Genomic DNA, 113,949 nt, shown 5'->3' with positions numbered 1-113,949 from the left:
TGACGGCACAGAGTGTGAGGTTACTTTAGCCTTATCAAAATCACTCGCTGATGGTCGAAAAGGAGGCCTGAGTCGAACCCCAGTCCACCTGAAATCGCAGAACCGCTGTGTGACGCCGAGCGTCACGAACTGCACTCCCACGCGCAGCGCTCAGCGTTATACACACGTTCTAGAATGCCCGGAATAAAGGACTTACAGGCTTCTGCCCGAAGGGCGTGGAAGTGAGCCGGGTGACGCTTCGCTTGTTCGCGAAGACGGTGTTTCAGTCGATGTATTTTCGGCGATTATACAGCCCCCTTCGCGAACAAGTTCGCTCCCACGGCCTTCGGCCAGAATCAAAAGCAGACTTGTGTATAACGATGAGTACGGACGATGAGTAACGAGAGGTGCCTCGGTCAAACATAACCAGGCAGTTAAAGCACCGCTCATTGAGATTCAGGTGACTGCCCCGGAACCTGATCGAGCCCAAGCTGCCCGGCTGCCGCCTCACCCAGCAACCGCTCGATCTGCGCATGCTCCCAGCCACTGAGCAAACTCACCGGATCAGTGCGCAGCCAGCTTTCGAACGAGCCTTCCCGACCCAGCGGACAGCGGCACGCCCGACAGCGGGTCGGGCTGCCCTCGGTGACTTCCAGCGTCAGCAGCCAGCCGTCGATGTCCACCTGTTGCAGCCCGAAGCCGGAGGGTGTGCCGGTAAACTTCAGCGACCGTGTACCCATCGCAGCATCCCGCAGTTGCTGATACACCTCACGAGTCGTCAAAGCTTTCACAGGCATCACCCAATTCCATTTTGCTGAGTAAAGCACGATTCCGAATCGTGCCGGTTAAAGCAGACATGCGGGGCAGATATATTAAAACGTCGACGGCGCACCAAACAGGCTTTCGATCTCGGGCCGGGTCTGGTTGATCGCACCCAATTGACGAATCAGCTCTGCCTGCCTGCTGCCACGCACACCAGCAGTGGTCATCAGCGCATCGCGTACGTAGGTGTAGACACCGCTGACACCGAACGGCGTGATGTAGCGAACATGCTTGCTGATGCCTTGAGTGATCGTCTTGAACTGCTCACTGGCATAGTAGGTCCGGCGCGTCCAGGCCGATTCGAACACCAACTCCATCATGACGATATTCAGGCGCGACGCTTCGACCTCATGATTAACATCCGGCGCAGGCGGTGCAGGCTTGGCGTTATCGTAAGGTTGTGCGAGGTGCAGGCGCAGTTTCAGCACGGCATCGGAACTCGCCATGTCACTGGCGAGTTGCTCAATGGCTTTTCGCGCTGCAGGCAGGTCAGCGCTGGCGAGATGAAAGTGCAGATGCATCTTGTCCAGTGTGGCGGTTTCGTTGGGGATCGGGTCAGGCAGGCGATCCACCAGCGTGCTGGAGCCATCCGGTACGTCGTAGGCGATGGTTTCCTCGAACATGTTCTGCTCGTCGGAGAACAGCAGGGCGCTGGCATCCTTGAATTGTTTCTGCGCTTCGGCGGACAGAAAGCCGATCTCCACGCCACCATCCAGTACGTAGTCAGGCAAGGCCGTAACGCCTTCGATGACTGGCCACAGATGGCCGTCCTTTTCCCGCGTCAGGTGATGCTGAACATACCAGCCCAGGCCTTCAAGCCTGGCGCACAGCGGGCCATGAACGTCGCGCCAGTAAGTCGCGAACAACTCATGGGGAACGCCCGTTTTGCGCAGCACGGTAGTGTAGGAGTTGATGACGATGTTTTCATCGCGAGCGGCGTGGTTGCCGGAAAAGTGGCTGGCGGAAAATGCTGAGTTGGGCATGGAGGCTCTCTGTCATGAAGATATTCCTCTCAGGCGCCTCGCCGCCGAGGTAAGTTCAAGGAAACTTACCGGCGGACGCACCCTTGTGCTGCGATGCAGGGCGAGACGAACAGGTAACCCCGGTAGGCGCCGGCCAGAGTGCGTATCGACACGACCGACCACATCAGCGCCAGCAGCGCCACGAGCCACGTGCCAAAGACATCGAAGAAGCCCAGATGCAGGGTGGCGCCGAGTTTGAGCGTCGCCACTGCGTACACGCCGAGTGGAAAGGTGAACGCCCACCAGCCCAGGTTGAAGCCGATACCCTGTTTCACGTAGCGCGCTGTAATCAGCACGGCCAGCGCCATCCACCACAGACCCAGCCCCCAGAACAGCATACCGACCAGCACACCGATGCCTGCTGCCACCGTACCGATGGATGCAAGGCCGTGGGCGGCGAAGACAGCCGGGGCGTCGCTGCCCATCACCAGCATGCCCAGTGCGCCCGTACCGATGGGACCGAGTGCCAGCCAACTGGAGGCGGCCATGCTTTCGTGGGGCAGTTTATGCAGCGCCAGGCGCAACAGCAGAATCACCAGAATGCTCAACGCCACGGGCACCGAATAGGCCCACAGTACGTAGCTGGTGATCAGCACCGTGAACTGCGAGTCAGCGCCCGCAAGATGCGTTGTCAGCGATCCCCCACAGGCCGCTGCAACTTCTGCCGCGACCACCGGTAACAACCAGACAGCAGTCATCTTCTCGATGCTGTGCTCCTGACGGGTGAACATCATGAAAGGGATCAGCACCCCACACGCCAGGGCCATCGCCACGTCCAGCCACCACAAGGCTTCAGCAACCGGGACAATGGCACTGCCCCAGCGCGCCGGCCCGAACACCAGCAGGCCGTTGATGATGGTCGCCAGGCCCATGGGAATGGTGCCGAAGAACATCGACACGGTGGAGTGCCCGAAGACCTGACGTGCCTCATCGAAAAACAGCAACCAGCGGCTGGCGTACATCACGCTGAACAGCGTGAACAGGGCGATGTTCAGGAACCACAACGCTTCACCCAGCGCGCGCAGCGGGGCAGGGCTACCCGGCAGTTGAGCCAGCGCCAGCGACAGAATCCCGGTGCCCATGGTCACGGCGAACCAGTTGGGGGTGAACTGCCGAATCGCCTCCAGCGGGCTGGTCAGTGCTGCGAAGGGGGCGTTGCCCTTGATGAGGATTGCGAGTCTGCTCATGGCAGTCTCCTGCTGGTGATTTCGGGACTTGCCATCAGTCTACGGATCGACAGTCAATCTTCTAAACGGGTAATCTCTCTCATAGTTACCTGTTTTTCAGGTAGGTCTACCCGGCGAGAGAGATGGCCTTGAGAATCAACCTGCGGCAATTACAGATTTTTTGCGCGATCACCCGCTGTGGCAGCACCACCAGCGCAGGTAGCGCTCTGGCGCTGTCCCAGTCAGCCACCAGCGCGGCATTGAACGAGCTGGAAAGCGCGCTGGGTACGCGTTTGTTTGACCGGGTGGGCAAGCGTCTGCTGCTCAATGACAGCGGGCAGGCACTGCTGCCGCGAGCCATGAAAATGCTGGAAAACGCCCAGCAGATCGAGGACAGCTTTCTGTTGCCCGACGCGGCGTTGAATGCTCGCCTGCGCATCGGCAGTAGCAGCACCATCGGCAATTACGTTGTGCCGCAGATCGTCGGGGCACTGCGCGGCTCGACGCCTCAGCTGCGAATCGATGTGGACATCGGCAACAGCGCGCTGATTGCTCGCAAGGTCGCGCAGTTTGAAATCGACATGGGTCTGATAGAGGCACCCTGTCATCTGCCTGAGCTGATCGCCGAGCCATGGCTGGTCGATGAAATGCTCATCGTCGCCGGCAGCGCTCATCCGCTGGCCGGGCAGGAACACGTGTCGCTGGGCGAACTGCAGAGCGCGGAGTGGCTGCTGCGTGAGCAGGGTTCGGGAACGCGCGAAGAGGTCGAACACTTGCTGCTCAGGCATTTGCATGACCTGCAGGATATGCGTCAGGTAGGCAGCTCGGAAGCGATCATGCGCACCCTCGCGCAAGGCATCGGTATCAGTTGTCTATCCGGTCGTGTGGTTGCCGACCTGCTGGCCAGCGGGCAGTTGCGCACGCTCGCCAGCCCGCTGCCGCCGCTCAATCGTCGGTTTTTCATGATCAGGCATCGCGACAAGTTCATCTCGCCGAGCCTGGAGCGCTTCAGGGAAACCTGTCGTCAGGCCGCCGATCAGGCTGACACGTTACGCCACTGCTTGAGCCACAACGCCAACCCGACCAGCAGTAGTGCGCCATAAACACAGCTCAGGCCCAGTTGCAGCCAGGTGTCGTGCAACGGATGCAGCAACAGGGCGGCGATAGCCATCAGCAGGCTGGCCAGCAACCAGTGGCTGCGCCACGGCAAGACATGCAGCAAAGACTGGCGGCGCATCAGCAGCACGCCGGTGACCAGCGCACCGCCCAGCGCGGCGAGGGCAATGCCGGTCAGGCCGAAGGCGACGGGCAGTGCGCCGAGCAGCAGCGCATTGCACAGACTGCCGACTAGTTCGCAATTGAGCGGCAGGCGTGTGTCACCGGCGGCGTAGGCATAGCGCGCCAGCAAGGCATTCCAGGCACCGAACATCAGCGGCACGGCAAACCAGGCCAGCAATTCCGGTAGCGGCCCGCCCTGGGTCTGATTGGGCAGCAACAGTGTTACCAGCGCCCCGGCCGCGCCGATCAGCCCGGCCACCGCCGGCAGGGTCAGCAAGGTCGCGCTGCCCAGCCCGCGTTTCAGCAGCGACAGGCGCTGATCGCCGGCACTGCCGCTCATCAGACCGAGTAACACCTGATTCAGGCTCATCAAGGCAATCAGCGGCAGGTTGATCAATTTGCGCGCCAGGTTGACCCAAGTCACCGCGCCTTCGCCGAGCAGCGAAGCCACCATGCGCTCCAGCAGGGCAAGCCCCTGGCTGGCCAGGTTGCTGCTCAGCAGCGGGCCGATGCGCTGCAACAGCTCACGCATTGCGCCGGCTTCCGATTGCCACTGCCAGGGCCGCCAGCCCGAGCGATACAGGGCTGGCAACAACACACCCGGCATCAGCACGCTACCCAGCACGCACGCGCTGGCCAGCCCGGTCGACGTCGAGGCATGGCTGAATGTGGCGAGGTAGATGACCGGCGGCAGGTTGAACAGCAGCGAGCCGAGCCCGGCGAGCACGAAGCGCGAGCGAGCCTGCAGCGGTACGCAAAACAGCGCATGCAGCATGAAACCCGGTGCGCACCAGGCCAGCCAGCGCAGGCCGCTGGCAGCCTGCGCGTAGCCGTCGGCGTCCAGCCCCGGACCGATCAGGCGCACCAGCCCCCCGGCGCTCAACAGCAGAATGACACTCACTGCCAGCCCGGTCAGTAACAGACGCGGTGCCATGCCTCCCAGCCAGCGCTGTTGCCGTTCAACGCTGCGCTGCTGATAAAGGGGCAGGGCTGCGGCGCTGAGCAAGCCCGCCGCCAGTGACATGCGCAGCGCCTCGGGCAGGAACATCGAAACCAGAAACGCGTCGCTCTGGCCTCCGGCACCCCAGGCCGCCACCAATAGCCATTCGCGGGCAAATCCGGCAGCCAGCCCGGTAAGGGTGGCCAGTGTCAGCCAAAGTGTCGAACCCAGCATCGCCTGCGCTTCTGATCAGTGAAACAAGGTGAACAGGCCTTTGCCGCCCACCTTGTAGTTGAGGCCGCGAGCGCGCTCGCCCTTGATTTCCGCGTTCGGGCCACTGACGATGGCGTAGGGCGGAACCGGTTTGGAGACCACGCTGTTACCGCCCACCACGGCACCTTCGCCGATGTCGGCACCGAACGAAAGCAGCGCGCGGCTGCAGATCCAGGCGTAGTCGCCGATGAACACCGGCCCGCCTACTGCCCAGAATTCAGGCTCGTTGAGATCGTGTCCGCCGGCGATGATCAGCACATGTGAAGCGATGGTGACGTGATCGCCGATCACCAGGCCGCCGCGTGCGTCCAGCTGGCAGTGCCAGCCCACCGTGCTGTCATTGCCGATGCGCAGGCTGTCGACGCCCAGCACCTCGGTATTGCGCCAGACCGTCGAGCCCTTGCCGATCTTTGCGCCGCCGATGCGCAGCCACAGCAGGCGCAGGGTGTGGCTGGGGATCTTGCAGATGAGGATGTTGTACGCCTGCTCCCAGGTCCGCAACATGCGGTCGCGCAGGGTCGGCCAATTGATCCCGTACAGCGGGATGAGGGGGCCTTTGGTTTCGATAGCCAGCAGCTTGTAGAAGCGTCGCGCCAGCGGGTGTTCGATTCTTGGCTCGATATTGAGGTAGCAGATGAACGACAGGGTACGATCCTTGATCCGCGTTTCAAAGCATACTTCGTTGTCCAGCATCCACTGGTAGGCGGCTTCCAGCTCGTCGAGCGGCACCGCCATCTTGCGCGCGTAATCGGGCAGTGCCTCCCTGAGATTATGAGAATGCATCATGCGGTGTTTCATGAGGAGGCTCCCGGCTCGTGTGAGGCGTCAAGATGTCTGGGTGTTGTGTAGGCGCTGGCGCGCAGGCGTCTGGTTTCGTACAGGCTGATGCCGACAAATAGCCAGAAAAATGCGACCAGCACACTGGTGAAACTGAAGTAATGGTCGAACAGGCCGCTGAACAGCGCTGCCAGCACACCGCTGGTGCAGCCCAGCGCAATGCCGTTGTCGCGAGTCAGCACGACCCGGCCGCTCCCGGGGCGCACTTCCTTCCACCAACTGAGGGTAATGGCGATGAACAGCAGCATGCCGGGTATGCCGATCTTGTAGATGTAGTTCAGCCACAGGTTGGAAATGCCAAACTCTGTGTAGCCCAGTACCGGCGGGTCGGTCTTGAAACCGATGCCGAACGGGAAGGTGGCAACTGCATCGGGGAAATGGCTGTATTCCAGAAAGCGAATCGCGGTACTGGCGTCGTCATCGCTGAACAGCCCCATCAGGCGGTCTTGCAGAGGCGGGTAGAACATAAGCAGAACAATGCCGGCCACCAATCCACCCATCAGCAGCCGTCCCAAGTGCGGGATGCGTCGCCGGGCCATCAGCAGCATCATCGCGATCAGGCTCAATAGCGCACCGCGTGATCCGGTCAGCAACAGGCCGACCGCGCCCAGTGCGGCCACCGTCAGGCCCAGCTTGCGAGCCGCGCCGCTGCGCGTCATGCCGAAGCAGAAGGCTAGCGGCAGCAGCATCGCCAGCGCACCCCCGGCCACGTTGGGGTGCATCCACGGTGAGCCCATGCGGCTGGCGAGCGAAAGCAGGCTCTGGCTCAGGATGTCGGCACCGCTGTAGCCCAGGCTGCCGAGGATCGGAATAATTGCAGTGGCCGAGCCTTTGGTGACATAGACTCCGATCGAGAGCAGCAGCAATAACAGCGTCCCGCCCAGCAGCGCGATGACTGCATTTTCCAGCGTCTTGAGGTCGGTCAGCAGGCGTGGCACCAGAAACAGGATCGACAGGTTGAACAACCAGCGTATCCAGTTGATCGGTCCGTTGCCCTCGGCGACAACCGTCAACTGCCCGGCCAGAAAAGGAAACGCACTGAACAGCATCAATGCCACCAGCAGCCGTTCGGGTCGCAGCATATGGGGCACACGCTGGCGCTCCTGGAAGACTGCATGCAGCAGGTAGCTGGCCCAGGTCAGCATGATCAGCGCTTCAGACACCGTGGTGCGAATGCCGATTTGAACCGTCGAGTAGGGCAGGAAGGTTCCGATCAGGCAGAACAGCAGCAGCCCGCGTACCGGCCGACGCATGATCGTGGCAACCGCCACGATACCGATTGCTGCCGCCACCACGAAGGGCGCGGGCAACATCCAGATCATCACGCCGAACAGCAGGCTGAACAGCAGCCCCAGGGGTAAGGCCATTGGCATCAGCGCAATTCCTCCAGCGCCGCGTGCACGCGTTCGCTAAAGGCTTCCAACTGGTAGCGCTGCGTCCAGTCTTTGGCAATCGCCGGATCCTCTTCGGGCGCCTGAGAAAGTGAGCCCATCAACCTGATCAGATTACCGCTGTCGACTGGCGAAAAGCGCGGGCTGTCGGGCGGGGCGACTTCGTCCAGCGACGAGCCAGTGGCCACTGCAACCGGTGTGCCGGTGTTCAGTGCTTCGATCACCGGCAGCCCGAAACCTTCGCTTTTGGAGGGTTGCCAGAGCCGTTCGGCATTTTTGTAGACGGCGTGCAGTTCGGCGTCGCTCAGGCCGCTGAGCACATGCAGACCCGGTAACTGGCGCTGGGCCTCGGTCAGCGGATCATCGCCACCGACCAGTACCAGCTCCGGGGTATCGACGAATTGCATGCGCGCGGTCTGCCAGGCATCCACGAACCATTTGATGTTCTTGCGCGGTTCGCGCGTGCCCACGCACAGCCAGTAACGCAGCGGCAGGCGTAGTTGCGCGATGTCGGCCGGCTCACCCTTGAACGCCTCCACCAGCAGCGGTATGACGCGCAGCTTGGCCTTGATCCTGGGGAACATACGAGCAGCTTCGTTTGCAGTGAACTGCGAGGGCACCCAGATCTGGTCGGCAACCTTCAACGACCAGGCAATCGACAGGTAGTCGGTCATCCGGTAGAGCCTGGCTTTCAGTTGCGAGCCGTGACTGTTGTGCTGCGTGAGCTGAAACAGATCGTGCAATTGCAGCACGTAGCGCATACCGGCCGGTTTGCGCCCCAGCGGCAGGCCCATGTTGATATTGGCCACATAGATCTGAATACCGGCATCGCGCAGGGCTGCAGGCAGGAACTGGCCTTCGAAGCGCAGGCGGTCGGGCAGCCGATGCACCGAATTCAATGGAGCGGCCCAGCGCGGGGCATGCATCAGGCGGCGTACCGGATGGTCGTAAGGGGCCACGCCGAACAGCTGCAATTGCACGTCCGGGTGTTCACGAAACGCCTGTTCCAGCGCCAGGTTCTGGCGTCCGATGCCGCTGGTGGGGTAACCGGCTGCGGCGCGGTAGTCGAGTCCTATACGCATGAGCGCAATCCTTGCTTGGAGAACGAAAAACGGGTGTAAATCACTTCCAGCTGAGCGGCCGAAACGGACCAGTCATGTCGGGCGCGAACATAAACGCGGCCGGCCTCGCCAATCTGCTCGAGCTGCAGTGGTTTGTCGGTGTATTCAGCGATCAGGGTCGCCAGCCCGGAGGCATCCTCGCTGCCCAGGTAATGTTCGCCATGCCGCACCGCCAGCCCGGAAACCCCCTGCGCGGTGGTCACTACCGGCAGGCCGGCGGCCATGGCTTCCAGGGTCTTGAGCTTTGAGCCGCCACCCTGGCGCAGGGGCGCGAAGAACATCGAGGCAGTGGCCTGCAAGGCACGCAGGTCAGGCACAAAACCCAGCCATTCAATGCGCGGGTCAGGCCAGCGCTCGCGCCAGGCCGTGGGCATGCCGAAGCCGCCGATGGCAAAACGCACATGCGGTGCCAAGGCCCAGACCTTTGGCATGATTTCGTCCAGCGCCCATTCGATGGCGTCGACATTCGGGCCGTATTCATAGTTGCCGATGAACAGCAGGCGATGGCTGTGACGGTCCGCATGGACGCTGGCGTAATAATCGCAGTCGACACTGTTTACGACATAGGACGTGGCCCTGCCGCTCAGACGCGAAAGCGCCTTGGCATCGTCCTCGGTGACCGCGATCAACTCGCCGGTCTGGCGAAACACGCGGGTTTCCCAGCGCCGGTAGCGCCAGCGGTCATAGACCGCGAAGGCATTGGCCCAGCGAGGCAGACGGTCGTAGCTGGCGGCACCGAGGTCCGATTCGACATTGTGCTCGGTCAGCACGAAGGGCTTGCCAGAGCGCTTGAGCGCACGCTCGAAGGGCTGAAAGGCATAAGTGTGCTGCAACTGGATAATGTCCCAGTCCTCCTCCAGCAACTGTTCGAAGACCTTTTCCAGTTGCGGCGCGTAGCCGTTCACGCTGGCCAGCATCGGTGGCGCGGCAAACGCCACGGCCAGCAGGGTACGCAGGCTGAGCAGCGGGCGGCGATCGATCACGATCAGGCGTTCCAGCCACGGCTCCAGTGCCGCACGAGCGTCGTCGTCCAGCGGGTTCTTGGACTGCACCAGCAGCGTGATGCGATGGCCACGCGCTGCCAGGTTGCGCAGCAAATGGTATTCCCGGGTCTTGCCGCCACTGGTGGTGGGCCAGGGCAGGTAGGGGAGCGTCCACAGGATTCGCATGGCTCAGGGCTTCCATTCCAGAATTTGCAGAGTCGGCTTCAGCAGCAGGGTGACGCCTTGGCTGCCGGATAGCGGGGTGCGGCTACCGGTCAATGGGTCGTGAACCACAGCGTCGGTGATAGCCGGGAAATTCAGCGACGTGCCCGCCGCACTCCAGAACATCAGCAGATGCGTGCCATCTGCACGCGTCCACGGAACGGCATAAAGGTCGTCCGGGACGCTGCTTACAGCTGGGGGTTCGGCGGGTAGCAGGCGCGGGCCGGTGATTTTCAGAAAGTTCTGCAGCGCGGTGTAGACCGGTTTGGGACTGGCTTGCAGGTCAAGCAGTCCGTAGCCCTGATCGCGGGCCGAGGCGCGCTCGTCCAGATCGCTGAGGTTGAACAGGAAGATGCGCTGGAAATCCATGGCGCTCATCAGCGCCAGACGTCGCAGGGTATAGTCAGCCTGGCCGGAGGTGCCAATCAGGTGCTGCATCTCCACCGGGCCTGCATAGCTCGACCAGCCCCATTCAGTGGCCCACACCTGCTTGACGCCGTTGCTGTGCAACAACTGGTTCATGGCATTGGCGCGCACCAGGAAATCGCGATCCGGTGTGGAATCGCCTTCCGGGTACTCGGAGTAGGGATGATAGGCCGCGACAATATTCTGCTGGCCCAGACCGTTGTCGAGCAGGGTCTGCAGCATGTAGCCGGAGGTGCTGTGCATCTGGCTGTAGTAAGCCATGCCCGCAGTGACGATCGTCTTGCTCGGCAGCACCGCACGGATCGCATTGGCAGTGGTGGTCAGCAAACGGCTATAGGCAGCCGGGTCCTCTTTGGGCAGCCAGACGATGTTCGGCTCGTTCCAGACCTGCCAGTTGTTGACCTGAGGATAGCGCTGGGCCAGGGCGGTCATGCGTGCGGCGAACACGTTGAAATCGGTTGGCGGATATTGATCGCGGGCCTTTGCCCCGGCCGGCGCGCTGCTGGCGAAGGGCGCTGACCCGACCAGGTACGCCAAGGTGTTGTAATTATGCGCCTTGATCGCGGCCATGGCGGCGTCCAGCTCGGTCAGGGCGTAACGGTCCTTTTGCGGCTCGATTACTGGCCAGTGAATGGTCAGTCGCACCCAGTTCAGGCCCAGTTCATCCAGACGGCTCATCTGCTGTTGATAGATGTCAGGCGCGAAGTACTGAAACTGCACGTTGACGCCCAGAAAGTCTGCCCATACTACCTCGCGGGGAGCCTTGAGGACCGTTGACGCTTGCGCGGCACAGCTCAGCGCTGCGCCGAGCAGTACGCGGGTGACGAGTTGCCCGAATCTGGATGGACGCTGCATGTCACTTCTCCTGGCAAGCCTGGCGAAATACATTCTGAAAATGTTCTGCGGTATGGCTCCAGACCCTGGCCTTGCCCATCTGCGCAGCGTTATCGGCCCATTGCCTGACCAGTTCCGGTGTTGCGCAGGCGCGGGTCAGGGCTTGCGTCAGCCCGTCGACGTCGCCTTGCGGGTAGATCATGCCGTTACCATGTGAGACTTCTTCGGCAAACGAGCGTGCATCCGAGGTAATGACGCCTCTGCCACAGGCCACTGCCCACGACAGCGCGCCACTGGTGCCGCGCAGCTTGCCAAGAATCTTCAGTTTGCTTGACTCGCGATAGGGCAGAACCATGACGTGGTGGGCCTGGATAACCTGCGGGATCTGTTCGGCAGGCAGGTCCAGTTGCCAGTCGATCAGATCGACAAGGCCCAATTGGCGGATGCGCAGTCGCAATTGTTCCAGATAACTGCCGGAAGGGCCGAAGGCCATTTCCGGCTCGCTGCCACCGGCCAGGGTCAGGCGCACGGTCGAGCGCAGTGCAGGCTGGGCAGTGAATACGCTGGACAGCGCATCGAGCAAATCCTCGATACCCTTGCCGCGATAAATGAAACCGAAATACAACAGGCGCAGGGGATTCAATGGCGGCAACGGCGCGGGGGCGATGTCGAGGTTGCCGTGATTGATGACCGCCATCTGCGCCGCTGTCAGCCCCATGCGCTGGCGCAGGCTATGGCTGCCCGCCTGGGTCAGGGTCACCAGGCGGGTCATGTGCCGCGCCAGCTGCCGTTCTTCATGCAGGCACAGCGGGTCGGCCAGTACCGTGGCGATTTCCGGCAGCGGCGAGCGCATGCCGCTGACCATCGACAACGGCCAGGGCAGTTTTTCGCGCCGCCAGACCAGCCGCTCGGGATCGTGTACGGTCGCGGTCAACGGCAGCTTGGGGAAACGCCGACGCAGTGCGCGCAGCGCTTGAAACTCTGCCAGTCGCCCACCGCCCAGTTCAGCGTGGACCAGATCGATGCCGCTCCAGTCAGTTTCGGCCACCCGCTGCTCTGCGGCGCGGGGATCGTTGCCGACGCCCTGCAGCGGTGTAGTGACCTGCAGACCCAGGCCTTCAAGCGCATTGCGCAGATGTCCGGCGTAATCGGCGATGCCATTCTGCTCGGGTGGCAGCGGCGCAAGCAAAGCTATTCGCATCAGCCTCTGCTCCCGATTCGCTTGAGAAAACTCAAGACTTTTTCAGGCACTTCGAAGCGCCGACGGTTGATGATGATGCCGTCGACTTTCTTGAACGCGGTGTTGAGGTTGTTCAACGTGTCTTCCAGCATCGGCACGGTGGTGTCCTGGGCGCGAACCACCAGCACGATCAGGTCAGCCTTGCGCAACAGCACGAAGGCGTCCTGATTCGCCGACAGTGCCGAAGCGTTGATCAGCACAATTTCGCCCGGAATGGCCGGACTGCGGCCTTCGGTACGCACCCGATGGCCCTGTTCGATCAACAGCGTGCTCAAACGCGCGATCACGAACGACACGCCGGCCCCGTACTTCACCGACGTAAAGCCAATGGTCAAACCGCGTTCTTCTACCTGATCCAGCGGCAGAATGCCGTACACCCGATGCAGGTTCGAGGTAAGGGCTGCACTGCGTTCCTGGGCACGTTCCAGGTCGGGGAGGCTGGTCCAGACCGGAACACCGAAGTTGCTCTCGATCTTGTCGCCGTCGTGAATGCGCTGGTCCAGCAGGTAGAAGAAGTACAGCGCCACGGCACCGACCACGACGCTCAGCGGGAACGCCAGAAACAGCATCATCAGGCTTTTCGGGAATACCCGGCTGGGGTTGAAGGTCGCCTCCTCGATGGTCGCGATATTACTGATCTGACTGTTGTCCAGTTCACGGTCGATACGCGATTTTTCCAGGCTGTTTTTGTACAGCGCATAGCTTTTTTCTGCCGCATCCAGCTCGTTCTGCAGGCGTGACAGTTCCGGCTCCAGATTCAGTGCCTGCTGGCGGTCACGTTCCAGCTGCGCGATTTGCTCGTTCTGCTGGATGAACTGGGTTTGCAGGCGTGCGTAGCTGGTCTGCTGGTCGGCGTACACGTTCTGCATGCGGTTGTAGATCGGGTTGGGCGTGATGCTTTCGGAGCGCTGTACGGTGGCGTCCTGTTCCTTGAGCAGTTTTTTGAGGTTACTGACTTCCTCATTGATCGCACGAATCGGCGGCGCCTCGTCCTTGAACGAGCGGAGCATCTCCTGACGTTCCACTTCCTTGCCGTTGATGCGGTTCTGCAAGTCCTGGCGATTGGGGTTGAGGGCCAGTTCGCGGCCTGCCGAGACGGTCTTGGGCTGCTCTGCCAGTTGTTTTTTCAGCAGGTCCAGACCTGCCTTGGTCGAGGCAATCGAGCGGGTGGTGTTGTTGCGCTCGGTGCGCAGATCGTTGAGCGCCTGCGAGGTGTCCGCCAGACGCTGGGAAATACTTACCGCGCTCAACTGGTTCAGGTAGTTCTGGATCTGCTTCTTGTACTCGATGATGTTCGCACCGGTCGCCTTCACTTCCCCTTCGTAGAACGCGTACAGGCTGACCCGGCCCAGCGTCTTGGTGCGCTGCGTCTGGTACTCGGTGATCCAGGTCTTGAGTACGGTCTGCGCGACTTCCGGGTCGCTCCAGGTAAACCTCAGTTCCATCACCGACGAGCCAGGCTCATGGCTGACCTTGAAGTTTTTCTCCAGATCCTCCGCCAGGCGCTCGGCCTGGGAGCGGTGTTCCACCAGCCCGATGAATTGCAGAACGCTGCGCACGCCGTTGACGAGCGCCCCGACGACGGTCTTGATGCCGTTCTTCACCGAGGCCAGAGCGCCCGTTTCAGGCGGCACCATGGACAGCTCGGCGAGGTATTTCTCGGAAACGGCACGCATGATCGGCCGCCCGCTTAGCATGCGCTCCTCGTCGAGCAGCGGATCGCGCAGGCCGCTCGGTATCACGATGGCCTGTCGGTCGGACAACTCGATAGGCACCGTGCTGCTGTCGCGGCCGGGCTTGACCAGCAGCAGGGCGGTGGACTCATAGCGGTTGGGGAGCAGAAACGCGCCCAGAAGAATGATGACGAACGTCGCCAGCACGGTAATCCTGACTTCGCGCTGGAAGATGAAGAGCAGGCGCAGCAAGTCGCGGAATGAGCGGATGTTGATCATGTCTGTTTCCCTGACAATTAATTGTTGTTGCGCAGCTCATAGTTCAGGCCCAGGCCGATCGACTTCGCGAAGGGGATCAACTGGTTGAAATACAGGGACACGCCGTCAACCTTGTTGCCGACCGATGATTTGGGAACGAACACGATATCGCCGCGTTTCAACAGGACCGGTGCGGTAGGGCCACCGACGCCGCCCGCCCAGAGGAACTTGCTGTAATCGAAGAAGTAGGTCTTGTAGAGCCCGTTTTCTTCCTGACGCAGAAGCGCGACCTGACCGGCATCGGCATCGAGCGCCACGCCGCCCGCGCCGACGATGGCCTGGTCTAGGTTGGTGGCGACGTTGACCGGCAAGGTGACCGAGTTGCGCACTGCGCCACCGACAAACACCGTGTTGCCCGGCGACTGGGAAATGTTGATCGTCAGCGCGGTCTCGCGGTAAACAGTCTGCAGTTTGCTTTCCAGCAGGTCGTTAAGCTGCTGGAGGGTCAGGCCCGCGGCTTTCACCGTGCCGATGTAAGGGTAGGAAAAGGTGCCGTCGTTGAGCACCTGAAACAGGGTCAGTTCATAGATGGAGTTGGCGGTAAACGCCGAAATCGACGGTGCCTCGCCACTGTTGCGCACGATGCGCAGCGTGTCGCCGGGGCGGATTCGCTCCGGCGGCAGTGGCTTGCCAGCCAGTGCACGGCCCGCAGCCTGGCCGGCCTCGATTTGCGCACGGTCATCGGGCAGGCCCACCCTGGAAGGGGTATTGCACGCACTCAACAGCAATAAGCTGGCAATCAGCATCATGCTTTTCATTGTTCCTGAGCTCCTGTCATGCACAAATACGGCTCCCTCGCGGGTAATAAATTCATGTAGGCGGGTCATGCCTGTTCCGGGTGCAGTCGATTGCGTGGCGCTTGAATCAAGCGACGCTTGTTGCTGCGCCGATCACCTCTTCACGGCCTTGTCGGGTACACGTCCATAAATGTCGGTAAAACGCACGATGTCGTCTTCGCCCAGGTACTCGCCGCTCTGCACCTCGATCATCACCAGATCGATGACGCCGGGGTTGACCAAGCGGTGTGTGTGGCCCGGCTTGATAAAGGTCGACTCGTTGGTATCGAGCATGAACTCGCGCTCGCCGTTGGTGACGGTGGCCATGCCGCTGACCACGATCCAGTGTTCGCTGCGGTGATGGTGCATCTGCAACGACAGCGACGCCTGCGGGCGAACCACGATGCGCTTGATCTTGAAGCGCTTGCCCTCTTCGAGGACGGTGTAGGTGCCCCATGGGCGTGTGACCGTGCGGTGCAGGCGGTAGGCATCATGGCCTTGGCGCTTGAGCTCCTGAGCGATGATCTTGACCTCTTGGCTGCGGCGACCGTCGGCGATCAGCAAGGCGTCGGGGGTGTCGACGATGATCAGATTGTCGAGGCCGATAGCGCCCACCAGACGCTTTGGGGAGTCGATGTAGCAGTTGCTGACGTCGTGCAGCACGGCTTCGCCGTTGCAGTAGTTGCCTTGCGCATCGACCGGAGACAGCTCACGCACTGCCTGCCACGAGCCGATATCACTCCAGCCAAGCTGGCAGGGCACCACGGCGACTTTTTCGGAGCGTTCCATCAGCGCGTAGTCGATGGAAATGTCCGGTGTCAGGGCAAACGACTCACCGTCCAGCTCGACTTGCAGCTCACGATTGCCTTCCTTGCGCGGGCTCGATTCCAGGCACGCGCTGACGGCGCTCAGGACGTCCGGCGCATGCGTGCGCAACTCGCGCAGCACGGCGTCGGCGCGCATGCAAAACATGCCGGCATTCCAGAAATGCTGACCGCTGTCCAGATAGCCCTGGGCGGTGATCGCATCGGGCTTTTCGACAAAGCGGGCGACCTGACAGGCGTCCGCATTGAGTGCCGGGCCTTTCTCAATGTAGCCAAAACCGGTTTCCGGTGCGGTCGGCAGAATGCCGAATGTCACCAGCCAGCCCTCGGCAGCCAGCTTCTGTGCAGCGCCCACCGCTCTGGAGAATTCCCCCACGTCGGTGATCAGGTGGTCGGCAGGCAAAACCAGCAGTTGCGCCTCGTCGCCATACAACTGACTGACGTGCAGCGCCGCAGCGGCAACCGCAGCTGCCGTATTGCGGCCGAAGGGTTCGAGGATGAAATCCAGGCGCGCATTGCCTTTGTTCAACTGGCGGTAGTCGTCCACCGTACGGAAATACACTTCCCGGTTGGTCACCGTCAGCAAACGCTCGACGCCCGGCAGACCCACCGCACGCAGAAAAGTCTTCTGCAGCAGGCTCTGACCGTCTGGCAGGCGCATGAACGGCTTGGGCATGGCTTCACGCGAAACAGGCCACAGGCGGGTGCCGGAGCCGCCGGCAATAATGCAGGGAATGAGAGTGCTCATCAGTAAGCCTCACGGGTGAATAGCACTGCAGGCACAGTGCGCATAAGGATGTAGAGGTCGAACCAGACGGACCAGTTTTCTATGTACTCAAGGTCGAACTCGACGCGTTTTTCGATTTTTTCAACGGTGTCGGTTTCGCCCCGATAGCCGTTGATCTGCGCCAGTCCGGTAATGCCTGGTTTGACGCGATGCCGCGAGGTGTATTCCTTGACCGCCTGCTCGAACAGAATCCCCGCAGCCTTGGTCGCCGTGGCGTGCGGGCGCGGCCCGACCATCGACATGCTGCCCGCCACCACGTTGAATAATTGTGGCAGTTCATCAAGGCTGGTCTTGCGAATGAAACGTCCTATCCGGGTGATTCTGGCGTCGCCGCGGGTGGTTTGCCGTTCGGCGGTTGCATCGGCCTGGTGCTGATGCATGGAGCGAAACTTGAATACTTCGATCAAGCGATTGTTGTAGCCGTAGCGCTTCTGACGGAAAAACACCGGGCCTGGGGAATCGAGTTTGATCGCCAGTGCGACCAGCAGCATCAAGGGTGACAGCGCCAGCAATGCCAGCGATGACAGCACGATGTCTTCAGCACGTTTGATGAACGGCGACCAGCCACTGAGCGGCAGATCCGAGGCATTGAACATCGGCAGCCGGGCGACTTCAGTGATGCGGTTGTGGGTGTGTCGGAAGGCAATCATGTCCGGCACCAGCAACACGTTGACCGGTAGCCTGCGCAATTCGCGGATGATGTAGTCCATGCGGTTTTCTGCGGTCCAGGGCAGGGCGACCAGCACCTGAGTCACTTTCTCTTCGCGGATCAGCCGTTCCAGATCGCTGGTATTGCCCAGCAGCGGCAGGTTGGCCACGGTCTTGGGCATGCGGCCGATACGGTCGTCGATAAAACCGGTCACGCCTGAACGAATGTCCTGATGTTCAAGCAGGTATTCGGCCAGACGCTGGCCGTTCTCCGTCGCGCCCAGAATCACCGCGTGCTGCAGGAAGACGCCCTTGCGCATCTGATGTTTGAACAGCGTCAGTAACAGCAGGCGAATGATGCCGAACAGTGCAAGGCTGGTCAGGTACCAGATCAGCAGTTCTTCGGGTGGCAGGTAGCCGAACAGGCCCATTGCCTGCTGCATGAACAGCAATAGTCCGAAAGCGGCGGTCCAGGCCAGCGCCATCGCGCCCATGCGCAGATCGTTGCTGAACAGCGCTTCGGAATAGACGCCCATGGCTTGAAATACCAGCACCCCGACACAGCCGAAAAACAGCAGCATGGTCAGGTAGCTCTGATGAGCGTCCGTGCCGCCGTCCTTGATCAATAACATGATCACCAGGCCCGGCAGTATGCAGGCGATGCCATGCGCCAGGCGGATGCCGAAAAGAAAGTATTCGACCAGGCTGGTGCGGGTCAGCGAAAGACTGTCGACGGGCTGCAACCTCATAGAAATCCCCTACTCCCTGTATGCGCCTGAATTCTGCTGATTCAGGACAGCTTTCTACTGTCTGCCTGCAACACCCTGGAGGTGTTTATGCGTGAACTGTGTCCAAGCGTAGCCAGTTACACATCGTGCTGATGAGGAATCCAGATCGTCTTTTGTGAATAGCACTTTATGTATGTCGTCCCTGACCGGATTTTATTTAAGCCTTTTCAATCATTTGTGAAGGAAATTTCCATCAGTTGAGGGTAATGCTGTCAGTAAAGCTCATGAAACGAATAGCGACAGTACAAAAGTGCTTCATTCATGACGCAGGCGTTGATCCGGACCGCCCGTTAAGTGGCTCTCGCCAATGCCTGCGGGGCAAAACGAGCGGTTGCCAGGGTGAAAAAAATTTCCGCATCGGATGGGCTTTTTCCGACCGCCCGGGGTCACAGTCATGCGTCGTGCGAAATGTAAGCGGGCGCCGATAACAGAAAAGAGCGTCGCTCGCAGGTTTCAATTCGTAGGGTTCGGCAGAGGAGGTGTCATGACACAACGCAGGGCAATGCTCATTCTTCACGGTAAACAGGCACTCAATGAAGACGTGCGTGACGCAGTGGCAGACAAGCGTAAGCAGGGTTGGGAACTGGACGTGCGACTGACCTGGGAAGCCGGCGATGCCCAGCGCCTGGTCGACGAAGCCTTGGCCGCCGGTCATCGGCACATTGTCGCAGGTGGTGGCGACGGCACCTTGCGCGATATCGCCGAAGCTCTGGCACTGGCCGAAACCAAGGCCAGCCTGACTATTCTGCCGTTGGGGACTGCGAACGATTTTGCCCGTGCGGCCGGCGTGCCTCTTGAGGTCTCCAAAGCCCTGCAACTCATGGACGTGGCTCCGCGTGCGGTCGATCTGGGTGAGGTGGGCGGCAAGCTGTTCCTCAATATGGCGACCGGCGGGTTTGGCAGCCAGGTCACGGCGAACACGTCCGAGGACCTGAAGAAGGTGCTGGGTGGTGCTGCCTACCTGTTTACGGGCCTGACCCGATTCAGCGAGCTGCATGCGGCGCATGGTGAGCTCACCGGGCCGGACTTTCATTGGCGCGGTGACTTGCTTGCACTGGGTATCGGCAATGGTCGGCAGGCGGGCGGTGGACACGAGCTGTGCCCGACCGCGATGGCCGACGATGGTCTTCTCGACATCAGCATCCTGCCAGCGCCTCAGGAAGTGGTCGGCACGCTGAGGAGCCTTCTGGAGGGCGGGCTGGGTATCGACAATATGTTCATTCGCGCGCGTTTGCCTTGGGTAGAGCTCAAGTCCGCCCAAGGTTTGGATATCAATCTGGACGGTGAGCCGCTGTCGGGCGAGGACCTGCGTTTCGAGGCCCGGCCGGGCGCGCTTCACGTCCACCTGCCAGCGGACTCTCCGGTACTGGGCGGTGCACCGAAGCTCAGTCGTCCAGACTGATAATCCGTTCGCGAACGCAAAACAGCACCAACCCGGCCACGTCGAATATCTGCAGGCGTTTCATGACCTGGGCGCGGTGAGTCTCGATGGTCTTGACACTCAGCCCCAGGCCATCGGCGATCTCGCGTGTGGACTTGCCGCGCACGATCAGGCGCAGGATTTCAAGTTGCCGAGCGGTCAGTCGAAAGCGCTCTTTCGCCGCCTGGGCCCGGTCCGAGGGTGTACCGCGCAGTGCGCACTCGATGACCATCTGAGCAATGGCCGGGCTCAGATAGCGCTCGTTGCCACGTAGCGCCTCCAATGCCTGTTCGAGTTCCGCAGCCGTAGTGTCCTTGAGCAGATAACCCTGCGCGCCGATGTCTAGCGTACGCATGATCATGTCCGGATCATTCTGCGCCGACAGGATCAACACCTTGCAGTGCGGTTGCACCTTCAGCAGGTGCTCAAGTGCAACCAGGCCGTCGATGCTTTTCATGCAGATGTCGAGCAGGATGATGTCGGGCTTGAGGCGCTGCGCAAGACTCGCCAGTTGCGAGCCGTCAGCCGTTTCGCCCAGGATGGTGTATCCAGGCATGTCTGCAACCAGCGCTCGCACGCCGGCTCTGATAAGGGAGTGGTCGTCGACCAATAACAGATTGCAGGTCATTGTGATTTCTTGTGCAAATGAGACCGCTCAAACGTGTGTGCAGCCTCGGGTCATACTTGAATAGGATGTTAGCTGCAATAAAGACAATGAACGGAAAATGCTGACGTGACAACGCTGCCTCAATGACATCGCGATGTGACTCTCAACGGCCGGATGTGATCGAGTGTTATTGGCGGGTTACATCTTTCGGCGAAGCCGATTGCGCGGAGACGCTGGCCAGTTTTTCCAGCAGTTCAAGCTGTTCGTTGTCGTCCATCGTCAGCTCGCCGGTATGCGGATCGAGAAGCTCGACTTGCCAGTACATAAGTGTCAGGCAGTTCTTGACGGCGAGCAGGGCTTCCTGAGAAAGCTCGTTGGCCTGGCCGCCGGTTTTCAACAGTTGGCACAGCTGACGGGAAAAATCGGCAATGCACGGCACTGGAACGGCTTCTGCCTCCTGCGCGAGCTTGCGCAGGGTGGTCAACAGGCAGCCGGTAGCGTCCTCATCGTTGGGGATCAGCTCCAGATGCGAAAGACATTCTTCCGACTTGTGCAGAAGTGCCTGAGACAGGCTCAGGAACTGGTCGTGCTTGTGCTGCCAATCGTTGTGGCTCAGCATCCTGTGTCTCCACTGATCATGGATAGCGAACTTCCGCCCGCGGCGAATGGCTGACAGTTAATGTCGATTTCAAACAAAAGTATGTAGGGCGTTTCTGAATGTTGCCAGCGCCGATCGATTGCAAAGATTGGGACGCGGACACAAATCAAACGCCATTCATGTAGTGAGAATGCCGTCACAATAGTGGCAATTAGATGTCGATCATATCAGGTTATCCCTGATTGACTTTTTGCAGATATTTGATTTGGTTTTGGTCGCAGAGAGGCACCGAGGCATTTTCGGTGCTGGTTTGGAGCTGCATTTGCGTGTCTTGAAAGCGACATCAGTAAAGCATGATGGTAAAATGACATCAATGCTTGAGAATGGCCGTTCATCGCCATTAAGGTCCGGCTGATTTCAGCCGATACAGGCTCAACAGAATCAATGTGACCATCGCTTCAGGAGCTAATAATGGCAGGCATTCTCGACACAGTAGATCAGCGCACACAACTGGTGGGCGAGAATCGCCTGGAAATCCTCATGTTTCGCCTTGCCGGTCGGCAGTTGTTTGCGATCAACGTGTTCAAGGTCCAGGAAGTATTGCAACTACCCAAACTGACCCTCATGCCGCAACGTCATTCGTTTGTGTGTGGCGTGGTCAACCTGCGCGGCCAGACCCTTCCGGTCATCGACCTTTCCCAGGCCATCGGCATGCGCCCGCTGGTGCCGGGTCCGGGCAGCACGATCATCGTCACCGAATACAATCGATCGGTTCAGGCCTTTCTGGTTGGTGGTGTCGACCGCATCGTCAACATGAACTGGGACGCAATCATGCCGCCGCCGGTCAGCGCCGGTCGTCAGCATTACCTGACCGCGATCAGCAAGGTCGATGATCAACTCGTAGAGATCATCGACGTTGAAAAAGTACTCGCCGAGATCGTCCCTTACAACGCCAAGGTGTCCCGCGAGAAGCTCGAAGACCCGGTGCTGGAAAACGCCCGTGGCCGCGAAGTGTTGCTGGTCGACGACTCCAAGGTTGCGCTGGCGCAGTTGCGCGACACGCTGTCTCAGTTGGGCCTCAAGCTGCACGTCGCCAGCGATGGTCTCAAGGCGCTGAACATGCTCAAAGCCTGGGCGGATGCAGGTGAGAACGTGCATGAGAAGCTGCTGATGGTGTTCACCGATGCGGAAATGCCGGAAATGGACGGCTACCGTCTGACCACCGAGATTCGTAACGATGCACGTCTGCGTGGTCTGTACATCGTCCTGCATACCTCATTGTCCGGCAGCTTCAACGAATCAATGGTCAAGAAGGTCGGCTGTGACAACTTCCTCTCCAAGTTCCAACCCGACAAGCTGGTCGAGGTCGTGCGCGAACGTCTTTTGATGATTGTCTGACGCCGCGCGCGATTCTTCACCGCGAGTGCCGTCGGCTCCGGCTTCGGATAAGCTTTGCTGTCTGCATCAAAGCTTATCCAGCCCTCAAAGGAATCGGCGCCCATGTTACGTCTCAGCTCGCTCTATCGTTTCCCGCTCAAATCCTGCAAGGCCGAGTCGATGCAGCGCGCATCGTTCGATGCGTTGGGGTTGGCGGGTGATCGACGCTGGATGCTGGTCGACGCCAGCAATGGCCGGTTCTTCACTCAGCGTGCGCTGCCGCACATGTCCCAACTGTCGGTATTGTGGAACGCCAGTGGCGGCGTGACGCTTTCGGCACCTGGCTTCGAACCCCAGGACGTCGCGGTTCCGCTGAATATCGACCTGAATCTGCGTGGCGTCACCGTCTGGCGTGACTCGCTGCAGGTGCCGGATGCGGGCGATGAGGCGGCCGAATGGGTCAGCCGGTTTATCGGCAAGCCCACGCGTATGGTCTATCTGCCGGCGGAGCGTGCACGCTGGATCCCTGGCGGCTATCAGACGGTCAACGATCGGGTGAGCTTTGCCGATGGTTTTCCACTGTTGCTAATCGGTCAGGGATCGCTCGATGACCTCTCAGCGCGCATGGGCAGGCCGATGGAAATGCTGCGCTTCAGACCCAATCTGGTGATCGAAGGGGCCGAGGCCTTTGCCGAGGATGGCTGGAAACGCATCCGCATCGGCGACATCGAGTTCCAGCTGCTCACGCCTTGCGCACGCTGCATCCTGACCACTGTCGACCCGGCAACCGGCGAGCGCAGTACAGATCGCGAACCGTTCGCCACGCTCAAGACTTATCGGGAAGTGGAAGGCAACGTGCTGTTCGGCCAGAACGTGGCCAACGAGGGGTTGGGGGAGCTTGAAGTGGGCATGTCCGTCGAAGTGCTGGAGTAGGGGCGGGGACTGCCGTTGTCCGGCAGGAGTGCTGAGCGCAGCACTCCTGCCGACCGGTCACTGGTCGTCGAAGAACCGCTCGTGCCAGTCCACCAGAGGCTGAGGCGAGTTGAGCTTCTGGCCGTAGATCACCGAGTACGACAATACGTTTTGCACGTACTGACGGGTTTCATCGAACGGAATGCTCTCTACCCAGACATCGAAGGCCAGATGGTTGGCACCTTTAAGCCATTGGCGCACACGGCCCGGGCCGGCGTTGTAGGCCGCTGAGGCGAGCACCCGATTACCGTTGAACTGCGCATGCACCGAGCTCAGGTAGGCGGCGCCCAGCTGGATATTGGTGTCCGGGTCCAGCACCTGCTGAGGCGAGGCCAGCGGGATGCTGTACTTGCGCGCGGTCTCCTTGGCAGTGGCAGGCATCAGTTGCATCAGCCCGCTGGCACCGACGCCCGAGCGAGCATCGTCCATGAAGGCGCTTTCCTGGCGTGTGATGGCGAACACCCAGCTCGAATGTAGGCCACGCACCTTGGCTTCGCGTACCAGCGTGTCGCGGTGTGCCATCGGGAAGCGAATATCCAGATCGTCCCAGTATTGCGCCTGGCTGATGGTACGGATTGCCGGGAAATACCATTGCATGTCGTAGGCCAGCTTGGCCTGGGCAACCATCTCGTCACGATTGAACAGGCGGCTCACGTGATACCACTCGCGCCGACCGTTGACGATCTCGCCGCGATCGTGAAACTCCAGTGCGCGACGCACGCCGGGCGTGTTGCGTACCTTGTTGATCAGCGCCTGGCTCAGCACCAGGGGCTTGTTGTTGAGCTGGTACGGGCTCTGGGTGCGGTCGGCAGCCAGAAAACCGTAGAAGTCACGCTCCTTGGCGACGTCCTTGTACAGCGCGGCAATCAGCGGGCTGTTGGGTTGCGCCAGTTCCAGAGAGCGGGCTTCCCAGTAACGCCAGCGATTGGTCGCTGCCAGATCCTTGGGCAGTCGGCGCGCGAGCTCATAGGCGTCTTCCCAGCGACCCAGACGCAGCAGCAGTCGCAGGCGCCATTCGGTCACGGTGTCGTCACGCAATTCAGGGTCGTATTTGGTCATGACCTCCAGCGCGCGGTCGTCATAACGACGTGCCAGGGTCAGGCCGATTTCCTTGGCAATCTCGACCTGCTCTTCGCGGGAGAAATGCATGGTCGCGGCGTAGCCATCGAGCATCGACAGGGCTTTCTGCGGGTCCTGCTTGGCGAGTCGGCGCAGGCCGAGACCGACCACGTCGGACATCGCTTCGTCTACCGGGGTAAATTGCGACGGGTTGTTGACCATCTCGGGTTTCTGCGCGACAGCCAGCAGCAGGCGTCCTTGCGGTGCCAGCGAGTTGAGGCTGTCCACCAGCGTGCTGGCCAGACTGTAATTGCGCGTCTGCGCCGCCAGCTTGGCGCGCTGCCAGCGCTTCTGTTCGGTCAACTGGCCGGCCGCCGCCCACTGGGCAAAGAAACCGTCACAGGCAGCAGGTAATGTCTTGCCGGTCATCCAGAGCTTTTCGGCACTGGCGAAACCTTCGGCGCGCTTGTTGCTGTTCAACTGATACTGCCCGTACAGGCAGTCCAGCTCGACGAATTTCATCTTCGGGTCGTAATACTTGACGAAGGTTTGCCAGTCGCCACGCTCGGCCAGCCAGCGCAACCAGCGCAGCTTCATCCAGTTGGCTTGCGGCAGATCGCCGTGCTCGGCAAGAAACTTCTCGATTTCGGGATTGCTTGCCGTTTTCAGGCGCGCCGTCAGTTCGTCGTATTCGAGGTAAGGCTCCAGCGGATAGTCGGCCAGGGCCGTGGCGTACATCTGGTAGGGGCCGGAATCGCCCTTGGCCAGTGCGCGCTTGGCTTCGTCGTAATACTTGCGTTGTTGGTTGAGGTCTACCGCATGAGCAGTCTGGACGGCGGTGGCGGAGAGGAGCAGGCACGATAAAAAGCTGAACAAACGACTGCGCATGAGACTTCCGAGCAGATGAGTCGGTGAAAAGTATTGCTAGCTTAGCCTTTTGCCAGCTCTTGGTGAAAGCATTGCCGACGAGCTTGTCTCATATGGAAATAATTGGCGGTCATAAAGTCTTGTCGAGGCGCGCGGCGGTGCCACGAATGCCGACATCTGCCTGCTATCTCAGGTAGAATGCGCGCCCGGTTTTTGGAGAAGCTCATGACCCTGCTCAAATTCAGCGATGTGTCCCTTGCTTTCGGCGCCATGCCGTTATTGGACAAGGTGTCCTGGCAGATCGCCCGTGGCGAGCGGGTGTGCATCATCGGCCGTAACGGCACAGGCAAATCCAGCATGTTGAAGCTGGTAAAAGGCGTTCAGAAGCCTGATGACGGGGCTGTCTGGCGCGCGCCCGGCCTCAAGATCGGCGAATTGCCCCAGGAATTGCCGGTAGCCGACGGACGGACGGTGTTCGACGTGGTTGCCGAAGGTCTGGATGGCGTCGGTGCCTTGCTGGCCGAGTACCACCACCTGGCGCAGAACTGCGTCACCGAGGAAGACCTGAACAAGCTGATGCATGTTCAGCAGGACCTCGAAGCCCGTGATGGCTGGCGCCTGCAGCAGTTGGTCGACAGCACGCTCAGCCGCTTGCAGCTGCCGGCCGACAAGACCCTGGCCGAATTGTCCGGTGGCTGGCGTCGCCGTGTTCTGCTGGCCCAGGCGCTGGTGTCCGAGCCAGACCTGCTGTTGCTCGACGAGCCGACCAACCACCTGGATATCGGCGCCATCGCCTGGCTTGAAGAAGCCCTCAAGGATTTCCAGGGTGCAGTGCTGTTCATCACGCACGACCGGGCATTCCTGCAAAACCTTGCGACCCGCATCCTTGAGCTGGACCGTGGCGGCCTGATCGACTGGGATGGCGACTACGCCAGTTTCCTGGTCCACAAGGAAGCCGCGCTGGCTGCTGAAGAGACCGCCAACGCACTGTTCGATAAGCGTCTGGCTCAGGAAGAAGTCTGGATCCGCCAGGGCATCAAGGCGCGTCGTACCCGTAACGAAGGTCGCGTGCGTGCGCTCAAGGAGCTGCGTGTAGAGCGCAGCGAGCGTCGTGAACGCACCGGCAAGGCCAACATTCAGCTGGACACTGCCGAGAAATCCGGCAAGCAGGTCATGATCCTTGAGAACGTCAGCTTCGCTCATCCGGGCGGGCCGACCCTGATCAAGGACTTTTCCATGGTCCTGCAGCGCGAAGACCGTATCGGTCTGCTCGGTGCCAACGGTACCGGCAAGACCACGCTGCTCAAGCTGATGCTCGACAATCTGCAGCCGACTGCAGGCAAGGTTGAAGTCGGTACGCGTCTGGACGTGGCCTATTTCGACCAGTTGCGTCACCAGCTCGATCTGGAAAAGACCGTAATCGACAACGTTGCCGAGGGACGTGATTTCATCGACATCGACGGCCAGAGCCGTCATGTGCTGAGCTACCTCGGCGACTTCCTGTTCAGCCCGCAGCGTGCCCGCACGCCGGTCAAGGCGCTGTCCGGTGGTGAACGAGCCCGTCTGTTGCTGGCCAAGCTGTTCAGCAAGCCAGCCAACCTGCTGGTGCTCGACGAACCGACCAACGACCTGGACGTCGAAACCCTGGAGCTGCTCGAAGAGGTTCTGCTGACCTTCAAAGGCACCGTGCTAATGGTCAGTCACGACCGGGCATTCCTCGACAACGTCGTCACCAGTACTCTGGTGTTCGAAGGCGAGGGCAAGGTTCGTGAGTACGTGGGGGGTTATCAGGACTGGCTGCGTCAGGGCGGTTCGCCGCGTCTGCTGGGCGTCGCCGACACCAAGTCGGGCAAGGCCGAGCTGGCCAGCGCTGTGGTGCAGGCCGCGCCGGTCGCCGCTCAGGACATGCCGGTGGCGAAGAAGAAGCTCAGCTACAAGCTTCAGCGCGAACTGGAGGCGTTGCCTGCGCAGATCGATGAAGTCGAAGGCAAGATGGCCGCGCTGAACGCGGAAATGGCCGAGCCGGGCTTCTATCAGCGCTCGGCGGAGCAGACTGCAGCCGTGCTGGCGCAGCTGGAAAACCTGCAGGCCGAGCTGGACAAGCTGCTGGAGCGTTGGGCCGAGCTGGACGAGTGATAGTCCGGCGCGTTCCTGACATGCAAAAAAGCCCGGGTTAACCGGGCTTTTCTCTGTGGCGGGTCAGCTTACTCGGGTTTCTTGAGGCTTACTGCCAGCACATCGCAGGGTGCGCCGTGCAGGACGTCGTTGGCGGTCGAGCCGAGCAGCAGGGCCAGGCCGTGACGGCCATGGCTGCCGACAACGATCAGGTCGCATTCTTCACTCTTGGCAAGCTTGTGGATCTCCTGGCGGGGCTGGCCGAACACCATGTGGCTTTTGCTGTTCTCCAGTTCCGGATACTTGTCCTCCAGCTTTGCTAGCTTCTGCCTGGCCTGATCGATCTGTTGCTGTTGCAACTGTGAAAGGTCCATCGGCACGTCGCCGCCGAACGCCATGGCGATCGGTTCGACGATGTGCACGACCGACAGTTTTGCCCCGCTGGCCTTGGCCAGCCCGCTGGCGCGACGTATGACCGGGTCACACTCATCGGTGAGGTCGATGGCAACCAGAATGTGTTTGTATGGCATGAGGGTGTCCTCCGGGAGAATTGCAATGATGGGAGTATGGCTCTTTCGTTCGCATCTGGGCAGACCCATGTGCAAGTCATTGTTTTCTAGAATGTTGTAAAGAGCCTGAAATCGGCTGGGGGCAAGAGATATGACGGTCTGGATAGTCCTGTCAATCATTGGTGTGATGTTGAGCCCACTGGTGTGGCTGCGTCCCTCGCGCCAGCAGAGCGGCAGGATGGCGTTGCGCATGCAGGCGCGGCGCCTGGGCATGGGCATGCAACTGACCCCGCAGGAGTGGCCGCACTGGCTGAGCAAGGAGCCGCCCAGCCCTTGCGCGCAGTACCATCGCCCGCGCCTGGGCTCGCATGCAGATGCCTGGGTGTACTGGCAAAGCGAGCCGGGCGTGTGGCGCAACCGCTGGCGCGAGCCTTGCGAAGACGCGAAGCTGCTGCCTTACCTGCAAACATTGCCCGTGGATGCCTACAAGGTCGAGGCTGACGGGCAGCTGGTTGCGGTGTACTGGGCGGAGCGGGGCGAGGCAGAAGTGTTACAGCGTATTGATGCGCTGCTCAAGGCCCTGGCCTGACCCTGAATCGCAGGCATTAAAAAGCCCGATAACAACATCGGGCCGGGGTTGGCCAGGCAGGCCGATAATTCGTCGCGTGCCGACAGGCTTTCGCCGCCATGTCGGCTTTCGCTGTTGCGCACCCGCAAATCAGCTGCATTGCGAGCCTCTTGTGGCGCAGTGCTGCGACTCTAGACCTTTTGCTTCTTTTTGTCGCGATTCCTGCGAATATTTTTTGCGCGTGCCCTCATACGGTGCGTTCGTGGCTAATTGTTCGCTGCGCCTATCGAATGTCACGCGGCATGGCTATCGTCATGCAGAAGCCCGCCAGGCCTAGTGTGGCGGCGTATTACCGCGTGCCCATGCGGCAGCTGCAGGGCATTCGAATGGCCACTATCATTACTGCGAATGATGGAGGATCGTAGGTCTTCGTGGGCATTATGAAGCCTGCGCATGCTCCTGTTAAAACGTGGATTTTCAGGCGTTTTGTCGAATTGACAATCGTGTGGTTATGCCTGATGGTGTGCGTACCCAAATCAAACGGGCGTATGAAATGAGCGTTTGGTCGTCAGAGAGCTCTGACAGAATCCCGACTACCACGTCGCGGCGGTAAGCGTGTGATTTGGCGTGTTCATCGACGGCGACGTCGTAGCCCCGTCGGACATTGAGGTCCGGCGGGTATTGTTCAGCTTCCATATTGTGGAGATCAGTTGATGATTTACGAAGGTAAAGCCATCACGGTTAAGGCTCTTGAAAGTGGCATCGTCGAATTGAATTTCGACCTCAAGGGTGAGTCCGTCAACAAGTTCAACCGTCTCACCCTCAATGAGTTCCGCCAGGCAGTCGATGCGGTCAAGACCGACGCATCGATCAAGGGCGTGATTGTCACCAGTGGCAAAGATTCATTCATTGTCGGCGCCGATATCACCGAATTCGTCGACAACTTCAAGTTGCCGGAAGCTGAGCTGGTCGCCGGCAATCTGGAAGCGAACAGAATTTTCAGTGATTTCGAAGACCTGAACGTGCCGACTGTCGTGGCAATCAACGGTATCGCGTTGGGCGGCGGTCTTGAAATGTGCCTGGCCGCAGACTATCGAGTCATCGCCAGCAGCGCTCGCGTCGGTCTGCCCGAGGTCAAGCTGGGCCTGTACCCGGGTTTCGGCGGCACCGTGCGTCTGCCACGCATCATTGGTGCCGACAACGCAATCGAGTGGATTGCCTCGGGTAAGGAAAACGCTGCGGAAGACGCTCTCAAGGTCGGTGCCGTGGACGCAGTGGTAGCGCCCGACAAGCTGCAGGCCGCCGCCCTTGATTTGATCCAGCGCGCCATTTCCGGCGAATTCGATTACAAGGCCAAGCGTCAGCCGAAGCTGGACAAGCTCAAGCTCAATGCCATCGAACAGATGATGGCATTCGAAACCGCCAAGGGCTTCGTCGCAGGTCAGGCCGGCCCGAACTATCCGGCCCCGGTCGAAGCCATCAAGACCATTCAGAAAGCCGCCAACTTCGGTCGTGACAAGGCACTGGAGATCGAAGCCGCCGGTTTCGTGAAAATGGCCAAGACTGCAGCCGCGCAGAGTCTGATCGGCCTGTTCCTGAACGATCAGGAACTGAAAAAGAAAGCCAAGGGCTACGACAAGATTGCCAAGGACGTGAAGCAGGCGGCCGTGCTGGGCGCCGGGATCATGGGCGGCGGCATTGCCTACCAGTCGGCAGTCAAAGGCACGCCGATCCTGATGAAGGATATCCGCGAAGAGGCCATTCAACTGGGTCTGAACGAAGCGTCCAAGCTGCTTGGCGGTCGCCTGGTGAAAGGTCGTCTGACCGCAGCGAAGATGGCCGAAGCGCTTAACGCCATTCGTCCGACGCTGTCCTACGGCGATTTCGGCAATGTCGATCTGGTCGTCGAAGCAGTCGTCGAGAACCCCAAGGTCAAGCAGGCGGTACTGGCCGAAGTCGAAGCCAACGTGGGTGAAAACACCATTCTGGCGTCCAACACCTCGACCATCTCGATCAGCCTGCTGGCCCAGGCCCTCAAGCGCCCGGAAAACTTCGTCGGCATGCACTTCTTCAACCCTGTGCACATGATGCCGCTGGTGGAAGTGATCCGTGGCGAGAAATCCAGTGAAGAAGCGGTCGCCACGACCGTTGCCTACGCCAAGAAAATGGGCAAGAACCCGATCGTGGTCAACGACTGCCCGGGCTTTCTGGTCAACCGCGTGTTGTTCCCGTACTTCGGTGGTTTCGCCAGACTGGTCAGTGCGGGCGTGGATTTTGTGCGCATCGACAAGGTCATGGAGAAATTCGGCTGGCCGATGGGCCCTGCCTACCTGATGGACGTGGTCGGTATCGACACCGGCCACCACGGTCGTGACGTCATGGCCGAAGGTTTCCCTGATCGCATGAAAGATGATCGCCGCTCTGCGATCGACGCTCTCTACGACGCCAAGCGCCTCGGGCAGAAGAACGGCAAGGGTTTCTACGCGTACGAGACCGACAAGAAGGGCAAGCCCAAGAAGGTCAATGACCCGGCAGTGCTGGACGTGCTCAAGCCGATTGTCTACGAGCAGCGCGAAGTCAGCGATGAAGACATCGTCAACTGGATGATGATCCCGCTGTGCCTGGAAACGGTCCGCTGCCTGGAAGACGGCATTGTCGAAACCGCTGCCGAGGCTGACATGGGCCTGATCTACGGTATCGGTTTCCCTCCGTTCCGTGGCGGCGCGCTGCGCTACATCGATTCCATCGGTGTTGCCGAATTCGTTGCCCTGGCTGACCAATACGCCGAACTGGGTGCCCTGTATCAACCGACCACGAAGCTGCGTGAGATGGCCGCCAAAGGCCAGAGCTTCTTCGGTCAAGCGTCTTCCGAGGAATGAACCAATGAGCCTTAATCCAAGAGACGTCGTGATTGTTGACTTCGGTCGCACCCCGATGGGCCGCTCCAAGGGCGGCATGCACCGCAACACCCGCGCCGAAGATATGTCCGCGCACCTGATCAGCAAGTTGCTCGAGCGCAACAACAAGGTCGACCCGGCTGAAGTCGAGGACGTGATCTGGGGCTGCGTCAACCAGACCCTGGAGCAGGGCTGGAACATCGCGCGCATGGCGTCATTGCTGACCCAGATCCCGCACACCTCGGCCGCCCAGACGGTAAGCCGTCTTTGTGGTTCGTCCATGAGCGCGCTGCACACGGCTGCTCAGGCAATCATGACCAACAACGGTGATGTGTTCGTCATCGGCGGTGTCGAGCACATGGGCCATGTCAGCATGATGCACGGCGTTGACCCGAACCCGCATATGTCCCTGCACGCTGCCAAGGCCTCCGGCATGATGGGCCTGACCGCCGAAATGCTCGGAAAAATGCACGGCATCACCCGCGAGCAGCAGGACGCTTTCGGTCTGCGTTCCCACCAGCTGGCGCACAAGGCGACGCTGGAAGGCAAGTTCAAGGACGAGATCATCCCGATGCAGGGTTACGACGAGAACGGCTTCCTCAAGGTCTTCGACTACGATGAAACCATCCGGCCGGACACGACCCTGGAAAGTCTGGCGGCACTCAAGCCTGCCTTCAATCCAAAAGGTGGCACCGTGACTGCCGGTACGTCCTCGCAGATCACTGACGGTGCATCGTGCATGATCGTCATGTCGGCCCAGCGTGCCCAGGACCTCGGTATCCAGCCGATGGCGGTGATACGCTCCATGGCAGTGGCCGGTGTCGACCCCGCAATCATGGGCTATGGTCCGGTTCCGGCCACCCAGAAAGCGCTCAAGCGCGCCGGCCTGAGTATTGCCGATATCGACTTCTTCGAGCTCAACGAAGCCTTCGCTGCACAGGCCTTGCCGGTGTTGAAAGATTTGAAAGTGCTCGACAAGATGAACGAGAAGGTTAACCTGCACGGCGGCGCCATCGCTCTGGGGCATCCTTTCGGGTGTTCCGGTGCACGCATCTCCGGCACTCTGCTCAACGTCATGAAGCAGAATGGCGGCACCTTTGGTGTATCGACCATGTGTATTGGTCTGGGTCAGGGCATCGCGACCGTTTTCGAACGCGTCTGATTCCCGAGTGTGATGCGAGCCGGGGCTTGGTGCCCCGGCTTTTGTTTTTTGAAAAAATGGTTTCAGGCAAATTTTTTGGACGTGTTACAAGGGGACCGCGACATGCAACTGCAACCAGGGCTCTATCGCCATTACAAGGGCCCGCACTACCGGGTTTTCAGCGTTGCAAAACATTCCGAAACCGAAGAGGAAGTCGTGTTTTATCAGGCTTTGTACGGCGATTTCGGGATGTGGGTACGTCCCTTGAGCATGTTTCTGGAGTCGGTCGAGGTTGACGGCGAGCACGTCCCGCGCTTTGCTCTGGTTGAGGCTGAACCCAGCCTGTTTTCCCGAACGTGAGAGGCGATTGCACAACAGGCTGTGCTTGACCTCACCTTGTAGCCACTATATATAGCGTGGCCTTTACAAGCTCCTCACTGTCTTTCATCTAGTATTCAGGAATTTTCTGATCCATGGGCAAATCGCTGGTCATCGTGGAATCCCCGGCTAAGGCCAAGACCATCAACAAGTATTTGGGCAACCAGTACGTGGTGAAGTCGAGTATCGGCCATATCCGAGACCTGCCCACCAGCGGTTCGGCGAGTGCCGCCAAAGATCCTGCCGCCAAGCGTGGCAAGGCTGCCGCGGGCGAAGGCCCGGTACTGACGCCGAAAGAAAAGGCGCAACGCCAGCTGGTCTCGCGCATGGGAGTCGACCCGGAACACGGCTGGAAAGCCAAGTACGAGATCCTCCCCGGCAAGGAAAAGGTCATTGAAGAGCTGCGCAAGCTCGCCAAGGATGCCGACATCATCTATCTCGCGACGGACTTGGACCGCGAAGGGGAAGCCATTGCCTGGCACCTGCGCGAAGCCATCGGGGGAGATGACAGCCGCTACAAGCGCGTGGTGTTCAACGAAATCACCAAGAAAGCCATTCAGGAAGCGTTTTCCAAGCCAGGCGAACTGGATATTGCCCGGGTCAACGCCCAGCAGGCGCGTCGCTTCCTCGACCGCGTCGTCGGCTACATGGTCTCGCCGTTGCTCTGGCAGAAAGTTGCCCGTGGCTTGTCTGCCGGACGTGTGCAGTCGGTCGCAGTAAAACTGGTAGTCGAGCGCGAACGTGAAATCCGTGCGTTCAACCCCGAGGAGTACTGGGAGATCCACGCCGATCTGGGCACTGCCAAGGGCGCAAATGTGCGTTTCGAAGTGGCACGTGAAAATGGCGAAGCGTTCAAGCCGCTGAATGAAAGCCAGGCCATGGCCGCCCTTGAAAAGCTCAAGGCGTCCAGCTACAGCATCGTCAAGCGTGAAGACAAGCCGACCAGCAGCAAGCCATCGGCGCCATTCATCACCTCGACCCTGCAGCAGGCGGCGAGCAATCGTCTGGGCTACGGCGTGAAGAAGACCATGATGATGGCTCAGCGCTTGTACGAAGCGGGCTACATCACTTACATGCGTACCGACTCGACCAACCTGTCGGCTGATGCCGTCAGCATGGCGCGTGACTACATCGAAACCGAATTCGGCAAGAAGTACCTGCCGGAGTCGCCCAACGTCTACAGCAGCAAGGAAGGCGCGCAAGAAGCTCACGAAGCGATTCGTCCTTCCGACGTCAACACTCACCCGAGCAAACTGACCGGGATGGAGCGTGACGCCGAGCGTCTTTACGAGTTGATCTGGCGTCAGTTCGTGGCCTGCCAGATGCTGCCTGCGCAATACCTGTCGACCACCGTTACGGTCGCCGCGAGCGATTTCGAGTTGCGCGCCAAGGGCCGAATCCTCAAGTTCGACGGTTACACCCGTGCGCTGCCGCAGATGGCCAAGCCGGGCGATGACGACGTTCTGCCGGACATGGCCCAGGGCGAAACCCTGAAACTGAACAAGCTCGACCCAAGCCAGCACTTCACCAAGCCGCCTGCGCGTTACTCGGAAGCGAGCCTGGTCAAGGAAATGGAAAAGCGTGGCATCGGTCGCCCGTCGACCTACGCAGCGATCATCTCGACCATCCAGGACCGTGGCTACGTGGCGTTGCACAACCGCCGCTTCTACTCGGAAAAGATGGGCGACATCGTCACTGGACGTCTGTCCGAAAGCTTTTCCAACCTGATGGACTATGGCTTTACCGCCGGGATGGAAGAAAATCTCGACGACGTGGCTCAGGGTGAGCGCGACTGGAAGAACGTGCTGGACGAGTTCTACGGCGATTTCCGTAAAAAGCTTGAGGTGGCCGAGGCCGCTGATGGCGGTATGCGTGCCAACCAGCCAGTGATGACCGATATCCCGTGCAAGGTGTGCGGCCGTCCAATGCAGATCCGTACGGCCTCGACGGGCGTTTTCCTGGGTTGCTCCGGCTACAGCCTGCCACCCAAGGAACGCTGCAAGGCGACCGTCAATCTGACTCCCGGCGACGAAATTGCCGACGATGATGAGGGTGAGTCCGAGTCGCGTGTTCTGCGCGGCAAGCATCGTTGCCCGATCTGCAGCACGGCGATGGACGCCTACCTGCTGGACGAGAAGCACAAGCTGCATATTTGCGGCAACAACCCCGATTGCACCGGTTACGAGATCGAGGAAGGCACTTATCGCATCAAAGGCTATGAAGGTCCGAGCCTGGAGTGTGACAAGTGTGGCAGCGAGATGCAGCTCAAGACCGGCCGTTTCGGTAAGTTCTTCGGCTGCACCAACCCGGACTGCAAGAACACCCGCAAACTGCTGAAAAGCGGTGACGCGGCGCCGCCGAAGATGGACCCGGTGAAAATGCCGGAGCTCAAGTGCGACAAGGTTGACGATACCTACATCCTGCGTGATGGGGCTTCGGGTCTGTTCCTGGCTGCCAGCCAGTTCCCGAAGAATCGCGAAACCCGCGCACCGCTGGTCATCGAAATCGCTCCGCACAAGGACGAAATCGATCCCAAGTATCACTTCCTTTGCGAAGCGCCGAAGAAGGATCCGGACGGTCGTCCAGCAGTGATCCGCTATAGCCGCAAGACCAAAGAGCAATACGTCCAGACCGAAGTAGAAGGCAAGCCTACCGGCTGGCGTGCGTTCTATGACGGCAGCGCCTGGAAGGTTGAAGACAAGCGTTGATCGCAAGCGCCCGGCTCAAGTGAGCCGGGCGCTGTTTTCGATAGGCATCCGCCTGTTTTGCCGGACGGCCCAAGTGCCGCAGGCTATGCTGTTCTCTATCCTATCGTTATGGAGAGTGTCGCCATGGCTCATGAACTCTATACCCGTACCAACCAGAAAATCTATTTCGCAGGGCTCTCGCTCGAAGCGTTGGGGAGGGCGAAGAAGGGGCAGGCGGTGAACTCTCCTGCGTTGCTGCAGGCAGAACGCGAGTCCGCGCTGTTTCATCTGTATGGTGCGCTGCTGGGCCTGTGTCATGAGATCGCAGGTTACTACCGTCTGCCGCAAGCCAGTGCGCGACGTGCGGAAGAGTTGTTGACGCAAGAGGTGCTGAACGCCATCGCAATTCCCGAAATGGCCGAGCTGGTAGAGCTCGCCCAGAATCGCCAGACATGGCTTGCGCAACTGCTGGCAGCCTATAACGCGTTGTATGAGCCACCGCGAGCGCCGAAAAAGCTCAAGGGTGATGTCACGCAGCCGATGATACAGGCAGTGAACCTGGACGCAGAGCCGGAGTCTGAACTCTCACGTGAAGAGCTCGAAAATTGGCGCCAACAGCTTAAAGGGTTGGCCATCCGTTTTCGTGAAGGCCTGAGCGAGTGCTGAAAACCAATGAAGTAAGGGCTGGCAGGCTGTTACAATGCCGGCTTATCGCGGAGTAACTGTACCAATGCCTACCTCTTTCCTGGAAATTGTCGAACTACCTGACGGACGTATCGAGCTGCGTCGTGCCGATGACGAGGGTTCTCTGGTAACGCTTGATTTCTCTGCGGATGCCAAAGCGTTCATGCAGGGTCAGCATGTCGAAGTCGCCAAAGCCATGTTGAGTGTGGGTGTGCAGATGGCTGGCCGCTTGGCGGAAGGCGAAATCGAAAAGGATGATGTGCCTCACGTTCTGCATTGATCGACGACTGGGCCTTAGCCCAGACGGATGTTCAGGCTCTGTGCTTCCCCGATTTTTGCTGCACTGATCAGTTGCTGACGCGCTATGGCGCCTAGCGGGTTGATCCAGCTCACCACCGTATGACTACGCCCCAGTCTAAGTGCTTCGCGAGTCAACTCCAGTACGCTTTGCGTGCCGCGTGGCTGCAGAAGAAGAATCCGCTCCCTGTTCAGCCCGGCATCGCGCAGCCATGTCTGCGTCAGGCTGGATGGCGGTGCGATCAGTGTCAGCCAGCGCGCATCCAGCTCCTCACTCAGTTCCCGAAGAATAGGGGCCAGAAGGTTGAGGCAGTTCCCCGCAGCGCCGCGCAATGACAGTTCACTGAAGGGCTCTGGTTCATCGCCCCGCGGCGTTTCGACTGCATCTGTGAGCAGCGGGGCGATGGGCTGAGCCAGAAACGCCTCGAACAGCGGCAATTGCGAATGCGGTGCTTGATGGAACTGCATAACGTCTCCTTAGCGGCGAATGACGCCGACGCTCAAACCTTCGATCACCAGTTCCTGATCCTTGAGATCGACCTCGATGGGTGCGAAATCAGGGTTTTCCGCCAGCAGCCAGACCTTGCTGCCTTCACGCTTGAAACGCTTGACGGTCACTTCATCGCCAATCCGGGCAACCACGATCTGGCCGTTGCGGGCCTCGCGTGTGGTGTGCACGGCGAGCAGATCGCCATCCAGAATGCCTATGTCCTTCATGCTCATGCCATGAACGCGCAACAGGTAGTTGGCGCTGGGGTGGAAGAAGGAAGGGTTGATGTTGCAGGACTCTTCAATGTGTTGCTGAGCCAGGATCGGTGCGCCTGCTGCAACGCGGCCGATGACTGGCAGGCTGGGGTCATCCGGCCGCGCTTCGAAGCCGGGGATGCGAATACCGCGTGAAGCACCCGGGGTCATTTCGATGGCGCCTTTACGCGCCAGGGCCTTGAGGTGCTCTTCCGCCGCGTTGGGCGATTTGAAGCCCAGCTCCTGAGCGATTTCCGCACGTGTCGGCGGGAACCCGTTGTCTTCCAGGCAGCGTTTGATGAAACCCAGGATTTCAGCCTGGCGTGGCGTCAGTTTGATCATGAGGGGCGCTCTGGCTTTTTATACAGTGACTGGGATTATATACAGTGAAGGCGCGTTGGCAATCATCCATTTCATTTTGGCTGCCGAGCGGTGGCCCTACTCATGCAGCGCCTCCCGTCAAAAATCTCGGCAATACCTGAGTTTTCTCATTTAACATCCATTACCGTGACTGTTCGGCCACAAAGTGAACGCGCCGACTTGACAACCGAGGCGTTTGATACGTATGTTTCAAACGTTCGTTTGTTAGGCAGAGAGCCATGGCCCAGTCGGAAACCGTTGAACGCATTCTTGATGCTGCAGAGCAGTTGTTTGCAGAGAAAGGCTTTGCCGAAACGTCATTGCGTCTTATCACCAGCAAGGCGTCGGTCAATCTGGCTGCAGTGAATTATCACTTCGGCTCGAAGAAGGCGTTGATTCAGGCCGTGTTCTCGCGTTTTCTGGGACCGTTCTGCATCAGTCTCGACCGCGAACTGGAACGTCGCCAGGCAAAACCCGAACACAAGCCAAGCCTTGAGGAACTGCTGGAGATTCTCGTCGAGCAGGCGCTTGTGGTGCAGCCGCGCAGCGGTAACGACCTGTCGATCTTCATGCGCCTTCTGGGGCTTGCCTTCAGTCAGAGCCAGGGCCACCTGCGCCGCTACCTCGAAGACATGTACGGCAAGGTGTTCCGTCGCTACATGACGCTGGTCAACGAAGCTGCGCCGCGCATTCCACCCATCGAGCTGTTCTGGCGCGTGCACTTCATGCTCGGCGCTGCGGCGTTCAGCATGTCCGGTATCAAGGCCCTGCGCGCCATTGCCGAGACCGATTTCGGCGTCAATACCTCCATTGAGCAGGTCATGCGCCTGATGGTGCCGTTTCTGGCCGCCGGCATGCGCGCCGACACCGGGGTCAGCGACCCTGCGATGATCGCCGCCCAGCTCAGGCCGCGGACCAAGAGCAGCACCAGCGCGCCTGCGGTCGCCAAGGCCTGAAGCCTCTGCCCTGAGTCACGCTGTACCGGCGTGTCGGATTGCGTCGGGCTTCAGGATCAAGCACCATGCCCGGATTGTGAACGAGCACTGGTGTGTAAGGGTTTTTCTATGAGTTCTGTCCTGCAAGGCTCCCTGATGGTCGATGTCGCCGGCACTTGGCTGACCAGCGAAGACCGTCAGTTTTTGCGTCAGCCCGAAGTGGGCGGTTTGATCATCTTTGCCCGAAACATCGAGCATCCCCGTCAGGTTCGTGAGTTGAGCGCCGCGATTCGTGCTGTGCGCCCGGACCTGCTGCTGGCCGTCGATCAGGAGGGCGGCAGGGTGCAGCGCCTGCGTGAGGGCTTCGTACGCCTGCCGCCGATGCGCGCCATCGCCGACAAGCCTGACGCCGAGCTTCTGGCTGAACAGTGTGGCTGGCTGATGGCGACCGAAGTGCTGGCGGTCGGACTGGACCTGAGCTTCGCTCCGGTACTGGACCTCGACTACCAGCGCAGCGCTGTGGTCGGGACGCGCTCGTTCGAAGGCGATCCGCAGCGGGCGGCGTTGCTGGCAGGGGCGTTCATTCGTGGGATGAACGCTGCGGGCATGGCTGCCACCGGCAAGCATTTTCCCGGCCACGGCTGGGCTGAAGCCGATTCTCATGTGGCTATCCCGAATGACGAGCGTAGCCTGGAAGAGATCCGCGCCAGTGATCTGGTGCCGTTTGCTCGTCTGAGTCAGCAGCTGGCTGCAGTGATGCCAGCGCATGTCATTTACCCGAAAGTCGATTCGCAGCCCGCAGGGTTCTCAAGGCGCTGGTTGCAGGACATTCTGCGCGACGAACTGCAATTTGACGGTGTTATTTTCAGCGATGACCTGTCGATGGCCGGGGCTCATGTCGTCGGTGATGCGGCCAGCCGTATCGAGGCAGCGCTGACAGCCGGATGCGACATGGGCCTGGTGTGCAACGACCGGGCGGCCGCAGAGCTTGCGCTGGGCGCTGCACAGCGCCTGAAGGTCAAGCCTTCGCCACGTATCGCGCGTATGCGCGGTCAGGCGTCGGCCAGCACCGACTATCGGCAACACCCGCGCTGGCAGGCCGCGCTCCAGGCTCTGCGCGCTGCTCAACTGATCGATTAAGGATTTGCGATGACTGTTTACGCGATTATTGGCGGTACTGGCCTGACCCAGCTCGAGGGCCTGAATATTCGGCAATCCCTGCCGATGAACACCCCTTATGGCGCACCGTCCGGCGAAATCCAGATCGGCGACTATGCCGGTCGTGAAGTGATGTTTCTGGCGCGCCACGGCCACCCGCACCGCTTGCCGCCGCATCAGGTTAACTACCGGGCCAATATCTGGGCACTCAAGCAGGCAGGTGCCGAAGCGATTCTTGCGGTCAACGCAGTCGGTGGCATTCATCCGGCCATGGGCACCGGGCATTTCTGTGTGCCGCATGATCTGGTCGACTACACCAGCGGTCGTCAGCACACCTTCTTTGCCGATGATCTGGAAGAGGTCACGCACATCGACTTCAGCTATCCGTACAGCGAACCGCTGCGTGCTAGGCTGATTGCGGCGTTGACGGCAGAGGGATGCGCGTTCTCCGATCGGGGCGTCTATGCCTGTACCCAGGGACCGCGTCTGGAGACTGTTGCCGAAATCATTCGCCTGGAGCGTGATGGTTGCGACATCGTCGGCATGACTGGCATGCCCGAAGCCGCCTTGGCGCGTGAACTGGAGCTTGAATACGCCTGCCTGGCGCTGGTGGTCAATCCGGCAGCGGGCAAATCGACGACTGTCATTACCATGGCGGAAATCGAACAGGCCCTGCGCGAGGGGATGGGCAAGGTGAAGGCTACGCTTGCCCGGGTTCTTTCGGCGTCCTGAGTTACAGCATGCGCTTGAGGGTATCGTCCTTGCGCACCAGGTGGTGCCAGAGCGCAGCGATCACATGCAGACCGATGACATAGTAAAAGATCGAGCCCAGCAACTTGTGCACGTCTTCGAACGTTTCGGCCAGGTGGTCCGAGGTGGCCAGCGGCCAGGGGATCTGCAGGTCGGTGAGGGGGATGGGCAGTGCGCCTTTCTCCACCATCACCGTCAGCAGGCCCAGTAACGGCTGAGCAAACAGGAACGCATACAGCGCGTAATGGGTCAGGGTTGCGACGATGCGCAACGCCCCTTCAAGCGGCGGTGTAATGCCGGGCGGACGATGACGTCGACGCTCGGCGGCACGGAAAAACGCCATGATCAGAATCAGAATGCCGACCCAGTAATGGCTCTGCACGACCAGCAAACGGTATTCCGAGCCCTTGCTGAACTGGGTGCGGCTCAGAATCAGGGTGTACGCCAGCACGATCAGAATGGCCATTGACCAGTGCAGCCACCTGGCCCGGGCGGTGTAGCGTTGAGAAGTCGATGCATCCACGGTTTGATTCCTTGTCTCTTTGTTTGCAGGTCTGGTGCACAGCTTAGGCTGTCGATCGGGCGCCTGCGTTTCATGATGGCCTGATTTTTTTCACGTGCCTCTCCGGCCACTAAATATGGCAAATACACAGCACGTGAAATACGCGACGGAACCTGTGCCCACGGGTGGCTTCATATGCCGTGAATATTCACCCGGGAGCAAGTCTTGACCAGTGCCAATCCGCCTGTCGGCCCAGCGACACCAGTGTCCGCCAGTGTTTCATTGAATGTACTGACCATGAACATGCACATGGGCTTTGGCATTTTCAATCGCCGCTTCATTCTGCCGGAGTTGCGTGAAGCTGTGCGCACTGTATCGGCCGATATCGTGTTTCTTCAGGAAGTGCACGGCGAACAACAGAGCCATGCGCGCAAGGTCAAGGACTGGCCGACGATTTCGCAGTACGAGTTTCTGGCCGACAGCATGTGGAGTGATTTTGCCTACGGCCGCAACGCGGTGTACCCGGATGGCGATCATGGCAACGCGTTGCTGTCCAAATACCCGATCATCCAGCATGAAAACCTCGATATTTCCATTCATGGCACCGAGCAGCGCGGCTTGTTGCACTGCATTCTCGAGGTGCCACACGCGGGCCGGGTGCATGCGGTCTGTGTGCACCTGGGGCTGCGTGAAAGCCATCGGCGTCAGCAGCTCAAACTGCTTAACGAGCTGATGGCACGTATTCCCGAGGGCGAGCCGGTGATCGTTGCCGGTGACTTCAACGACTGGCGCCGGCGCGCCGATGCATCGCTGCAGGGCAGCGGGCTGCATGAGGTTTTCGTCGAGCGCTTCGGGGCACCGGCCAAAAGCTTTCCGGCCCGTTGGCCCTTGCTCTGCCTGGACCGGATCTATGTCCGCAATGCGACGTCGCACCGGCCGAAAGTGTTGTCCAGCCGGCCGTGGTCCCACCTTTCCGATCATGCACCGCTGGCGGTGGAGTTGACCTTATGAGCGATACGACAGGGCAGTGGCGTGACGGCAACTCGGTAGAGTTGCTGATCAATGGCGAGGATTTCTACGCCCGGGTATTCGAGTGCATACGTGCTGCGCGCAAAGAAGTGCTGATCGAAACCTTCATCATCTTTGAAGACCGAATCGGCGAAAGTTTGCAACAGGCGTTGCTCGAAGCCGCCGCGAATGGTGCGAAGGTGGTCGTCACGGTGGACGACTATGGCACTTCGGACCTGAGTTCGACGTTTGTCAGAACCATGATCGACGCCGGTATCCAGATCCAGTTGTTCGATCCGCGCCCGCGGTTCATGGGCATGCGCACCAACCTGTTCCGCCGCCTGCACCGCAAGGTGGTGGTGATCGACGGCGAACTGGGTTTCATCGGCGGCATCAACTACAGCGTCGATCATATGACCGACACCGGGGTGACGGCCAAGCAGGACTACGCCGTTCTGGTCCGCGGGCCGATTGTTGGCGATATTCACCACAGCGCGTTGAATATGCTCAGCAAGGTCGTTCGTGACAAGTTACCGCCCATTGCACTCAAGCTGGACCGCGCCGGTGACGCCAGCATGCTGCTCGCCGAGCGCGATAATGACGAGCACAGCACCGATATCGAAGAGCAGTACCTCGAGGCGATTCGCGCTGCGACGCAACGCATCACCCTGGCCAATGCATATTTTTACCCCAGCTACCGCTTTCTGCGTGAGCTGCGTAATGCCTCACGGCGGGGCGTCAAGGTCACCCTGATCCTGCAAGGCCAACCCGACATGCCGTTCGTGCGGGTCTGCTCGCGACTGACCTATACCTATCTGCTGCGCGATGGCGTGGCCATTCACGAATACAAGCAACGTGCATTGCACGGCAAGGTCGCGTTGATCGACCAGGACTGGTCCACCGTGGGCTCCAGCAATCTCGACCCGCTGAGCCTTGCGCTGAACCTGGAAGCCAACCTGTTCATTCGTGATCGCGCGCTCAATGAGCATCTGCAAAACCATCTGATGGAACTTGCCGCTGCGCACAGCAAGCAAATGAGCCTCAAGGGGGCGGCGCGTGGCCAGTGGTGGCGTGCGCCGATGATCGTATTGAGTTTCTTTTTCCTGCGCCGTTTTCCGGCCATTGCCGGTTTGTTCCCGGTTCACGGTGTGCGCCTCAAGCCACTGCGTGCCGGTGATGTAGTGCCCGAAGCGAAAGTGATCGAACAGCAGCAGAACAACCATCCGATGGACCAGGAGAAAACCCTATGACCCAAGCCACGCAGGCAGCGCCGCAAAGTGCGCAGGGAACCAAGTGGAAGTGGGCAAAGCGGGTGTTCAACCTGTTTTTCTTCATCGCCGTCCCGGTTCTGCTGTTTATGCTGGTCAAGAAGCTTGACTGGCAAGAGGTGAAACAGGCGTTGGCGTCCTACAAGGCCAGCACCTTGGCCATCGCGGCGGCGGTGGCTTTTGCCAGCTACGCGACCTACTGCGGCTTTGACGTGTTGGCGCGCTATTACACCCGGCACAAGTTGTCGATCAAGCAGATCGTGCCGGTGACGTTTGTCTGCTACGCGTTCAACCTCAATCTCAGTTCCTGGGTCGGCGGCATCGCCTTGCGTTACCGCCTGTATTCGCGACTGGGGCTGGACGTTTCGACCATCACGCGGATTCTAAGCCTGAGCCTGATTACCAACTGGCTGGGCTACATGCTGCTGGCCGGTTTTGTGTTTTCGATGCGTTTTCTGGAGTTGCCCAAGGAGTGGTCGATCGGCACCACAACCCTGCAACTGATCGGCTTCGGACTGTTGGCCGTGTGTTTTGCGTACCTGCTGGCCTGCCGGTTTTCGAAGAAACGCTCATGGACCATCCGTGATCAGGAATTCAATCTGCCATCGATGAAGCAGGCGCTGATGCAGGCCAGTCTGGGCGCTCTGAACTGGTCGTTGATGGCTGCGGTAATTTACACCCTGCTGCCGGACAAGGCGTTTTATCCGGCGATTCTCGGTGTGTTGCTGATCAGCAGCATCGCCGGGGTGATCACTCACATTCCAGCAGGCCTCGGCGTGCTCGAGACTGTGTTTATCACCTTGCTGGCGCACCAGTTTTCCAAGGGCAGCCTGCTCGCAGCGTTGATCGGCTACCGCGCGATCTACTTCCTGCTGCCGCTGCTGCTGGCGCTGGTGGTGTATCTGGTGCTGGAAAAACGCGCGAAGAAAATGGGCGAGAAGAACCAGCAGCGCATGGGCGAGGAAGCCAAATCCTGAGGGCTCAGCCCTCAGTCATCAAACCCGACCTGCTCGTGTATTTCATCGACCTTGAGTTCCAGGCGATACGCCACGGCAATGAACAGCGCCTGGCACAGGCATAGCGTGGCGCTCAGCGAGCGGAAGGCGAACGAGCTGCCCTCGTTGACCAGCAACACCGAGTTGGCGCGCTTGGCCAGCGGCGACAGGTTGCTGTCGGTGATGATCAGCGTCTTGGCCTGATGATGCTGGGCAATGCGCAGGCAGTGCTGGGTCTCCTTGCCATAGGGCGTGAAGCTGATGGCAATCACCAGGTCATTGGCGCGCACACTGCGCATTTGCTCGCGATAGCTGCCACCCAGGCCAGAGATCAGGTGAATGCGCTTGTTGGTGTGTTGCAGGTTGTAGACCAGATAATCAGCCACCGCAAACGAGCGGCGCACGCCCACCACATAGATGTTGTCGGCGTTGACCACCAGGTCCACGGCTTTTTCGAATTCATCGTCATCCAGTTCGACACTCAGGCGTTCCAGGCCAGAGAGGGTGGCGCTGACGCATTCGCGTGCCAGATCGCCTGCGTTGGCTTTCTGTGACTTGTTGGCGATCAGGCTGCGGATACGCTGCTGGTAGTTCTGCACCGGCGTGGTCTTGTGCGTATAAGCCTCGCGAAATAACGCCTGCATCTCGCTGAAACCGCTGAAGCCGAAGCGCTGGGAAAATCGCACGATGGCCGAAGGGTGGACTTCGCACTCGCGGGCGATGTCGCTGATCCGGTCAACCATGATCCGGTCGCTCTGCTGGCTCATATAGCTGGCGATCCGCTTGAGCTGACGTGGCAGTCCCTCGTATTCATCAGTGATCAGCCGCAACAAGCCTTCGGCACTGTTCGGCGGCATGTCGACGCTCGTCCCGGGCAGAGTGGGCTGATCGGCGCTGGTCATATTCACATCCTTTCTGCTTGTTCTTTTTCAGGGCAACTGCGTGCACAGCACGACCGTTGTGGGCCTGACGGTGGAGTCTGCCTTGGGGCAGAACGGCGACTATATCCTAACCGTCTGCGCAGTGTGCCAGCACTTGAACGGCGGTATGGAAAAAATATTCCACTAAAAATAATTATAGAAAAAATATTGATTGATGCGTCTTGACGTTTTACGCTGCATTCACAAAGCAGCGTGTACACATGATGCAAGCGCTGCAGGCTGATAAAAATAACAGGAGCCACCATGGGCCAGACACGCTTTGCCACTGGGCGTCAGTTGGATCTGATTTGCCTCGGACGCCTGGGCGTCGACCTTTATGCGCAACAAGTGGGGGCGCGGCTGGAAGACGTTTCCAGTTTCGCCAAGTACCTGGGCGGCTCGTCGGCCAATATCGCCTTCGGCACGGCCAGGCTCGGGCTCAGGTCAGCCATGCTCAGCAGGGTCGGCGATGATCACATGGGTCGCTTTCTGGTCGAGTCCCTGGCTCGCGAAGGCTGTGATGTCAGCGCCGTCAAGCGCGACCCCGAGCGCCTGACGGCAATGGTGCTGCTGGGGCTGAAGGATCGTGAAACCTTCCCCTTGGTGTTCTACCGTGAAAACTGCGCTGACATGGCCCTGCGCGCCGAGGACATCGACGAGCAGCAGATTGCCTCGAGCAAGGCGCTGCTGATCACCGGCACGCATTTCTCCACTGATCAGGTGTTCAAGGCCAGCAGCCAGGCGCTCGACTATGCCGAGAAGCATGACGTCAAACGCGTGCTGGATATCGACTACCGCCCGGTGCTCTGGGGGCTGGCAGGCAAGGCCGACGGCGAGACCCGGTTCGTTGCCGATCAGAAGGTCAGCCAGCATGTGCAGCGCATCCTGCCGCGTTTCGACCTGATCGTCGGCACTGAAGAGGAATTTCAGATTGCCGGCGGTTCGACCGATTTGCTCGCTGCCCTGCGCAAGGTGCGTGAACTGACGGCCGCAACGCTGGTGGTCAAGCTCGGCCCGCAAGGCTGCACGGTGATTCACGGGGCCATTCCTGCGCGGCTGGAAGAGGGCGCCATCTACCCCGGCGTGCAGGTCGAAGTGCTCAACGTGCTCGGTGCGGGCGATGCGTTCATGTCCGGTTTTCTCAGCGGCTGGCTCAAGGAGGCCAGCGACGAACGCTGCTGCCAGCTGGCCAATGCCTGTGGCGGGCTGGTGGTGTCGCGGCACGCCTGTGCGCCCGCCATGCCGACCCCGGCCGAACTCGATTACCTGTTCAACAGCCCTGAACCCATTACTCGCCCTGATCAGGATGTCGCCCTGCAACGGCTGCATCAGGTCAGCGTGCCGCGCAAGCAGTGGCGACAGTTGTTCATCTTTGCCTTCGACCATCGCGGCCAGTTGGTCGAACTGGCGCAACAGGCCGGGCGTGATCTTCGCAGCATCAGCCAGCTCAAGCAGCTGTTCGTGCAGGCGGTCGAGCGGGTCGAAGCCGACCTGCGCAAGCGCGGCATCGAAGCCGATGTCGGTCTGCTTGCCGACCAGCGCTTCGGTCAGGATTCACTCAACGCGGCGACCGGTCGCGGCTGGTGGGTAGCGCGTCCGGTGGAAGTGCAGGGTTCAAGGCCGCTGGCCTTCGAGCACGGTCGCTCCATCGGCAGCAATCTGCTCGCCTGGCCGCAAGAGCAGATCATCAAGTGCCTGGTGCAATATCACCCCGATGACGAGCCGATGTTACGCCTGGAGCAGGAAGCGCAGATCAAGGCGCTCTACGACGCTTCGAAAGTCAGCGGCCATGAGTTGCTGCTGGAAATCATCCCGCCCAAGGATCACCCGTCGCCTCATCCGGACGTGATGCTTCGCTCGCTGAAGCGTTTGTACAATCTGGGCATCTACCCGGCGTGGTGGAAGATCGAGGCGCAGAGCGCGCAGGTCTGGCAGCAACTGGACGAGCTGATCCAGCAACGCGATCCGTATTGCCGCGGCGTGGTGCTGCTCGGGCTCAATGCGCCGGTCGAGGACCTCGCCGCCGGCTTTGCCGAAGCACGCCACAGCCGCGTCTGCCAGGGCTTTGCCGTCGGCCGGACAATATTCCGTGAGCCAAGCCGGGCCTGGATGGCCGGCGAAATAGACGATGCGACGCTGATCAGTCGGGTGCAGAGCACCTTTAACTGGTTGATCGAATCCTGGCGCGAAAGCCGCGCCTGATCGGTTCCGGGTTTCGACGTCACGACAACAACGTCGCGATAACAACAAAAAAGGTGCAGCCATGCCCGTTTCGACTTCCACACCCAGGATCCGCATCGGCATCAATCCGATCTCCTGGAGCAACGATGATTTGCCGGCCCTTGGCGGAGAAACCCCGCTGAGCACGGCGCTGAGCGAAGGCAAAGCCATTGGCTACGAGGGCTTCGAGCTCAACGGCAAGTTTCCGAAAGATGCCAAGGGCGTCGGTGATGTATTGCGGCCCCATGATCTGGCGCTGGTGTCCGGCTGGTATTCCAGCCGCCTGGCGCGGCGTTCGGTGGCCGAGGAAATCGAAGCCATCACTGCGCATGTGCAACTGCTCGCCGAAAATGGCGCTTCGGTGCTGGTGTATGGCGAGGTGGCCGACTCGATTCAGGGGCAGCGTATTCCGCTGGTCGAACGACCGCGTTTTCACACCGATGCCGCCTGGCATGAGTACGCCGAAAAATTGACCGAGCTGGCGCGTTTCACCCTGTCCCGGGGCGTGCGTCTGGCGTATCACCATCATATGGGCGCTTACGTCGAGTCGCCGCAGGATATAGACCGGCTGATGGCGCTGACCGGCGAGGAAGTCGGACTGCTGTTCGATTCCGGGCATTGCTACATGGGCGGTGGCGAACCTCTTCAGGTGTTGAGCAAGCACATCCAGCGCATCTGCCATGTGCATTTCAAGGACGTGCGCAAGCCGGTGGTGCAACTGGCGCGCAACAATCTGTGGAGCTTTCCGGACTGCATCATCAACGGCACTTTCACGGTGCCGGGCGATGGCGACATCGACTTCTCGGCGCTGCTCAAGGTGTTACTGCAGGCCGATTACAACGGCTGGCTGGTGGTCGAGGCCGAACAGGACCCAGCCGTAGCGCCGAGTTATGTCTACGCCAAAAAAGGCTATGACACGCTGCGCCAACTGCTGGCCGATGCACGATAAGGAGGACTCAAGCATGAATCTGCTGACCAAGAGTAAATCCACTGGCCGCGACGTCGTAGCGCTGGCCCCCGGTTCGCTGGAATACGTGAACTTCGCCGCCTACCGCCTGGAGTCCGGAGAAACCCTGCCACTGAGCGCAGGAGAAAACGAGCTGTGCGTGGTCCTGCTGACCGGGCACGCCAGCGTCAGTGGCGAAGCGCCGGGGCAGGGCGCTTTCAACTGGGAAAACATCGGCGACCGACAATCGGTATTCGAGGAAAAATCGCCATTCGCAGTCTACCTGCCGCCGCATAGCCAGGCGCAGTTTGTCGCGCGTGGCGCGGTGCAGCTTGCCGTATGCACGGCGCCGGGCGATGCCGGCAAACATTTTCCGGCACGCTTGATCATGCCGGGCAGCATGAAGCGCAGCGTACGCGGCAAGGGCGCCAATACCCGTTATGTGTGCGACATATTGCCGGACAGTGAAGCGGCGCATTCGCTGCTGGTGGTCGAGGTGCGTACACCTTCCGGGCATTCCTCCAGTTACCCGCCGCACAAGCATGACCGGGACAACCTGCCGCACGAGAGCTTCCTCGAAGAAACCTACTACCACCAGGTCAACCCGCCGCAGGGCTTCGTTTTCCAGCGGGTGTACACCGACGACCGCAGCATCGATCAGGCCATGGCCGTGGAAAACAATGACCTGGTGACCGTGCCCAAGGGCTACCACCCGGTCTCCGTCCCCTATGGCTACGAATCCTGGTACCTGAACGTAATGGCCGGCCCGACGCGCGCCTGGCAGTTCCACAACGATCCGCAGCACAGCTGGCTGCTGGATCTCTGATTTCCCATTTTTGTTCTGGAGGCATGAGATGAACGAGTCACCGGTAATCGGCCACTACATCAACGGACACCTGGACACGGGCGAGGGCGAGCGTTACAGCGATGTCTTCAACCCGGCAATCGGCACGGTCCAGGCGCGTGTTGCGCTGGCCAGCGTGAAGACCGTGGATGAAGCGGTTGCGGCGGCCAAGGCGGCGTTTCCGGCCTGGTCCGAGCAGTCCTCGTTGCGCCGTGCGCGGGTGATGTTCAAGTTCAAGGAACTGCTGGATCATCACCACGACGAACTGGCGCAGATCATTTGCCGCGAGCACGGCAAGGTGTTGTCCGACGCACGCGGCGAGGTGGTGCGCGGTATCGAGATCGTCGAATTTGCCTGCGGTGCTCCCAGCCTGTTGAAGAGCGATTTCAGCGACAACATCGGCGGCGGTATCGATAACTGGAACCTGCGTCAGCCACTGGGCGTCTGCGCCGGGGTCACGCCGTTCAACTTTCCGGTCATGGTGCCCTTGTGGATGATCCCCATGGCGTTGGTGACCGGCAACTGCTTCATCCTCAAACCTTCCGAACGCGATCCGTCGGCCAGCCTGCTGATGGCGCGCCTGCTCAAGGAAGCCGGTCTGCCCGATGGCGTCTTCAATGTGGTGCAGGGTGACAAGGTGGCGGTTGATGCGTTGCTGCAGCACCCTGACATCGAGGCTATTTCCTTCGTCGGCTCGACCCCGATCGCTGAATACATCCATCAGCAAGGTACTGCCCACGGCAAGCGCGTGCAGGCGCTGGGCGGGGCCAAGAACCATATGATCGTGATGCCCGACGCTGATCTGGATCAGGCCGCCGACGCGTTGATCGGGGCGGCCTATGGCTCGGCAGGGGAGCGCTGCATGGCGATCTCGATTGCCGTGGTGGTCGGCGATGTCGGCCAGCGTCTTATCGACAAGCTGCTGCCGCGCATCGACCAGCTCAAGGTCGGCAACGGCATGCAGGCCGATTCGGACATGGGGCCGCTGGTCACCGCCGTGCACAAGGCCAAGGTCGAGGGTTTCATCGATCAGGGCGTCAAAGAGGGCGCCAGGCTGCTCGTCGATGGGCGCAACTTCAAGGTGCCGGGTGCCGAGCAGGGCTTTTTCGTCGGCGCGACGCTGTTCGACCACGTCACGCCGCAGATGCAGATCTACAAGGAAGAAATCTTCGGCCCGGTGCTGGGCATCGTCCACGTCGCGGATTTTGCCAGCGCTGTGGCGCTGATCAACGCACACGAGTTCGGCAATGGTGTGTCGTGCTTCACCAGCGATGGCGGCGTGGCCCGCGCGTTCGCTCGCAGCATCAAGGTCGGCATGGTCGGCATTAACGTGCCGATCCCGGTACCCATGGCCTGGCATTCGTTTGGCGGCTGGAAGCGGTCGCTGTTTGGCGATCACCATGCCTATGGCGAAGAAGGCCTGCGTTTTTACAGCCGCTACAAAAGCGTCATGCAACGCTGGCCGGACAGCATCGCCAAAGGCCCCGAGTTCAGTATGCCGACTGCCAAATAACTTTTATCAATGGAATGTTGCGGAGAACAAAAACAATGAACCACCCTCTGCGTTTCGCCCTTAATCGAATGGTCGCGCCGCGCCTGTCTCTGGAAAGCTTCGTCGACCTGGCGGTCAAGCTGGGTGCCGATGCCATCGAGATTCGCAACGACCTCAAGGGCATCGAGATCGAAGACGGCACTGCCCCCGAGGTCGTTCGTGATCTTTGTGCTGCCAGGGGGGTAGAGGTGTTGTCCATCAACGCCCTGTACCCGTTCGATGTGTGGAACCAGGAGCGCGCTGCTCAAGCGACCAAGCTGGCGCAGTACGCCCGCGACTGCGGTGCCCGCGGTCTGGTGCTGTGCCCGCTCAATGACCGTGCCGACCCGCGCAACGGTGCGCAGCGCGCTGCGGGATTACGCACCGCATTGACGGCCTTGGCCCCGATTCTTCGCGAGCACGGAATTCTCGGCTTCGTCGAACCCCTCGGCTTTGAGGAGTGCTCGCTGCGACTCAAGCGTCAAGCGGTGGATGCGATCAAAGCTGTCGGCGGGCTGGATGTTTACCGACTGGTTCACGATACCTTTCACCACCATCTGGCCGGCGAGGTCGAGCTGTTCCCGGAGCTGACGGGGTTGGTACATATCTCCGGTGTCGAGGATGCGCAGACACCGCTCAACAGCATTCGCGATGGTCATCGCGTGCTGGTCGGCGAAGGCGACATTCTGGGTAATGCGTCGCAGATCGAGCGCTTGCTGGACAGCGGCTATGAGGGGCATCTGTCGTTCGAACCGTTTGCCGAAAGCGTTCACGCGCTGGATGACATTCCTCAGGCAATAGCGGCAAGCATGACGCATTTGTCACGAGCCGTTTCGCAGCGTCACTGACTTCAGCCGTCAGGCCGGCTCAAACCCTGGCCACCTCAAACAAGAACAAGGTGCGAACATGAGTACAACCCGACTGACCATGGCCCAGGCCCTGGTGAAGTTTCTCGATAACCAGTACGTCGAAGTCGACGGCGTACAGAGCAAATTCGTCGCCGGCATTTTCACCATTTTCGGGCATGGCAACGTGCTGGGGCTTGGGCAGGCGCTGGAGCAGGACAGCGGCGACCTGGTGGTCCATCAGGGCCGTAACGAGCAGGGCATGTGCCACGCCGCCATCGGTTTTGCCAAGCAGCACCTGCGTCGCAAGATCTACGCGTGCAGTTCATCGGTCGGCCCTGGCGCGGCGAACATGGTCACCGCTGCGGCAACGGCCTCGGCCAACCGCATCCCGTTGCTGCTGTTGCCGGGCGATGTCTACGCCAGCCGCCAGCCCGATCCGGTGCTGCAGCAGATCGAGCAGTTTCACGACCTGAGTATCAGCACCAACGACGCGTTCAAGGCGGTGAGCAAATACTGGGACCGCATCAACCGGCCCGAGCAGTTGATGAGCGCAGCGCTCAATGCCATGCGCGTACTGACCGACCCGGCCGACACGGGCGCCGTTACCCTGGCGCTGCCTCAGGATGTGCAGGCTGAAGCCTACGACTATCCGGATAGCTTCCTGCAAAAACGCGTGCACCGTATCGACCGGCGTCCGCCAAGCAAGGCCATGCTTGACGACGCGTTGCAACTACTTGTCGACAAGCGCAAGCCGTTGCTGATCTGCGGCGGCGGGGTGCGTTACTCCGGTGCGGCGGATGCCTTGCAGGCCTTTGCCGAGCGCTTCGATATCCCGTTCGCCGAAACTCAGGCCGGCAAAAGTGCCATCGTTTCGGCGCACCCGTTGAACATGGGCGGCATCGGCGAAACCGGCACGCTGGCGGCCAATCGGCTGGCCAAAGAGGCTGACCTGATCATCGGCGTAGGCACCCGTTACAGCGATTTCACCACCGCGTCGAAATGGCTGTTTCAGAACCCGGATGTGCAGTTTCTCAACCTCAATGTCGGTGCCTTTGATGTGCAGAAACTGGACGGCGTGCAGGTCCTGGCCGATGCGCAGATGGCATTGCAGGCGCTGACCGAAAGCCTCCAGGCCTGCGGTTATCGTGCGGCCTGGGGCGATGCACCGCGATCGGCACGTGCCGAGCTGGATGCCGAGGTGGATCGCCTGTACGCGGTCGAGTACCAGCGTGAGGATTTTGTCCCGGAAATCAACGATCACCTGGACCCTGCCGTGCTGCGCGATTTCATCGAGCTGACGGGTTCGTGTCTGACTCAGAGTGGTGTATTGGGCATCCTCAACCAGAGCCTGCCTGCCGATGCGGTGATCGTTGCAGCAGCGGGCAGCTTGCCGGGTGACCTGCAGCGCGCCTGGCGCAGTACCGGAGTCGACACCTATCACGTCGAATACGGTTATTCGTGCATGGGTTATGAAGTCAACGCCGCACTGGGCGTGAAGCTCGCAGCGCCGCACCGCGAAGTCTTTGCGCTGGTCGGCGATGGCTCTTACATGATGCTCCATTCGGAACTGGCCACCTCGATCCAGGAGCGGCGCAAGATCAACGTGGTGTTGCTGGACAACATGACTTTCGGCTGCATCAACAATCTGCAGATGGAGCACGGCATGAACAGCTTCGGCACCGAGTTCCGTTTCCGCAATCCGGAAACCGGCAAGCTCGACGGTGACTTTGTGCCAGTGGATTTCGCCATGAGTGCTGCCGCCTATGGCTGCAAGACCTACAAGGTGAGTACTGCCGAACAACTGCGCCAGGCGCTCGCCGATGCGCAACGTCAGACCGTGTCGACGCTGATCGACATCAAGGTCCTGCCCAAGACGATGATCCACAAATACCTGTCGTGGTGGCGTGTCGGGGTTGCCGAAGTGTCGACCACCGGCACCACCGCTCAGGTGTATGAAAAGCTCAATCGCGAGCTGCTCAAGGCTCGTCAGTACTGATCACTTTTATCGTTCAGCGCCCGTGATCCGTTCACGGGTACATCCAATAACAAAAAAGGAACATGAAAATGGCATTGAAACTCGGCGTGATCGGTACAGGCGCAATCGGTCAGGATCATATCCGGCGTTGCAGCAAGACGCTGGTCGGCAGTCAGGTGGTGGCCGTCACCGACATCAATCTCGAACAGGCAGCGAAGGTGGTGCGCGATCTGGACCTCGGCGCCGAAGTGTATGCCGACGGGCACGCATTGATCGCCGCGCCGGATGTCGAGGCGGTCCTGGTCTGCTCCTGGGGGCCCAGTCACGAAGAATATGTGCTGGCAGCCATCGCTGCGGGCAAGCCGGTGTTCTGCGAAAAGCCGCTGGCAGTCACTGCCGAAGGCTGCCGGCACATTGTCGAAGCCGAGATCGCCAGTGGCAGGCGTCTGGTACAGGTGGGGTTCATGCGCCCTTATGACCAGGGCTATCGCGCGCTCAAGGCAGTGATCGACAGCGGCCGGATCGGCGAGCCGCTGATGCTCCACTGCGCGCACCGCAACCCGAGTGTGGGCGAGAATTACAAGACCGACATGGCCATCACCGATACGCTCATTCACGAACTCAACGTACTGCGCTGGCTGCTCGACGATGACTACGTGTCGGTGCAGGTGGTATTCCCGCGCAAGACCAGCAAGGCCCTGGCGCACCTGAAGGACCCGCAGATCGTGATGCTGGAAACGGTCAAGGGCACACGCATCGACGTCGAAGTATTCGTCAATTGCCAGTATGGCTACGACATCCAGTGTGAAGTCGTCGGCGAGACGGGTATTGCCAGACTGCCGGAGCCCTCTCAGGTCCAGTTGCGCAGCGAGGCGAAGCTGTCCAACGCGATTCTGATGGACTGGAAAGACCGCTTCATCGCTGCTTACGACGTCGAGTTGCAGGACTTCATCGACGGCGTCAAAGCGGGGACTCTCTACGGCCCTTCGGCCTGGGACGGATATGCCGCCGCTGTGGCCGCCGATGCCTGCGTGCTGGCGCAGAACACGGGCGCAGTCGTGCCGATCACCCTCGCCATGCGTCCGGTGTTCTATAGCTGACCATCCTGCGTTTAACCAGTACATCTCTTGAAAGGAATAAAAGGAGGCATCATGCGTATTGCACTGGACCCTTACATGTATCGCCATCTGTCTCTGGGGGCGATGGTCGATAAAACCGCGGAGCTGGGCTATGACTATATCGAGCTGTCGCCGCGTGAAGATTTCATGCCATTTTACAAATACCCGCGGGTGGATCGGGCGCGGATCAGGGAGTTTCGCAAAGCCCTGAGTGATGCCGGGGTGAAACTCTCCTCGTTGCTGCCGCTGTACCACTGGGCTGCGCCAGATGAAGACCTGCGTATTGCAGCGGTTCGCAACTGGAAACGTGCCATTCAGGTCGCCGTTGAGATGGACTGCGACCTTATGAATACCGAGTTCAGCGGGCAGTCCGACCATGCGCTGGTCTGTGAAAACCAGTTCATGAAATCCATGGATGAATTGATGCCGCATTTCGAGCGTGAAGGTATAAAGCTCGATATTCAGGCGCACCCCTACGATTTCTGCGAGCGCAACAACGAGTCGGTGGATATTATTCGCGGGCTCGATCGGGACTGGATCAACTACCTGTACGCGGCACCACACACTTTCTTCTACGACGATGGCGTTGGTGATATCGCTTCGATGCTGCGCTATGCCGGCGACAAGCTCACGCATCTGATCATTGCCGACACCTATAATCACCGGGCTTCTTCCAACCTGCGCTACATCGTCAACCCGCCCGGCGTGACGGCGACGGTGCATCAGCACCTGGACATCGGCCAGGGCGAGGTGAACTGGGAGGCGTTCTTCTCGACGTTGCGGGACATCAAGTTCGACGGCATTGCCACAGTGGCGGTATTTGCCTGGGAGGAACGCGCAGATGAATCGAGCCGATTCATGCTGGAGCGGGTCAAAAGCGAGCTGCTCCGTTGAAACGGCGGTATCAACTACACAACCGACGGCTGCGGCCATGAGGTTCATGGACTACAGGAGACATGCATGCGAGCAGGGCTGGTGGGCTATGGCAAAGGCGGGCGTTACTTTCATGCGACGCTGATTTCAAGTTTGCCGGGTGCCACGTTTGTGGGTGTGGTGACCCGTTCACCCGAGCGCAAACAGGAAGTGGCCAAAGACCATCCCGGCGTGGCGACCTTCGACACGCTGGCCGAGCTGGTCGCTGCCGGGGTTGATGTGGTGGTGATTTCCACACCGCTGGCCTCGCGCCGAGCGTTGATCCTCGAAGCGATAGAACTGGGTGTCGGAGTGGTCAGCGACAAGCCCTTCGCCAGTGATGCAGCGCAGGCACGCGAGCTGGTGGACGCGGCCGAGCGCCGTGGCGTACTGCTCAGCGTTTATCAGAACCGCCGCTGGGATTCGGACTTCCTCACCGTGCGCAAATTGCTCGACAGTGAGGCTCTGGGCGCGGTTAGCCGGTTCGAGTCCAGCATCGAGCGTTATTCGCCACGGTCTGTCGGCAAAGCCAGCGGCGGTGGCGTGCTGCGTGATCTGGGCAGTCATCTGCTGGATCAGGCGCTGGTGCTGTTCGGGCCGGTCGAACGGGTGTATGCCGAATTGCAATTCGCTGCGCCGCAAGACGAACTGGACCACACGTTCTTCGTTTCCCTGAGGCATGCCAGCGGCGTGACTTCACACCTGTCCGGCAGTTGCCTGCAAAACAGTGCCAAACCGCGTTTCAGGGTCAGTGGGGCGAAGGGCTGTTACAGCGTGGACGGGCTGGACGGCCAGGAAGAGGCCGCCTTTGCCGGGCTCACGCCAAAGTCCGAGGGCGAGCGCTGGGGTGTCGAGGAGCATCGGCGCTGGGGCTGGTTCGAGCAGGGTGAGCATCGCGAGCGTGTACCCTCGGAGCGCGGTTGCTGGCTTGAGTTCTACCGCCAGTTACAAAGCGCCATTGACGAGCGGGGCAGTAATCCGGTCAATCCACACGATGCGATAGCCTCTGCGCAGGTCATGGATGCCGCGCGCCTGAGCGCTAGAGAGGGGCGGGTCGTAGTGCTGTAGCCATCGCGCACTGCAGCGCATCCAGCACCCCGTTATCGAAGAGAGCCTGACGCTTGCCATGCGTCAGGCTCTGTCGTTTCTGCAACCGCACAAAATGAAATGGAATAAAATTCTAAAATCAGTTGAATTGGAAAATATTTTCCAATAGAGTCGTTTTCAGGTTACCGACGATCGAATCACTCGCGTTTTGAAGGTTTTTCAGATCACGAGAAGCAAGCCCGACAAAAACAAAACAAAAGATAGGTACTGTCGATGAAAACCCCTACCTCTGGCGTCACCGCCAAGTGTTCTGCCACCCCGTCATTCTGGATCCGGACCCTGGAGCGATTTCTCACCGTCGTCGCCCGGGGCCTGTGCGTGCGCCACAAGGATGCGCAACTGTTCTGCATCCCCGGTGCTACCGGGATCCGCCTGTCACGCTGATTTGCTGCATCCACACAACAACAAGAATTTGGAGACAGATCCTCATGAAGACCAAGATTGCTTTGACCTCGTTGGCGATGGCGCTGATGCTGGGCAGCGGTGCAGCGTTGGCCGATATCAAGATCGGTGTGTCCATGTCGCAGTTCGATGACACCTGGCTGACCTACCTGCGTGACGATATGAGTGCCAAGGCCAAGGTCATGTCCACGACCGAGAAAGTGGACCTGCAGTTCGTCGATGCCCGCGCGGACGTCAACAAGCAGCTCGATCAGGTCAAGGACCTGATCAACAAGAAAGTCGACGCGCTGATCGTCAACCCGGTCGACACTGCCGCCACTGCGCGGATCACCAAGGAAGCGGTCGCCGCCGGTATCCCGCTGGTCTACGTCAACCGCCGCCCGGACGATCCGAAGCTGCCAGCAGGCGTCGCCACCGTGACGTCGGATGACATGGAGGCCGGTCGACTTCAGGCGCAATACATCGCTGACAAGATGGACCACAAGGGCAGTGTCATGATTTTGCTGGGTGACCTGGCCAACAACTCCACGCAAAACCGCACCAAGGGCGTCAAGGAGGTGTTGGCCAAGTACCCGGACATCAAGATAGACCAGGAGCAGACGGGTACCTACCTGCGCCAGAAGGGCATGGACCTGACCAACGACTGGCTCACTCAAGGGCGCAAATTCAATGCGGTGCTGGCCAACAACGATGAAATGGCCATTGGTGCGGCGATGGCGCTGAAGCAGGCAGGCGTCGGCAAGGGCAGCGTTTTCGTCGCCGGTGTCGACGGTACGCCAGACGGACTGAACGCCGTGACCAAGGGCGATCTGGCCGTATCGGTCTATCAGGACGCGAAAGGGCAGGCCGACGGGGCGATAGATGCCGCGGTGAAACTGGCCAGGAAGGAAAAGGTCGAGCCCCAGGCGATCATCATTCCCTATCGCCTGATCACCCCTGAAAACGTCGCCACTTTCAAATAACAACGATCGTCAGGCCCGGCAGGGCACGCAAATGCTCTGCCGCAGCCTGCCGCTTGAGGAGTTGTGATCATGTTCGGTTCTGCTACTGCCAATCCGCCCGAGCAACGCGATCTGCCGTCCGGCGACGGGGATGGCGGGGCGCCTGACGCCCAGGCCCCGTATCTGCTGGAAATCAGCCATGTCACCAAGGGCTTTCCTGGCGTGGTTGCGCTCAATGATGTGCAACTGCGTGTTCGCCCTGGCAGCGTGCTGGCGCTGATGGGCGAGAACGGAGCCGGAAAATCTACCCTGATGAAAATCATTGCGGGCATCTATCAGCCGGACGCGGGCGAAATCCGTCTGCGTGGCAAGCCGGTCCGCTTCGAGACGCCTCTTTCAGCGTTGCAGGCAGGCATCGCCATGATCCATCAGGAACTGAACCTGATGCCGTTCATGAGCATTGCCGAGAACATCTGGATCGGTCGCGAGCAGCTCAACGGCCTGCACATGGTCGATCACCGCGAGATGCATCGCTGCACTGCCGAGCTGCTGGAGCGCCTGCGCATCAAGCTCGATCCCGAGGAACTGGTCGGCACGCTGAGCATCGCCGAGCGGCAGATGGTGGAGATTGCCAAGGCCGTGTCATACAACTCGGACGTGCTGATCATGGACGAACCGACCTCGGCCATCACCGAAACCGAAGTCGCTCACCTGTTCTCGATCATCAGCGACCTGCGTGCCCAGGGCAAAGGCATCATTTACATCACCCACAAGATGAACGAAGTCTTCGAGATCGCCGACGAAGTGGCGGTGTTCCGCGACGGTGCCTACATCGGTCTGCAGCGTGCTGAAAGCATGGATGGCGACAGTCTGATCACCATGATGGTGGGCCGGGAACTGACCCAGTTGTTCCCCGAAAGGGAGAAACCGGCAGGCGATGTGCTGCTGTCCGTCAACCGGCTGAGCCTGAACGGCATTTTCAAGGATGTGAGCTTCGACCTGCGTGCCGGGGAGGTGCTTGGCATTGCCGGGCTGATGGGTTCCGGACGCACCAATGTAGCCGAGACGCTGTTTGGCATAACCCCCAGCGATAGCGGCGAGGTGCGCTTCGATGGCAAGACGGTGCACATCGGCGATCCACATCAGGCCATCGAACTGGGTTTTGCGCTACTCACGGAGGACCGCAAATTGACTGGTCTGTTTCCATGCCTGTCGGTGATGGAAAACATGGAGATGGCCGTGCTGGACAACTATGCCGGCAACGGTTTCGTGCAACAGAAGGCCTTGCGCGCCCTGTGCGAAGACATGTGCAAAAAGCTTCGGGTCAAGACGCCGTCACTGGAGCAGTGCATCGACACATTATCCGGAGGTAACCAGCAGAAGGCGCTGCTGGCGCGCTGGCTGATGACCAACCCCAAGGTACTGATTCTGGATGAGCCGACGCGCGGTATCGACGTGGGTGCCAAGGTAGAAATCTACCGGCTGATCTCCCTGCTGGCCAGTGAGGGCATGGCGGTCATCATGATTTCCTCTGAGCTGCCGGAGGTGCTTGGCATGAGTGACCGGGTCATGGTCATGCACGAAGGCGAAATGATGGGCATCCTTGATCGCAGTGAAGCGACCCAGGAAAAAGTCATGCATCTGGCCTCCGGCCACAAGGTTCATTGAGTTCGCACTACAGGGCTCGGTAGAAGAAGAACAAGAGGATAACGAACATGAGCGACGCGATTCTGCAAAATAAACCGGCCATGACGCCGACCAGAAGCAAACGGCGGCTGCCCACCGAACTGAGCATCTTTCTGGTGCTGATCGGCATCGGCCTGATCTTTGAACTGTTCGGCTGGATCGTCCGTGATCAGAGCTTCCTGCTCAATTCCCAGCGTCTGGTACTGATGATCCTGCAGGTGTCGATCATCGGCTTGCTGGCCATCGGCGTGACCCAAGTGATCATCACCACCGGCATCGATCTCTCCTCCGGCTCGGTGCTTGCGCTTTCAGCGATGATTGCCGCGAGCCTGGCTCAGACTTCCGACTTCTCCCGGGCGGTGTTTCCGTCGCTGACCGACCTGCCGGTGTGGATTCCGGTCGTTGTCGGTCTCGGCGTCGGGCTGCTGGCGGGCGCCATCAATGGCAGCATCATTGCCATAACCGGTATTCCGCCGTTCATTGCCACGCTGGGCATGATGGTCTCTGCGCGCGGCCTTGCACGCTTCTACACCGAAGGTCAGCCGGTCAGCATGCTCTCCGACTCGTACACGGCCATTGGCCAGGGCGCGATGCCGGTGATCATCTTCCTGGTGGTGGCGGTCATCTTTCACATAGCCCTGCGTTACACCAAGTACGGCAAGTACACCTACGCCATTGGCGGCAACATGCAGGCGGCACGCACCTCGGGGATCAACGTCAAGCGCCATCTGGTCATCGTCTACAGCATCGCCGGGCTGCTGGCCGGGCTGGCGGGTGTGGTTGCCTCGGCGCGAGCGGCAACCGGGCAGGCCGGGATGGGCATGTCCTACGAACTGGACGCCATCGCCGCTGCGGTCATCGGCGGCACTAGCCTTTCCGGAGGGGTTGGGCGGATTACCGGTACGGTTATCGGTGCGCTGATCCTCGGCGTGATGGCCAGCGGTTTCACCTTTGTTGGTGTAGACGCCTATGTTCAGGACATTATCAAAGGCTTGATCATTGTCGTGGCCGTGGTAATCGATCAATATCGCAACAAGCGCAAGACCAAGCGCTGATTCCATCACCTGCATCAAAGGGCCTTTCAAGGCCCTTTTGTGCGTTGGAGTTTGCAGGAACCGATTCGTTGTCAGTGGGTCAGAGCCTCATCAAGCAACCTGCTGGTCAGGTCTTTCGCCCGCACTTGAAGGGTTTTAAGGTATTTGCTGTACAAAAATCCTTCAATTGTGTTGCCGAGCCCGCTAGCCGGCCTTAGACTGCCGCCCCTCGTAAATTGAGTGCCAGGTGGCGCTTGGAGATTATTGGTTTGTACGGCAACGTCAGGCCGCTCCTCAATGCACGTTTTTTTATAGAGAAATAAATGACAAAGGAAAAGTTGCTGGCCATGCCGGCCGATGACTACATGAACGCCGAGCAGCACGCTTTCTTCGTCGAGCTGTTGCAGGGCATGAAGGTCGAGATCCATGAGCGTATCGAGCAGAGCCGCATTGCGATCGAGAGCCTGGACACGCCTGCCGATCCGGCTGACGCTGCTTCGGTCGAAGAAGAGCGTCACTGGCTGGTCAACGTGATCGATCGCGACCAGCGCATGCTGCCACAGTTGGAAATGGCCCTTTCGCGTATTGCCGATGACACCTTCGGCTGGTGCGACGACAGCGGCGAGCCAATCGGCCTCAAGCGCCTGCTGATCAGCCCGACCACCAAGTATTGCATCGAAGCGCAAGAGCGCCACGAGCAGATCGACAAGCACCAGCGCCAGGCCTGATAGACAGGTAACAGCGGCTGAGTGTCCAGACCGGGAGGCAAGCAATTGCCTCCCGGTTTTGTTGTGCCCGGAATTTGTCGAAAACGCGTTGACGTCCATCGCCCGGTCGCTACGACCAACAGCGCATGGCACAAGGCCGTTATCTGGCGTTTAATAGCGCCATAACGACAATGACAGACGGGGTGACGCAACATGGCCGACAACCTATCCATGGCAGCCGGATTACCGCTGGCCGATACGCCCGACGCTGCATCGAGGTGGTGGGTGCCGGCGGTGCAAAGCGTGGTCCTGTGCCTGCTGCTCGCCGCCATGAGCGTTGCAGGCCTGTCGCTGTATGTCGTCGTTCCGCTGGCGTTGCTGGTGGTCTGGTTGCCGCGCCTGGTGCGCAGCAGGCAAGCGCTTCCAGGCAGCGCGGTGGGCGACAGCGATATCGCCTTGCTGACCCGCGATCTGTCGCGCACCACCAGTCATAACGCGCTGTCCGCGGCCCAGGTGGCCTTTTCGGTCGGGCAACTGGCTGGCAAGGTGCAGTCGCAACTGGGGGCTGCCGAACAGATCGTCAGCAGTGCCGAACAGATGATCGCCACCGAGCAACAGACAGCCCAGTTGAGTCAGCAGGCATTGGTTGCCGCCAGCGAGGCGCGGCAGCGCAGCGAATCGGGCAGCAGCGTGCTGAATGAGTCCATCGAACGCATGCACCGCCTGAGCAAGCGTGCCGTCGGCAGCCGTGAGCTGATCGAGGCACTCAGCCAGCGCAGTGAAGAGATCCAGCGTGTGACGCTGGTCATTCAGTCGATTGCCAGCCAGACCAACCTGCTGGCGCTCAACGCCGCCATCGAAGCGGCGCGGGCTGGCGAGCACGGACGCGGTTTTGCGGTGGTTGCCGACGAAGTCCGTGGTCTCGCCGGTCGCACTGCCAGTGCCACCGGGGAGGTCGGGCAGATGGTGGCGGATATCCAGCAGCGCACCGCACAAGTCGTGGAGCAGATTCGTGAGCTGTCGTCCGATCTGGATGTGGGTGTCGAGCAGGTCGAGCTGACCGGCGAGCACCTGGGCAATATCGCCCGGCTTGCGGTCGAACTGGAAAGCCAGGTCGGCGAAATCGCGCAGGGGGCGAGGAGCAATCAGGACCAGTTGGCGAGCCTGTTCGACGCTGTCGAGCACATGCGCAGTGATCTTTCTGTCAGCGATGAGCAGACCCGGCAACTGGCCAAGTCCGCAGTGCAGATGGAGGGGCAGGCCGAGACTATCAGTCAGCGCCTGGCGCAGGTCGGTCTGGATGAATACCACCAACGCATTTACGACCTGGCTCGTGAAGGCGCGCGAATGATCAGCGAAAAATTCGAGGCCGATATCGAACAGGGACGCGTCAGCCTTGATGACCTGTTCGACCGCAATTACAAACCCGTCGCCAATACTTCACCCACTCGCTTTACAACACGTTTCGACCGTTATACCGATAAGGTATTGCCAGCACTGCAAGAACCGCTGCTGTCGCGCCACGAAGGTCTGGTATTTGCCATCGCCTGTACCCAGCAAGGCTATGTGCCGACGCACAACAACGCCTTCAGTCAGCCTTTGACAGGCGATGCCACGGCGGATAATGCGCACAATCGGAGCAAGCGCAAGTTCGATGACCGTACCGGCATTCGCTGTGGCAGCCACCAACAGCCGGTCCTGCTGCAAACCTACACGCGAGACACCGGTGAACTGATGCACGACCTGTCCGTGCCGATCCTGGTCAACGGCCGACATTGGGGCGGCCTGCGCTTGGGGTACAGGCCGCAAGGCCGCTGAGACGCGTAACCGATCATTCAGGCCGGCAAAAGGGCTGGCCTGTTAGTTGGTTTTTTCAAAGAAATAACTAATCAGCAAAGTTGCTGGCGCGTGTGTAGGTTTTTAGTTGAAGGTAATAAAGTCATGGCGATAGAAGTTGTAGGAGCTGTCTGAAAACGTGCAACATGGCTTGACTGCTCACTGTCTTTAAGCAAGCTGTTTAAATCAACGTTATTTACGTTTTGATTTAAGCGCAGCCTTTTCATGGCTTGCCTCTAGGGACGGAAGTGTTATGAGCGATAAACGGAGTTTTCAACAGTCGGCAGCCCTTTCAGATGTGGTGACACGGCGCGTCACGGCGCGGGTAGGGATTTTCTTCGATGGGACGGGAAATAATCGCGTCAATAGTCAGATCGGAGCCGACTGCCAGGCATTGATGGAGATCAATGAGGGGCAGCATATTAAAGCGTGCGCGGGTCGTCATGTTCAGCCTGGCAGTAGTTACAGTAATGATCCAAGCAATATAGCCAGACTGGTCGATATCTACCGTCTGCAATCTGTTGCCGAAAATGACGGTGAAGGCCTGAAGGTGTATTACCCGATCTATGTAAGCGGGGCCGGCACCACCTCCGGTGGACGTGATTCGGTATGGCCGGGGCAGAGTTTCGGTCGCGGGGCCACCGGTGTGATCTCCAAGGTGGAAAACGCATTCAAAAAGCTGGAATCGGTATTGAAAGCGTTTCCCCGCGACAACCCGGATTGTGTGCTCGAAGCGCTGGAACTGGACGTGTTCGGCTTCAGCCGAGGTGCAGCGTCGGCCAGGCATCTGGTCAATGAAATACTCAAGCAGCGTTCGGGCATGCTCGAGCCGATACTTGAAAGCCGCAAGGCCAGGCTGAGCGACAGTTTCAGCTGGAGCAACGGCAGCGTACGGCTCAAGGTAATCGGTCTGTTCGATACCGTTGCAGCCATCGGCAGCTTCAAGGACATGGGCAATACCCGCGATGCGAGCAACAGGAGAGTCAATCTTTACCTGCCTCCGGGGTGTGCGCAGCAGGTGTTGCATCTGGTGGCCCGCGATGAGTCACGGCGCAACTTTGCGCTGAACAGCGTTCGGCCCGTGTGGCCCAGGGAAATCGTTCTGCCCGGTGCACATTCCGATATCGGTGGGGGTTACCCTCCACAGATGGAGGAAAGCGTATTGCTCACGCGTCCCCGCAGCAGTGTGGTCAGCCGTGGCAGCCCGTGCGAGGAGGCACCAAGCTGGAAGGAGGCACAGGCTGAATTGAACCGAATGAACCGCGATCACTGGATCGACCCGCTCGATAGTCAGGCCTGGCTGAGGGTTCAGGCTTGCGAGAGCAAGTGTTATCCGTGCAGGAAAAGCCTGAATGGCATGAGTACAGTTGTTGCCGCAGTGGGGATAGGCCGCCAGGTATTTGGCCACCTGTCGAGAGTATCGTTGCTGGTGATGCACACACTGGCGTGTGATGAGGGCGTGCCTTTCAATCCGGTGCCACTGACCCCCGAATTCCAGTTGCCTCCCGAGCTCGAGAACATCTCTACCCGGTTGATCGACTATGCGCGAGGCGGGCCTTACCTGCTGGACAGTCATGAAGAGGCATTGCTACGCTGGCGCTATATCCATCAGTCTGCGCACTGGAATGCAGTGGTCGGCAGAGTGGGTACATTAGGCGACGCTGTTTTCGTCCACGCACCCCAGTCAGGCGGCCGGATATTGCATCCCAATATCGGCCAGCCCGGTTATCCGCAATAGGCCTCAACGCCCGAGTGGCTCACTCGGGCTTTTTGTGAAGACGCACGTTCAGTTCGTCGACCACCATCGCCCATTCGGCATCTTCGTGCAGCTGCTCCTTGAGAAAGTCAGACTGACGCGGCGTCCAGAACTCTGCGTCGATCAGCTTGACGTCGTCGGGCAGAGGATGGCTGGCGATAAACTTTTCGATGCTCTCATCATCGGAGTCCAGCGCCAATTGGGCGAACAGGTCGTTGATGGTAGTTGTAGTCTGTTCCATGTCATCTCCTCGCCGGGGGTTATCCCCGTATTCATCAGTTCTTATGGGAGTAGTGGGCACAGGCAAGAGTTCGATGCATTTGGCTGTGCAGGAAAAGATGGCTTTTTCTACAGCGGCTATAAATGATATGTTTCTGCTATCGCAGGACGCACACATTGCAGGCTGGAACCCGTCCAGCCTTTGCGCCGTGCCCGGGCTGACCTTTATTTTCGGGGCCCCAGCGCTTGCGCGACACTGCTGTGTACAAAAGGTATATATCCCGTAGCTGCCATGAGCCGGTAGAATCCGCCACCCGCCTGCACAAGGTTTGCGGCGGCGCTGTCTGCGCTTCTGCGTGCAGCATGCCGGAAAATTTCCGGCCACATGAAGCGGTCTATGGATGAATCACTTTTTCGACTGCCCTGACATCAGGCAGCCTCATTTCATGTTTGAGGGTTTGTACTTTGGCTGTAAGTAATCTGGATACCCATGCCTTGTTCGTGCTCGGCGACCTCCGCGCACAATTGGTCAAGCAGTTTCAATCCCGTTTTGTCTACATCACCGAGCAATCAGCCGAAGGCATCTATATCGCCGAAATCGACACCGAAAGCGCATTGGTCGTCGACGACAAACCTCGCCTTGAGCTCAAGGTGGGCGACCATTTCCGCGCGTCTGTTCTGCCCAGCCGCGAGGGCGGCAAGCTCGAATTGAAATTCCGCGAAATCAAGACCACCGTGTACGGGCTGGGCGAATATGCCTTCGTCGACGTCCCCGAAGGTCACGGTATCGTGTTCAAGGAAGGTCAGACCGTGTTCATGGTTTTCGCTGCGAAAGAGCAATTGCAGATCGGCATGAGCAAGCTTCTCAAAGGCGCCGTCGGCAAGGCTGCCAAATGGCGCAAGGGCGAGCTGACGTTCAAGGCCAGCGAGTAACACTGGCCAGACATTGATTCAGCCGCCTGCCGATTCTCCGTTGCCGGTACCGCTGCTGACCTCCGCGGGCACGTCGTCACCGGCCATGCGCTTGCGGAACAGCGCCGTTCGCGCCAGCAACAGCGTAGTCACCGGTACCGTGATCGCCAGCAATACCGGGATCAGCCAGGCGTGGATCACTGGCTCCGCCTTCAGCGCCGAAAAGTAGATGATCGACGCCAGCGCAACGCACCAGGCGCCCAGCGTCGACGCGAGGGCGGGTGGATGCATGCGCTGGAAAAAGTCCTTGAGGCGCAGCAGCCCGAGCGCGCCGGTCAAGGCGAACAGGCTGCTGGCGATCAGCAGCCCGGCGGTCAGTATTTCCACCCAGAAGGGTACTGTGTTCGGCAGTCCGGTCATTCGATCACTTCTCCGCGCAGCAGGAACTTGGCCAGAGCGAACGAGCCGACGAAGCCGAACAGGGCAATCAGCATGGCCGCTTCGAAATACGTGTCACTGGCGTAGCGAATGCCAAGCACCAGCATCATCAGCATGGCAATGATGTACAGATAGTCCAGCGCCAGTACCCGGTCCTGGGCCGAAGGCCCCTTGAGCAGGCGCAGCAGGGTGATCACCATCGCCAAGGCGAAGATCAGCAGGCTGATCAGGATGGCGTTGTCGAGCAGTGCACTCATTGAAAGATCTCCATCAACGGTCGCTCATAGGTGGTTTTGAAGTGCTCGATGAATTGCGCTTCGTCCTCCAGATCGAAGACATGCATCAGCAGCACGCTGCGATCCAGTGCCAGCTCCGACCACACCGTTCCGGGGACTACCGTGGTGACCATCGCCAGCGCGGCGAGGCCGTGAGCGTTGTGCAGGTCCAGTGGAATGCGCACGAAGGCCGAGCGTGGCGGACGGCTTTCGAGCCGCCAGACGCTCAGGCCGACCTGCACGTTGGAGACCACCACGTCGCGTCCCACCCGCCATAGAAACTTCAGGATCGTGCCGGGTTTGCGAATACGCACCGGCAGCGGGCGCAAAGGAGCCATCAACAGCGGCGCGAGAAAACCCAGCACCGCGCCCAGCAGCAGGTGACCGGGGCTGATCGACAGGTTCAATACCAGCCAAAGCAGCCAGAGTGCCAACGAGAGGAGAGGGGCGGGAAACAGGCGTTTCATGGCTGTCCCTCCGCATCGACTTCCTGGCTGGTTGGGCCCGGTATCGGGCGTGTGGCGAGCACTGACTGCACGTACTGCTTGGGCTCATGCAGCGCTGCAGCGGTGTCCTGGGTGTAGCGCAACAAGGGTTCGGCCTTGAAGGTCAGCGCGATACACAGACCCAGAAGAATGATGATCGGCAGGCATTCGTTGCGGCGCAGCATCGGCGAAGGACGCTCGTGTGGCGTCCAGAAACGTTGCGTGCCGAGCCTTGAAAAAGCGATCAGCGACGCCAGTCCGGAAAAGATCAGCAGGCCGATCAGCATCCACGCCTGAGTGGAAAGCGCCTCATCCTTCGCGACGTCCAGGCCCAGCGGGTTCATCAGGGCGCTGATCAAGGTGAGCTTGCCGATGAACCCCGAGAGCGGCGGCATGCCGATGATCAGCAAGGCGCAGGCGATAAAACTCAGGCCCAGAAAAGCCATGGTCATGGGAATGACCTGACCGACCACGACCTTCTGTTCGTCGTCCAGGTTGGCGCCGGGCGGCGGATGCAGAGACTCCAGGGTACGAGGCAATTGGTCCACGTCGTATTCCAGAGGGATCTCGTTGGCCGAGCGGGAGCGTTCGATCAGTTCGCCCAGCAGGAACATGGCGCTCAATGCCAGCGTCGAGCTGACCATGTAGAACAGCGCGCCCGAGGTCAGGCTCGGTTGGGCGAAGCCAACGGCGGACAGCAGAATGCCTGCTGACACCAGTATGCTCAGGCTGGCGAGTCGTTCCAGGCGCTGGGCGGCGATGATGGCGATGGCTGCGGTGAAAATCGTCGCCATGCCGCCGTAGATCAGCCAGTCGCCGCCGAAGAAGGCCGACGCACCGGCCTGACCGGAAAACAGCAGGGTCCACAGGCGCAGCAGGGTGTAGACCCCCACTTTGGTCATGATCGCAAACATCGCCGCCACCGGCGCGCTGGCTGCCGAATAGGCGGGAACCAGCCAGAAGTTCAGCGGCCACATGCCAGCCTTGGCCAGGAACGCCGTGGCCAGAATTGCAGCCCCCGCGTGCAGCAGGCCCAGATCGGACTCCGCTACCTGCGGGATCTTGATGGCCAGGTCGGCGAAGTTCAGCGTGCCGGTCACCCCGTAAATCAACGCTGCACCGATCAGAAACAGCGACGACGCCAGCAGGTTGATCGAAATGTAATGCAGGCCCGTCGACACCCGTGCCCGGCCGGAGCCGTGCAGCATCAGGCCGTAGGACGCCGCGAGCAGTACTTCGAAGAACACGAACAGGTTGAACAGATCCGCAGTCAGGAACGCGCCGTACAGCCCCATGAGCTGGATCTGGAACAGCGCGTGGAAGCTGGCACCGGCCCTGTCCCAGCGAGCCAGCGCGAACAGCAGGGCGCAGACCCCGACAATCCCGGTCAGGACGAGCATCATCGCTGACAGGTGGTCGACCACCAGCACGATGCCGAACGGCACGCCCCAGTTGCCCGGCAGATAGACACCGATCGAGCCGCTGCTGCCGCTGTGTTGCACCCAGAGAAACAGCGCTACGGAAATGCCCAGCCCGAGGATGCTGGAAAACAGATTGATACGGCCCTTGAGCGGCCGGTGCTTTTCGCCCAGCCAGAGCATCAGCCCGGCGGTCAGCAGCGGCAGCAGGATGGGCGCGATGATTAGTTGGTTCATCCAGCTCATGCCTTGGGCTCCCGGCCATCTACATGGTCGGTGCCGGTCAGGCCCCTGGAGGCGAGCAAGACCACCAGAAACAGCGCGGTCATGGCGAAGCTGATGACAATCGCGGTCAGCACCAGCGCCTGTGGCAACGGATCAGTGTAATTGAGCAGGTCCTGAGGAATGCCGTCCTTGATGATCGGCTCTCTGCCGATGAACAGGCTGCCCATGCTGAAGATGAACAGGTTGACCCCGTACGACAACAGGCACAGCCCCATCACTACCTGGAAGGTACGTGGCCTGAGGATCAGCCAGACGCCCGAGGCGGCCAGTACACCGATGGCGATTGCAATGACTTCTTCCATCAGAGGATTCCTTGCGGGTTGGCGACAGGCTTGGGCAACTGCGTCGGCCGATGGCTGCGCACTGACTGGTGCGCCAGTGCGGTGAGAATCAGCAGCGTCGAGCCGACCACCACGGCGTACACGCCGACATCGAAGAACAGCGCGCTGGCAATGTGAATATCACCCAGGATCGGCAAATCGACATGGGCGGTGTGGGTGGTCATGAACGGATAACCCAGCGCCATCGAGCCTGCGCCAGTCAGAACCGCGCATAACAGGCCCGTGCCCATCCAGCGTAGCGGGCGCAGGCTCATTTGCGCCTCGACCCACTGGGTGCCTGCCACCATGTATTGCAGAATGAACGCCACCGACATCACCAGCCCGGCAACAAACCCGCCGCCAGGCTGGTTGTGGCCGCGGACGAACAGGTACATCGAAATGATGAAGGCAATCGGCAGCAGCAATCGAACCAGCGCTGCCGGAACCATCATGAAACCGAGCGCGGTATCGCTGGCGCTGCGCGGGTTGACCAGGTCCGTTACCACGTCACGGGCCAGCAGGCGCTGTTGTGCGGGCAGCAGAATGCTTTCCTTCGGTGGGCGGAAGCGTCGCAACAGGGCGAACACTGTCATGGCGACCGCCGCCAGCACAGTGATCTCGCCAAACGTATCGAAGCCGCGGAAATCCACCAGCATCACGTTGACCACGTTGGTGCCGCCGCCCTGGGGCAGCGCACGACTCAGGTAGAAGGACGAGATGGCGTTGGGCGTCTGGCGGGTCAGCATGGCGTAGGAGAGTATCGCCATGCCCAGTCCCACGAGCACCGCCAGGCCGAAGTCGCGGATGCGTCGGGTGCGGGCACGCAGGCGTGCGCTGAGCGGGGCGACGTCTTCATTGCGTCGCGGCAGCCAGCGCAAACCGAGCAGGATCAGCACGGTGGTCACCACCTCCACGACCAGTTGCGTCAGTGCCAGATCAGGGGCCGAGAACCAGACGAAGGTAATGCAGGTCATCAGCCCGCAGACGCTGACCATCACCAGTGCCGCCAAACGGTGATATTTACCCTGCCAGGCCGCGCCTATGGCGCAGGCAATCGCTATGAGCCACAGCGTGACAAACACTCCGGAACCCGGAATCTTCGGCCTGTCGCCCCAGGTCAGGCCGCTGAAATACATCGGAATGAAACCGCCCAGTACCGCCGCGAGCACCAGCAGAAACAGTTGCGGCTGCAGGCGGCGAGTGCTGACCTTGCGTTCGAAACGGCGTGCCCAGTGCATCATCACCACCTGACTGCGCTCGAAAAAGCGCTTGCCATTGAGACGTCCCACCAGCGGCGGGGCGGTGATGCGCTCGTGCTTGAGCGGCTTGCGCAGTAATAGATACAGAATGATACCGCCCGCCATTGCCACCAGGCTCATGACCATCGGCAGGTTCCAGCCGTGCCAGATCGCCAGGCTGTATTCGGGCAGTGTGCCACCGACCACCGGACGCGCAGCGGCGGCGAGCAGGGGCGCGACCGATTGCGCCGGGAAAATCCCCACCACCAGACACGTCAGCACCAGCAGTTCGACCGGCGCACGCATCCAGCGCGGCGGTTCGTGGGGCAAGTGCGGCAGATCCTTGGCCGCCGGACCGAAAAACACATCGACCGTGAAACGCAGCGAATAGGCAACGCTGAAGATCCCGGCGATGGTCGCGATCACCGGCAAGGCAATCTCGACCCAGGCAGTGGCGGAAATAAACACGGTTTCGGCAAAGAACATTTCCTTGGATAGAAAACCGTTGAGCAGCGGCACGCCGGCCATCGAGGCGCTGGCGACCATCGCCAGTGTCGCGGTGTAGGGCAGCAGCCTTACCAGACCACTGAGACGCCGGATATCGCGTGTTCCGCTCTCGTGGTCGATGATGCCAGCGGCCATGAACAGCGACGCCTTGAAGGTCGCGTGGTTGAGAATATGGAACACCGCAGCCACCGCAGCCAGCGGGCTGTTGAGGCCGAGCAGCAGGGTGATCAGGCCCAGGTGGCTGATGGTCGAATAGGCCAGCAGGCCCTTGAGGTCATTCTGAAAGATGGCCGCGTAGGCGCCGAGAATCAGCGTGCAGGCACCCGCGCCACTGACGATCCAGAACCATTGCTCGGTGCCGGACAGCGCCGGCCACATGCGCGCCATGAGAAACACCCCGGCCTTGACCATGGTCGCCGAGTGCAGATACGCCGACACCGGCGTGGGCGCGGCCATCGCATGCGGCAGCCAGAAATGGAACGGGAACTGGGCGCTTTTGGTCAGTGCGCCGATCAGAATCAGGGTCAGTAACACCGGGTACAGGGCGTGCGCACGAATCGCGTCACCGGAGGCCAGAACACGGTCCAGGTCGTAACTGCCTGCCACATGGCCGAGGATCATCATGCCGGCCAGCAGCGCCAGACCGCCCGCACCGGTAACCATCAGCGCCATGTACGCGCCGCGTCGGGCATCGGCCCGATGGTGCCAGTAGCCGATCAGCAGGAACGAGAACAGGCTGGTCAGCTCCCAGAAAAACACGATCTGAATCAGATTGCCGGACATCACCAGTCCGAGCATGGCGCCCATGAAGGCCAGGAAAAACGCAAAGAAGCGCGGCACCGGATCGTCAGGCGACATGTAATAACGCGCGTACAGCGAGACCAGCGCACCGATGCCCAGCACCAGCATCGAGAACAACCAGGCGAAGCCGTCGATGCGCAGAACGAAGTTCATGCCCAGGCTTGGCAGCCAGAAATACTCTTCACGAATCACGCCGCCGTCGGCGATCTGCGGGAACCACAAGGCCATCTGCACCGCGCCGATGAGGGCGATCAGACCGGCCAGAAACGATTCCGCATTACGCGCGTTGTGCGGCAAAAAGGCCGCCAGACAGCTGCCGATGAAAGGCAGAAGCAGTAGAACTATCAGGGACATAGGCTTCTAATCTGCAGGGGAATGTCAAGCATCATACGTGCCAGACACTCCGATACCAAAGGGACGGTTTCCGAAATTTCCTACAAAAAGTGTCTGCTTTTTTAATTCGGTAAATAATTACTTCTGATGCAGCGATATGTATTTGAAATAGCTTTGAAGAAGCAAGGTGTTTCATGGCTGGCAAAGCCCGCTGTTCACTCAGCTTTGCGCACGGCTTGTTCATTTCCCTCTTCGTCGACAATGCTCTGATCATCAGACGCCGAACGCCGCTTCATTTCGCTGACGATCACCCCGGCCACAATCAGTGCCGCGCCCAGCAGGGCGACGCCCGGCAAACGCTCGCCGGCGAGTCTTCCGACAATGCCGGCCCAGACCGGTTCACCGGCATAAATCACCGTGGCGCGGGTCGGCGAAACACTTTTCTGTGCCCAGTTCATGGCGATCTGGATCGCCGCACTCATGGTCCCAAGCCCCACAGCACTGAACACCAGCAACCAGGAAAAATCCGGCAAGTGTTCCTCGGTCGGGACGATCATCAGAAATGCCAGCGCCGATGCGGTAGCCAGTTGCACCACGGTGACTCGACGCACATCGACCTCACCGGCATAGGCACTGATCATGATGATCTCGGCGGCGATGGCCACTGTGCTGATCAGCGTCACGATCTCGCCGGAACTGAGTTGCAGGGAAGCGCCCTGCGGCCCGGCGACCAGCATCAGCCCGGTGAAGGCGAGGATGATGCCCAGTGTCGGCATCAACCCTGGTCGCCGGCCCAGTACCAGCCATTGCAACAAAGGTACGCAGGGTACGTAGAGCGCCGTGATGAACGCCGACTGACTGCTGGGGATGGTCTGCAGTCCGATCGTCTGCAGGCCATAACCGAGCATGATCGCGATGCCGATGAAGACGCCGGCCTTGAGCTCAAGAAAGGTAAGACCGCGCAGCACCTTCATTGAAAACAGCGCTACGATAAGCGCTGCGGCGGCAAAGCGCAGGCCGACGAAGAACATCGGCCCGCTGACGGTCATCGCATGCTGGACCAGTAGAAAGGTGCCTCCCCAGAGCATGGTGATCAGAATCAGTACGGCTTCTGCCTTGCTGATGCGGGGTGTGCGGCTGATAGACTTCATGTCAGCTCCGGATTCCTGTTAATTGCCATGCGCGCGGTGTGAGGCTGAACACCCTGACAGTGTCCTTGGGCTGGGCAGTATAATGCGCAACGGTTTGATGTGAGCACCAGCATGCACAAAGAAAATTCCCAGCGCCCTCCGGTGCTGCAGCACGTCAGCCAGAACGTACGGCGTCTGCGTAACAGTGCGGACCTCAGCCAGACGGCGCTGGCGGAAAAGTCCGGAGTCAGCCGGCGTATGCTGGTCGCTATCGAGGCCGGCGAGAAAAACGTCAGCCTGGCGACTCTGGACCGCGTGGCCGAAGCCCTGGAAGTGGCGTTCAGCGACCTGATCCAGGCCCCCGAAAATCACGATTACAGCCGCATCAACGAGCTGGCATGGGCCGGTACGATCGCCGGCAGCAAGGCGGTGCTGCTGGCCAGGGCCGTTGCCCGGCGCGAGGTGGAGTTGTGGGAGTTCTGTCTGCAGCCCGGGGACGCCTATGTCTCGGAGGCCGATCCCGATGGCTGGAGTGAACAGGTCTACGTCGTCGAAGGGCATCTGACGATACGTTTTTCCGACCCTGCGGCCACGCAGCAGATAGGAGCGGGCGAGTTCTTCATGTTCCCCAGCAATCAGCCGCACCGCTATTGCAACGATGCCGACGTGCCGCTGCGTTTCGTGCGTAACGTCGCGCTCTGACCTTCCGATTCTTTATCGCAACCCGACCGAGGCACTGTTCGATGACCGAAGATTCCCACCAGACGGCTGACATTCTGATCATCGGCGGCGGTCTGAGCGGGACCATGCTGGCGGCGCAACTGCTGCGCAGACCGGGCCAGCGGCGAATCCTGATCATCGAAACCCGTAGCGAACTCGGCAGGGGCGAGGCCTACAGTGCGACGGAGCCGGGCCATACACTCAATGGCAACGCTGCGCGGATGAGCGTCGATCCGGATAACCCGGATGACCTTACCCAATGGCTGACTGACTATCTGGCCGCTGGTGGCTGGCCTGAAGCCGCTGAGCAGAGGGTCCCGGTCGCCGAACTGTTTCCGCCGCGCGGGGTGTTCGGGCTTTACGTCCAGCAGCGGCTGCGTGAAGCCCGAAGCGCTGGCGAAGCCTTTGGCTCGACCGCCGTGCATGTGCCCGGCGAGGCAGTGGACCTGCAGGTCCATGAAGGTCGCGTCAGTGTCTCGCTGGCTGACGGTCGTATGCTGCGCGGCAGCCACGCCGTACTGGCGACCGGTATGTACGCGGCGTCACGCACCCCGCGACGTGATTCGAACGAGCTGAACACGGCTGCGCTGGATCCCTGGGATGTGGCGGTGATGAGAAAGCTCGATCCGCAGTCGAGTGTGCTGATCATCGGCTCGGGGCTGACCATGGTCGATGCGCTGGTCTCGCTGGAAACGGCCGGGCATCGTGGGCCCATCCAGATCTTTTCCCGGCACGGCCTGTTGCCGCATGTCCGGCGTCAGCCGCCGGAATGGTCTGATTTTCTCGCTCAGGACCCGAGTATCCGCAGTACTCGGCAACTGCTGCGCAAAGTGCGTGAACAGTGCGAGCTGGCCATCGAGAGCGGGATTGACTGGCAGGCACCGCTGGACACCGTGCGTGCCAATGTGGGCAGGCTGTGGAATCAGGCCAGCGATCAGCAGCGCCGCCAGTTCGTCCGTCATGTACGACCGTGGTGGGAGAGTCACCACCATCGCTCCCCGCCACCCAGCGCTGCGCTGCTTGCGCGGCTGATCAGGCAAGGGCGGTTGAGCATTGACGCTGCCTCGTTGCAGGGCGTGGCCAGTCTGCCGTCAGGTCAGGTACAGATCAGCGTGCGTCGGCGCGGTGAGAGTCAGCCGACGCAGATTACTGGTGATGCGTTAATCAACTCTACCGGCATCGAATACGACTGGCGACGCGTGGATCGCCCGTTGCCCCGGCAGTTGCTGGTTCGCGGTCTGATACAGCCCGGCCCGCTGGCACTCGGCATCGCCGCCGACGCCGCTGGCGCTGTGCTCGACGCACACGGTCAGTACTCGACACGCCTGTTCGCCATGGGCCCGCCATTACGCGGCATGTGGTGGGAAAGCACCGCAGTGACCGATGTAGCGATCCAGGCCAAGGCGCTGGCGATGCGTTTGTCGTAAAGCGCCGCTTGCTCAGAAGAGGACGCAGAGCGTCCGGAAACGCATACCCACGCGGAGCATGGGCACGATAGTGTTCTCCCGGACAGCGATCATTCCTCACGCTCCAGCGTGGGAATGCCGTTCGTGACGCTCTGCGTCATCGGTCTGAGTCTTCACACCGACAGATGCAGCATGCGGTCGCCCTGGACGTTTTCACCCGGTCTGCGTTTGTTGACCGCCAGTTCGCCAATCTTGATCAAGCGTGTGCGCGTGACGTTGCGGGTCAGGCCCAGCAGGCTGGCTGTGTGCACCTGGTTGTGGTGGCAGAAGCGATAGGCGGTTCTGAGCAACGTATCCTCGACCTTCTCGTGCAAGGCACCGGCCTGTTCTTCAAAGAGCTTTTGAAACGCCCGGTTGAGCAGTTGCTCGGCTGATTCGTCAGGCGGGTTCTGTTCATCCTGGCGCTCGATTCTAAGGTTGGACATGCGCAGGTCATCACGCTGAATAACGCCTTCACGGCACACCAGCAGGGTGTGATGGATGACGTTTTCCAGCTCGCGAATATTCCCCGGCCAGCTGTAGGTCTTGAGCTTGTGCTCGGCTTCTGGGCTGATCCGTACCGGACCATGCCGCAGCCGCTGGCTGTAGACCTCTATGAAATGCCGGGCCAAGGGCAGGATGTCGCCCGGCCGGTCGCGCAGCGGGCTCAATTCCAGATTGACCACGTCGAGCCGGTAATAAAGGTCTTCGCGAAAATGCCCGGCGTTGATGGCCTTTTCCAGCTGCACGTTGGTCGCTGCGAGGACCCTTACATCAATGGGCACGCTCTTGCGCGAGCCCAGACGCACCACTTCACGCTCCTGAAGCACGCGCAGCAATTTGACCTGCAGCGACATGGGCAGGTCGCCGATCTCATCGAGAAACAGTGTGCCGCCGTTGGCCTCTTCGAACCAGCCCGCCTTGGCGCTGATCGCTCCGGTGAACGCGCCTTTTTCGTGGCCGAACAACTCGGCCTCGATCAGGTTCTCGGAGAACGCGCCGCAGTTGACCGCCACGAACGGTTTGTCGCGGCGGGCGCTCAGTTCGTGGACGTGACGTGCGACCAGCTCCTTGCCGGTGCCGGTCTCGCCAATGATCAGCACGCTGGCATCACTGGGCGCAACCTGGCGTACGTGAGCGAGCAGGGCTCGGGACTTGGGGTCTTCGAACACCTGCGCAGTGGCCCTGATCGAGGTGGCCAGCGCAGGCGAGTGGGGTAAGGTCAGCAGTTGTCCGGACATCACTTGGCCTGCGGGGGCAGATCGTTGGCGATCATTTCGCCGAACGGGCCCGTCAGGTTGGTGATGCCGCGCCCTGCGAGGCTGGCGTAAGGCTCAGGCAGCAGCGGGAAGACCAGCTCGGCAAAGCGGTAAGCTTCTTCAAGATGCGGGTAACCCGAGAAAATGAAGCTCTCGATGCCCAGGTCGGCGTATTCCTTGATACGTGCCGCGACTTCTTCGGGATTGCCGACCAGCGCCGTGCCCGCTCCGCCGCGTACCAGGCCGACACCGGCCCACAGGTTGGGCGCGATCTCCAGGTTGTCGCGACGCCCGTCATGCAGTGCCGCCATGCGCCGCTGGCCTTCGGAATCAAAGCGCGAAAAGGACTTCTGCGCCGCAGCAATGGTGTCATCACTGATGTGTTCGATCAGTGTGCTGGCGGCTTTCCAGGCTTCTTCGCTGGTTTCGCGCACGATCACGTGCAGGCGAATGCCGAACTTAACGGTACGTCCCTTGCGCGCAGCGCGTTCACGCACATCGGCGAGCTTTTGCGCCACGGCTGCCGGAGGCTCACCCCAGGTCAGGTACACGTCCACCTGATCGGCCGCAAGGTCATGCGCCGCGTCGGAGGAACCACCGAAATACAGCGGCGGGTAGGGTTTTTGAATCGGCGGGTAAAGCGCTTTGGCGTTCTGCACGCGCAAGTGCTTGCCTTCGAAGTCGACCGCTTCACCCTGCAGGACGCGACGCCAGATTTTCAGAAATTCGTCGGTGACTTCATAACGCTCGCTGTGGTCGAGAAAGCTGCCATCGCCACGGTTTTCGTCCGGGTCGCCACCGGTCACCACGTTGATCAGCAGCCGGCCGCCGGACAGGCGATCCAGCGTGGCTGCCATGCGTGCCGAGACGGTCGGCGAGATAATCCCCGGACGGATCGCCACCAGATACCTCAGGCGCTCGGTCAGCGGCACCAGCGCCGAGGCGATGACCCATGAGTCTTCGCAGGAGCGACCGGTAGGGATCAATACGCCGTAATAACCCAGGTCATCGGCGGCCTGCGCTACCTGTTTCAAATAGTTGAGGGTGACGGGACGTGCGCCCTTTGTCGTGCCCAGATAATGGCCGTCGCCGTGAGTCGGAAGAAACCAGAAAACGTTCATGACAAATCCTTGGAAGTAATCAGCCAGATGGAAGCTGACGGGATCCGCTGTCGGTTGGCAGACACCTCACCAACAGCGTTCGGGGTGGGGCCATTTATAGAACGTCTTTTTTATTCCGCAAAAGAACGTTAAACCATATTTTTAGATCCTAAATGCATATGTCCTCCGCGACCCCGCTCACATCTCTGCGCCAGCCCTTTGAACACAAGGCTTTTGACGGTGGCAGAGCCCCGTCAATAAGGCGCCTGCCGAGCGCCGACGCGGTGAAAGTCTGGCATTCAGGGTAAAAAACGTTTCCGGTTGGGCAGGTTTCCCGGCGCTCGTCAGGCTGCCGAAACTTTTCTCCGACCGGCCCTGTCACTTTTCCAGGACCAACAGGAGTCAGACCATGGCAAGGGCAATCTGGAAGGGCGCAATCAGCTTCGGGCTGGTGCATATACCGGTCGCGTTGGTTTCGGCGACAACGTCGACCAGTGTCGACTTCGACTGGCTCGACAAACGCAGCATGGACCCGGTCGGCTACAAGCGAATCAACAAGGTCACCGGCAAGGAAGTCACCAGCGAAAACATCGTCAAGGGCGTGGCGTACGAGAAGGATCGCTATGTGGTGCTCAGCGAGGAGGAAATCCGTTCTGCGCACCCCAAGTCGACGCAGACCATCGACATATTCGCGTTCGTCGACAGCCAGCAGATCCCCTTGCAGAACATCGACACGCCTTATTTCCTGACCCCCGACAAGCGCGGCGAGAAAGTCTATGCGTTGCTACGCGAAACCCTGGTCGACACCAAAAAGGTCGCGCTGGCCAATGTTGTGCTGCATACCCGCGAACACCTCGCGGCGGTCATGCCACTGGAATCGGCGCTGGTGATGGTGATCCTGCGCTGGCCTGCCGACGTGCGTGAGCTGGATGCACTGGAACTGAGCGATGCGGTGACCGACGCCAAGTTGAATAAGAGCGAACGTGACATGGCCAAGCGGCTGGTCAAGGACATGAGCGCTGACTGGCAGCCTGAGCTGTATCGCGACACCTTTCAGGACAAGATCATGCACCTGGTCAAGACCAAGGCAGACGAAGGCGAGATCGAGGATGTCGAGACCGATCCGGCCGAGGAAGAGCGCAAGAGTGCCGATGTCATCGACCTCACCGACCTGCTGCGGCGCAGTCTGGCGGGCAAGGGCGGGGCGAGTAAAGGCAAGGCGAGCAAGCCTGCGGCGAAGGAAAAACCGGCCGAAAAGGACAGCCCCAGGCCAAAGCGGCCTGCCGCGCGCAAGAAAACCAGCAAAGCCTCTTGAGCCCTACGGAGTGACCGGTGATGGCCAAGCCCGCCAGTGAATACACCCGCAAGCGCAATTTCGACATCACTTCCGAGCCTGCGGAAAGCAAACGCAAGGGCAAAGGCAAGTCGCAGCCCGGTGCGCTTGGTTTCGTGATCCAGAAGCATGACGCACGTAACCTGCACTACGACTTTCGACTGGAGCTGGATGGCACGCTCAAGAGCTGGGCCGTGCCCAAAGGCCCCAGCCTGGACCCTACGCAAAAGCGTCTGGCAGTGCATGTCGAAGACCATCCGCTGGACTACGCCGGCTTCGAGGGCAGCATCCCGCAGGGTCAGTACGGTGGCGGTGATGTGATTGTCTGGGATCGGGGTGTCTGGCAGCCGCACGGCGATCCGCAAAAGACCTACGAGGACGGCAAACTCAAGTTCACTCTGGTCGGCGAGAAGCTCAGCGGTGACTGGGCGCTGGTGCGTACCCGGCTCAAGGGCAGCGGCAGCAAGGAGCAGTGGCTGCTGATCAAGGAAAAGGATGACATCGCGCGACCTGCTGCCGAATACGACATCACCCATGAGCAGCCGCAAAGCGTGATCAGTGGTGCTCATGTGGGCAAGCAACGCAGCGCCTCGAAAAAGTCCGGGGCCAGTGCTGCAAGCGGCAAAGCCAAGGCCGCCACATCAAAATCAAAAGCGCCGACGCCAGTTGCAAAGCCGACCCGCAGGAAAGCGAAAGCGGCTTTCCCGGATACGCTTTCGCCGCAACTGGCAACGCTGGTGGAAGCGCCGCCGGCCGGTGACTGGCTGTACGAAATCAAATTCGATGGCTACCGCATGCTGACCCGCATTCAGGGCGACGATGTGCGGCTGTTCACCCGCAACGGGCATGACTGGACCGAGCGGCTGCCGGAGCTGGTCAAGGCGCTCAAGGGCATGAAGCTGCGTGACAGTTGGTTCGACGGCGAAGTGGTGGTTCTCGATGAGCAGGGGCTGCCCGACTTCCAGGGCTTGCAGAATGCCTTCGACGCGGGGAACAGCAAGGACATTCTGTATTACCTGTTCGACATGCCGTTTCTGAGCGCGGAGGACCTGCGTGAAGTGCCGCTTGAGCAGCGTCGTGATGCCTTGAAACAAGTCCTCGACGCACAGAAAAGTTGCCTGTTGCGTTATTCGGATGCCTTTCAGGCGGGCCATCAGGACATTGTCGCGAGTGCTGCGGCAATGGGCCTGGAAGGGGTGATCGGCAAGCGTGCCGGCAGTGCGTACGTCAGTAAGCGCAATGCCGACTGGATCAAGCTCAAATGTCGCTTGCGACAGGAATTCGTGGTCGTCGGCTACACGGCGCCGCAGGGCAGCCGATCGGCATTCGGTGCCCTGTTGCTTGCGGTCAATGCCGGTGAGGACGGGCTGGTCTACGCCGGACGGGTCGGCACCGGGTTCACTGAAGTGACCCTTGAGCAACTGCATAAACAACTGAAGAAGTTGCAGCGCAAGGATTCACCGCTGGCCAAAAAGCTCTCCGCGTCCCAGGCCCGCGGCGTGCAGTGGGTGGAGCCGAAACTGGTCTGCGAAGCCGAGTTCGCCCAGTGGACCCGCGAAGGCATCGTGCGCCAGGCCGCCTTTGTCGGACTGCGCAGCGACAAGCCCGCCAAGGACGTGGTGCGTGAAGACGCTCAGCCTGCCAATGTGCCCAGCCAGGCACGAACCAAGACGGCAGCGCCCAAGGCGCGCAAAAAGGCCGCGCAGGGGAAAGTTGATGTGGCGGGCACCGGCATCAGTCATCCGGACCGCGTCATCGACAGCAAGACCGGCACCAGCAAAATCGAACTTGCGCAGTTTTACCAGTCCATCGCCGACTGGATTCTGCCCTACCTGAACAAGCGTCCCGTAGCCCTGCTGCGCTGTCCTGAGGGCATCGACGGTGAGCAGTTTTTCCAGAAGCATGCCGAGCATCTGGCGATCCCGCACATCAGGCAACTGGATCGTGCCCTGGACCCGGGGCATGCCGCGCTGATGGAAATAGATTCGGTGCAGGCGCTGGTCGGTGCTGCGCAAATGGGCGCCATCGAGCTGCATACCTGGGGCGCGACGCGTGACAGGATCGAAACGCCGGACCATTTCGTGCTGGACCTTGATCCCGATCCGGCACTGCCCTGGCGCAGCATGATCGAGGCCACACAAATGGTGCTCGCCGTGCTGGAAGAGCTGGGTCTGGAGGCCTTTCTCAAGACCAGCGGCGGCAAGGGCATGCACATCATCGTGCCGTTGGCGCGGCAGGCAGACTGGGACACCGTAAAGGCATTCGCCAAGGCCATCGCCGAGTTTGCCAGCCGTCAGTTGCCGGAACGCTTCACCGCCACCATGGGGCCGAAAAACCGCGTCGGAAAAATCTTCATCGATTACCTGCGCAACAGCCGCGGCGGCAGCACGGTGACCGCCTATTCAGTACGCGCCCGGCCCGGGTTGCCGGTCTCGGTGCCGATTGCGCTGGATGAGCTGGCGGGGCTGAAGTCGTCGGCACAGTGGGACATCACCAACCTTGAGCAGCGCTTGAAGCGGCTCAAGGACGACCCGTGGGCCGGTTACAGCAACCGGCGCAAGATCACGCAGAAGATGTGGAAACAACTGGGTGCGAAACGGCCTTGAAGCAAGGCCACTGTCCGGGTTTTGCAAGGGGATACGTGGCCGGCACGCCAAGCAATAGCTGACATGCCGGCCGCACGCTGGGGCTTAGAGAATCCGGTACAGCAGTCGCTCGACCCGCACGCGGCTGACACGCTTGAGAAACTTGCGCACGCCTTCGGGGTAGTTGGCCAGGGTGTCGAGCTCGTCATACTGGTTGACGCGCTGCGTGTTGCGCATCAAATGCGCGATTTCCGCTTCCCGTGGCTCGCTCCACTGACCCTTCGGATCGTCGATCAGCAAGGCGTTTTCCAGGTCCAGATTAAAGGCGCGAGGGTTCAGGTTGTTGCCGGTCAGCAGGGTATAACGCTGGTCGACCCAGATGCCTTTGAGGTGGAAGGTGTTATCGCCGTGTTTCCACAGGTGCACATTGAGGCGGTGCTGAGCGATTGCCTTCTGATGCTTGTGGGCAAAGCGCCGCAGGCTGATTTCATAGAGGTAGGGCAGGGCCGAGATCACCTTGAACGGCTCATCCGGATCGATGAAGAAGTCGTTGGCGGTCTTGTCGCCAATGATGATATCGACCTGTACGCCGCGCTTGAGCGCCCGGTTGATCTCGCGAGTGACGGCCACCGGCAGGTTGAAGTACGGCGTGCAGATGGTCAGCTGGATCTTGCTCGACGCGATCAGATCGCAGATGGCGCGGTTGAGATTGTTGCGCGGACCGACGCCAAGCAGCGGAATCACGCGCATGTCGCCGTTTTCCTTTTCGCCCGCCGAGGTGTCGTAGGTGGCGCGTTTCAGGTCGCCACGAAACGCGCGGATCTCGCTGCGCAAACTGCGCGAGCTGGGCGGCGATTGCAGATCGAGGCGGTGCACGGCCGGCGACGAAAGTATTTCCCGCTGCACCAGATTCTGGAAGGCGTCGGCCAGTGCCGCGTTTTCGATCAGGTGATAACGGTCCAGACGGTATTTGTCGAGCTTGTGCAGGTAGACGTTGTTGATGCTGGCGCCGCTGTAGATCACACAGTCGTCGATCACACTGCCCTTGAGGTGCAGCACGCCGAACAGTTCGCGGGTCTGCACCGGCACGCCGTAGATCGGCACTTCTTCATCGTATTCGAGGTTCTGCGCCTGATACCAGGTCGAGTTACCGGGCTGGCGTCCGGCACCGATCAGGCCGCGTTGCGCGCGAAACCAGTCGACCAGCACCACCACATCCAGCTCCGGCCTCGCGGATTTGGCGGCGTACAGCGCGTCGAGAATCTCTTGGCCGGCTTCATCCTGTTGCAGGTACAGCGCGATGATATAGATGCGCCGGGTGGCCGAAGCGATCTTTTCCAGCAGGCAGCGTCGATAGTCTGCGGCAGAAGGAACAATGGAGATTGCATCGCTCTGCAAGGCAAAACCACGAAGTGCTGCCAGGGTCGAGCGTCGGAAAGTGGACTGCATAGGCCTCTCGATGGGAAAACCAATAGCCTGTGAGCTTACACGACAGTCGGCCTCCTGTGGCTGTCGCCAACCTGTTTCAAAGCATTGCGGAACGCCACGGGACGCCATGTGCGCTGATTTTTCATGATGCAGCGCCGGAACGAACCGCATCACGTTGCTGACTTATCATCTTCTATGCACAAACAAATGATAAGCATTACCAGTAACATCTGATATCATTTCGCATTCACCCGATCGGTGATGTCCAGGACGGTTGCTTCCGATCTCGTTCAACTTGTCTTCAGGACCTACTGATGAACTCCCCATCGTTCCCGATGCGCCTTACGTTGCTCGCGTTTTGCTGTTCCATTGGATCTCCGGCCTGGGCCGCTGCAGAGGCTGCCACTCGGCAGGACGGCCCTGTGGTGCTGGGCGAGACCGACATCAGTGCCGACAAGGCCGACCCTCACGCGCTACCGCCGGTTTATGCCGGTGGGCAGGTGGCGCGCGGTGGGCAACTGGGCGTTCTGGGCAATGCCGACATCATGGACGTGCCGTTCACCATGAGCAGTTACACCGAACAATTGATCGAGGACCAGCAGGCTGAAACCGTCGGCGACGTATTGCTTAATGATGCATCGGTGCGTCAGTCAAGTGGTTATGCCAACGCTTCGCATATCTTCGTCATTCGCGGCCTCAAGCTGACCACCGACGATATCTCCTACAACGGCCTTTACGGCGTACTGCCACGCCAGATCATATCGACCGATGCGCTGGAGCGCGTTGAAGTGTTCAAGGGCCCCAACGCCTTCATCAACGGCGTGACGCCGACCGGTTCCGGGATTGGCGGCGGCGTGAACCTGCAGCCCAAGCGCGCGCAGGACACACCGACGCGTCGTTTTACCTCCGACATCAGCAGCGACGGCCGGGTCGGCGAGCATCTCGACCTGGGGCAGCGCTTTGGCGAGGGCAATCGCTTCGGCGCGCGTCTCAACCTGTCGCAGCGCGAAGGCGAGACCGGCGTCGAGGATGAAGAGCATCGCAGCAAGCTGTTCGCGCTGGGGCTGGATTATCGAGGTAACAACTTCCGTTTGTCCGGCGATTTTGCCTACCAGAAGCAGCGCATCAACCAGAGCCGCAACACGGTGTTTGTCGACAGCGCCCTGACCAGCGTGCCGCATGCTCCGGACTCGGATACCAATTACGCGCCGAACTGGACCTGGACCGAAACCGAAGACACCTTCGGCATGAGCCGCGCCGAGTATGACCTCAACGAAGACTGGACGCTGTACGCCGCAGTGGGCGCCAAGCACACCCGTGAGGTCGGCGTATATGGCTCGCCAACTGTCCACGATGCCGCAGGCAATACCACGGCCGCACCGTCTTTCATCCCGCATGACGAAGACAACAAGACCGCCATGGCCGGCATCAATGGCAAGCTGCAGACCGGCGCGGTCAGCCACAAGGTCAACTTCGGGCTGTCCGGTATCTGGACCGAACAGCGCAGTGCGTATCTGTTCGGCGGCACCTCCAGCAACAACCTTTACGACCCTGTCTCCCAAGAGCGCCCGGCACTCGACAGTTTCACCGCAGGCGATCTGAATGATCCCGGCATTGTCGGCAAGAGTCGCATGCGCAGCGTCGCGTTCTCAGACACGCTGGGCTTTTTCGATGATCGCCTGTTGCTGACTGCAGGCCTGCGTCGCCAGCAACTGCGTGTTCAGGGGTATGAATACGGCAGCGGCCCGCGCAATGCGCTGTACGACGAAGCGATCACCACGCCGGTCTACGGGGTGGTATTCAAGCCTTGGCACTATGTGTCGTTCTACGCCAACCGCATCGAAGGTCTGGCGCAAGGTCCAACGGCTCCGGATACCGTCACCATCAACCCTGGCGAAGTTTTTGCGCCGTCGCGTTCGAAACAGGTGGAAGCGGGCGTCAAGCTGGACATGGGTACGTTCGGCGCGAGCCTGGGCGTGTACCGCATCGAGCAACCGGCTGACGGCTATCAGGTTCTGGAAGGCACCGGGTCGCGTTATGTCCGTGATGGACAGCAGCGCAACCGCGGCGTTGAGATGAACGTCTTTGGCCAACCTGTCAGCGGCTTGCGCCTGCTGGCCGGTCTGACCCTGATGGACACCGAGGTGAGCGGTACGGCCAGTGGCAGCAACGACGGCAATCGGGCCGTGGGTGTGCCGACCTTCCAGTTCAATGCGGGTGCCGATTGGGACATTCCGGGGATCGAAGGCGCGGCCATCAATGCGCGAATGCTGCGCACCGGTGGGCAATATGTCGATGCTGCCAACAACCTGAGCATCCCGACCTGGAACCGCTTCGACCTGGGCGCACGCTACACCTTCAACGTTGCGCAGAAGGACGTGACCCTGCGCGCCAACGTCGAGAACCTGATGGACAAGGATTATTGGGCATCAGCCAATGGCGGTTACCTGACTCAGGGCGAGCCACGTACCCTCAAGCTGTCGGGCACTATCGACTTCTGATCGACTGGCCGCATCGCAGGATGCAGCCAGCCGCTGGATCAGTAGCCGTTACGCTTCAGAATCGTTTCAATGCTTTCTGTTGCCGGCCGCTCGTAGAACTTCAACAGTTCGGCGGTGCGGTTGGTGAAGAAGCCGTCCGCGCCATCATGGCTGATCCGCTTGAAGTCCTCTGCGTCATCCACCGTGTACGGGTGGATGACCATGCCTTTCTCGTGGGTCAGGTTGTTCATCCAGGGTTTGACCAGGTCCATGTAGCTCTGGTCGCCACCCTTGGCCAGTTGCGACGAAGGGCCGGTGCCGATGGCGCCGTGGGCCTTGGCCCAGTCAATCCACTGCTCGAACTCTTGCGCTGATTTGACTTCCTGGGTCGCGTAATAGCTGGCCTTGTCCTTGGCTCCCGAGTCCTTGAACGCGACGCTGGATTTGGGCTCTATCGAGCCTTCGCCAATCCACAACAGCATGACCTTGGGCACTTTTGGCATTTCTTTCTGCAGCAGTTCCAGGCTTTGCTTCTCGAACGTCTGCAGGACGACGCGTCCTGGCATGTGCGCGACGTTGACATGGCCGGCCTCTGCCGCAGGGCGCTGGTCGAGCCAGCCGCGTTTGGCCAGCAGTTTCTTCAGGTCGGCTTCGACACCAGGAAACTTGTTCGGCACCTTGGTCTCTATGTACAGCCCAGGTTTGTTGGCGCCGCCCTCGGCGATGTCGATGACCTCATCCAGCGTCAGGATCTGCAACCCGTTGTAACTGTCGCGGGCCCTGTCCGGGTAAGCCTTGTTGAACCACGAACCGGCGTCCAGTTGCTTGAGCTCCGCCAGAGTGAAGGTGCTGACCGGGTCTTTCACCCGTGTCGGGAACACTTGAGCGATGTTGGTAGTGCGTTCCAGCACGTCATCGTGCAGCGCTATCAGCACGCCGTCCTTGGTTCGCTGGATGTCCATTTCCAGGTAGTCCGCGCCCAGGTCCCGCGCCAGGGTGTAGGCCGGGATGGTTTCTTCCGGTGCGTCGAACGAAGCACCGCGATGGGCGATCACGGCTGGCCAGGGCAGGCCGTATTTCTCGCTCAGCACCTTGCCTGGGGCGTCCGCCGCCGCTGCCATGCCTGACGACAGCATCAGGCCCGACATGACAGCCGCAGCCAATAGGGTCTTTTTCAACAGGGTGGTGGGAAATCCTTGCATGGGCGGGTGTTTCCTTGTTTTTGAGAAAGCCTGTTTTATGAGCAGCCTGCGCGCCAGACCTTAGAACCACTGGTCGCGTCACTGCACGCAACCATAACGCACTCTGCTGACTGCCAAGTCTGCTTGCGCATTAGTCTGTCCCGCAAATGCGTCCACTTTATGAACGCCTGGCGTATTCGGGAAGGCTTTTTTCAGTTCCAGCGTCAGCGGCGCTGCACAAGTGGGTCGAGTCGCGTTAAGGTCAGCATTTTGCTGATCGAACGGGAGCGCGCATGACAACGGTATTGGTGCTGGTGGAAAACCTGGACACGTATTTGCCGATTCTTGAAAGCAGCGGTTTTCAGTTGATTCGCGCCCCGACGGCCGAACTGCGTGCCGAGGCGATTGCCACGCACGGGCCGAGCATCATTGCCGTGGTGACACGCGGGCCGTTGGGATTTTTCGCCGAGGAAATGGATGCACTGCCGCAGCTGCGCATCATTTGCGTAAGCGGCGCCGGTTACGAGAAGGTCGATCTGCCTGCCGCGCAGGCACGTGGCATCGTCGTGACCAATGGTGCAGGCGTCAACGCCGCCACGGTGGCCGATCATACGCTGGCGTTGCTGCTGTCGTTGGTGCGCGACATTCCGCAGGCCGATGCCTCGGTGCGACGCAGCGAATGGCGCAAGGTGGTGCGCCCGTCGCTGGCAGGCAAGCGTCTGGGGATCGTCGGGCTGGGGGCGGTAGGGCTGGCGATTGCCAAGCGTGCAGCCGCCTTTGATATTGCCATCGGTTACCACAACCGCAAGCCACGCAGCGACTGCGATTACACTTGGCATGCGACAGCGCAGGCGCTGGCGGCCGCATCGGATTTTCTGGTCATCGCCACGCCCGGTGGCAGCGGCACGCAGCATCTGATCGACGCTCGGGTGCTTGAGGCGCTGGGCCCTGACGGGTTTTTGGTCAACATTGCCCGCGCCAGCGTGGTGGATACCCAGGCGTTGGTCAGTGCACTGCAGCATGAGCAGATTGCCGGGGCCGCGCTGGACGTGTTCGACGATGAACCGACTGTGCCGGATGTGCTCAAGACGCTGGACAATGTGGTGCTGACACCGCACGTGGCAGGCCTGTCCCCCGAGGCTTCGAGAGACAGTGTGCAAATGGTCAACGATAACCTGCTGGCGTTTTTTGCCGGGCAACCGTTGCTGACGCCTGTGACTGAATGAGCAACCGTGCACGCTTGCACGCGAGGCGTTGCTGTAACGCCCATTCTGCTGGTTTTGCTGCCTGTTTATAGTCTGCCCGGGCTGTACGACATCAAACAGGGAGCAGGGCATGGGCAAAGCAGATAACACACGCAACGGGATACGGATCGGTCTGGTAGGGGACTTCAGTGCGGATGTCCCTGCGCATCAGGCCATTCCGTTGGCCTTGCAGAGGGCGGCGGAGGCCGCGCAGGTACCGGTCGGTTTCGAATGGCTGCCGACGCCGGGGATCGGCAGCGGTGCGCAACTCGCCGAATTCGATGGTCTGTGGTGCGTTCCGGCCAGTCCGTATCGGGACATGCTGGGCGCGTTGACGGCCATTCGTTTCGCTCGTGAGCACCGGGTGCCGTTTCTGGGGACGTGCGGGGGCTTTCAGCACGCGTTGGTCGAGTACGCCCGCCACCAACTGGGCTGGGCAGACGCCGAGCATGGCGAAACTGCGCCGGACGCGGCAAACGTGATTATCGAGCCGCTCAGTTGCTCGCTGGTTGAATCGGTGGCAGCGATTCAGTTGCAACCCGACACGCTGATTGCCCAAGCCTATGGCAGGCTCGACATCGAAGAGCGCTATCACTGCCGCTACGGTCTGCGCCGCGAGCTGGAGTCGGCGCTGTTCGGCGAGCATCTGAAGGTCAGTGGGCGCGGTCCCGAGGGCGAAGTGCGCTGTATGGAATTGCAGGGGCACCCGTTCTACGTCGCCACACTGTTCCAGCCGGAGCGCGCTGCGTTGCAGGGCCAGACGCCACCTGTGGTGGCCGCGTTTGTCCGCGCCTGCCTGAGCAACCCGGCATGATGGCCGCCCGGTTTGCCAAGCCTTACTTCGCTGTGGTGTTCACCTCGCTGCGTACGCCTGACGATGATCAGGCGTACGCGGAGGCGGCGCAGCGCATGGTGAGCCTGGCCCGACAACAGCCAGGCTTTCTGGGCGTGGAGTCGGCGCGCGGTGACGACGGCATGGGCATCACCGTGTCCTACTGGACCGACGAAACCGCGATTCTCGCCTGGAAACAGCAGGCCGATCATGCTCAGGTCCGCGAGCAGGGACGTTCGCGCTGGTATCAGGCGTTTACCACGCGAATCTGCCGGGTCGAGCGTGACTACGCATTCGACGCGTAGGCATTCAGGGCACTACCGGTGGCACATAGGCCAACGTGGTGCCCAGTGCCCAGAGCAGAAACAGCACCAGCGGCGTGTGGACCAGCAGCTGCACGAATGAGAAGCCGATCAGGTCACGCGCCTTCAGGCCCAGTACACCCAGCAGCGGCAGCATGTAGAACGGGTTTATCAGGTTGGGCAAGGCTTCGGCTGCGTTGTAGATCTGTACTGCCCAGCCGAGGTGATACTGCAGCTCGTTGGCAACTTGCATTACGTAGGGCGCTTCGATGATCCACTTGCCGCCGCCCGACGGAATGAAAAAGCCCAATATGGCCGAATAGACGCCCATCAGAATCGCGTAAGTGTCGTGGGAGGCAATACTGGTGAAGAACGTCGAGATGTAATGCGCCAGGGTTTGCGCATCGCTGCCCTTGACCGTGGTCAGTAGCGCGGCGATCGAACCGTACAGAGGGAATTGAATCAGCACGCCGGTGGTGGTGGGCACCGCCCGCGCGACGGCGTCGAGAAAACTACGCGGTCGCCAGTGCAGCAGGGCGCCGAGCATGATGAACAGGAAGTTGTAGGTATTGAGCCCGGAAATCGCCGTGATCGCCGGTTTGCTCGAAAACTCGCTGAACAACCAGCCAACCCCCAGCAGCACCATCAGGATGATCAGCAGCGGGCTGTATTCCAGCCATTCCCCGGGCCGTGTGCGGGGCGGCAGTGGCGGCAGGTTGAAGGCCGGATCGACACCGCAGGCCTTGGCGTCGCGGGCGCTGTTCGGGCCTGGCGCGGTGGCGTAGGCAACGATCAGTGAGATGACCACCAGCGCGGCGAGCATGACCCCGGATTGCCAGAGAAAGATGGTTTCGGTGAACGGGATCACGCCGGTAATCGCCAGGATCGACGGCGGCAGACTGGCCGGGTTGGCCTGCAATTGCGCGGCCGAAGACGACAGCCCCAGCGCCCAGACTGCACCCAGGCCCAGATAGGCGGCTGCGCCGGCTGCGCGGTAATCCATGCGCAGGTCAGTGCGGCGGGCGAGGGCACGCACCAATAGGCCGCCGAACACCAGCGACAGGCCCCAGTTGAGCAGCGAGGCGAGCATGGAAATCAGCGCCACCCAGGCCACCGCCGAACGGCCGTTGCGCGGCACCCGGGCCAGGCGGTCGATCAGGCGCACCGCAGGCGGTGAACTGGCGACCACGTAACCGCCTATGACCACGAAGGCCATCTGCATGGTGAACGGAATCAGGCTCCAGAATCCGTCACCGAACGCCTTGGCAGCCTCGGCCGGGCGCGCGCCGATCGCCAGTGTCGCCAGCGTGACGATGACCACTGCCAGTGCGGCAAATACCCATGAATCAGGAAACCAGCGTTCAGCCCACGCGGCGCAGCGCAAGGCAAATCGGGCGGAGCGGCTTTCTTCTATGTTGGCGGCCATCTGGGGCACCTCTTTTTGTAATTATTATCGGGGAGTTACTTGAACAGCCGACTATTGCGGACGCAGAGTGTTCAGAACGGTGTTCCCACGCTGGTGAACTGACCCCAAAAAGTTGTGCGGTTGACTCTCGTTCCCATGCTCCGCCTGGGAATGCAGTTCGTGACGCTCCGCGTCACACGGGGGTTCTGCGATGTCAGGTGGATTGAGGTTCGGCTCAGGTCACCTTTCGCCCCTCGGCGAGTTACTTTGATGAGGCCAAAGTAACCAAAGCCTTTCGCTCCGTTTCCGGCCCGACTTCGTCGGGTTCCTTCGCCCTGACACTGATCCGGGGGTCGCCGCAACGGGCCATCCATGGCCCGGTGCGGCTAGCCTGGCGTCCTGCCAGGCTACCCCCGGATCAGCGCCAGGACTCAGCCGTCACTTACGTGGCACTCTGCGTCGTCTGTGCCATCGTGCTCGAAAAGCGCTTTAGAGCAATTTAGCTAAAGGCCCGGCTTGTGAGCTGGTGACCATCGTGCCAACGCTCCGTGTTGGCCCGCACTCAGAAACTCATCTCGATCACGTCATCCGGCACGATCAGCTTGCCTGCGGTTTTGGCCACGATTTCTTCCACGCTGACCCCCGGCGCGCGTTCGCGGAGGATGAACGCGCCGTTTTCGATTTCCAGGTAGGCCAGATCAGTCAGCACCTTGCGGATGCAGCCTGCGCCGGTCAGTGGCAGGCTGCAACGGGTGAGCAGTTTGGATTCGCCGTCCTTCGACGCATGGGTCATGGTGACGATGATGTTGTCAGCGCCCGCCACCAAGTCCATCGCGCCACCCATGCCCTTGATCAGCTTGCCGGGGATCATCCACGAAGCGATGTTGCCCTCGATATCCACCTCGAAAGCGCCGAGCACCGTCAGGTCGACATGGCCGCCGCGGATCATGGCAAAGGATTCGGCCGACGAAAAAATAGAGGCGCCGATGCGCGCGGTGACCGTCTGCTTGCCGGCATTGATCATGTCTGCGTCGATGGTGTCTTCGGTGGGGAAGGCGCCCATGCCCAGCAGGCCGTTTTCCGACTGGAGCATGACGTCGATGTCATCGGGCACGTAGTTGGCCACCAGCGTCGGAATACCGATGCCAAGGTTCACGTAATAACCGTCCTTGAGCTCACGGGCGACACGTTGAGCCATTTGTTCGCGGGAAAGTGCCATCGTCTGAAGCCTCTTTATTGTTGTAGGGCCAAGGCTGCGCTATCAGGATTTTCTGACGGTGCGCTGTTCGATGCGTTTTTCGAAAGTGCCCTGGATGACCCGGTCGACGTAGATGCCTGGGGTGTGGATCTGGGTAGGCAGCAGCACGCCCGGCTCGACGATTTCCTCGACCTCGACCACGGTGATTCGTCCGGCGGTGGCCACCACCGGGTTGAAGTTCTGTGCGGTATGACGATAGATGACGTTGCCGAAGTGGTCGGCTTTCCAGCCCTTGATCAGGGCGAAGTCACCGGTGATGGCCTCTTCCAGAATCACGTTGCGGCCGTTGAACTGACGGGTTTCCTTGCCTTCGGCGACCGGCGTTCCGTAACCGGTTGCGGTATAGAACGCCGGAATGCCTGCGCCACCGGCACGCAGTTTTTCCGCCAGGGTGCCTTGTGGCGTGAGTTCGACTTCCAGCTCGCCGCTGAGCAGCTGCTTTTCGAACAAGGCATTCTCGCCGACGTAGGACGAAATCATTTTGCGGATCTGCCGGTCTTCAAGCAGGATGCCGAGTCCGAAGCCGTCAACGCCGCAGTTGTTGGAGACTACGGTCAGGCCCTTGATACCCATGCGCTTGATCTGCGCGATCAGGTTTTCCGGGATGCCGCACAGGCCGAAGCCGCCGCAGAGTACCGTCATGTCGTCGGTCAGCCCGGCGAGGGCTTCTTCGTAGGTCGCTACTCGTTTATCGAGTCCAGCCATGATGATCCGCCTTTTATAGTTGTTGACCGACAGTCGCGCTGTCGGAGGATCGGGTGACCTGCATCTTCTCTCGGCGTGACTGATTTGTTAATTTTGTTTTTCTGATCAATTCATAAGAAAAGCAAATATATGAACGTCAAGCAGCTTCGCGCTTTTCTGGCCGTTGCGCAGTACCTGAGCTTCGCTCAGGCCGGCGAGCGACTCAACGTGTCGCAACCAGCCTTGAGCCTGACGATCAAGAGCCTCGAAGAGGACCTTGGCGGACAGCTGTTGACGCGCACCACGCGCAACGTCGGTCTGACGCCCGAGGGCGAAACCTTGTTGCCGCTGGCGCGCCAGTTGCTGGCCGACTGGGACAACACCGAAGAACTGCTGCGTCAGCGTTTTACTTTGCAAATGGGCAGGGTGTCGGTCGCCGCCATGCCGTCATTTGCCGGCAATCTGCTGCCAGCGGCCTTGAAGGTGTTTCGTGGGCGCTACCCGCGCGTCAATGTCGCGGTGCATGACGTGATCAATGAGCAAGTGCTGGAAATGGTTCGCCATCGCCGTGTCGAATTGGGTATCGGCTTTGAGCCCGAGTCGAACAGTGCCCTGTCGTTTATCCCGTTCTATATGGACCGCTTCGTCGCCGTGGTGCCCCGGGAGTCGCCGCTGGCCGAGCGGCGTGAGGTCACCTGGGAAGAACTGCTGCGTGAAGACTTCATCGCCCTGCAACGCCCGTCGGCGGTACGTTTGCTGCTGGAACAGGCCATCGAGCCCCGCCACGGCAAGCTGGCGGTCGCGTTCGAGAGCCATCAGTTGTCGACCATCGGGCGCATGGTTGCCAATGGCCTGGGCGTCAGCGCGGTACCGTCACTGTGCATCGGGCAGATGCAGGAACTGGGGGCCTGCTGCGTGGCGCTGGTGGAGCCGCTGATCGAACGGCGTATCGGCCTGATGATGCTTGCCGATCACAAGCTTTCAACTGCGGCTCAAGCGTTGCGCGAGGTGTTGATCGAGAATGCTCGCAACAGTCGATAGCGACTATCACGGCGGATGATTTTTGCTGCGTCAGGGGCAGGCGTAACCTTGCTTCATTCCTGAAATGAAGCCCGACCGGAGGCCCCCGATGAACCGTATGCTCGCCCTTGCGCTTGTCCTGACATTCACTGTTGCGCTGGTTTCCGGCTGCTCCACTCACCACGCTGTCGAGCAGCGGGCGTTCAGCGCTGAAGAAAGCCATCAGTTGGCTCTTGAAGACCTCAACCGTCGAGGCCTGTCATTTGATGAGTATCAGGCACGCAAGGCGCAATTGATGGCGGATCCGCAGATCCAGCAGGCGCGGGACTTCGATGAAACAGGCGAAACAAGCGTCGATCGGGGTGTCGCGGGTCAGCAGCCACAAGGTTAACAGTCGGCTTGAAAAGTGCGTTGTGCAAGAACTGTACTGCTGTAATTGGCCGTCAACTGTCCGTGTGTTTCCTGCACCGCCTTCGATAGGGTGAGCACCTGACTCACTGATCCGGACAGGCAGCATGTTTCTCTCTTTCGATTTGCTTCTGGCATTCACACTCTTCGCGTTCGTCACCTCCATCACTCCCGGCCCCAACAACATGATGCTGCTGGCCTCGGGCGTGAACTTCGGTTTCAGTCGCACCCTGCCGCACATGCTGGGTATCAGTGTCGGTTTTTTCGTTCTGGTGCTGGCCGTCGGTTTCGGTCTGGGCAGCGTGTTCAAGACCTGGCCGGTGCTCTACACGATCCTGCGCTATGTGGGCGCTGCCTATCTGCTGTACCTGGCCTGGAAAATCGCCACGTCGGAACCGGCCTCCGATAGCGTCGACAGCCAGGGTAAGCCGCTGAGTTTCATGAGCGCCGCGCTTTTTCAATGGGTCAATCCCAAGGCCTGGATCATGGCGATCGGCGCGATCAGCACTTACACCCCCATGCAGGGCTACTTCTACAATGTGCTGGTGATTTCGGCAGTGTTTGCGCTGATCAACCTGCCCAGCGTGGGCGTCTGGGCAGGCTTTGGCAGTTTGCTGCGCAACGTTCTGCGCGATCCGCTCGGGTTACGTATTTTCAACGGCGTGATGGCAGCGCTGTTGGTGGCCTCGCTGTATCCGCTGTTTATCGAGCATTGATGCCTTTGCTATTCCGGCACTACAACGCCAGTTGCAAGTGCCCGCCAGCCTGCTGGTGACGCGCCTGCAAGCGACGTTGCAGGCCATGGTGGAAATGTTCCAGCCCTTCATGCAGACGCTCCGTGAGGATTTCGTCCAGCGTACCGCCTAATTCGTTGTCGTCGTAGCTGACCTGGGTATCGATGGCGAAGATGCCGTGCAGCACTTCCTGCGACTTGAGCGCCGACAGCACCGGTTTGAGCGCGTAATCCACGGCCAGCATGTGCGCGATACTGCCGCCGGTGGCCAGCGGCAAGACCACTTTGCCATGCAGCGCGCGCTCGGGCAGCAAGTCGAGCAGGGTTTTCAATGCGCCGGAAAATGACGCCTTGTATACCGGCGTGCCGATCAGCAGGCCATCGGCCTGACTGACCGCTTCGATCAATTCGAGCACCTGCGGGCTGTCGAAACGGGCGAAAAGCAGGTCCTCCGCATTGAAGTCGCGTATGCGCAATGTGGTGACTTCAACGCCGTGACTCTGCAGCCAGCGGCCGGCGTGGGCCAGCACAACGCCGGAACGGGATTTGGGGGAGGGACTGCCTGAAAGTGAAACGACGCGCATGTGGGATGTCCTTGCGATAAACGTAAGCCTGCAAAGCAGCTTATGTGCCAGCCTTCTTGTGTGTCTGGCGATGGCCCGCAGCCGTTGGGTCTGCGTGTCTTTCACGCAGGGGGAGAGAGTTCGCCGCGCTGATGCAAAAGCCGTCAACTGTTGAACCGCTGTTGCTCTGGCAACAGTCTGGCGCAGTGCGACAGGCAAAAAAATCCCTGCACAACCGCGTGCAGGGAGATTGGCGAACGGCCGCGCGGTTCAGTTGCGAAAGGCCGCACCGGTCTGTATCACGCTGGCCGAGCCGAGCAGCTGGCTGATGAAGCGGCTCCAGCGGGTGATATCGGCAGGGCCGACGAACACCACGTCCTGCGCCTTGAGCTCGAACTGCCCGGCCAGCAGGTAGGCGGTGGGCTTTCTCGCGTTGAGGTGGTAGACGGTGGAGGGTGCCCGGGCAAAGTTTTCCGCACCGCGTATGACGTACACCGCATCGCCGTCTGCGCTGTCCGGGCTGAGGCCGCCGGAGTTTCCCAACGCTTCGAGCAGGGTCAGGCGAGTGGTGCCGAACGAGATCACCTGAGGGTTACGGACCTCGCCCAGCACGTAGATCTTGTTTCGCGAGTTGCTGTTCAGGTGCAGGTAATCGCCGTCCTTCAGGAAGATCCGGCTCAGTTGCGAGTCCCGGCGGTTCAGCGAGTCGATGTCGATCAGGTAGTCCTTGCCCTCCCGGCGCAGGGTCAGCCCGGCCAGGTTGGCATCGGTCAGGTCGACGCCGGCGACACTCACCGCCTGCACCAGGCTCAACGGAATATTGGTAATCGGTTGCGGGCCGGGGACCTTGAAAGAGCCGGACAGCAGTATTCGCTGGCTGTTGTAGCGCAGCACTTTGACGTCGACCTTGACCTCGGTGTACTGCGGCGCCAGGCCCATGCGCAATTGCTCACGAACCTCGCTGACCGTTCTGCCACTCGCGCGGATTCTGCCTACATAGGGGAAGTAGAGCGTGCCGTCGTTGAGCACTTCCCGGGTGTTGGCATCCAGTTGGTCCTGTGAGCCCGGCGCGGTCAGTTCGGGGTGTTCGAACACGGTGACCAGCAAGGTATCGCCAGCACCGATCACGTATTCCGGAGTCCTGTAGTCCAGCAGCACCTGCGGCAGGGCCTTGGCCTCTGCAGTGGCGCGCAGTTGCTGTTGCTGCAGGGTCTTCGGCGTGACCTCGATCAGCTGTGCACGGGGTTCGTCCGGTTTGTCGAGAGTGACGTCATCCGGCGTCATATGTTGCCCCGGCGCGAATGCACAGCCTTGCAGCGCCAGGCTGACCAGCAGTAACGCAGTAACGCTTCGATTCATGACGTTTTTCCTTTCATGGGATTGCTCCGTTCTTGTTGCGTACCGAGGGTGTTCGGTGTGTGCTCAGGTCAGCGCTGGCATCAGAAGGCGTTCTTGTTGACGAACCCCTTGAGCAGCGTCAGCAGAATGATTTTCAGGTCCAGCCAGATCGACCAGTGCTCGATGTATTCCAGGTCGAACTCGACGCGCATGCGCATCTTGTCCAGCGTGTCGGTTTCGCCGCGCCAGCCGTTGATCTGCGCCCAGCCGGTGATGCCGGGCTTGACCTTGTGGCGCAACATGTAACCGCTGACCTGCCTGCGGTATTGCTCGTTGTGGGCAATGGCGTGGGGGCGTGGGCCAACGATGGACATGTCGCCGTGCAGCACGTTGAAGAACTGCGGCAGCTCATCCAGCGACGTCCGGCGCAAAAAGCGGCCCAGCGGTGTTATCCGCGCGTCGTTGCGCGTCGCCTGAAGCACCACATCGGTGTTTTCCTGGACGCTCATGCTGCGAAATTTCCAGACCATGATCGAGCGGCCGTCCAGCCCGTAGCGGCGCTGGCGGAACAGCACCGGGCCGGCCGAGGTAAGCTTGATGGCTGCCGCAATGGTCAGCAGGGGCACGGCGATCAGCAACAGAATCAGGCTCGACAGCACGATGTCTTCGGCACGTTTGGCCAGGCTCCAGGCACCGTCCATGGGCGAGTCGAAAATGCTGATGCTGGCCAGGCCGTTGATGCTTTCACTGCGCGCGTGCAGCAGGTCGAACATGAACACATCCGGAATCAGGTACACCGAGGCGGTGGTGTCGCTCAGGCCCGTAATCAACTCGCGCAGTTGCGGTTCTGCGCTGAAGGCGAGGGTGATGTACACCTTGTCGATCCGGCCAGCGCGGGCATCTTCGATCAACTGCTGCAGGTCACCCAGTACGGGCGGGCGGCGCTTGTGCGCCTGCAGATTCATCTGCTGCGGATGCGCGTCGTAAAAGCCGAGCAGGATCAGGCCCATCCAGGGCGCCAGGGCGATGGACCGGGCCAGCCGCTCGCCGACCTGGCCGGTGCCGACGATCGCCACCCGGCGCGTATTGAAGCCACGCCGACGCAGGGTGTGCAGGGCCAGACGAATAAGCAGCCGGTAGCCGCACAGCACGGCGAGTGCCAGCGCGAACCAGCTCATCTGGCCGTTATCGGGCAATTGCGTCTGAGCGAGCAGCAGACTGTTCAGCGACAGCAGGGTGATGAAGGTCATCGCCCAATAACTGAAGACCTTGGTCAGCTCGCGCAGGATGCGCTCGCCACGCCATGAGCCATACAACTGGTGGTACTCGCTGACCCAGTGAAAGACCAGCACCGCGAGGAAAATGTGCGACCAGGCCTCTGTGCTGTCGGTGACCGTCAGCCCGGTTTGCCAGTAACCGATCAGCACAATGACGGTCAGGTCCAGCAAGCGATGGGCGAGCGAAAGCGCTGACTGGTGGGCACGCAGAATGCCGCGAACTGAAGTACGCATGGGAAGGGCTCGTTCAGACGGTTTTCAGGGAGACGACACGGCCAGGCAGTTCACTGCTAGGCCCGGGAGATGTCTGGGCGGCACATTGCGATTGAGGCAGGCGCGCCAGATGAACCCTGCTTGAGAGGGCCAGACGGTCCTCGACGAAGGCTTTGATCTCCTGCTCAAAGCGCGCGACCGAAAACCGCTCGGCATTGGCCCGGCAGGCCTCGGGAGAGATGCGTGATTGCGCCGCTTCGAATTCGCCTATGGCGGTGATCAGTGATGCGACTGTTTGCTGTGGGTAGAACACGCCGGTCGGTTGCGGGTGATCCAGGCCGCGCACGGTCTCCATGACGCCGCCCTTGGCGAAGGCGATGACCGGCGTGCCGCAAGCCTGGGCTTCGACCGGGCTGATGCCGAAATCTTCCTCGGCGGCGAAGACAAACGCCTTGGCACTGCGCATGTGCTCGAGCAGCACGTTACCTGGCTGAAAACCCAGCAGCGTCACGTTGCTCACCTGGCTGGCAATGGCCTGTGCCTTGGCCAGGTCCGGTCCGTCGCCGATCATGATCAGGCGTTTGTCAGGCATCGCGGCGAAGGCCTCGACAATCATCGGCATGCGTTTGTAAGGCACCATTCGCGAGGCGCAGAGGTAGAAGTCCCAACGTGTGCCCTGTGCGGTGAAGCCGAGCGTGTCCACCGGCGGGTAGATGACGGTGGAGTCGCGTCGATAGGCCTTGCTGATGCGCGCACCGATAAACCCGGAATTGGCAATGAAGGCATCCACGCCGGTCGACGTGCGCTGGTCCCACAAGCGCATGTAATGCAGGATCAGGCGCGCCAGGCCACCCTTGATTCCCTTGCTCAGCCCTGACTCCTGAAGGTACTGATGCTGCAAGTCCCAGGCATAGCGGATCGGCGAGTGCACATAGCTGATGTGCAATTGGTCCGGGCCGCACAGCACGCCCTTGGCCACTGCGTGGCTGCTGCTGATGATCAGGTCATAGCCGGACAGATCCAGTTGCTCGATGGCCAGCGGCATCAGTGGCAGGTAGCGCGAATAGTGTTTGCGGGCACCGGGCAGCTTCTGGATGAACGTCGTTCTGGCGACCTTGCCATGCAGGTGCGCGCGGTCCTGATCGCTGAGGAAGTCGATGACCGCAAACAGGTCCGCAGCGGGCCAGACGTTGATCAATGACGCGAGCACGCGCTCGGCACCGGCGTAGCTCACCAGCCAGTCGTGGACGATAGCGATTCTCATGGGCGTTCCTTGCTGTAATGGCCCGCACTAATGCGGACGCGACGGCGCGCATCCTGGCCTTGCTGTTGTGGATTCAGGGTTTGCCGGTGGACGATTCGGTGGCGATGTTCAGTCTGCTTTGCTGCGCGGGGTCGGACGCCAGCAACGTATCGATGTGCTGGGAAAGACGCTGTGCGGAAAGCTCCCAGGAAAAACGCTGCACGTTTTGCAGGCCCTGGACACGCAGCGCGTTGCGCAAGGGCGCATCCAGCAGAATGCGCTGCATGGCTGCGGCCATGTGGCTGACGTCCAGCGGGTCGAAATACAGCGCACTGGCCTGCAGAACTTCCGGGATCGACGCGGCATTGGCCGCCAGCACCGGGCAGCCGCAGGCCTGGGCTTCGAGCGGCGGGATGCCGAAGCCCTCGTAAAGCGAAGGGAAGACGAACGCAGTCGCGCCCTGGTACTGCGCGATCAGCTCGGCATCACTGAGGCGACCCAGAAAACGGATACGCGGGTCACGACAGGCGATGTGTTGCAGGTTCGGGTCGGCAAACAGCGCGCTGGCTGCGCCGACAATATGCAACTGCAGATCCGGGTGGCCACGCAGGCTGAGAAAGGCCTGAATCATGCGTCTGAAATTCTTGTGTACGGCCGGCGAGGACACGGCCAGCAGGTAGTTCGGACGATTCACAGCGGTCGGCCCCGGGATGAAATCGTCGCTGACCGCAGCCGGTACGACGAGCACTTTGTCTTCTGCGTAGCCATAGAACGAGGATATTTCTCTGCGCGAGAAGTGGCTGCCGGTGATCAGCGTTCTGGCGCGCGACAGCAGGATCGGGGTGATGGTCCGATAGGCCAGCCGGAACAACCGGGTGTAACTTTGCGGGTAGCGCACATAGTTGATGTCGTGGTGAGTCGCAATCTGGTTGCCATACAGCATGGGCCCGGTGTTGCTGATCGAGATCAGCAACGGACTGCCCCGACGTTTCAGGTACAGCGGCAGGTCGATCTGCTCCCACACATGCCCGGTGGAGCGCCCGATGCAGTGCGCCTCCAATGCGCTGGCGCAGTCATGCAGTCTGATGTTATGCGGGGCAACGAATACCAGATCGTCGCGCAGTCGCTTCAGCGCTCGGCACATCTGCTCTGCGTAGCGCTGTACACCACTGATGTCCTGGGTAAGAAACCGTGCATTGATGAAAATCATCTTGAGCGTCCTGCTGATGAAAGTGGGCTGGCGGGTGCCACACCGTGTCCGTGATGTCGTCGAACGGGGCGACTGCGCCCGTTCGCCGTGCTACTTGCCAGGTGCTACGTGCTGCGATCCTGCAAGGTCTGGGCGAAGATGCTTTCGTACTGGTCCAGCATCAAGTCCAGGTTCATCAATGACGCGACGCTGCTGCGTGCCTGGCTGCCGAGGCGTGCCAGCAGTTCGGGCTGCTGATGCAGCTTGAGCATCGCCAGCCCCAGTGAGTCAGGGTCATCGGGGCTGCACAGCAAGCCATTAAGCGGTTCCTGAATGATTTCCGTGAGCCCGCCCATGCGGCTGGCGATGACCGGCAGCGAGTGCGCGCACGCCTCGACCGCGACCATGCCGAATGGCTCATTCCACAGGGAAGGCACAACCGCCACGTCGATCTGGCGATAGAAATGCTCAGGCCTCTGAAAACCGACGAAGCTGATGTCAGGGGAAGTGACCATGGCCCTGAAGCGCTTTTCATCGGATGGCTGTCCGCGCCCGGCGATCTGCAAGGTGGCTTTGAACGGCAGGCGCTGGAACTGCTCGATCATCCACTCCAGCCCCTTGTTGGTCGACAGGGTGCCCAGGTAACCGAAACGCAACGGTGCGTTATCGACAAGTGCTTTGGGCTGCTCGCGAAGCGCTGGCGTAAACGGGCTGGCGTTATGCACCACATAGCCTCTGGCATGCTTGAAATAATCCTGCGCCCGCAGCGTGTCGAGCATGAAGCGGCTGACGCCGACCACCGCGCTGACCTGTTCCGACTGTTGTGCATGATGGCTGCGCAACCGTGTGCATGTCGTGCAGCGGCGCTGACAGTTTTTGCCCTTGCTGAACATCGTGCTTGCCGGGCAGAGCAGGTAGAAATCATGCAGCACCTGCACGATCGGGCAATTGGCCTGGGTGATCTGGTCCCATGCCGACACCGACCAGCCCGTCAGGTTATGGCACACCACCAGTTCTGGCTGCTCCAGCTCCATCACGCGCTCCACGTACTCACGCATGCCTGCGTTGTAGCGGTCGCGCCAGTGCCAGGCAAAGCGCGCCAGACGGCCAGGACGCTGGGCGATGAAGTGCCAATAGTGGTTAAGAAGGCCGGCCCGATAGACCTTGACCCGATTGACCTCAGCCAGTTGCAGGCCAGGCCGGTCAGTGGTGGCCAATACCGCGACGCTGTGCCCGCGCTGCTGCAAGCCCTCGACCGTACGCTGCAGAATGATTTCTGCGCCGCCGCCGATATCGGGCGCGTAGAGGCTATTGATGAAAAGGATTTTCATAGTGGGTAGGCCCTGTTCAGGCCCAGCCTGCCGGCTTCCCCTTCGCGAATGGCGTCGTTGAGCAGGTCCAGACGCTGGGCCGCGTCATGGCGCCAGGCATACAGGCTCAGCAGGCAGAGAAACATCCGGCGATTGAGCCGATAGCTGAGCGTGGAAGCCGCCCAGACATGTTTGTCGAACCAGGCCTGATTACGCGCTGCGTAGTAGGCGCGCAGATCCGACCCGCCCAGCAGGTAGCTTTCATAGACATTGCGGGTCCGTGCCTTGATGTTCCAGGAGTCTTCCAGATCATCCAGCCGCGCATCGGGCACCAGAAACAGCTTTCCGCCACCGTCGGTGATGCGCCAGGTGTATTCGCTGTCATCGCTGTACAGCTTGAGAGCATCCAGTGGCAGGCCGATCTTTTGGTAAAGGCTGCGATGGGCAAGCAGCCCGCCGTAAGTGGCAAAGGGCAGTTGCACGCGCTCCGGCATCAGCCGGGTCGCATCGGGCTGTCCCCACGGCAGGCGTCGCCAGATCTTGTAAGGCAACTGGGCGATGTGAAAGCCGAAGAAGCTTGAGCGCCGCTGGATTGCGTATTGCAGCGGCACACCTGCGGCGATGTCGGCTTGATGCGTGGGGCGAAAGCCGAGCACCGCGCAGTTGTCCTGGCCGTCGAGGAGTTGCCGTTCACGCAAGGATCGATGCAATGCCTCGATGGCATGCGCGGTCGGTGCGTTATCGTCGTCCATCAGCCAGATGCAGTCGTCTCCGGTTTGCAGCGCGGCGTTGATGCCCACCGAGTAGCCATTGGCCGAGCCGGTGTTGTGCGGCAGCCAGATCACCTGAACCCGATCGGGCCACTTATCGCACAGCGCTTGCAGCGGCGCGGTGGAAGCATTGCTGACAACGATCACACGGCCGATCAGCGGGCTTTCCAGCGAGCGGCTGATCAGGGTGTGCAAATAGCTGAAACGGTCACCATAGGTGAGCGTCACCAGGGTGGTCTGGCGCGGCATGGTGCGATTCCGAGGCTGGTGGAACAGGCGTGCGACGCATGCTTTCAGTACACGTCGTGCGGCAGGTTGCGGCGGGTTCGAGCGCTAGGCGCTCGCCTCGATTCGCGACAGGCTGCTGATCGGCAGCACCACTTTTTGCTGGCGTTGCAGCATATTGAGCAGGATCACCGCGCGCTGCGCGCCGTCTTCGCTCAGAAAGATGGCCTCGACGTCACCCCAGCTGGCATGGGTGATCAGCACTGCGTCGCCCTGGGTAAACTGTGCTTTCGGCGCGGGCGTGGCGAGTCGCTGGCGGATCTGCTCGATCAGATGATCCCGAACCGGCACCGGATGACCGCCGAAGGTCACGATGCGCGAGACGCCGCGGGTGGAGCGAATCGGGTACCAGTTGTCCTGCACCTGATCCATGTGAATGAACAGATAGCCGGGGAACAAGGGCTCGCCGGCCTGAGCCTTAGCGCCGGTTTTTTTTGCATCGGCCTGTAACGGTCGATAGCACTCGAACTGCTGACGCCGCAAATGTTCTTCGGCGCGGGCTTCCTGCCGTGGTTTGGTCTGGATCAAGTACCAGCGGACATCCTGGTCGGAGCGGGACATGGTTAATTCCTTTTAAATGAAACAGCTCGGTCAGCGGCACGCGGCGCCCTGGTTATCGTGGCGCGGGGTGGTAGTTGTAGCCGTAGGCGGCGCAGTCGTAGTCGGAGGTCGTAGCCTTGCGCACCACCGCGTTGAAAATGGCGCCCTTGATCAGAATTCCGTTCTGACCCAAACGTCGTTTGCTGGCTTCGATTTCCTGGACGGTGGTCATGCCGAAGCGCGCCACCAGCAGGCAAGTGCCCGCCTGACGGCCGACCAGCGTCGCGTCGGTTACGGCCAGGATGGGCGGGGTGTCGATCAGAATCAGGTCATACAGCGGCGACAGTTCGGTAAGCATCTTGTGGAAGTTGTCATGCATCAGCAGCTCTGAGGGGTTAGGCGCGGCGAAACCACAGGAGATGAAATCCAGATGCCGGACACGGGTGGTGTTGATGACCTCGGTACAGCGCAGACGCGCCGCCAGGGTGTCTGACAGCCCGTGTTTGGGTTGCAGACCGAAGAGGCGATGCAGGTAGCCTTTGCGCATGTCGGCATCGATCAGCAGGACCCGTTTGCCGGTCTGGGCAATGATGGTCGCCAGATTGCTCGACACAAAAGACTTGCCTGCTCCGGGTGTCGGGCTGGATATCATCAGCACGTTGTTGCGCGCTTCAAGCATGGCGAAGTGCAGGCTTGTGCGCAGACTGCGCAATGACTCGATCGCCAGCTCGGCGGGCGCGGCGATGCTCAGCAGCTTCGACTCCTGGCCAGCATGGTCGCGCTTGTCCAGATGCTCCTGTTGACGCGAGTAGGGCAGCGACGCGTAGACTGGCATGCCCAGATTTTCAATGATCTCGGCGCTTTCTACGCCGCGATAGAACGCCTGACGCACGAAAACCATGGTCATCGCCACCAGTGCGCCGAGCAGCGTGGCAATCAGCACAATCAGCGTTTTCATCGGTTTGACGGGTCTTTCGACATTGGTGTCGGCGTTGTCGATGACCCGTACATTGCCGATGTTGCCGGCGCGCAGAATGTCCTGCTCCTGGCTTTTGTTGAGCATCAGTGTGTAGGTCTGGCTGATGACCTGCATATCGCGGGTCAGGCGCAACAGCTCCTGCTGGGTCATGGGCAGCGCGTCGATTTTTTTCAGCAGGCCCTGGCGCTGTTGTTCCAGTTGGTTCATCTGGCTCATCAGGCTGCGATAGGTCGGGTGCTCACGGGTATACAGCCGCTCCAGTTCGACGCGTTTGAGTTTCAGTTCGGACAGCATCGAGTCAAGACTGACCACCTGGTCAAGCACCCCCTTGGTTTCGATACTCAGGTCCACCGATCGGGCGCTGGTCTGGAAGGTGTTCAGTGCGGTCTCCGATTCCTCAAGCTGCTTGCGTACGGCGGGTAACTGCGAGCGCAAGAACTGCAGGCGCTGGGCGGCCTCGGCCGAACTGCGCTCGACGTTCTGACGTACATACAGATGGCTGACCTCATCGAGAATCCGGTTGGCCCGTTGTGCGTCCTGGTCCTCGATCGACAGATAGATGATGCCCGAGTCCCTGCCGGCCTCGGCGATCTTCAGGCGGTTCTGATAGATCAGCGCGGTGCTGAGCGTGCGCTGTCTGGAGACAGTGAAATCGGTGCCGGGCCGTGCCTGCAACGTAGCGACCTGGATCTTGATTCCGTGGCCTTCGACCACGCGATTGATCGCACCGCCGAGCAGCAGATTGTGTTCGCTGTCGTAGAGCGAGAACTGGCCGGGTTTGCCTGCGGTCAGGGTGAGCCTTTCACCCAGCAGGTGCTCCGGCACTTCCAGTTGGAACACCTCTATTTTTTCGCCGCCCCACGCATATTGGGTCAGGCCGAATAAAGGCTGCGCCAGCTCACCGTCGCGTGCGGGCTTGAAGGTGCGATACAGATAAGGACCGATCACAGGAAACAAATCAGGTGTCTGGAGCCTATTGAGCTGCAGATCGTCGACGACCTTGCCCAGCAGCGCGCGGGACTTGATCAGCTCGATCTCGGTGGTCGCCTGCGACACCGAGAGTGGCTTGGCACTGACTTCCGGCGTGCCCTCGATGCCGATTTTCCGAGGCTCTATCTGAATCATGGCGGTGGCCTGATACACCGGTGTGGCCAGAATGGCATAGCCCAGGCCGATCAGGAAAAACACGCCGACGGTCCACAGGATCAGGGTCTTGTGATCGAACAGCATCCGCAGGACTGTTGCCAGATCGATCCGGGGGTCCGCTTGGAAATTCAGGGAAGGATGGTTCATGACGGTCATTTATCCTGTTGCTCCTGACTGAAAATGAGGGAGCCAGTCGTCGATGCAGCGCGAGAGCTGCGCGTAGGTCTGTTCGAAGGCTGACGCGGGCCGCCGGTAAGGGTCGGTGATGTCGAGCGGGTCCTGCCATTTGCCGATCAGAAAGGCTTTGCCGCGCACCTCGGGGGCCAGTTCGAGGACGTCGGAGAAATGCGCCTGCTCCATCAGCAGGATCAGGTCGGCCTGGCGCAGCAACTCGCGACTCATCTGGCGAGCGGCATGCCGCCGAGGCTGTACCCGGTGCGACTGCAGCACTGCATGTGCCGTCGGGTCGATCGACGAACCCGACAACGCGGCTATGCCTGCCGACTGGATACGCACCTGCGTGGCCTGCAGGCGTTCATGCAGCATCGCCACGGCCATCGGACTGCGGCAGACGTTGCCGACGCACAACACCAGCACACTACTGAACATGAGCTTTGCCAGTGGCGGGCGGCAGGCGCCTGCGCAGATTGCCGATCATGTTGACCGCCACTTTCCACAGCGTCTGCAGTTTGTGGCGGGGGGCGAGTGCGGCCAGCGACAGGCACACCGTCTGCATCAGGAAATACTGGTACAGCGGCTGATTGCCCAAGCGGTTGTAATAGTTGGCCAGGCTTGAGCAGGTCTGCAGGTTCATGTGCAACTTGCGTTTGTCACTGCGCATCGAGAACACCCCGCCAGGGTGCACGCGATAGGCGGCCGGCTTGATCCCGGCCATGAACTTGCCCTTGCCGTAGGCCCCCAGCAACGACCACCAGCACATATCGTTCAATGGTGCGCTGCACAGGCTCAGTTCGGGTGGCATCTGGCTGAACACATTGCGAAAGCAGACGGTCAGGGTCGACAGGCGTCTTGCCTGTTGCAACTCCAGCGCCGAGGCATCGGCGCGCAGGTGGCCTTGCAATTGCACTCCATACTGGCCGTGGTCATCGAAGACGAACGCGTCGTGATAAGTGATGACGTAATCCGGATGAGCTTCGAGAAAGTCCACTTGCTGCTGCAGTTTTTGCGGATCGGTCCAGTAGTCGTCGGCTTCGCAGTAGGCGATGTAACGACCGCGCGCTTCGCCAAACAGGCCCGGGACGCAAGCCCTGCCCTGACTGTACTGATTGATCTGCTGATAGAAGGGCCGAATGATCGTCGGATGCCGCTCGGCGTAGTGCGCAATGATGCGCGCGGTAGCGTCTGTGGAGGCGTCGTCGTTGATCAGGATTTCGTACCTGAAATCGGTCTGCTGTGACAAAAGCCCGTCCAGCGTCTGGGCGATGAAGCCTTCCTGATTGTAGGCGGGGCATACGATGCTCAGCAGCGGCGGCGCCAGGCAGGTTTCCTCGGTATTTCTTACAGTGTCGTCCATGGCTCAAGTACTCGGTTTACTGAACAGAACATAGAGTTTCGATGCCAGCGGCCGGTGACTCGTCGCCACCAGCGTCAGGGTGACAAGCCCGCTGAGCGCGAGTGCCAGAAGCACGCTGCTGCGGCTTTCACCGGCAATCAGATTGAATACGGGAGCGCTGACCACCAGGCCAGCAGCGGTCATGACGCTGATACGCAGGATGTCGCTCAGCCACTGGCGATGAAGGCCGGGGGCCAGGTGTCGATGCACGATGGCTGGCCATATCGCGAAAGACGTCGCGCGCAGAAAAAACCACGCCAACGCCGCGCCGTACACGCCTTGGTAATGAATCGCCAGCACCATCACCGGCACGCTGACCAGCGTCGATATCAGGCTGTACCACAGGTGCAAATGCATTCGGCCATAGGCGTATTGCAAATAGAACTGAAAGGCACTGGCGGCCATGATGGCGCTGCCCAGTGCGTACCAGCCCAGTACCGGGCGACTCCAGTTTGCGGCGACCGGATCGCCGGTCCAGGCGAGAATCAACGGTTCTGCATACAGGGCAATGACCGCCGCCAGAGGAAACACAAAGGTGCAGGCGAAGCGATTGGCGGCGAGGAACAAGGCGTGCATCTCGTCGCGCCGCCCCTCGGCCATCAACACTGTCAGGCGCGGCAGCAGCGTCTGGACCAGCGGATTGGTCAGCATCACGATGCCGGTGGCGATCAACGCCACCAGTGAGAAGTAGCCGTACTGGCCCAGCGGCAGCAGATTCGACAGAAGAGCCTTGTCCACCTGAGTCAGCACGATCCACAGCACAGCGCTCAGCGACAGGCTGGCGGCGAAGGGCAGGATCGGCTTGATCAATGGCCAGTCCAGACCGGTCAGCCAATGCGGCGCAGGCATCTGCCCGCGGGCCTTGCCGGCAAACCACAGGGTTTCGAGCAGCCCCACCGCAAGTTGAAATTCAAAGAAGTCTCGTGGGTCCCGGGAAAACTGACTGACCAGCACCAGGCCACCGAAGTAGCGCAATGTCGCGATCAACACATTGGCGACGTTGAGCCAGCCATGCTGTTCAAGGCCCTGAATCGCGCTTTTGTACAGCGTCGAATACAGGCGCAGGGCAATGATGATGCCCATCAAAGTGATGCAATGGGTCAGCGTGTCGGGTTGTAGCGTGTTTGCGTTCAGCCAGTGCGCGGCGATCCAGGGGCTGGCGATACAGACCAGCAGGGCGCAGAACATGGCCATCGGCAGAAAAACCAGTTCGAACGAGCGCAGCAGACGGCCCAGGTATTGTTTGCTTGCAGGGGTGTCTCGCTGATGCGCCACCGCCCGCACCAGGCTGGGCGACAGGCCGGCATCCAGCAATTGCAGCCAGGCCTGCAGCAGGGTGAAGAAGCCGATCAGGCCATACGCTTCGGCACCCAGATGGCCCAGATAAAACGGCATGATCAGAATCCCGACCAGCAGCACGTAAGCCTGCCCGCCATAATTCAGGAGGGTGTTGCGAATGAGGGAATGTTTGCCTGGCATGGTCGTCAGCAGACCCGCGCAACGGTGCAAGCCCGGTAGTCAGTTTCAGTCCCGTTGCAGGCTTCGATCAGGGTGCGGATCACCAGGTCCTGCTCGCTTTTCAGCAAGCCGGGATAGATAGGCAGGCACAGCACACGCTCGCTCAACGCTCTGGAGACCGGCTGGCCGGGCTGAGGCTGCAGGTATTCGAGGGTGTCCAGCGAGGGGTAGAAGTAGCGGCGAGGATTGATCTTGTGCTGGTTGAGTGCCGTACGCACGCTCAACAATTGTTGCTCGTCGCGCAGGGCCACAGGGTAATAGCTGTGATTCAACTGGCTGTCGGCCTGGGGTGTCTGCAGATCCAGATAGTCCTGCAGCGACGAGGTGTAGTGATCGGCTATCTCTGCGCGCTCTTCGAGAATGTTGCTGATGTTGTCGAGAATGCACAGACCCATCGCAGCAGAGAATTCGTTGAGCTTGGCGTTGATGCCGATGCCGTCGATCCGGTCGACGCCGGAAATGCCGAAGTTGCACATCAGATGGGCCTGTCTGGCCAGCTCGTCATCGTTGGTGATGATCGCGCCACCTTCAATGGTGTGAAACAGCTTGGTGGCATGGAAGCTCAAGGTGCTGATGTCGCCGTGATTGAGCACCGACTGGCCTGCGTGACGCACGGCGAATGCATGTGCGCCGTCATAGACGACCTTGAGCTTATGCTCGCGGGCTATTTGCTCGATGGCTTGCACGTCACACGGATTGCCGAACACGTGGGTGGCGACGATCGCAGTGGTGTCTTCGGCAATACTGTTTTCGATGTGTTTCGGCGAGATGTTCCAGGTGTGCGCATCGATGTCGGCAAAGATCGGCCGGATGCCTTCCCATTGCAGCGAACTGCTGGTCGCGACAAAACTGAATGGCGTGGTCACTGCGCTGCCGCTCAGCCCCAGCGCCCGATAGGCCACTTGCAGGGCCAGGGTGCCGTTATTGGTCAGAATAATGTGCCTGACGCCCAGGTAGTCCTTGAGTCGATCCGTCAGCTCCCTGGCCAGCGGACCGTGATTGGTCAGCCAGCCACGTGCGTAGATGCCTTCGACATAGCGTTTGAACTGGTCGATATCACCCAGATATGTCTTGGTCACGTTAATCATCGAAGCCTCCATGTTTCTTTGAATCAGCGCGTTGCCAAGCGGGTGACCGGGCATCTTTCGCAGACGTGCGTTGACTGCCGGGCACGCTACCGCCGAATCGTGTCGATCCAGTCAGGGCGCTGCTTACACAGAACCAACGCGTAAGCGTCGAGTGGGTCGCATTGCAACAGGCAAAGCTACCGCCACACCGAACGCATTTAGCAGTTTAAAAAGGAAGTGAGAGTCAACAGACATCCGCCAGCGCCGGGTAAGCGCCGTGGAAATAACTGACAGGGTGAGACGGGACAGCAGTCAACTTCGGCGGATGATTCCGACGCCATGCTCTGCGGCATGTGCGTAAAACCGGAATGTGCCTGACGGTCCTATATATCGGTGGCGGCAGGGTATCTGTCAAATTATTTCGTCAGGTTTCTGTTAGATTTTTGATAAATGGTAGAGCGGAGAATCTAACGTACTGATTTATAAGTGTGTCAAAAAAATATCATCCGTCGATGTCTTTTTAAAGACACAGCTCACGACCTCTGTCCGGCGTCGAGAGATCAACAGATTTTACGACAGCAGCTTTTTAAATATTCAATTTTGATCTATATAAATACTAATTGATAATTTTTGGTTCTATTTGATTTCGTGCATGATCTTCCTCATGGTCTGTAAACGAGGAACGTGTATGAACGAGCCAGTGCTGTATTTCGATTACGCTGCCACCACGCCTGTGGACGAGCGCGTCATCAGAGTGATGGTCGATTGCCTGGGGGCATCAGGCAACTTCGGTAATCCCGCCTCCAGCTCCCATTCGTTCGGCCAGAAAGCCCGCCTTGCAGTGGAGTTTGCCCGTGGGCAGGTTGCGCACCTGGTGGGTGCGCAAGCCTCGCAGATCATCTGGACTTCCGGCGCGACCGAATCCAGCAATCTGGCAATAAAGGGGGTAGCTCAGGAACGTGCCAAGCGCCAGGCAGCGGTCTTCGGAGGCAGACCCGGTCATATCATCACCAGCCTGATCGAGCACAAGGCTACCCTCGACACCGCCCGTCAACTTGAGGAAGAGGGCGTCGATGTTACCTGGCTGGCGCCGGACAGCGAGGGCCTTATCAGTGCCGATGCGGTCAGTGCAGCCTTGCGTGACGATACATTTCTGGTCTCGCTGATGCTGGTCAATAACGAACTGGGTACCGTCAACGACATCGCCGAAATCGGCAGGCGCGTACGTGGGCACGGGGCGCTGTTGCATGTCGACGCTGCACAAGGCGCTGGCAAGCTGCCGATTGACCTCAGCCAGCTCGCGGTGGATTTGATGTCGCTCTCGGCACACAAGATCTATGGGCCAAAGGGCGTTGGTGCCTTGTACGTCGGTCCGCGCGCGCAGCAGCGTGTGCTCGCTCAGATTCATGGGGGAGGCCACGAATATGGCTTGCGCTCCGGGACACTGGCGACGCATCAGATCGCCGGAATGGGCGCTGCCTTTGCCCTGGCGGCAGAGGTGCTCGAAGAAGAAGTGGTTGAAGTACAGCGGCTGAGTGATATTCTTTGTGAGCGCCTGGCCAAGATCCCCGGGGTGTGTATCAACGGCAGTCCCACGCAGCGGATTGCCCACACACTCAGTTTTACCTTCACCCATAACGATCTGGACGTCGCCGCGCTGGGTGAGAGTCTGGCCTTTTCGTCCACCTCCGCCTGCAACTCGGCAAAAAACCTGCCGTCGCATGTCCTGCTCGCCCTCGGGCTGAGCCCGCAGGCCGCGAGCCAGACCATACGCCTGAGCCTGGGGCGCTTCACCCGCGAGCAGGACATAGAGCGTGCGGTCGACTCGATTCGCGCCTCTCTTGTTCAGCCTGCGTTCTGGGCGGTTGCTCAGGCTTGATGAGTGCTCCATTATCTGAACCAGTGAAAGCAGTCAATTTCCGGGTCAGCAGGAGAGTCAATGAGCACGCAATCCAATGCCAGTTCAGGCGTGGCAGAACGTTTGGCGCAAACCCGCGCCTTGATGAGCAGGGAGCGCATCGATGCCTATCTGGTGCCGTCAGCGGATCCGCACCTCTCCGAATACCTGCCCGGCTATTGGCAGGGGCGCCAGTGGCTGTCGGGTTTTCACGGCTCGGTCGGTACGCTGATCATCACCCAGGATTTTGCCGGCATTTGGGCTGATAGCCGCTATTGGGAGCAGGCCACCAAGGAGCTGGCCGGCAGCGGCATCGAGTTGGTGAAACTGATGCCTGGCCAGCAAGGTCCGCTCGAATGGCTGGCAGATGAGGCCAAGGCCGAAAGCGTGGTTGCCGTTGATGGGGCGGTTCTGGCCGTAGCTTCTTCACGGACTTTGGCAAGCAAGCTCTACGAACGTGGCGCGCGGCTGCGAACCGACATCGACCTGCTTACCGAGCTATGGCAGGACCGCCCGGCGTTGCCGTCCCACCCGATTTACGAGCATTTGCCTCCCCAAGCGTCACTGGACCGTAGCGAAAAACTCGCGCGGGTTCGTCAGATCATCGTCGAGCGAAAAGCTGACTGGCATTTCATTGCAACGCTGGACGATATCGCCTGGCTGTTCAATCTGCGTGGCGCAGACGTTTCCTACAATCCGGTGTTCATCGCGTTTGCCTTGATCGGTCCGCAAAGCGTCACGCTGTTCGTGGACTCGAAGAAAGTACCGGACTCGGTGCGTGCGCGCCTGGAGCGCGAGGCCATCAACCTCATGGAGTACACGCAGATTGGCGCCGCCTTGCGTGAACTGCCGAAGGATGCGCGACTGCTGGTCGATCCGGCGCGGGTTACCTGCGGGCTGCTCGATTACCTGGACAGTGAGGTCACGCTGGTTGAAGGGCTTAACCCGAGCACGTTGCTGAAATCGCGAAAAACCGAGACCGATACGGCTCATATCCGTCAGGCAATGGAGCAGGACGGCGCGGCGCTGTGCGAATTCTTCGCCTGGCTGGACAGTGCACTGGGGCGAGAGCCTGTCAGCGAACTGACCATCGATGAAAAACTCACGCAGGCACGTGAGCGACGTCCGGGTTATGTCTCGCCCAGCTTTGCGACTATTGCGGGTTTCAACGCTAATGGCGCAATGCCGCATTATCGCGCCACCGAGGCGGAGCATGCGCGGATAGAAGGTGATGGTTTGCTGCTGATCGATTCGGGCGGCCAGTACCTTGGTGGCACCACTGACATCACGCGGATGGTGGCGATCGGAACACCGAGTGCCGAACAGAAGCAGGACTGTACGCGCGTCCTCAAGGGTGTGATCGCACTGTCACGTGCTCACTTCCCCAAGGGCATTCAGTCGCCGCTACTGGACGCCATTGCCCGAGCGCCGATTTGGAGTGAGGGTGTCAATTACGGCCACGGCACCGGGCACGGTGTGGGGTATTTCCTGAATGTGCACGAGGGGCCGCAAGTCATTGCCTATCAGGCACCTGCAACGCCGCAGACGGCCATGCTGCCAGGGATGATCACGTCCATCGAGCCCGGTACGTACCGGCCTGGACGCTGGGGGGTGCGTATCGAAAACCTGGTGATCAACCAGGAAGCAGGCAAAACCGAGTTCGGCGAGTTCCTGCGCTTTGAAACCCTGACGCTGTGCCCGATCGACACCCGTTGCCTCGAGGTGTCGATGTTGAACGCAGAAGAACGCGCCTGGCTGAACGACTACCATGTGCAGGTTCTGACGCGCTTGAGCCCGTTTCTGCAGGGCACTGCGCTGTTGTGGCTGCAGGCCCGCACGATCCCTGTCTGATCAGGCCTTCACGTTGCCGCGGGCTCAGTCCTGCGGTGACGGATCGGCCAGTGGTGCTACTTTCCTGCACACAATGATCATGCTGCGGCTGGTGTAACCCGCCGGGTTCAGGCCGAACGGATAGTCTTCGGGCTCCTCGGTGGCATCGCCGGATTTTGCGATCACTTTGAATGTTCTGGACGCGCAAGAGTTGGTAGCCAGTTCGTAGCATTTTGCCCAAGACGACGTGAGGCCTGAGCAGTTGATGTGGATGCCTCGCTTGCTTTGCGTGACGGGTCTGGATGTGGCTGCACAACCTGCCACAGCCAATATGGCCAATACGACAAAAATGTATTTCATTCCTTTCCTTAGCGGGCCATTGCTGATCGCGATCCATCCGATTGAC

General features: G+C 60.3%; 99 protein-coding genes. 48 read left to right on the top strand and 51 right to left on the bottom strand.

The window, feature by feature from the left end; genetic code table 11:
- Positions 1–425 precede the first annotated feature (425 nt).
- From JOE39_RS10380 to JOE39_RS10370, 3 genes are all read right to left on the bottom strand, one after another.
- Positions 426–776, bottom strand: coding sequence for a hypothetical protein (locus JOE39_RS10380; RefSeq protein ID WP_003391544.1), 351 nt, complete (start codon positions 774–776; stop codon positions 426–428).
- A 75-nt stretch (positions 777–851) separates the two neighbouring features.
- Positions 852–1,784: a hypothetical protein gene (locus JOE39_RS10375; RefSeq protein WP_046266267.1), complete on the bottom strand. Its 933-nt coding sequence runs from the start codon at positions 1,782–1,784 to the stop codon at positions 852–854.
- A gap of 65 nt (positions 1,785–1,849) precedes the next feature.
- Positions 1,850–3,010 carry a TDT family transporter gene (locus JOE39_RS10370; RefSeq protein WP_024664521.1) on the bottom strand — a complete coding sequence of 387 codons (1,161 nt, stop codon included), beginning with the start codon at positions 3,008–3,010 and terminating at the stop codon, positions 1,850–1,852.
- 128 nt (positions 3,011–3,138) lie between these two features.
- On the opposite strand from JOE39_RS10370, the gene JOE39_RS10365 reads away from it, so the two are divergent.
- The gene (locus JOE39_RS10365) at positions 3,139–4,092 is read left to right on the top strand and encodes a LysR family transcriptional regulator (protein ID WP_029572849.1); all 954 of its coding nucleotides are present in this window, start codon (positions 3,139–3,141) and stop codon (positions 4,090–4,092) included.
- Here JOE39_RS10365 and JOE39_RS10360 read toward each other — a convergent pair.
- From JOE39_RS10360 to JOE39_RS10310, 11 genes are all read right to left on the bottom strand, one after another.
- On the bottom strand, positions 4,026–5,441 hold the full coding sequence (locus tag JOE39_RS10360) for a lipid II flippase MurJ (protein ID WP_046266265.1): 1,416 nt from the start codon (positions 5,439–5,441) through the stop codon (positions 4,026–4,028). The genes JOE39_RS10365 and JOE39_RS10360 overlap by 67 nt on opposite strands.
- 15 nt (positions 5,442–5,456) lie before the next feature.
- A complete protein-coding gene (locus JOE39_RS10355) occupies positions 5,457–6,278 on the bottom strand; it encodes an acyltransferase (protein ID WP_024664518.1) in 822 nt (273 codons plus the stop codon).
- The gene (locus tag JOE39_RS10350; RefSeq protein ID WP_046266264.1) at positions 6,275–7,690 is read right to left on the bottom strand and encodes an O-antigen ligase family protein; all 1,416 of its coding nucleotides are present in this window, start codon (positions 7,688–7,690) and stop codon (positions 6,275–6,277) included. The genes JOE39_RS10355 and JOE39_RS10350 overlap by 4 nt, the downstream gene beginning before the upstream one ends.
- Positions 7,690–8,790: a glycosyltransferase family 1 protein gene (locus JOE39_RS10345; RefSeq protein WP_024664516.1), complete on the bottom strand. Its 1,101-nt coding sequence runs from the start codon at positions 8,788–8,790 to the stop codon at positions 7,690–7,692. The genes JOE39_RS10350 and JOE39_RS10345 overlap by 1 nt, the downstream gene beginning before the upstream one ends.
- Entirely contained in the window at positions 8,781–9,998 is a 1,218-nt protein-coding gene (locus tag JOE39_RS10340; protein WP_003391563.1) for a glycosyltransferase family 4 protein, read from the bottom strand. The genes JOE39_RS10345 and JOE39_RS10340 overlap by 10 nt, the downstream gene beginning before the upstream one ends.
- Positions 9,999–10,001: 3 nt before the next feature.
- Positions 10,002–11,315, bottom strand: a complete 1,314-nt coding sequence (locus JOE39_RS10335) for a cellulase family glycosylhydrolase (RefSeq protein ID WP_003391565.1) — start codon at positions 11,313–11,315, stop codon at positions 10,002–10,004.
- A 1-nt stretch (position 11,316) separates the two neighbouring features.
- On the bottom strand, positions 11,317–12,495 hold the full coding sequence (locus tag JOE39_RS10330; RefSeq protein WP_024664515.1) for a glycosyltransferase: 1,179 nt from the start codon (positions 12,493–12,495) through the stop codon (positions 11,317–11,319).
- Positions 12,495–14,486: an exopolysaccharide transport family protein gene (locus JOE39_RS10325; RefSeq protein WP_004417176.1), complete on the bottom strand. Its 1,992-nt coding sequence runs from the start codon at positions 14,484–14,486 to the stop codon at positions 12,495–12,497. Before JOE39_RS10325 ends, JOE39_RS10330 begins: the two co-directional genes overlap by 1 nt.
- A 17-nt stretch (positions 14,487–14,503) precedes the next feature.
- Positions 14,504–15,283 carry a polysaccharide biosynthesis/export family protein gene (locus tag JOE39_RS10320; protein WP_003427153.1) on the bottom strand — a complete coding sequence of 260 codons (780 nt, stop codon included), beginning with the start codon at positions 15,281–15,283 and terminating at the stop codon, positions 14,504–14,506.
- 132 nt (positions 15,284–15,415) lie between these two features.
- Positions 15,416–16,873 carry a mannose-1-phosphate guanylyltransferase/mannose-6-phosphate isomerase gene (locus JOE39_RS10315; protein ID WP_024664514.1) on the bottom strand — a complete coding sequence of 486 codons (1,458 nt, stop codon included), beginning with the start codon at positions 16,871–16,873 and terminating at the stop codon, positions 15,416–15,418.
- Complete coding sequence (locus JOE39_RS10310; protein ID WP_003348243.1) at positions 16,873–18,309, bottom strand: undecaprenyl-phosphate glucose phosphotransferase; 1,437 nt, start codon at positions 18,307–18,309, stop codon at positions 16,873–16,875. The genes JOE39_RS10315 and JOE39_RS10310 overlap by 1 nt, the downstream gene beginning before the upstream one ends.
- Positions 18,310–18,832: 523 nt before the next feature.
- On the opposite strand from JOE39_RS10310, the gene yegS reads away from it, so the two are divergent.
- Positions 18,833–19,750, top strand: a complete 918-nt coding sequence (yegS, locus tag JOE39_RS10305) for a lipid kinase YegS (RefSeq protein WP_003315820.1) — start codon at positions 18,833–18,835, stop codon at positions 19,748–19,750.
- Here the strand turns inward: yegS and JOE39_RS10300 are convergent.
- A complete protein-coding gene (locus JOE39_RS10300) occupies positions 19,734–20,396 on the bottom strand; it encodes a response regulator transcription factor (RefSeq protein ID WP_003383639.1) in 663 nt (220 codons plus the stop codon). The two genes, yegS and JOE39_RS10300, sit on opposite strands and share 17 nt — an antisense overlap.
- Positions 20,397–20,562: 166 nt before the next feature.
- On the bottom strand, positions 20,563–20,994 hold the full coding sequence (locus JOE39_RS10295; RefSeq protein WP_003391590.1) for a hypothetical protein: 432 nt from the start codon (positions 20,992–20,994) through the stop codon (positions 20,563–20,565).
- A 450-nt stretch (positions 20,995–21,444) separates the two neighbouring features.
- On the opposite strand from JOE39_RS10295, the gene JOE39_RS10290 reads away from it, so the two are divergent.
- The gene (locus tag JOE39_RS10290; RefSeq protein ID WP_003315817.1) at positions 21,445–22,371 is read left to right on the top strand and encodes a chemotaxis protein CheV; all 927 of its coding nucleotides are present in this window, start codon (positions 21,445–21,447) and stop codon (positions 22,369–22,371) included.
- A 102-nt stretch (positions 22,372–22,473) separates the two neighbouring features.
- On the top strand, positions 22,474–23,283 hold the full coding sequence (locus JOE39_RS10285) for an MOSC domain-containing protein (protein ID WP_032659203.1): 810 nt from the start codon (positions 22,474–22,476) through the stop codon (positions 23,281–23,283).
- 57 nt (positions 23,284–23,340) lie between these two features.
- Here the strand turns inward: JOE39_RS10285 and JOE39_RS10280 are convergent, their stop codons facing one another.
- On the bottom strand, positions 23,341–25,269 hold the full coding sequence (locus JOE39_RS10280) for a transglycosylase SLT domain-containing protein (RefSeq protein WP_010425139.1): 1,929 nt from the start codon (positions 25,267–25,269) through the stop codon (positions 23,341–23,343).
- Positions 25,270–25,473: 204 nt separating this feature from the next.
- Between JOE39_RS10280 and JOE39_RS10275 the strand changes: the two genes are divergently transcribed.
- Complete coding sequence (locus JOE39_RS10275; RefSeq protein ID WP_003427133.1) at positions 25,474–27,384, top strand: ATP-binding cassette domain-containing protein; 1,911 nt, start codon at positions 25,474–25,476, stop codon at positions 27,382–27,384.
- Between the two features lie 68 nt (positions 27,385–27,452).
- Here JOE39_RS10275 and JOE39_RS10270 read toward each other — a convergent pair whose 3' ends face one another.
- The gene (locus JOE39_RS10270; protein ID WP_003391606.1) at positions 27,453–27,893 is read right to left on the bottom strand and encodes a universal stress protein; all 441 of its coding nucleotides are present in this window, start codon (positions 27,891–27,893) and stop codon (positions 27,453–27,455) included.
- Between the two features lie 130 nt (positions 27,894–28,023).
- Between JOE39_RS10270 and JOE39_RS10265 the strand changes: the two genes are divergently transcribed.
- The 7 genes from JOE39_RS10265 (at position 28,024) to JOE39_RS10235 (ending at position 36,507) form a co-directional block, all read left to right on the top strand.
- Entirely contained in the window at positions 28,024–28,461 is a 438-nt protein-coding gene (locus JOE39_RS10265; RefSeq protein ID WP_003391608.1) for a hypothetical protein, read from the top strand.
- A 692-nt stretch (positions 28,462–29,153) separates the two neighbouring features.
- On the top strand, positions 29,154–31,319 hold the full coding sequence (fadB, locus tag JOE39_RS10260; protein WP_210077392.1) for a fatty acid oxidation complex subunit alpha FadB: 2,166 nt from the start codon (positions 29,154–29,156) through the stop codon (positions 31,317–31,319).
- A 4-nt stretch (positions 31,320–31,323) separates the two neighbouring features.
- The gene (gene fadA, locus JOE39_RS10255; RefSeq protein ID WP_003370497.1) at positions 31,324–32,499 is read left to right on the top strand and encodes an acetyl-CoA C-acyltransferase FadA; all 1,176 of its coding nucleotides are present in this window, start codon (positions 31,324–31,326) and stop codon (positions 32,497–32,499) included.
- A gap of 102 nt (positions 32,500–32,601) precedes the next feature.
- Positions 32,602–32,838 (top strand): DUF1653 domain-containing protein, encoded by a 237-nt coding sequence (locus tag JOE39_RS10250; RefSeq protein ID WP_003315802.1) that lies wholly within the window; start codon positions 32,602–32,604, stop codon positions 32,836–32,838.
- A 113-nt stretch (positions 32,839–32,951) separates the two neighbouring features.
- Entirely contained in the window at positions 32,952–35,564 is a 2,613-nt protein-coding gene (topA, locus tag JOE39_RS10245) for a type I DNA topoisomerase (RefSeq protein WP_016568498.1), read from the top strand.
- 123 nt (positions 35,565–35,687) lie between these two features.
- Positions 35,688–36,209 carry a DUF6586 family protein gene (locus JOE39_RS10240; RefSeq protein ID WP_029572646.1) on the top strand — a complete coding sequence of 174 codons (522 nt, stop codon included), beginning with the start codon at positions 35,688–35,690 and terminating at the stop codon, positions 36,207–36,209.
- 64 nt (positions 36,210–36,273) lie between these two features.
- Complete coding sequence (locus JOE39_RS10235; RefSeq protein ID WP_003315798.1) at positions 36,274–36,507, top strand: hypothetical protein; 234 nt, start codon at positions 36,274–36,276, stop codon at positions 36,505–36,507.
- Between the two features lie 14 nt (positions 36,508–36,521).
- Here JOE39_RS10235 and sulA read toward each other — a convergent pair whose 3' ends face one another.
- The gene (gene sulA, locus JOE39_RS10230; protein ID WP_024664511.1) at positions 36,522–36,992 is read right to left on the bottom strand and encodes an SOS-induced cell division inhibitor SulA; all 471 of its coding nucleotides are present in this window, start codon (positions 36,990–36,992) and stop codon (positions 36,522–36,524) included.
- Positions 36,993–37,001: 9 nt separating this feature from the next.
- The gene (lexA, locus tag JOE39_RS10225; RefSeq protein WP_210077394.1) at positions 37,002–37,610 is read right to left on the bottom strand and encodes a transcriptional repressor LexA; all 609 of its coding nucleotides are present in this window, start codon (positions 37,608–37,610) and stop codon (positions 37,002–37,004) included.
- Between the two features lie 257 nt (positions 37,611–37,867).
- Between lexA and psrA the strand changes: the two genes are divergently transcribed.
- From psrA to JOE39_RS10210, 3 genes are all read left to right on the top strand, one after another.
- Complete coding sequence (gene psrA, locus JOE39_RS10220) at positions 37,868–38,584, top strand: transcriptional regulator PsrA (RefSeq protein ID WP_003315795.1); 717 nt, start codon at positions 37,868–37,870, stop codon at positions 38,582–38,584.
- A gap of 108 nt (positions 38,585–38,692) precedes the next feature.
- Entirely contained in the window at positions 38,693–39,703 is a 1,011-nt protein-coding gene (gene nagZ / locus JOE39_RS10215; RefSeq protein WP_210077396.1) for a beta-N-acetylhexosaminidase, read from the top strand.
- A gap of 9 nt (positions 39,704–39,712) precedes the next feature.
- The gene (locus JOE39_RS10210; RefSeq protein ID WP_003436361.1) at positions 39,713–40,453 is read left to right on the top strand and encodes an S-methyl-5'-thioinosine phosphorylase; all 741 of its coding nucleotides are present in this window, start codon (positions 39,713–39,715) and stop codon (positions 40,451–40,453) included.
- Between the two features lies 1 nt (position 40,454).
- Here JOE39_RS10210 and JOE39_RS10205 read toward each other — a convergent pair whose 3' ends face one another.
- Complete coding sequence (locus tag JOE39_RS10205; RefSeq protein WP_004417189.1) at positions 40,455–40,994, bottom strand: cytochrome b; 540 nt, start codon at positions 40,992–40,994, stop codon at positions 40,455–40,457.
- Positions 40,995–41,198: 204 nt separating this feature from the next.
- Between JOE39_RS10205 and JOE39_RS10200 the strand changes: the two genes are divergently transcribed.
- From JOE39_RS10200 to JOE39_RS10190, 3 genes are read left to right on the top strand one after another with little or no spacing between them, the layout of a single operon-like run.
- Positions 41,199–41,984 carry an endonuclease/exonuclease/phosphatase family protein gene (locus JOE39_RS10200; protein ID WP_004417190.1) on the top strand — a complete coding sequence of 262 codons (786 nt, stop codon included), beginning with the start codon at positions 41,199–41,201 and terminating at the stop codon, positions 41,982–41,984.
- Positions 41,981–43,231: a cardiolipin synthase ClsB gene (gene clsB, locus JOE39_RS10195; RefSeq protein ID WP_003427116.1), complete on the top strand. Its 1,251-nt coding sequence runs from the start codon at positions 41,981–41,983 to the stop codon at positions 43,229–43,231. Before JOE39_RS10200 ends, clsB begins: the two co-directional genes overlap by 4 nt.
- Entirely contained in the window at positions 43,228–44,226 is a 999-nt protein-coding gene (locus JOE39_RS10190) for a lysylphosphatidylglycerol synthase domain-containing protein (protein ID WP_004417191.1), read from the top strand. The genes clsB and JOE39_RS10190 overlap by 4 nt, the downstream gene beginning before the upstream one ends.
- 11 nt (positions 44,227–44,237) lie before the next feature.
- Here JOE39_RS10190 and JOE39_RS10185 read toward each other — a convergent pair whose 3' ends face one another.
- Positions 44,238–45,146 carry a MurR/RpiR family transcriptional regulator gene (locus tag JOE39_RS10185; RefSeq protein WP_003315787.1) on the bottom strand — a complete coding sequence of 303 codons (909 nt, stop codon included), beginning with the start codon at positions 45,144–45,146 and terminating at the stop codon, positions 44,238–44,240.
- Positions 45,147–45,428: 282 nt separating this feature from the next.
- Here JOE39_RS10185 and iolC point away from each other — a divergent pair, with 282 nt between their 5' ends.
- The 16 genes from iolC (at position 45,429) to JOE39_RS10105 (ending at position 65,009) form a co-directional block, all read left to right on the top strand.
- Positions 45,429–47,366: a 5-dehydro-2-deoxygluconokinase gene (iolC, locus tag JOE39_RS10180; protein ID WP_046266260.1), complete on the top strand. Its 1,938-nt coding sequence runs from the start codon at positions 45,429–45,431 to the stop codon at positions 47,364–47,366.
- A 61-nt stretch (positions 47,367–47,427) separates the two neighbouring features.
- Positions 47,428–48,333: a myo-inosose-2 dehydratase gene (gene iolE / locus JOE39_RS10175; RefSeq protein ID WP_024664506.1), complete on the top strand. Its 906-nt coding sequence runs from the start codon at positions 47,428–47,430 to the stop codon at positions 48,331–48,333.
- A gap of 13 nt (positions 48,334–48,346) precedes the next feature.
- Positions 48,347–49,156, top strand: a complete 810-nt coding sequence (iolB, locus tag JOE39_RS10170) for a 5-deoxy-glucuronate isomerase (protein WP_003348011.1) — start codon at positions 48,347–48,349, stop codon at positions 49,154–49,156.
- Positions 49,157–49,184: 28 nt separating this feature from the next.
- Complete coding sequence (locus tag JOE39_RS10165) at positions 49,185–50,687, top strand: CoA-acylating methylmalonate-semialdehyde dehydrogenase (protein WP_004417196.1); 1,503 nt, start codon at positions 49,185–49,187, stop codon at positions 50,685–50,687.
- Positions 50,688–50,722: 35 nt separating this feature from the next.
- The gene (locus JOE39_RS10160; RefSeq protein WP_210077398.1) at positions 50,723–51,553 is read left to right on the top strand and encodes a TIM barrel protein; all 831 of its coding nucleotides are present in this window, start codon (positions 50,723–50,725) and stop codon (positions 51,551–51,553) included.
- Positions 51,554–51,611: 58 nt separating this feature from the next.
- Positions 51,612–53,549, top strand: a complete 1,938-nt coding sequence (gene iolD / locus JOE39_RS10155; RefSeq protein ID WP_210077400.1) for a 3D-(3,5/4)-trihydroxycyclohexane-1,2-dione acylhydrolase (decyclizing) — start codon at positions 51,612–51,614, stop codon at positions 53,547–53,549.
- Positions 53,550–53,617: 68 nt separating this feature from the next.
- Positions 53,618–54,628 (top strand): Gfo/Idh/MocA family oxidoreductase, encoded by a 1,011-nt coding sequence (locus tag JOE39_RS10150; protein ID WP_003391656.1) that lies wholly within the window; start codon positions 53,618–53,620, stop codon positions 54,626–54,628.
- Positions 54,629–54,679: 51 nt separating this feature from the next.
- The gene (locus JOE39_RS10145; protein WP_003349149.1) at positions 54,680–55,540 is read left to right on the top strand and encodes a sugar phosphate isomerase/epimerase family protein; all 861 of its coding nucleotides are present in this window, start codon (positions 54,680–54,682) and stop codon (positions 55,538–55,540) included.
- Between the two features lie 66 nt (positions 55,541–55,606).
- On the top strand, positions 55,607–56,626 hold the full coding sequence (locus JOE39_RS10140; protein WP_032659176.1) for a Gfo/Idh/MocA family oxidoreductase: 1,020 nt from the start codon (positions 55,607–55,609) through the stop codon (positions 56,624–56,626).
- A gap of 252 nt (positions 56,627–56,878) precedes the next feature.
- Entirely contained in the window at positions 56,879–57,049 is a 171-nt protein-coding gene (locus JOE39_RS10135) for a hypothetical protein (protein WP_154232728.1), read from the top strand.
- Positions 57,050–57,093: 44 nt separating this feature from the next.
- Positions 57,094–58,029 carry a sugar ABC transporter substrate-binding protein gene (locus JOE39_RS10130; RefSeq protein WP_010425089.1) on the top strand — a complete coding sequence of 312 codons (936 nt, stop codon included), beginning with the start codon at positions 57,094–57,096 and terminating at the stop codon, positions 58,027–58,029.
- A 69-nt stretch (positions 58,030–58,098) separates the two neighbouring features.
- A complete protein-coding gene (locus JOE39_RS10125) occupies positions 58,099–59,676 on the top strand; it encodes a sugar ABC transporter ATP-binding protein (protein WP_024662809.1) in 1,578 nt (525 codons plus the stop codon).
- A 47-nt stretch (positions 59,677–59,723) separates the two neighbouring features.
- Positions 59,724–60,749 (top strand): ABC transporter permease, encoded by a 1,026-nt coding sequence (locus JOE39_RS10120; RefSeq protein WP_003370536.1) that lies wholly within the window; start codon positions 59,724–59,726, stop codon positions 60,747–60,749.
- Positions 60,750–61,051: 302 nt separating this feature from the next.
- A complete protein-coding gene (locus JOE39_RS10115) occupies positions 61,052–61,456 on the top strand; it encodes a TraR/DksA C4-type zinc finger protein (RefSeq protein WP_002554078.1) in 405 nt (134 codons plus the stop codon).
- A 192-nt stretch (positions 61,457–61,648) separates the two neighbouring features.
- Positions 61,649–63,253 (top strand): methyl-accepting chemotaxis protein, encoded by a 1,605-nt coding sequence (locus JOE39_RS10110; RefSeq protein ID WP_210077401.1) that lies wholly within the window; start codon positions 61,649–61,651, stop codon positions 63,251–63,253.
- Between the two features lie 271 nt (positions 63,254–63,524).
- The gene (locus JOE39_RS10105; protein WP_210077402.1) at positions 63,525–65,009 is read left to right on the top strand and encodes a DUF2235 domain-containing protein; all 1,485 of its coding nucleotides are present in this window, start codon (positions 63,525–63,527) and stop codon (positions 65,007–65,009) included.
- Between the two features lie 19 nt (positions 65,010–65,028).
- On the opposite strand, the gene JOE39_RS10100 is transcribed toward JOE39_RS10105, so the two are convergent.
- Positions 65,029–65,268: a DUF2789 domain-containing protein gene (locus JOE39_RS10100; protein WP_003315766.1), complete on the bottom strand. Its 240-nt coding sequence runs from the start codon at positions 65,266–65,268 to the stop codon at positions 65,029–65,031.
- 443 nt (positions 65,269–65,711) lie between these two features.
- Between JOE39_RS10100 and JOE39_RS10095 the strand changes: the two genes are divergently transcribed.
- Positions 65,712–66,179 (top strand): hypothetical protein, encoded by a 468-nt coding sequence (locus JOE39_RS10095; RefSeq protein WP_003349255.1) that lies wholly within the window; start codon positions 65,712–65,714, stop codon positions 66,177–66,179.
- An 18-nt stretch (positions 66,180–66,197) separates the two neighbouring features.
- On the opposite strand, the gene JOE39_RS10090 is transcribed toward JOE39_RS10095, so the two are convergent.
- From JOE39_RS10090 to JOE39_RS10060, 7 genes are all read right to left on the bottom strand, one after another.
- Positions 66,198–66,578 carry a Na+/H+ antiporter subunit G gene (locus JOE39_RS10090; RefSeq protein ID WP_003391671.1) on the bottom strand — a complete coding sequence of 127 codons (381 nt, stop codon included), beginning with the start codon at positions 66,576–66,578 and terminating at the stop codon, positions 66,198–66,200.
- Positions 66,575–66,853, bottom strand: a complete 279-nt coding sequence (locus JOE39_RS10085) for a K+/H+ antiporter subunit F (RefSeq protein ID WP_002554071.1) — start codon at positions 66,851–66,853, stop codon at positions 66,575–66,577. The genes JOE39_RS10090 and JOE39_RS10085 overlap by 4 nt, the downstream gene beginning before the upstream one ends.
- Positions 66,850–67,338, bottom strand: coding sequence for a Na+/H+ antiporter subunit E (locus tag JOE39_RS10080; protein ID WP_003319342.1), 489 nt, complete (start codon positions 67,336–67,338; stop codon positions 66,850–66,852). The genes JOE39_RS10085 and JOE39_RS10080 overlap by 4 nt, the downstream gene beginning before the upstream one ends.
- A complete protein-coding gene (locus tag JOE39_RS10075) occupies positions 67,335–69,020 on the bottom strand; it encodes a monovalent cation/H+ antiporter subunit D (protein WP_003427086.1) in 1,686 nt (561 codons plus the stop codon). The genes JOE39_RS10080 and JOE39_RS10075 overlap by 4 nt, the downstream gene beginning before the upstream one ends.
- Positions 69,017–69,361, bottom strand: a complete 345-nt coding sequence (locus tag JOE39_RS10070; protein ID WP_002554068.1) for a Na+/H+ antiporter subunit C — start codon at positions 69,359–69,361, stop codon at positions 69,017–69,019. The genes JOE39_RS10075 and JOE39_RS10070 overlap by 4 nt, the downstream gene beginning before the upstream one ends.
- On the bottom strand, positions 69,361–72,279 hold the full coding sequence (locus JOE39_RS10065; protein ID WP_024692196.1) for a monovalent cation/H+ antiporter subunit A: 2,919 nt from the start codon (positions 72,277–72,279) through the stop codon (positions 69,361–69,363). The genes JOE39_RS10070 and JOE39_RS10065 overlap by 1 nt, the downstream gene beginning before the upstream one ends.
- A 194-nt stretch (positions 72,280–72,473) precedes the next feature.
- Positions 72,474–73,409 (bottom strand): DMT family transporter, encoded by a 936-nt coding sequence (locus JOE39_RS10060; RefSeq protein WP_003391675.1) that lies wholly within the window; start codon positions 73,407–73,409, stop codon positions 72,474–72,476.
- A 111-nt stretch (positions 73,410–73,520) separates the two neighbouring features.
- Here JOE39_RS10060 and JOE39_RS10055 point away from each other — a divergent pair, with 111 nt between their 5' ends.
- Complete coding sequence (locus JOE39_RS10055) at positions 73,521–74,090, top strand: XRE family transcriptional regulator (RefSeq protein ID WP_003427076.1); 570 nt, start codon at positions 73,521–73,523, stop codon at positions 74,088–74,090.
- Between the two features lie 41 nt (positions 74,091–74,131).
- A complete protein-coding gene (locus JOE39_RS10050; RefSeq protein WP_096133139.1) occupies positions 74,132–75,535 on the top strand; it encodes an FAD/NAD(P)-binding protein in 1,404 nt (467 codons plus the stop codon).
- 152 nt (positions 75,536–75,687) lie between these two features.
- Here the strand turns inward: JOE39_RS10050 and JOE39_RS10045 are convergent, their stop codons facing one another.
- Positions 75,688–76,794 carry a sigma-54 dependent transcriptional regulator gene (locus JOE39_RS10045; protein ID WP_003391680.1) on the bottom strand — a complete coding sequence of 369 codons (1,107 nt, stop codon included), beginning with the start codon at positions 76,792–76,794 and terminating at the stop codon, positions 75,688–75,690.
- On the bottom strand, positions 76,794–77,933 hold the full coding sequence (ssuD, locus tag JOE39_RS10040; protein WP_003407645.1) for an FMNH2-dependent alkanesulfonate monooxygenase: 1,140 nt from the start codon (positions 77,931–77,933) through the stop codon (positions 76,794–76,796). Before ssuD ends, JOE39_RS10045 begins: the two co-directional genes overlap by 1 nt.
- Positions 77,934–78,321: 388 nt before the next feature.
- On the opposite strand from ssuD, the gene JOE39_RS10035 reads away from it, so the two are divergent.
- Positions 78,322–79,227, top strand: a complete 906-nt coding sequence (locus tag JOE39_RS10035; protein WP_134943253.1) for a Ku protein — start codon at positions 78,322–78,324, stop codon at positions 79,225–79,227.
- 20 nt (positions 79,228–79,247) lie between these two features.
- Positions 79,248–81,851 carry a DNA ligase D gene (ligD, locus tag JOE39_RS10030; protein WP_210077404.1) on the top strand — a complete coding sequence of 868 codons (2,604 nt, stop codon included), beginning with the start codon at positions 79,248–79,250 and terminating at the stop codon, positions 81,849–81,851.
- Between the two features lie 84 nt (positions 81,852–81,935).
- Here ligD and pssA read toward each other — a convergent pair whose 3' ends face one another.
- Complete coding sequence (gene pssA, locus JOE39_RS10025; RefSeq protein WP_003391687.1) at positions 81,936–83,279, bottom strand: CDP-diacylglycerol--serine O-phosphatidyltransferase; 1,344 nt, start codon at positions 83,277–83,279, stop codon at positions 81,936–81,938.
- A gap of 293 nt (positions 83,280–83,572) precedes the next feature.
- Here pssA and JOE39_RS10020 point away from each other — a divergent pair, with 293 nt between their 5' ends.
- Positions 83,573–85,759 carry a TonB-dependent receptor gene (locus tag JOE39_RS10020; protein WP_017278005.1) on the top strand — a complete coding sequence of 729 codons (2,187 nt, stop codon included), beginning with the start codon at positions 83,573–83,575 and terminating at the stop codon, positions 85,757–85,759.
- 38 nt (positions 85,760–85,797) lie between these two features.
- Here JOE39_RS10020 and JOE39_RS10015 read toward each other — a convergent pair whose 3' ends face one another.
- Positions 85,798–86,940, bottom strand: a complete 1,143-nt coding sequence (locus JOE39_RS10015) for a glycerophosphodiester phosphodiesterase (RefSeq protein WP_024663952.1) — start codon at positions 86,938–86,940, stop codon at positions 85,798–85,800.
- A 272-nt stretch (positions 86,941–87,212) separates the two neighbouring features.
- Here JOE39_RS10015 and JOE39_RS10010 point away from each other — a divergent pair, with 272 nt between their 5' ends.
- From JOE39_RS10010 to JOE39_RS10000, 3 genes are all read left to right on the top strand, one after another.
- Positions 87,213–88,145 (top strand): 2-hydroxyacid dehydrogenase, encoded by a 933-nt coding sequence (locus tag JOE39_RS10010; protein WP_210077406.1) that lies wholly within the window; start codon positions 87,213–87,215, stop codon positions 88,143–88,145.
- A gap of 109 nt (positions 88,146–88,254) precedes the next feature.
- Positions 88,255–88,977, top strand: coding sequence for a CTP synthase (locus tag JOE39_RS10005; protein WP_210077408.1), 723 nt, complete (start codon positions 88,255–88,257; stop codon positions 88,975–88,977).
- On the top strand, positions 88,974–89,300 hold the full coding sequence (locus JOE39_RS10000) for an antibiotic biosynthesis monooxygenase (protein WP_210077410.1): 327 nt from the start codon (positions 88,974–88,976) through the stop codon (positions 89,298–89,300). The genes JOE39_RS10005 and JOE39_RS10000 overlap by 4 nt, the downstream gene beginning before the upstream one ends.
- A 4-nt stretch (positions 89,301–89,304) precedes the next feature.
- Here the strand turns inward: JOE39_RS10000 and JOE39_RS09995 are convergent, their stop codons facing one another.
- The 3 genes from JOE39_RS09995 to JOE39_RS09985 form a co-directional block, all read right to left on the bottom strand.
- Positions 89,305–90,723: a TIGR00366 family protein gene (locus tag JOE39_RS09995; protein WP_063314087.1), complete on the bottom strand. Its 1,419-nt coding sequence runs from the start codon at positions 90,721–90,723 to the stop codon at positions 89,305–89,307.
- A 541-nt stretch (positions 90,724–91,264) separates the two neighbouring features.
- Positions 91,265–91,921 (bottom strand): CoA transferase subunit B, encoded by a 657-nt coding sequence (locus JOE39_RS09990; protein WP_003315741.1) that lies wholly within the window; start codon positions 91,919–91,921, stop codon positions 91,265–91,267.
- Positions 91,922–91,963: 42 nt separating this feature from the next.
- A complete protein-coding gene (locus JOE39_RS09985; protein ID WP_003391701.1) occupies positions 91,964–92,665 on the bottom strand; it encodes a CoA transferase subunit A in 702 nt (233 codons plus the stop codon).
- Between the two features lie 129 nt (positions 92,666–92,794).
- Here JOE39_RS09985 and JOE39_RS09980 point away from each other — a divergent pair, with 129 nt between their 5' ends.
- The 3 genes from JOE39_RS09980 to JOE39_RS09970 all read left to right on the top strand — a co-directional run bounded on the left by JOE39_RS09980 (position 92,795) and on the right by JOE39_RS09970 (position 94,788).
- Positions 92,795–93,685: a LysR family transcriptional regulator gene (locus tag JOE39_RS09980; protein ID WP_032659148.1), complete on the top strand. Its 891-nt coding sequence runs from the start codon at positions 92,795–92,797 to the stop codon at positions 93,683–93,685.
- Between the two features lie 88 nt (positions 93,686–93,773).
- A complete protein-coding gene (locus tag JOE39_RS09975) occupies positions 93,774–94,055 on the top strand; it encodes a hypothetical protein (RefSeq protein ID WP_096134697.1) in 282 nt (93 codons plus the stop codon).
- 124 nt (positions 94,056–94,179) lie between these two features.
- On the top strand, positions 94,180–94,788 hold the full coding sequence (locus JOE39_RS09970) for a LysE family translocator (protein WP_024649996.1): 609 nt from the start codon (positions 94,180–94,182) through the stop codon (positions 94,786–94,788).
- Positions 94,789–94,807: 19 nt separating this feature from the next.
- On the opposite strand, the gene ssuE is transcribed toward JOE39_RS09970, so the two are convergent.
- The 13 genes from ssuE to JOE39_RS09905 all read right to left on the bottom strand — a co-directional run bounded on the left by ssuE (position 94,808) and on the right by JOE39_RS09905 (position 109,837).
- The gene (gene ssuE, locus JOE39_RS09965) at positions 94,808–95,389 is read right to left on the bottom strand and encodes an NADPH-dependent FMN reductase (protein WP_003348618.1); all 582 of its coding nucleotides are present in this window, start codon (positions 95,387–95,389) and stop codon (positions 94,808–94,810) included.
- Positions 95,390–95,638: 249 nt separating this feature from the next.
- Positions 95,639–96,727: a polysaccharide biosynthesis/export family protein gene (locus JOE39_RS09960; protein ID WP_210077412.1), complete on the bottom strand. Its 1,089-nt coding sequence runs from the start codon at positions 96,725–96,727 to the stop codon at positions 95,639–95,641.
- An 80-nt stretch (positions 96,728–96,807) separates the two neighbouring features.
- Entirely contained in the window at positions 96,808–98,217 is a 1,410-nt protein-coding gene (locus JOE39_RS09955) for an undecaprenyl-phosphate glucose phosphotransferase (RefSeq protein ID WP_210077414.1), read from the bottom strand.
- A 13-nt stretch (positions 98,218–98,230) separates the two neighbouring features.
- On the bottom strand, positions 98,231–99,460 hold the full coding sequence (locus JOE39_RS09950) for a glycosyltransferase family 4 protein (RefSeq protein ID WP_210077415.1): 1,230 nt from the start codon (positions 99,458–99,460) through the stop codon (positions 98,231–98,233).
- A gap of 73 nt (positions 99,461–99,533) precedes the next feature.
- Complete coding sequence (locus tag JOE39_RS09945) at positions 99,534–100,649, bottom strand: glycosyltransferase family 1 protein (RefSeq protein ID WP_024663602.1); 1,116 nt, start codon at positions 100,647–100,649, stop codon at positions 99,534–99,536.
- A 104-nt stretch (positions 100,650–100,753) separates the two neighbouring features.
- The gene (locus tag JOE39_RS09940; RefSeq protein ID WP_046719234.1) at positions 100,754–101,959 is read right to left on the bottom strand and encodes a glycosyltransferase family 4 protein; all 1,206 of its coding nucleotides are present in this window, start codon (positions 101,957–101,959) and stop codon (positions 100,754–100,756) included.
- Positions 101,956–102,957, bottom strand: a complete 1,002-nt coding sequence (locus tag JOE39_RS09935) for a glycosyltransferase (protein ID WP_003391733.1) — start codon at positions 102,955–102,957, stop codon at positions 101,956–101,958. Before JOE39_RS09935 ends, JOE39_RS09940 begins: the two co-directional genes overlap by 4 nt.
- An 84-nt stretch (positions 102,958–103,041) precedes the next feature.
- Positions 103,042–103,554: a transcription/translation regulatory transformer protein RfaH gene (gene rfaH, locus JOE39_RS09930; protein ID WP_004417240.1), complete on the bottom strand. Its 513-nt coding sequence runs from the start codon at positions 103,552–103,554 to the stop codon at positions 103,042–103,044.
- A gap of 52 nt (positions 103,555–103,606) precedes the next feature.
- Positions 103,607–105,814, bottom strand: a complete 2,208-nt coding sequence (locus tag JOE39_RS09925) for a polysaccharide biosynthesis tyrosine autokinase (RefSeq protein WP_210077417.1) — start codon at positions 105,812–105,814, stop codon at positions 103,607–103,609.
- On the bottom strand, positions 105,815–106,267 hold the full coding sequence (locus JOE39_RS09920) for a low molecular weight protein-tyrosine-phosphatase (protein ID WP_003420458.1): 453 nt from the start codon (positions 106,265–106,267) through the stop codon (positions 105,815–105,817). It lies immediately after the preceding gene.
- A complete protein-coding gene (locus JOE39_RS09915; protein WP_003348528.1) occupies positions 106,257–107,192 on the bottom strand; it encodes a glycosyltransferase family A protein in 936 nt (311 codons plus the stop codon). The genes JOE39_RS09920 and JOE39_RS09915 overlap by 11 nt, the downstream gene beginning before the upstream one ends.
- Positions 107,193–107,195: 3 nt before the next feature.
- Positions 107,196–108,710, bottom strand: coding sequence for an oligosaccharide flippase family protein (locus JOE39_RS09910; protein ID WP_016568463.1), 1,515 nt, complete (start codon positions 108,708–108,710; stop codon positions 107,196–107,198).
- A 5-nt stretch (positions 108,711–108,715) separates the two neighbouring features.
- Positions 108,716–109,837, bottom strand: a complete 1,122-nt coding sequence (locus tag JOE39_RS09905; protein WP_024663609.1) for a DegT/DnrJ/EryC1/StrS family aminotransferase — start codon at positions 109,835–109,837, stop codon at positions 108,716–108,718.
- 667 nt (positions 109,838–110,504) lie between these two features.
- On the opposite strand from JOE39_RS09905, the gene JOE39_RS09900 reads away from it, so the two are divergent.
- Together JOE39_RS09900 and JOE39_RS09895 are read left to right on the top strand one after the other, a co-directional pair.
- The gene (locus JOE39_RS09900) at positions 110,505–111,695 is read left to right on the top strand and encodes an aminotransferase class V-fold PLP-dependent enzyme (RefSeq protein WP_046265683.1); all 1,191 of its coding nucleotides are present in this window, start codon (positions 110,505–110,507) and stop codon (positions 111,693–111,695) included.
- Positions 111,696–111,755: 60 nt separating this feature from the next.
- Positions 111,756–113,564: an aminopeptidase P family protein gene (locus JOE39_RS09895; protein ID WP_057445637.1), complete on the top strand. Its 1,809-nt coding sequence runs from the start codon at positions 111,756–111,758 to the stop codon at positions 113,562–113,564.
- A gap of 24 nt (positions 113,565–113,588) precedes the next feature.
- Here the strand turns inward: JOE39_RS09895 and JOE39_RS09890 are convergent, their stop codons facing one another.
- Positions 113,589–113,903: a hypothetical protein gene (locus JOE39_RS09890; RefSeq protein ID WP_046265685.1), complete on the bottom strand. Its 315-nt coding sequence runs from the start codon at positions 113,901–113,903 to the stop codon at positions 113,589–113,591.
- Positions 113,904–113,949 lie beyond the last annotated feature (46 nt).

Source organism: Pseudomonas sp. PvP100 (genome assembly GCF_017833055.1).
In the GTDB taxonomy this organism is placed as follows: domain Bacteria; phylum Pseudomonadota; class Gammaproteobacteria; order Pseudomonadales; family Pseudomonadaceae; genus Aquipseudomonas; species Aquipseudomonas syringae.
The sequence above is the reverse complement of the archived record's forward strand: the minus strand, read 5'-3'. Positions and strand labels throughout refer to the sequence as shown.

What these genes read in the sequence shown, in the direction of transcription:
- JOE39_RS10075 (WP_003427086.1), bottom strand. Translation starts at nt 69,020, where the DNA reads ATGAGCTGGATGAACCAACTAATCATCGCGCCCATCCTGCTGCCGCTG.
- JOE39_RS10340 (WP_003391563.1), bottom strand. Translation starts at nt 9,998, where the DNA reads ATGCGAATCCTGTGGACGCTCCCCTACCTGCCCTGGCCCACCACCAGT.
- JOE39_RS10360 (WP_046266265.1), bottom strand. Translation starts at nt 5,441, where the DNA reads ATGCTGGGTTCGACACTTTGGCTGACACTGGCCACCCTTACCGGGCTG.
- JOE39_RS10145 (WP_003349149.1), top strand. Translation starts at nt 54,680, where the DNA reads ATGCGTATTGCACTGGACCCTTACATGTATCGCCATCTGTCTCTGGGG.
- JOE39_RS10320 (WP_003427153.1), bottom strand. Translation starts at nt 15,283, where the DNA reads ATGAAAAGCATGATGCTGATTGCCAGCTTATTGCTGTTGAGTGCGTGC.
- JOE39_RS09895 (WP_057445637.1), top strand. Translation starts at nt 111,756, where the DNA reads ATGAGCACGCAATCCAATGCCAGTTCAGGCGTGGCAGAACGTTTGGCG.
- JOE39_RS10130 (WP_010425089.1), top strand. Translation starts at nt 57,094, where the DNA reads ATGAAGACCAAGATTGCTTTGACCTCGTTGGCGATGGCGCTGATGCTG.
- iolD (WP_210077400.1), top strand. Translation starts at nt 51,612, where the DNA reads ATGAGTACAACCCGACTGACCATGGCCCAGGCCCTGGTGAAGTTTCTC.
- JOE39_RS09980 (WP_032659148.1), top strand. Translation starts at nt 92,795, where the DNA reads ATGAACGTCAAGCAGCTTCGCGCTTTTCTGGCCGTTGCGCAGTACCTG.
- JOE39_RS10375 (WP_046266267.1), bottom strand. Translation starts at nt 1,784, where the DNA reads ATGCCCAACTCAGCATTTTCCGCCAGCCACTTTTCCGGCAACCACGCC.
- JOE39_RS10185 (WP_003315787.1), bottom strand. Translation starts at nt 45,146, where the DNA reads ATGACCAGCGCCGATCAGCCCACTCTGCCCGGGACGAGCGTCGACATG.
- fadA (WP_003370497.1), top strand. Translation starts at nt 31,324, where the DNA reads ATGAGCCTTAATCCAAGAGACGTCGTGATTGTTGACTTCGGTCGCACC.
- iolC (WP_046266260.1), top strand. Translation starts at nt 45,429, where the DNA reads ATGGGCCAGACACGCTTTGCCACTGGGCGTCAGTTGGATCTGATTTGC.
- JOE39_RS10210 (WP_003436361.1), top strand. Translation starts at nt 39,713, where the DNA reads ATGACTGTTTACGCGATTATTGGCGGTACTGGCCTGACCCAGCTCGAG.
- lexA (WP_210077394.1), bottom strand. Translation starts at nt 37,610, where the DNA reads ATGATCAAACTGACGCCACGCCAGGCTGAAATCCTGGGTTTCATCAAA.
- JOE39_RS10065 (WP_024692196.1), bottom strand. Translation starts at nt 72,279, where the DNA reads ATGTCCCTGATAGTTCTACTGCTTCTGCCTTTCATCGGCAGCTGTCTG.
- JOE39_RS10290 (WP_003315817.1), top strand. Translation starts at nt 21,445, where the DNA reads ATGGCAGGCATTCTCGACACAGTAGATCAGCGCACACAACTGGTGGGC.
- iolB (WP_003348011.1), top strand. Translation starts at nt 48,347, where the DNA reads ATGAATCTGCTGACCAAGAGTAAATCCACTGGCCGCGACGTCGTAGCG.
- JOE39_RS10370 (WP_024664521.1), bottom strand. Translation starts at nt 3,010, where the DNA reads ATGAGCAGACTCGCAATCCTCATCAAGGGCAACGCCCCCTTCGCAGCA.
- JOE39_RS10015 (WP_024663952.1), bottom strand. Translation starts at nt 86,940, where the DNA reads ATGCAAGGATTTCCCACCACCCTGTTGAAAAAGACCCTATTGGCTGCG.
- JOE39_RS09915 (WP_003348528.1), bottom strand. Translation starts at nt 107,192, where the DNA reads ATGGACGACACTGTAAGAAATACCGAGGAAACCTGCCTGGCGCCGCCG.
- sulA (WP_024664511.1), bottom strand. Translation starts at nt 36,992, where the DNA reads ATGCAGTTCCATCAAGCACCGCATTCGCAATTGCCGCTGTTCGAGGCG.
- JOE39_RS10115 (WP_002554078.1), top strand. Translation starts at nt 61,052, where the DNA reads ATGACAAAGGAAAAGTTGCTGGCCATGCCGGCCGATGACTACATGAAC.
- JOE39_RS10275 (WP_003427133.1), top strand. Translation starts at nt 25,474, where the DNA reads ATGACCCTGCTCAAATTCAGCGATGTGTCCCTTGCTTTCGGCGCCATG.
- JOE39_RS10165 (WP_004417196.1), top strand. Translation starts at nt 49,185, where the DNA reads ATGAACGAGTCACCGGTAATCGGCCACTACATCAACGGACACCTGGAC.
- JOE39_RS09935 (WP_003391733.1), bottom strand. Translation starts at nt 102,957, where the DNA reads ATGCCGCGCCAGACCACCCTGGTGACGCTCACCTATGGTGACCGTTTC.
- JOE39_RS10285 (WP_032659203.1), top strand. Translation starts at nt 22,474, where the DNA reads ATGTTACGTCTCAGCTCGCTCTATCGTTTCCCGCTCAAATCCTGCAAG.
- JOE39_RS10310 (WP_003348243.1), bottom strand. Translation starts at nt 18,309, where the DNA reads ATGAGGTTGCAGCCCGTCGACAGTCTTTCGCTGACCCGCACCAGCCTG.
- rfaH (WP_004417240.1), bottom strand. Translation starts at nt 103,554, where the DNA reads ATGTCCCGCTCCGACCAGGATGTCCGCTGGTACTTGATCCAGACCAAA.
- JOE39_RS10335 (WP_003391565.1), bottom strand. Translation starts at nt 11,315, where the DNA reads ATGCAGCGTCCATCCAGATTCGGGCAACTCGTCACCCGCGTACTGCTC.
- JOE39_RS10010 (WP_210077406.1), top strand. Translation starts at nt 87,213, where the DNA reads ATGACAACGGTATTGGTGCTGGTGGAAAACCTGGACACGTATTTGCCG.
- JOE39_RS10120 (WP_003370536.1), top strand. Translation starts at nt 59,724, where the DNA reads ATGAGCGACGCGATTCTGCAAAATAAACCGGCCATGACGCCGACCAGA.
- JOE39_RS10140 (WP_032659176.1), top strand. Translation starts at nt 55,607, where the DNA reads ATGCGAGCAGGGCTGGTGGGCTATGGCAAAGGCGGGCGTTACTTTCAT.
- ssuE (WP_003348618.1), bottom strand. Translation starts at nt 95,389, where the DNA reads ATGCGCGTCGTTTCACTTTCAGGCAGTCCCTCCCCCAAATCCCGTTCC.
- JOE39_RS10050 (WP_096133139.1), top strand. Translation starts at nt 74,132, where the DNA reads ATGACCGAAGATTCCCACCAGACGGCTGACATTCTGATCATCGGCGGC.
- JOE39_RS09960 (WP_210077412.1), bottom strand. Translation starts at nt 96,727, where the DNA reads ATGAATCGAAGCGTTACTGCGTTACTGCTGGTCAGCCTGGCGCTGCAA.
- JOE39_RS10110 (WP_210077401.1), top strand. Translation starts at nt 61,649, where the DNA reads ATGGCCGACAACCTATCCATGGCAGCCGGATTACCGCTGGCCGATACG.
- JOE39_RS10270 (WP_003391606.1), bottom strand. Translation starts at nt 27,893, where the DNA reads ATGCCATACAAACACATTCTGGTTGCCATCGACCTCACCGATGAGTGT.
- JOE39_RS10280 (WP_010425139.1), bottom strand. Translation starts at nt 25,269, where the DNA reads ATGCGCAGTCGTTTGTTCAGCTTTTTATCGTGCCTGCTCCTCTCCGCC.
- JOE39_RS10105 (WP_210077402.1), top strand. Translation starts at nt 63,525, where the DNA reads ATGAGCGATAAACGGAGTTTTCAACAGTCGGCAGCCCTTTCAGATGTG.
- JOE39_RS10160 (WP_210077398.1), top strand. Translation starts at nt 50,723, where the DNA reads ATGAACCACCCTCTGCGTTTCGCCCTTAATCGAATGGTCGCGCCGCGC.
- JOE39_RS10125 (WP_024662809.1), top strand. Translation starts at nt 58,099, where the DNA reads ATGTTCGGTTCTGCTACTGCCAATCCGCCCGAGCAACGCGATCTGCCG.
- JOE39_RS10055 (WP_003427076.1), top strand. Translation starts at nt 73,521, where the DNA reads ATGCACAAAGAAAATTCCCAGCGCCCTCCGGTGCTGCAGCACGTCAGC.
- JOE39_RS10315 (WP_024664514.1), bottom strand. Translation starts at nt 16,873, where the DNA reads ATGAGCACTCTCATTCCCTGCATTATTGCCGGCGGCTCCGGCACCCGC.
- JOE39_RS09890 (WP_046265685.1), bottom strand. Translation starts at nt 113,903, where the DNA reads ATGAAATACATTTTTGTCGTATTGGCCATATTGGCTGTGGCAGGTTGT.
- JOE39_RS10060 (WP_003391675.1), bottom strand. Translation starts at nt 73,409, where the DNA reads ATGAAGTCTATCAGCCGCACACCCCGCATCAGCAAGGCAGAAGCCGTA.
- JOE39_RS09910 (WP_016568463.1), bottom strand. Translation starts at nt 108,710, where the DNA reads ATGCCAGGCAAACATTCCCTCATTCGCAACACCCTCCTGAATTATGGC.
- JOE39_RS09920 (WP_003420458.1), bottom strand. Translation starts at nt 106,267, where the DNA reads ATGTTCAGTAGTGTGCTGGTGTTGTGCGTCGGCAACGTCTGCCGCAGT.
- JOE39_RS09985 (WP_003391701.1), bottom strand. Translation starts at nt 92,665, where the DNA reads ATGGCTGGACTCGATAAACGAGTAGCGACCTACGAAGAAGCCCTCGCC.
- JOE39_RS09990 (WP_003315741.1), bottom strand. Translation starts at nt 91,921, where the DNA reads ATGGCACTTTCCCGCGAACAAATGGCTCAACGTGTCGCCCGTGAGCTC.
- JOE39_RS10250 (WP_003315802.1), top strand. Translation starts at nt 32,602, where the DNA reads ATGCAACTGCAACCAGGGCTCTATCGCCATTACAAGGGCCCGCACTAC.
- JOE39_RS10190 (WP_004417191.1), top strand. Translation starts at nt 43,228, where the DNA reads ATGACCCAAGCCACGCAGGCAGCGCCGCAAAGTGCGCAGGGAACCAAG.
- topA (WP_016568498.1), top strand. Translation starts at nt 32,952, where the DNA reads ATGGGCAAATCGCTGGTCATCGTGGAATCCCCGGCTAAGGCCAAGACC.
- JOE39_RS09975 (WP_096134697.1), top strand. Translation starts at nt 93,774, where the DNA reads ATGAACCGTATGCTCGCCCTTGCGCTTGTCCTGACATTCACTGTTGCG.
- JOE39_RS10345 (WP_024664516.1), bottom strand. Translation starts at nt 8,790, where the DNA reads ATGCGTATAGGACTCGACTACCGCGCCGCAGCCGGTTACCCCACCAGC.
- JOE39_RS09925 (WP_210077417.1), bottom strand. Translation starts at nt 105,814, where the DNA reads ATGACCGTCATGAACCATCCTTCCCTGAATTTCCAAGCGGACCCCCGG.
- JOE39_RS09995 (WP_063314087.1), bottom strand. Translation starts at nt 90,723, where the DNA reads ATGGCCGCCAACATAGAAGAAAGCCGCTCCGCCCGATTTGCCTTGCGC.
- JOE39_RS10070 (WP_002554068.1), bottom strand. Translation starts at nt 69,361, where the DNA reads ATGGAAGAAGTCATTGCAATCGCCATCGGTGTACTGGCCGCCTCGGGC.
- JOE39_RS10380 (WP_003391544.1), bottom strand. Translation starts at nt 776, where the DNA reads ATGCCTGTGAAAGCTTTGACGACTCGTGAGGTGTATCAGCAACTGCGG.
- JOE39_RS10005 (WP_210077408.1), top strand. Translation starts at nt 88,255, where the DNA reads ATGGGCAAAGCAGATAACACACGCAACGGGATACGGATCGGTCTGGTA.
- JOE39_RS10150 (WP_003391656.1), top strand. Translation starts at nt 53,618, where the DNA reads ATGGCATTGAAACTCGGCGTGATCGGTACAGGCGCAATCGGTCAGGAT.
- ssuD (WP_003407645.1), bottom strand. Translation starts at nt 77,933, where the DNA reads ATGAACGTTTTCTGGTTTCTTCCGACTCACGGCGACGGCCATTATCTG.
- fadB (WP_210077392.1), top strand. Translation starts at nt 29,154, where the DNA reads ATGATTTACGAAGGTAAAGCCATCACGGTTAAGGCTCTTGAAAGTGGC.
- JOE39_RS09945 (WP_024663602.1), bottom strand. Translation starts at nt 100,649, where the DNA reads ATGATTTTCATCAATGCACGGTTTCTTACCCAGGACATCAGTGGTGTA.
- JOE39_RS10035 (WP_134943253.1), top strand. Translation starts at nt 78,322, where the DNA reads ATGGCAAGGGCAATCTGGAAGGGCGCAATCAGCTTCGGGCTGGTGCAT.
- JOE39_RS10330 (WP_024664515.1), bottom strand. Translation starts at nt 12,495, where the DNA reads ATGCGAATAGCTTTGCTTGCGCCGCTGCCACCCGAGCAGAATGGCATC.
- JOE39_RS10325 (WP_004417176.1), bottom strand. Translation starts at nt 14,486, where the DNA reads ATGATCAACATCCGCTCATTCCGCGACTTGCTGCGCCTGCTCTTCATC.
- JOE39_RS10045 (WP_003391680.1), bottom strand. Translation starts at nt 76,794, where the DNA reads ATGTCCGGACAACTGCTGACCTTACCCCACTCGCCTGCGCTGGCCACC.
- JOE39_RS10265 (WP_003391608.1), top strand. Translation starts at nt 28,024, where the DNA reads ATGACGGTCTGGATAGTCCTGTCAATCATTGGTGTGATGTTGAGCCCA.
- JOE39_RS10000 (WP_210077410.1), top strand. Translation starts at nt 88,974, where the DNA reads ATGATGGCCGCCCGGTTTGCCAAGCCTTACTTCGCTGTGGTGTTCACC.
- JOE39_RS10355 (WP_024664518.1), bottom strand. Translation starts at nt 6,278, where the DNA reads ATGAAACACCGCATGATGCATTCTCATAATCTCAGGGAGGCACTGCCC.
- yegS (WP_003315820.1), top strand. Translation starts at nt 18,833, where the DNA reads ATGACACAACGCAGGGCAATGCTCATTCTTCACGGTAAACAGGCACTC.
- JOE39_RS09955 (WP_210077414.1), bottom strand. Translation starts at nt 98,217, where the DNA reads ATGCGTACTTCAGTTCGCGGCATTCTGCGTGCCCACCAGTCAGCGCTT.
- JOE39_RS10300 (WP_003383639.1), bottom strand. Translation starts at nt 20,396, where the DNA reads ATGACCTGCAATCTGTTATTGGTCGACGACCACTCCCTTATCAGAGCC.
- JOE39_RS10235 (WP_003315798.1), top strand. Translation starts at nt 36,274, where the DNA reads ATGCCTACCTCTTTCCTGGAAATTGTCGAACTACCTGACGGACGTATC.
- JOE39_RS10350 (WP_046266264.1), bottom strand. Translation starts at nt 7,690, where the DNA reads ATGCCAATGGCCTTACCCCTGGGGCTGCTGTTCAGCCTGCTGTTCGGC.
- JOE39_RS09950 (WP_210077415.1), bottom strand. Translation starts at nt 99,460, where the DNA reads ATGAGAATCGCTATCGTCCACGACTGGCTGGTGAGCTACGCCGGTGCC.
- JOE39_RS09905 (WP_024663609.1), bottom strand. Translation starts at nt 109,837, where the DNA reads ATGATTAACGTGACCAAGACATATCTGGGTGATATCGACCAGTTCAAA.
- psrA (WP_003315795.1), top strand. Translation starts at nt 37,868, where the DNA reads ATGGCCCAGTCGGAAACCGTTGAACGCATTCTTGATGCTGCAGAGCAG.
- JOE39_RS09970 (WP_024649996.1), top strand. Translation starts at nt 94,180, where the DNA reads ATGTTTCTCTCTTTCGATTTGCTTCTGGCATTCACACTCTTCGCGTTC.
- JOE39_RS10135 (WP_154232728.1), top strand. Translation starts at nt 56,879, where the DNA reads ATGAAAACCCCTACCTCTGGCGTCACCGCCAAGTGTTCTGCCACCCCG.
- clsB (WP_003427116.1), top strand. Translation starts at nt 41,981, where the DNA reads ATGAGCGATACGACAGGGCAGTGGCGTGACGGCAACTCGGTAGAGTTG.
- nagZ (WP_210077396.1), top strand. Translation starts at nt 38,693, where the DNA reads ATGAGTTCTGTCCTGCAAGGCTCCCTGATGGTCGATGTCGCCGGCACT.
- JOE39_RS10295 (WP_003391590.1), bottom strand. Translation starts at nt 20,994, where the DNA reads ATGCTGAGCCACAACGATTGGCAGCACAAGCACGACCAGTTCCTGAGC.
- JOE39_RS10240 (WP_029572646.1), top strand. Translation starts at nt 35,688, where the DNA reads ATGGCTCATGAACTCTATACCCGTACCAACCAGAAAATCTATTTCGCA.
- JOE39_RS10100 (WP_003315766.1), bottom strand. Translation starts at nt 65,268, where the DNA reads ATGGAACAGACTACAACTACCATCAACGACCTGTTCGCCCAATTGGCG.
- JOE39_RS10080 (WP_003319342.1), bottom strand. Translation starts at nt 67,338, where the DNA reads ATGAAACGCCTGTTTCCCGCCCCTCTCCTCTCGTTGGCACTCTGGCTG.
- ligD (WP_210077404.1), top strand. Translation starts at nt 79,248, where the DNA reads ATGGCCAAGCCCGCCAGTGAATACACCCGCAAGCGCAATTTCGACATC.
- JOE39_RS10090 (WP_003391671.1), bottom strand. Translation starts at nt 66,578, where the DNA reads ATGACCGGACTGCCGAACACAGTACCCTTCTGGGTGGAAATACTGACC.
- iolE (WP_024664506.1), top strand. Translation starts at nt 47,428, where the DNA reads ATGCCCGTTTCGACTTCCACACCCAGGATCCGCATCGGCATCAATCCG.
- pssA (WP_003391687.1), bottom strand. Translation starts at nt 83,279, where the DNA reads ATGCAGTCCACTTTCCGACGCTCGACCCTGGCAGCACTTCGTGGTTTT.
- JOE39_RS10020 (WP_017278005.1), top strand. Translation starts at nt 83,573, where the DNA reads ATGAACTCCCCATCGTTCCCGATGCGCCTTACGTTGCTCGCGTTTTGC.
- JOE39_RS10085 (WP_002554071.1), bottom strand. Translation starts at nt 66,853, where the DNA reads ATGAGTGCACTGCTCGACAACGCCATCCTGATCAGCCTGCTGATCTTC.
- JOE39_RS09900 (WP_046265683.1), top strand. Translation starts at nt 110,505, where the DNA reads ATGAACGAGCCAGTGCTGTATTTCGATTACGCTGCCACCACGCCTGTG.
- JOE39_RS09940 (WP_046719234.1), bottom strand. Translation starts at nt 101,959, where the DNA reads ATGAAAATCCTTTTCATCAATAGCCTCTACGCGCCCGATATCGGCGGC.